Origin of the sequence: Chitinophaga sancti, from assembly GCF_034087045.1 — a bacterium.
GTDB classification, from domain to species: Bacteria; Bacteroidota; Bacteroidia; order Chitinophagales; family Chitinophagaceae; genus Chitinophaga; species Chitinophaga sancti_B.
This window is the reverse complement of sequence record NZ_CP139247.1, coordinates 518353-633695: the sequence shown is the minus strand read 5'-3', so window position 1 is coordinate 633695 and position 115343 is coordinate 518353. Positions and strand designations below refer to the sequence as shown.

79 protein-coding genes, 1 tRNA gene and 1 pseudogene (1 of these 81 running past the window's edge) are annotated in these 115343 nt (G+C 41.9%); 35 read left to right on the top strand and 46 right to left on the bottom strand.

Annotation, left to right across the window (positions count from 1 at the left end):
- Window positions 1-651 carry the 5' end (the start) of an OPT family oligopeptide transporter gene (locus SIO70_RS02610; protein ID WP_320579207.1) on the bottom strand. 1329 nt of this gene lie to the left of the window's left edge, so the window shows 651 of its 1980 coding nt (coding positions 1-651); its start codon is at window positions 649-651; its stop codon lies off the left edge, out of view.
- 207 nt (window positions 652-858) lie between these two features.
- Complete coding sequence (locus SIO70_RS02605; RefSeq protein ID WP_320579205.1) at window positions 859-2553, bottom strand: peptide MFS transporter; 1695 nt, start codon at window positions 2551-2553, stop codon at window positions 859-861.
- A 174-nt stretch (window positions 2554-2727) separates the two neighbouring features.
- Here SIO70_RS02605 and purD point away from each other — a divergent pair, with 174 nt between their 5' ends.
- The 7 genes from purD (at window position 2728) to SIO70_RS02570 (ending at window position 10934) form a co-directional block, all read left to right on the top strand.
- The gene (gene purD, locus SIO70_RS02600) at window positions 2728-4005 is read left to right on the top strand and encodes a phosphoribosylamine--glycine ligase (RefSeq protein WP_320579203.1); all 1278 of its coding nucleotides are present in this window, start codon (window positions 2728-2730) and stop codon (window positions 4003-4005) included.
- A 297-nt stretch (window positions 4006-4302) separates the two neighbouring features.
- Window positions 4303-5325 carry a rod shape-determining protein gene (locus tag SIO70_RS02595; protein ID WP_012787871.1) on the top strand — a complete coding sequence of 341 codons (1023 nt, stop codon included), beginning with the start codon at window positions 4303-4305 and terminating at the stop codon, window positions 5323-5325.
- A gap of 58 nt (window positions 5326-5383) precedes the next feature.
- Window positions 5384-6274, top strand: coding sequence for a rod shape-determining protein MreC (mreC, locus tag SIO70_RS02590; RefSeq protein ID WP_320579193.1), 891 nt, complete (start codon window positions 5384-5386; stop codon window positions 6272-6274).
- Window positions 6271-6780 carry a rod shape-determining protein MreD gene (locus SIO70_RS02585; RefSeq protein ID WP_320579191.1) on the top strand — a complete coding sequence of 170 codons (510 nt, stop codon included), beginning with the start codon at window positions 6271-6273 and terminating at the stop codon, window positions 6778-6780. The genes mreC and SIO70_RS02585 overlap by 4 nt, the downstream gene beginning before the upstream one ends.
- A 111-nt stretch (window positions 6781-6891) precedes the next feature.
- The gene (gene mrdA, locus SIO70_RS02580; RefSeq protein ID WP_320579189.1) at window positions 6892-8796 is read left to right on the top strand and encodes a penicillin-binding protein 2; all 1905 of its coding nucleotides are present in this window, start codon (window positions 6892-6894) and stop codon (window positions 8794-8796) included.
- Window positions 8796-10088: a rod shape-determining protein RodA gene (gene rodA / locus SIO70_RS02575; RefSeq protein ID WP_320579187.1), complete on the top strand. Its 1293-nt coding sequence runs from the start codon at window positions 8796-8798 to the stop codon at window positions 10086-10088. The genes mrdA and rodA overlap by 1 nt, the downstream gene beginning before the upstream one ends.
- A 93-nt stretch (window positions 10089-10181) precedes the next feature.
- Window positions 10182-10934: an MBL fold metallo-hydrolase gene (locus SIO70_RS02570; protein WP_320579185.1), complete on the top strand. Its 753-nt coding sequence runs from the start codon at window positions 10182-10184 to the stop codon at window positions 10932-10934.
- 68 nt (window positions 10935-11002) lie between these two features.
- Here SIO70_RS02570 and SIO70_RS02565 read toward each other — a convergent pair whose 3' ends face one another.
- The 8 genes from SIO70_RS02565 to SIO70_RS02530 form a co-directional block, all read right to left on the bottom strand.
- On the bottom strand, window positions 11003-11425 hold the full coding sequence (locus tag SIO70_RS02565; protein WP_320579183.1) for a hypothetical protein: 423 nt from the start codon (window positions 11423-11425) through the stop codon (window positions 11003-11005).
- A gap of 66 nt (window positions 11426-11491) precedes the next feature.
- Entirely contained in the window at window positions 11492-12925 is a 1434-nt protein-coding gene (locus SIO70_RS02560; RefSeq protein WP_320579182.1) for a hypothetical protein, read from the bottom strand.
- Between the two features lie 122 nt (window positions 12926-13047).
- Window positions 13048-13599: a sigma-70 family RNA polymerase sigma factor gene (locus SIO70_RS02555; protein WP_320579179.1), complete on the bottom strand. Its 552-nt coding sequence runs from the start codon at window positions 13597-13599 to the stop codon at window positions 13048-13050.
- A gap of 154 nt (window positions 13600-13753) precedes the next feature.
- Window positions 13754-14719 carry a transketolase family protein gene (locus SIO70_RS02550; protein ID WP_320579178.1) on the bottom strand — a complete coding sequence of 322 codons (966 nt, stop codon included), beginning with the start codon at window positions 14717-14719 and terminating at the stop codon, window positions 13754-13756.
- A 105-nt stretch (window positions 14720-14824) separates the two neighbouring features.
- Complete coding sequence (gene galE / locus SIO70_RS02545; protein ID WP_320579176.1) at window positions 14825-15853, bottom strand: UDP-glucose 4-epimerase GalE; 1029 nt, start codon at window positions 15851-15853, stop codon at window positions 14825-14827.
- A 164-nt stretch (window positions 15854-16017) separates the two neighbouring features.
- Window positions 16018-16881, bottom strand: a complete 864-nt coding sequence (gene rfbA, locus SIO70_RS02540) for a glucose-1-phosphate thymidylyltransferase RfbA (RefSeq protein WP_320579175.1) — start codon at window positions 16879-16881, stop codon at window positions 16018-16020.
- Window positions 16882-17095: 214 nt separating this feature from the next.
- On the bottom strand, window positions 17096-18100 hold the full coding sequence (locus tag SIO70_RS02535) for an inorganic phosphate transporter (protein ID WP_320579173.1): 1005 nt from the start codon (window positions 18098-18100) through the stop codon (window positions 17096-17098).
- 39 nt (window positions 18101-18139) lie between these two features.
- Window positions 18140-18793, bottom strand: coding sequence for a DUF47 domain-containing protein (locus SIO70_RS02530; protein ID WP_083724813.1), 654 nt, complete (start codon window positions 18791-18793; stop codon window positions 18140-18142).
- A 279-nt stretch (window positions 18794-19072) separates the two neighbouring features.
- Between SIO70_RS02530 and SIO70_RS02525 the strand changes: the two genes are divergently transcribed.
- The 5 genes from SIO70_RS02525 to SIO70_RS02505 all read left to right on the top strand — a co-directional run bounded on the left by SIO70_RS02525 (window position 19073) and on the right by SIO70_RS02505 (window position 28649).
- Window positions 19073-19909 carry a UDP-2,3-diacylglucosamine diphosphatase gene (locus tag SIO70_RS02525; RefSeq protein ID WP_320579169.1) on the top strand — a complete coding sequence of 279 codons (837 nt, stop codon included), beginning with the start codon at window positions 19073-19075 and terminating at the stop codon, window positions 19907-19909.
- Window positions 19910-20141: 232 nt separating this feature from the next.
- Window positions 20142-20561: a hypothetical protein gene (locus SIO70_RS02520; RefSeq protein WP_320579167.1), complete on the top strand. Its 420-nt coding sequence runs from the start codon at window positions 20142-20144 to the stop codon at window positions 20559-20561.
- Between the two features lie 155 nt (window positions 20562-20716).
- Window positions 20717-23548 carry a TonB-dependent receptor gene (locus SIO70_RS02515; RefSeq protein ID WP_320579165.1) on the top strand — a complete coding sequence of 944 codons (2832 nt, stop codon included), beginning with the start codon at window positions 20717-20719 and terminating at the stop codon, window positions 23546-23548.
- Between the two features lie 38 nt (window positions 23549-23586).
- The gene (locus tag SIO70_RS02510; RefSeq protein ID WP_320579163.1) at window positions 23587-24993 is read left to right on the top strand and encodes a hypothetical protein; all 1407 of its coding nucleotides are present in this window, start codon (window positions 23587-23589) and stop codon (window positions 24991-24993) included.
- A 413-nt stretch (window positions 24994-25406) separates the two neighbouring features.
- Entirely contained in the window at window positions 25407-28649 is a 3243-nt protein-coding gene (locus tag SIO70_RS02505; RefSeq protein WP_320579161.1) for a TonB-dependent receptor, read from the top strand.
- A gap of 406 nt (window positions 28650-29055) precedes the next feature.
- Here the strand turns inward: SIO70_RS02505 and SIO70_RS02500 are convergent, their stop codons facing one another.
- From SIO70_RS02500 to SIO70_RS02470, 7 genes are all read right to left on the bottom strand, one after another.
- Window positions 29056-29208 (bottom strand): hypothetical protein, encoded by a 153-nt coding sequence (locus SIO70_RS02500; protein WP_320579159.1) that lies wholly within the window; start codon window positions 29206-29208, stop codon window positions 29056-29058.
- Between the two features lie 248 nt (window positions 29209-29456).
- Window positions 29457-29846, bottom strand: a complete 390-nt coding sequence (locus SIO70_RS02495; protein ID WP_320579158.1) for a DUF1398 domain-containing protein — start codon at window positions 29844-29846, stop codon at window positions 29457-29459.
- 60 nt (window positions 29847-29906) lie between these two features.
- Complete coding sequence (locus SIO70_RS02490; RefSeq protein ID WP_320579157.1) at window positions 29907-30662, bottom strand: helix-turn-helix transcriptional regulator; 756 nt, start codon at window positions 30660-30662, stop codon at window positions 29907-29909.
- A 157-nt stretch (window positions 30663-30819) separates the two neighbouring features.
- Window positions 30820-31221 (bottom strand): hypothetical protein, encoded by a 402-nt coding sequence (locus SIO70_RS02485; RefSeq protein WP_320579156.1) that lies wholly within the window; start codon window positions 31219-31221, stop codon window positions 30820-30822.
- A 249-nt stretch (window positions 31222-31470) separates the two neighbouring features.
- Window positions 31471-31782, bottom strand: coding sequence for a YHS domain-containing protein (locus SIO70_RS02480; RefSeq protein WP_320579155.1), 312 nt, complete (start codon window positions 31780-31782; stop codon window positions 31471-31473).
- A gap of 6 nt (window positions 31783-31788) precedes the next feature.
- Window positions 31789-32007, bottom strand: coding sequence for a hypothetical protein (locus tag SIO70_RS02475; RefSeq protein ID WP_320579153.1), 219 nt, complete (start codon window positions 32005-32007; stop codon window positions 31789-31791).
- Window positions 32008-32105: 98 nt separating this feature from the next.
- Window positions 32106-34163: a M13 family metallopeptidase gene (locus SIO70_RS02470; protein ID WP_320579151.1), complete on the bottom strand. Its 2058-nt coding sequence runs from the start codon at window positions 34161-34163 to the stop codon at window positions 32106-32108.
- A gap of 133 nt (window positions 34164-34296) precedes the next feature.
- Here SIO70_RS02470 and SIO70_RS02465 point away from each other — a divergent pair, with 133 nt between their 5' ends.
- Together SIO70_RS02465 and SIO70_RS02460 are read left to right on the top strand one after the other, a co-directional pair.
- The gene (locus SIO70_RS02465; RefSeq protein ID WP_320579149.1) at window positions 34297-34800 is read left to right on the top strand and encodes a hypothetical protein; all 504 of its coding nucleotides are present in this window, start codon (window positions 34297-34299) and stop codon (window positions 34798-34800) included.
- An 18-nt stretch (window positions 34801-34818) separates the two neighbouring features.
- Window positions 34819-36078, top strand: coding sequence for a replication-associated recombination protein A (locus SIO70_RS02460; RefSeq protein ID WP_320579147.1), 1260 nt, complete (start codon window positions 34819-34821; stop codon window positions 36076-36078).
- Between the two features lie 41 nt (window positions 36079-36119).
- Here SIO70_RS02460 and SIO70_RS02455 read toward each other — a convergent pair whose 3' ends face one another.
- From SIO70_RS02455 to SIO70_RS02440, 4 genes are all read right to left on the bottom strand, one after another.
- Window positions 36120-37229: a hypothetical protein gene (locus tag SIO70_RS02455; protein WP_320579145.1), complete on the bottom strand. Its 1110-nt coding sequence runs from the start codon at window positions 37227-37229 to the stop codon at window positions 36120-36122.
- Window positions 37230-37264: 35 nt separating this feature from the next.
- A complete protein-coding gene (locus tag SIO70_RS02450; RefSeq protein ID WP_320579143.1) occupies window positions 37265-38434 on the bottom strand; it encodes a hypothetical protein in 1170 nt (389 codons plus the stop codon).
- A gap of 421 nt (window positions 38435-38855) precedes the next feature.
- The gene (gene pbpC / locus SIO70_RS02445) at window positions 38856-41222 is read right to left on the bottom strand and encodes a penicillin-binding protein 1C (RefSeq protein ID WP_320579141.1); all 2367 of its coding nucleotides are present in this window, start codon (window positions 41220-41222) and stop codon (window positions 38856-38858) included.
- Between the two features lie 265 nt (window positions 41223-41487).
- The gene (locus SIO70_RS02440) at window positions 41488-46971 is read right to left on the bottom strand and encodes an MG2 domain-containing protein (RefSeq protein WP_320579140.1); all 5484 of its coding nucleotides are present in this window, start codon (window positions 46969-46971) and stop codon (window positions 41488-41490) included.
- Window positions 46972-47410: 439 nt separating this feature from the next.
- Here SIO70_RS02440 and SIO70_RS02435 point away from each other — a divergent pair, with 439 nt between their 5' ends.
- Window positions 47411-47854, top strand: coding sequence for a GNAT family N-acetyltransferase (locus SIO70_RS02435; RefSeq protein WP_320579138.1), 444 nt, complete (start codon window positions 47411-47413; stop codon window positions 47852-47854).
- A 22-nt stretch (window positions 47855-47876) separates the two neighbouring features.
- Here the strand turns inward: SIO70_RS02435 and SIO70_RS02430 are convergent, their stop codons facing one another.
- The 5 genes from SIO70_RS02430 to SIO70_RS02410 all read right to left on the bottom strand — a co-directional run bounded on the left by SIO70_RS02430 (window position 47877) and on the right by SIO70_RS02410 (window position 55327).
- Complete coding sequence (locus tag SIO70_RS02430; RefSeq protein ID WP_320579136.1) at window positions 47877-48770, bottom strand: DUF6048 family protein; 894 nt, start codon at window positions 48768-48770, stop codon at window positions 47877-47879.
- Window positions 48730-49206: a DUF6452 family protein gene (locus SIO70_RS02425; RefSeq protein WP_320579134.1), complete on the bottom strand. Its 477-nt coding sequence runs from the start codon at window positions 49204-49206 to the stop codon at window positions 48730-48732. The genes SIO70_RS02430 and SIO70_RS02425 overlap by 41 nt, the downstream gene beginning before the upstream one ends.
- 176 nt (window positions 49207-49382) lie before the next feature.
- Entirely contained in the window at window positions 49383-52259 is a 2877-nt protein-coding gene (uvrA, locus tag SIO70_RS02420; protein ID WP_320579132.1) for an excinuclease ABC subunit UvrA, read from the bottom strand.
- A 439-nt stretch (window positions 52260-52698) separates the two neighbouring features.
- Window positions 52699-53961, bottom strand: a complete 1263-nt coding sequence (fabF, locus tag SIO70_RS02415; protein ID WP_320579130.1) for a beta-ketoacyl-ACP synthase II — start codon at window positions 53959-53961, stop codon at window positions 52699-52701.
- A 286-nt stretch (window positions 53962-54247) separates the two neighbouring features.
- Complete coding sequence (locus SIO70_RS02410; protein ID WP_320579128.1) at window positions 54248-55327, bottom strand: fatty acid desaturase; 1080 nt, start codon at window positions 55325-55327, stop codon at window positions 54248-54250.
- 207 nt (window positions 55328-55534) lie between these two features.
- Between SIO70_RS02410 and SIO70_RS02405 the strand changes: the two genes are divergently transcribed.
- The 5 genes from SIO70_RS02405 to SIO70_RS02385 all read left to right on the top strand — a co-directional run bounded on the left by SIO70_RS02405 (window position 55535) and on the right by SIO70_RS02385 (window position 59192).
- Window positions 55535-55623: transfer RNA gene (locus SIO70_RS02405), tRNA-Ser, on the top strand.
- 259 nt (window positions 55624-55882) lie between these two features.
- Entirely contained in the window at window positions 55883-57118 is a 1236-nt protein-coding gene (locus SIO70_RS02400; RefSeq protein ID WP_320579126.1) for a site-specific integrase, read from the top strand.
- Between the two features lie 234 nt (window positions 57119-57352).
- Window positions 57353-58099: a hypothetical protein gene (locus tag SIO70_RS02395; RefSeq protein ID WP_320579124.1), complete on the top strand. Its 747-nt coding sequence runs from the start codon at window positions 57353-57355 to the stop codon at window positions 58097-58099.
- Between the two features lie 121 nt (window positions 58100-58220).
- Window positions 58221-58703 (top strand): hypothetical protein, encoded by a 483-nt coding sequence (locus tag SIO70_RS02390; RefSeq protein WP_320579122.1) that lies wholly within the window; start codon window positions 58221-58223, stop codon window positions 58701-58703.
- Between the two features lie 12 nt (window positions 58704-58715).
- Window positions 58716-59192 carry a VapE domain-containing protein gene (locus SIO70_RS02385; RefSeq protein WP_320582083.1) on the top strand — a complete coding sequence of 159 codons (477 nt, stop codon included), beginning with the start codon at window positions 58716-58718 and terminating at the stop codon, window positions 59190-59192.
- Window positions 59193-59232: 40 nt separating this feature from the next.
- Here the strand turns inward: SIO70_RS02385 and SIO70_RS02380 are convergent, their stop codons facing one another.
- The 8 genes from SIO70_RS02380 to SIO70_RS02345 all read right to left on the bottom strand — a co-directional run bounded on the left by SIO70_RS02380 (window position 59233) and on the right by SIO70_RS02345 (window position 82617).
- On the bottom strand, window positions 59233-60789 hold the full coding sequence (locus SIO70_RS02380) for an IS5 family transposase (protein ID WP_320574022.1): 1557 nt from the start codon (window positions 60787-60789) through the stop codon (window positions 59233-59235).
- A gap of 208 nt (window positions 60790-60997) precedes the next feature.
- Window positions 60998-61903, bottom strand: a complete 906-nt coding sequence (locus SIO70_RS02375; RefSeq protein ID WP_320579121.1) for a hypothetical protein — start codon at window positions 61901-61903, stop codon at window positions 60998-61000.
- Window positions 61904-61926: 23 nt separating this feature from the next.
- On the bottom strand, window positions 61927-70368 hold the full coding sequence (locus tag SIO70_RS02370) for a hypothetical protein (RefSeq protein WP_320579119.1): 8442 nt from the start codon (window positions 70366-70368) through the stop codon (window positions 61927-61929).
- Between the two features lie 76 nt (window positions 70369-70444).
- A complete protein-coding gene (locus SIO70_RS02365) occupies window positions 70445-71239 on the bottom strand; it encodes a hypothetical protein (protein ID WP_320579117.1) in 795 nt (264 codons plus the stop codon).
- 11 nt (window positions 71240-71250) lie between these two features.
- Window positions 71251-78627, bottom strand: coding sequence for a hypothetical protein (locus SIO70_RS02360; protein WP_320579115.1), 7377 nt, complete (start codon window positions 78625-78627; stop codon window positions 71251-71253).
- A 30-nt stretch (window positions 78628-78657) separates the two neighbouring features.
- Window positions 78658-79089 carry a hypothetical protein gene (locus SIO70_RS02355; RefSeq protein WP_320579113.1) on the bottom strand — a complete coding sequence of 144 codons (432 nt, stop codon included), beginning with the start codon at window positions 79087-79089 and terminating at the stop codon, window positions 78658-78660.
- Entirely contained in the window at window positions 79086-80183 is a 1098-nt protein-coding gene (locus SIO70_RS02350; RefSeq protein WP_320579111.1) for a hypothetical protein, read from the bottom strand. Before SIO70_RS02350 ends, SIO70_RS02355 begins: the two co-directional genes overlap by 4 nt.
- 7 nt (window positions 80184-80190) lie before the next feature.
- Window positions 80191-82617 carry a hypothetical protein gene (locus tag SIO70_RS02345; RefSeq protein ID WP_320579109.1) on the bottom strand — a complete coding sequence of 809 codons (2427 nt, stop codon included), beginning with the start codon at window positions 82615-82617 and terminating at the stop codon, window positions 80191-80193.
- A 693-nt stretch (window positions 82618-83310) separates the two neighbouring features.
- Here SIO70_RS02345 and SIO70_RS02340 point away from each other — a divergent pair.
- From SIO70_RS02340 to SIO70_RS02295, 10 genes are all read left to right on the top strand, one after another.
- The gene (locus tag SIO70_RS02340) at window positions 83311-85113 is read left to right on the top strand and encodes a hypothetical protein (RefSeq protein WP_320579107.1); all 1803 of its coding nucleotides are present in this window, start codon (window positions 83311-83313) and stop codon (window positions 85111-85113) included.
- A gap of 561 nt (window positions 85114-85674) precedes the next feature.
- Window positions 85675-86499, top strand: a complete 825-nt coding sequence (locus SIO70_RS02335; protein WP_320579105.1) for a type II CAAX endopeptidase family protein — start codon at window positions 85675-85677, stop codon at window positions 86497-86499.
- A gap of 64 nt (window positions 86500-86563) precedes the next feature.
- Window positions 86564-87136, top strand: a complete 573-nt coding sequence (locus SIO70_RS02330; RefSeq protein ID WP_320579103.1) for a hypothetical protein — start codon at window positions 86564-86566, stop codon at window positions 87134-87136.
- Window positions 87137-87406: 270 nt separating this feature from the next.
- Window positions 87407-88438 (top strand): hypothetical protein, encoded by a 1032-nt coding sequence (locus SIO70_RS02325; protein ID WP_320579102.1) that lies wholly within the window; start codon window positions 87407-87409, stop codon window positions 88436-88438.
- A 137-nt stretch (window positions 88439-88575) separates the two neighbouring features.
- Window positions 88576-89787: a serine aminopeptidase domain-containing protein gene (locus SIO70_RS02320; RefSeq protein WP_320579100.1), complete on the top strand. Its 1212-nt coding sequence runs from the start codon at window positions 88576-88578 to the stop codon at window positions 89785-89787.
- Between the two features lie 33 nt (window positions 89788-89820).
- Window positions 89821-90156 carry a hypothetical protein gene (locus SIO70_RS02315; protein ID WP_320579098.1) on the top strand — a complete coding sequence of 112 codons (336 nt, stop codon included), beginning with the start codon at window positions 89821-89823 and terminating at the stop codon, window positions 90154-90156.
- A gap of 269 nt (window positions 90157-90425) precedes the next feature.
- Window positions 90426-90782, top strand: a complete 357-nt coding sequence (locus SIO70_RS02310; protein ID WP_320579096.1) for a YciI family protein — start codon at window positions 90426-90428, stop codon at window positions 90780-90782.
- A gap of 12 nt (window positions 90783-90794) precedes the next feature.
- The gene (locus SIO70_RS02305) at window positions 90795-91199 is read left to right on the top strand and encodes a SnoaL-like domain-containing protein (RefSeq protein ID WP_320579094.1); all 405 of its coding nucleotides are present in this window, start codon (window positions 90795-90797) and stop codon (window positions 91197-91199) included.
- A gap of 207 nt (window positions 91200-91406) precedes the next feature.
- On the top strand, window positions 91407-91628 hold the full coding sequence (locus SIO70_RS02300; protein ID WP_320579092.1) for a hypothetical protein: 222 nt from the start codon (window positions 91407-91409) through the stop codon (window positions 91626-91628).
- Window positions 91629-91687: 59 nt separating this feature from the next.
- Entirely contained in the window at window positions 91688-92866 is a 1179-nt protein-coding gene (locus SIO70_RS02295) for an RNA polymerase sigma factor (RefSeq protein ID WP_320579090.1), read from the top strand.
- A gap of 542 nt (window positions 92867-93408) precedes the next feature.
- Here SIO70_RS02295 and SIO70_RS02290 read toward each other — a convergent pair.
- Window positions 93409-93894: pseudogene (locus SIO70_RS02290) on the bottom strand (zeta toxin family protein); the annotation flags it as partial.
- Between the two features lie 1947 nt (window positions 93895-95841).
- On the opposite strand from SIO70_RS02290, the gene SIO70_RS02285 reads away from it, so the two are divergent.
- From SIO70_RS02285 to SIO70_RS02265, 5 genes are all read left to right on the top strand, one after another.
- Entirely contained in the window at window positions 95842-97263 is a 1422-nt protein-coding gene (locus SIO70_RS02285; RefSeq protein WP_320579089.1) for an AAA family ATPase, read from the top strand.
- 58 nt (window positions 97264-97321) lie between these two features.
- A complete protein-coding gene (locus SIO70_RS02280; protein ID WP_320579087.1) occupies window positions 97322-99001 on the top strand; it encodes a hypothetical protein in 1680 nt (559 codons plus the stop codon).
- 538 nt (window positions 99002-99539) lie between these two features.
- A complete protein-coding gene (locus tag SIO70_RS02275) occupies window positions 99540-100973 on the top strand; it encodes an ATP-binding protein (RefSeq protein ID WP_320579085.1) in 1434 nt (477 codons plus the stop codon).
- A 732-nt stretch (window positions 100974-101705) separates the two neighbouring features.
- Entirely contained in the window at window positions 101706-102746 is a 1041-nt protein-coding gene (locus SIO70_RS02270) for a PDDEXK nuclease domain-containing protein (RefSeq protein ID WP_320579083.1), read from the top strand.
- Window positions 102747-103122: 376 nt separating this feature from the next.
- Window positions 103123-103443, top strand: a complete 321-nt coding sequence (locus SIO70_RS02265; RefSeq protein ID WP_320579080.1) for a Fic/DOC family N-terminal domain-containing protein — start codon at window positions 103123-103125, stop codon at window positions 103441-103443.
- Between the two features lie 604 nt (window positions 103444-104047).
- Here the strand turns inward: SIO70_RS02265 and SIO70_RS02260 are convergent.
- The 11 genes from SIO70_RS02260 to SIO70_RS02210 form a co-directional block, all read right to left on the bottom strand.
- Complete coding sequence (locus SIO70_RS02260) at window positions 104048-104308, bottom strand: hypothetical protein (protein WP_320579078.1); 261 nt, start codon at window positions 104306-104308, stop codon at window positions 104048-104050.
- Window positions 104309-104327: 19 nt separating this feature from the next.
- Window positions 104328-104696 carry an alkaline phosphatase family protein gene (locus SIO70_RS02255; RefSeq protein WP_320579077.1) on the bottom strand — a complete coding sequence of 123 codons (369 nt, stop codon included), beginning with the start codon at window positions 104694-104696 and terminating at the stop codon, window positions 104328-104330.
- 18 nt (window positions 104697-104714) lie between these two features.
- The gene (locus SIO70_RS02250; RefSeq protein ID WP_320579075.1) at window positions 104715-105785 is read right to left on the bottom strand and encodes a TlpA disulfide reductase family protein; all 1071 of its coding nucleotides are present in this window, start codon (window positions 105783-105785) and stop codon (window positions 104715-104717) included.
- A 61-nt stretch (window positions 105786-105846) separates the two neighbouring features.
- Window positions 105847-106158, bottom strand: coding sequence for a hypothetical protein (locus tag SIO70_RS02245; RefSeq protein ID WP_320579072.1), 312 nt, complete (start codon window positions 106156-106158; stop codon window positions 105847-105849).
- 64 nt (window positions 106159-106222) lie between these two features.
- Window positions 106223-107851 (bottom strand): vitamin K epoxide reductase family protein, encoded by a 1629-nt coding sequence (locus SIO70_RS02240; protein WP_320579070.1) that lies wholly within the window; start codon window positions 107849-107851, stop codon window positions 106223-106225.
- 57 nt (window positions 107852-107908) lie between these two features.
- Window positions 107909-108166: a hypothetical protein gene (locus tag SIO70_RS02235; protein ID WP_320579068.1), complete on the bottom strand. Its 258-nt coding sequence runs from the start codon at window positions 108164-108166 to the stop codon at window positions 107909-107911.
- A gap of 47 nt (window positions 108167-108213) precedes the next feature.
- Window positions 108214-109422 (bottom strand): HlyD family secretion protein, encoded by a 1209-nt coding sequence (locus tag SIO70_RS02230; RefSeq protein WP_320579066.1) that lies wholly within the window; start codon window positions 109420-109422, stop codon window positions 108214-108216.
- Between the two features lie 78 nt (window positions 109423-109500).
- Window positions 109501-111636, bottom strand: a complete 2136-nt coding sequence (locus tag SIO70_RS02225; RefSeq protein ID WP_320579064.1) for a peptidase domain-containing ABC transporter — start codon at window positions 111634-111636, stop codon at window positions 109501-109503.
- Window positions 111637-113282: 1646 nt separating this feature from the next.
- Window positions 113283-113915 carry a hypothetical protein gene (locus SIO70_RS02220; RefSeq protein ID WP_320579062.1) on the bottom strand — a complete coding sequence of 211 codons (633 nt, stop codon included), beginning with the start codon at window positions 113913-113915 and terminating at the stop codon, window positions 113283-113285.
- Window positions 113916-113930: 15 nt separating this feature from the next.
- Complete coding sequence (locus SIO70_RS02215) at window positions 113931-114251, bottom strand: hypothetical protein (protein WP_320579060.1); 321 nt, start codon at window positions 114249-114251, stop codon at window positions 113931-113933.
- A 73-nt stretch (window positions 114252-114324) separates the two neighbouring features.
- Window positions 114325-115101 carry a transposase gene (locus tag SIO70_RS02210; RefSeq protein WP_320582082.1) on the bottom strand — a complete coding sequence of 259 codons (777 nt, stop codon included), beginning with the start codon at window positions 115099-115101 and terminating at the stop codon, window positions 114325-114327.
- Between the last annotated feature and the right edge of the window lie 242 nt (window positions 115102-115343).

Genomic DNA, 115343 nt, shown 5'->3' with positions numbered 1-115343 from the left:
GATCAATACCAACCAGGACAATACACCACCCGCTACCAGTACACCAGCAATGCGGGGCCCAATGATATAACCAACACCCAGGTATTCAGGGGTGATGTCAGCACTTATTTTAGCAGAAGGGAAGAATTTGTTGACCTGTTTGGTCATATAGGCAGGTGTTTCCGAAATCACGTGAAATACCTTTTGGAACACGGCATATACTACTGCAAAGCCCAGACCATAGAAAGCTGTTTTGGCAAAGTCACCGCCTTTTTCACCGGCTATAAGTACATCGCCACAGGCAGTACCTTCAGGGTATGGCAGGGTTTCGTGCTCTTTTACGATCAGTGACCGGCGAAGGGGGATCATCATCAATGTACCCAGGATACCACCAAAGATGGCGAGGATGAGGATCGTGATGTAATTAAAATACTGATCACCATTGTGGTCAGATAAGAACAGGAAGCCAGGTAACGTAAATACTACACCCGCAGCAATGGATTCACCTGCTGAACCTGTAGTCTGAATAATGTTGTTTTCCAGAATCGTGGTCTTAAAGAATCTCCGGCCCAGTGTAATGGCAATCACTGCAATCGGGATAGACGCAGAAACCGTTAAACCCGCTTTCAGCGCAAGATACACCGTGGCGGCACCGAATATAATACCAAACATGCAGCCCAATAAAATGGACTTGACTGTAAATTCTTTCATCTTCACCTCGGGTGAGACAAAAGGTTTAAAATTATCTGCCATAGTTGTTGTTGGTGGGTATAGTTAGATTTTGTTTGGGAGGCAATATAAGACATATAGCCCTTTACCCCTAAAAAAAATGCTTCTGCCGGCCGGCAGAAGCATTTTAAGTATAACTTTTCGATGGTATTAATAAGATCCTGTCTTCTCTTTTACAACACCGGCAATCCACTTACTGATCATCAGCATGACTACAAATGCAATGGCTGCAGCTACGGTCAGGATCATGAAATACACCTTTTTGTCGGTGAAGTTATCCCAGAAAGTAGCCATCATACCAGCCACTTTTCCGGCAATGGAGTTCACCAGGTACCAGCCACCCATCATCAGTGCCGTAAGGCGTGGAGGGGATAACTTGGATACCATAGATAATCCGATCGGACTTACCAATATTTCACCCACGGTGAAGATGGCATAGGTACCTACCAGGAAGGCCATAGAACTCTTATCTACATATACATTCGTCATAGATGCTGCCACGATCATCAGTAAAGACGACAGGCCGGCAATGAAGATACCCATTGCCACCTTCATAGGTGTAGTGGGTTCTTTGCCTCTCTTGGCGAGCCATCCGAACAATCCGAGGACTAACAATGTGAATAATACAATAAACCCAGGGTTGGCAGATTGGAAGATCTCTGTTGAAATCAGTTGCATTTTGCCGCTGGCTGGCCATTTGTCCTTTGGCAGGTTCTGGAAGTAAGGATCTGCACCCTGTACAGTAATGGTATTGCCATGACCATCAGTTATGGCACGAAATTGTGCATCAATCTGGGTGACGGCGTGTGGCTCAGTTGTCACAGTTTGCAGCATACCCATTGGTTTCGCAATTTTTTCAACACCTTCTGACATAGAACGATCCGTATACTGATCTGCCCAGATTGTCAAACCGGTGCTGTTCTGGTTGTAGATCACCCAGAACACGATCGCTACTGCAAAGAAGGCCAACAGCGCACCCAGTCCTCGTTTATCTTCTTTATTAGCAGTAGTATACAGGCGAATGTAGAAAATAACGATAGGTACACAGGCAAACATGAATGCATCGATGGATGGTGTACCAAATAGCGGATGCCCGAGGAATTTGTACATGAAGTAACCCAGTATAGCAGCGATGAAAGCTGGCAGCAATACCAGTCCGAGGATTTTGCTCATTGGCATATCATCTTTCTGTACTGGTTTGCGGATATCACCTTCAGCAATCACTTTGGATTTGGAGATGAAGATGGCCAGACCTATCAGCATACCTATGCCGGCAGCGGTAAAAGCGTGGCCCCAGCCATAGTGGTTACGCAGGTAAGCAGCGACGAAGTTGCAAATAAAGGCACCGATATTTACACCCATGTAAAAGATGTTGTAGGCAATGTCTTTCTTAGGTTTAAGGTCTTCTCTGTTGTAGATGTTCCCGAGAATGGTGCCGATGTTTGGTTTAAAGAAGCCATTTCCGATAATGATCAGGGTCAGGGCCATATACATGGCTAATTCCCCGGGGAAGGCCAGTGTAAAATAACCGGCGGCAAGCAGGGCGCCCCCTAAAATAACCGCTTTACGATAGCCGAGATATCTGTCGGCCATTAATCCCCCTATGAACGGCGAGAGGTATACCAATGCAATGTACGAACCTACAAGATCAGAAGCGTGGGCAGTATCGAAGCCTTTACCGCCATTAGCGGTTGGATCTATCAGGTATAGGAAGAAGATCCCGATCATCAGGTAATACCCGAAGCGCTCCCACATCTCAGTAAAAAAAAGAACATAAAGGCCTTTGTGATGGCCGCCTTTTTGTTTTGGTGTACTTACAGGCTGCTCAACAGCAGATTGAGTCATAATTGGTTAGTTTTGTTGATAAGTTAGTCCTATGAATGTGGCAAGATAAATAAATTAGGCTTTTTATATAGAAAAATGGTGCTTTTGGTTAAATTTTGGCCTTTCTTTGCAAAAAAATTGGAAGAACGGGGCAGAAATGGCTGAATTCGCTCAAATTACACACTGATATACAATATGAAGATTTTACTATTAGGAAGTGGTGGCCGGGAACACGCCCTGGCCTGGAAAATGACTCAAAGCACTTTATGTGAGCAGTTGTTCATCGCTCCCGGAAATGCGGGTACTGCCCAATATGGACAGAATGTTGATTTCGCGGTGTCCGACTTCGAAAAAATAAGGGTTTTCTGTCTTAAAAATGCCATTACCCTGGTAGTACCTGGTTCTGAAGAACCCCTGGTAAAAGGGATCTACGATTTCTTCCAGCAGGACGAAGCTTTGAAACACATCCCAGTGATGGGACCTTCTGCATATGCCGCTCAACTGGAGGGCAGTAAGGCATTTGCAAAGCAGTTCATGAGCCGTCACAATATTCCAACTGCCGCCTACAGGGAGTTTGACGAGAGCACCTACGAAGAAGGGGTTGCTTACCTTCGTCAGCATTCCACCCCAATTGTACTCAAGGCCGATGGTTTGGCTGCCGGTAAGGGTGTAGTGATCCTGGAAGACCGCGAAGCTGCGGTGATTGAATTCACCCAGATGATCCGCGAGGCGAAGTTTGGTGATGCCAGCAAAAAAGTTGTTGTAGAACAATTCCTTTCTGGCATAGAATTATCTGTATTTGTGCTCACGGATGGTAAAAGCTATCAGCTGCTGCCTTCCGCGAAAGACTATAAACGTATTGGAGAGGGCGATACCGGCCTGAATACTGGTGGTATGGGTGCTGTTTCCCCTGTTCCATTTGCTGACAAAGCATTTATGGACCAGGTGGTAGAACAGGTGATCAAACCTACGGTAGACGGGTTAGCCAAAGAGAACATTGTCTACAACGGCTTTATTTTCTTTGGGTTGATCAAAGTAGATGGAGCGCCATTTGTGATAGAATACAACTGTCGCATGGGTGATCCTGAAACGGAGGTGGTAATGCCTCGCCTGCAAAATGACCTGCTGGAGCTGTTTCAGTCAGTGATAGACGGTAAGCTGTCTGCACAAAAAATTTACGAGGATAGCCGTGTGGCAACCACAGTAATGCTGGTAGCCGGAGGGTATCCGGAAGCGTATGAGAAGGGTAAGGTCATTACCAACATTCCTGCCCCAACGCAGGATCAGCTGGTATTCCAGGCAGGTACAAAGGTTGCAGGTGGTGAGATCCTCACCAATGGCGGTCGGGTACTTACCATCACTTCACTGGCTTCTGATCTGGGTATTGCGTTGTCGCATAGCCGGCAAACAGCAGAATCTATTGATTTTGAAGGCAAATATTACAGGAGGGATATTGGATTCGAGTTCGTGTAAGCCCAGCAAGGGGTGGCCTGTGGCTATGCAGGCACCACTACTGTCGCATAACTCATTCATTCATAGAGAGCAATACCATTTCATAAACGATCATTCGTTTAAGCGTTTTCGAGAGTCATATTATACCGGCTAACAGGTTGTTTTTAACTGTTGCAACTACTAACCGGCTCATCAAATACAATAAATAACATTTTTTAATATTTAGTTGTATTATTGAGAAAACATACAATTTTAAGATTGTATATTCGTTGGAATTATTCATTTTTGCACACAATAATATTTTGACCATATTAAGCAATGGGGTTCTTTAATTTTTTAACACAGGAAATAGCGATTGACTTAGGTACAGCTAATACGCTGATCATTCACAATGACCAGGTGGTAGTGGATGAACCTTCCATTGTTGCTATAGAGCGCGCTAGCGGGAAAATTGTGGCTGTTGGTAAGAAAGCCATGATGATGCACGAGAAGACACATGAATACCTGCGCACCATTCGTCCCCTGAAAGATGGTGTTATCGCGGACTTCAATGCAGCAGAAGGTATGCTTCGTGAAATGATCAAACTGGTGTATCCAAAGAAGCCTTTGTTCTCTCCCAGCTGGCGTATGGTAATTTGCATTCCATCCAGCATTACAGAAGTAGAAAAACGCGCCGTACGCGACTCTGCCGAGCAGGCGGGCGCTAAGGAAGTGTTCCTGATACATGAACCGATGGCCGCTGCGCTGGGTATCGGTATTGACGTAGAAGAGCCGGTAGGTAACATGATCATCGATATCGGAGGTGGTACCACCGGTATTAGCGTGATCGCCCTCGCTGGTATTGTGTGCGACCAGAGTATCCGTATCGCCGGTGACGAGTTCACTGCCGATATCATGGAAGCCCTGCGCCGCTATCATAGCCTGCTGATTGGTGAAAGAACTGCTGAGCAGATCAAGATCCAGATCGGTTCTGCACTGAAAGAACTGGACAACCCACCAGATGATGTAGCAGTAAATGGACGTGACCTCGTAACCGGTATTCCTAAACAGATCATGGTATCTTACCAGGAAGTAGCTGAAGCGTTGGACAAATCCATCTTCAAGATCGAAGAAGCTATCCTGAAAGCATTGGAAACAACTCCTCCCGAACTGGCTGCCGATATCTACCGCAGAGGTTTATATCTGACCGGTGGTGGTGCATTGTTGCGCGGTCTCGACAAACGCCTGACCCAGAAGATCAAATTGCCCGTTCACGTGGCAGACGATCCACTGCGCGCCGTGGTAAGAGGTACCGGTATCGCACTGAAACACGTAGGTAAGTATCCGTTCCTAATGCAATAATACAGAGGGGCCTGCAGGGCTATCGGCTTTGCAGGCTTCTTTATAGAAATAAAATCCTGTGCGTAATCTCATCATTTTCTTAAGGCGCTACTTTAATTTTTTTCTGTTCTTGCTGCTGGAAGTGATCTGTTTAGTGCTGGTCTTCCAGAACAACGATTTTCAGAAAACAGCTTACCTCAATTCCGCCAATAACATTAGCGCCAGGTTATACGAACGTTACAACAACGTAGAATACTACTTTCACCTGAAAGCAACAAATGACAGTCTGGTAAAAGAGAATGCCCGTCTGCACAATATGCTGCGCACAAGTTTCGACACTGTTATCCTCGACAATATTGTAAAATCTGATACCATTCGTCAGTATAGTACTGATACCACCCGCAAAGTGATCAGTACCGCTGTACGCCGCTACCTGTACAAAGCTGCTAAGGTTGTCAACAACTCCGTAAATAGTCCTATCAACTATATTACCATTCACCGTGGCAGTGCCGATGGCATTCGTCCTAATATGGGCGTAGTTGGCCCAAGCGGTGTAGTAGGTATCGTACGCAGTGTGAATGAACACTATGCTGTCATCATTTCCCTGCTCTCCAAAGGTCGTAACTTCGGTACCAGTGCCCGCCTGAACCACAGTAAGGAAATGGGTATGGTACGCTGGCATGGCGGCGAAGCCGGTTATGCCACCATGGAAGACGTGCCTAAAGGTGTACACCTCGTAAAAGGTGATACCGTAGTCACCAGCGGTTACTCCGCCTTCTTCCCTGAAAATATACCTATCGGTTATGTAGAATCAACCGAAGAGGTAGACAAAGCCAGCACTTCTGTCAATGTGAGAATTCGCCTGGCCACTAACTTTTACAACCTGCAATATGTATATGTGATCGACAACCTGCTGCAGGATGAACAAAAATCTTTGGAGGATTCAACTTACAAGCTGATCAAACAATGAGCATACTGTTAAGAAATATAATCCGTTTTGTGCTTTTGCTATTGCTGCAGGTATTTGTTCTAAACAGAATTTTGCTGCATCAATCGATTAGCTTTAATCTCTATGTGCTTTTCGTACTGCTGTTGCCCTTTAACCTGCCCCGTCCGGCACTCATGTTGCTGGCATTGCTCATGGGCCTCAGCCTCGATATGTTTATGAATACAATGGGTATGCACGCCGCTGCCTGTGTATTCATCGGCTACCTACGACCATTTATTATCAATGTCCTTTCTCCACAGGGTGGTTTCGAAACTACGCAGAAGACCCCTTCTATGACAAGTATGGGAGTATCCCAGTTTCTGATCTATGCTGCTATTCTGGTATTCCTTCACAATCTGGTCTTCTTCTCACTGGAGGTTTTCAATGTTGGCAGCTTTCTGTATCTGCTGTTAAAGATCATCTTTTCTACCGCTGCGAGCATTTTCCTGATCGTGCTGTATGAGTTGTTGTTCTTTTCGAGGAAGTAAAATGTATAGTATCTTTATATAGATGGATACTTTTATTAATAATGCATCTCCAGGGAAATGTCAGTTTATAACCAACCCAGAAAACGGGTCATACAATTAATTTTCCTTGGCATGGTCGTGTTGATCATAACAAGGCTTTTCTTTTTACAGATTGTCGAGAAGAAATACTCCAAGCTGGCGGATGCTAATGCTGTACTCCGTAAAGTAGTTTACCCCAGCCGTGGTATTATCTTCGATCGCAAAGGACGGAGTATCCTCAGCAATGATGTTATGTACGACCTGGTCGTAACGCCTATCAATGTCAAAAACATTGATACGGCCTACATGTGCCAGATCCTGAATATTACCAAAGAAGAATTCAGAAAACGGATCACTTCCTCCATCCTCAAGAATGGTAGCCGCCGTGTATCTGTTTTTGCGCCCCTGCTCTCTCCGGATATGTTCGGTAAGCTGCAGGAAAGCATGTATATGTTCCAGCCCGGATTTGAACTGGTGCCCAGGCAGATCCGTTCTTATCCTTTTGCCGCTGCTGCAAATATCTTAGGGTATATTGGTGAAATCTCCCCTCAGATGATGCAACGCCCGCAATACAGTGATTATAACCAGGGTGACTACCTGGGTATGACCGGTCTGGAAAGAACTTACGAAGAAGTGCTGATGGGACAACGTGGTATCCAATACCTGGTAAAAGATAACCTGAACCGTCCACAGGGACCTTATGAACATGGGGAGTTCGATACCGCCGCTATTGCAGGTAAGAACCTCCGCCTCTCTTTGGATGTTGATCTGCAGGTACTCGGTGAGCACCTGATGCGTAACAAAATTGGTAGTGTGGTAGCAATCGATCCACAGACAGGTGGTATCCTCTCTATGGTGAGCGCACCTACCTACGACCCGAACTTGCTGACAGGTTCTTTCAGAGCACGCAACTTTAGCCGTCTCTTTACTGATACGACCAAACCTCTCTTTAACCGTGCTATCCAGGCGGGTTATCCACCGGGATCCTCTATGAAACCGCTGACAGCCCTGATCGCACTGGATGAAGGTGTAATTACACCAAGTTATGGTTTCCCCTGCTTTGGTGCATATACCTATTGCGGTCGTCCGATTGCCTGCACCCACCACAACCCCGGGCACGCAGCAAACCTGCGACTGGCTATTGCCAACTCCTGTAATGCTTACTTTGTACACCTTTACAGGCTGGAAGTGGATGCACCTAAATGGGGTGGTGTGAAAAAAGGACACCAGAAATGGCATGATTATATCTCCTCTTTCGGCCTCGGTCACAGGCTGGGTGTAGATATTCCGAGTGAATCAGGTGGTAAAGCCATCGATAGCGCAGGTATGAATAAATTGTATCGTGGTCAGTGGAACTCCTGTTCAGAACTGTATGTAGGTATGGGTCAGGGCCAGGTAGTAGCTACGCCCATGCAGATGGCAAATGCCATGTGTATCATTGCCAACCATGGTTCTTACTATGTACCTCACTTTGTGAGCAGTATAGACAATGACAATACCAATTTGCTGGCTAAATACAAAGAAAAACACATAGTAGCACACGTATCTGATACATCGTACCGTTCAGTAATCTATGGTATGGAGGATGTGGTGGAAAAAGGTACTGGTATGATTGCCCGTATTGACAACATCATTGTGTGTGGTAAAACAGGTACTGCAGAGAACAATGCTATTGTAAACGGAAAACTTACTAAACTGAAGAACCACTCTGTATTCGTGGCTTTTGCGCCGAGAGACAATCCTAAAATTGCCATAGCCGTAATCGTGGAGAATGCAGGTTTTGGTTCCACTTATGCTGCACCTATCGCCAGCTTGATGATTGAGAAATACCTGAATGATACCATATCAATTAAACGTAAGCCGCAGATGATGAAAACATTGAACGATGTGACCATTGATCCTGTGGTAAGAGAAAAATCCAAGCTGGATTCGCTGAACGGCGCTTCAGCAAAAATGACGACAGAACAAATACTTAAACTCTATTTCCCGAATAACTAATGATAAACCGCCGGCAGCAATTAAAGCTTACAGAAGGTATTGACTGGCCTATAATGGGTCTGTATCTGGCACTGGTGTTCGTTGGCCTGTTATCGATCTTTGCAGCAGAGTACAGAGAGGGCGATAATATATGGAACGATATCATTCACCTGAATAAAAACTATTCCCGCCAGATTATGTGGCTGGGTGTATCGGCCATATTGGCTACGGTCATCTGGCTGACGGATAGTAAGTTCTTTACAGCTACGGCCAACCTGCTGTATGCAGGTGGTATATTATTATTACTGTTGGTAATAGCCATTGGTAAGGATGTAAAAGGGTCACACTCATGGCTGGTAATAGGAGGCTTTCAGTTCCAGCCTGCAGAGTTGACGAAACTATGTACCAACCTGGCGTTGGCAAAATACCTCTCTTCATTAGAAACAGATTTTACCAAGCTACGGGCGCGATTGATTGCCGCTGCACTGGCATTGATTCCCTGTGCAATCATCGTTTTGCAGGATGAAACAGGGTTGGCACTGGTGTATTTCTCTTTCTTCCTGGTCATGTATAGAGAAGGGTTGCCTGCTGTATTGCTGGTGATTGCATTCTCGGGGATTGTGTTAGTATTGTCGGCATTATTGGTGGATAAAAACATTCTCTTCTACATATTTACAGGTATTACAGCGCTTGTCATTTATTTCATGCGCAGGGATATCAGAAGACATCGTTCCAAACTGGCACTGATTGTAGGTATCTATGCTTTCTGTTCAGTGTTTGTGATGTTCATAGTTCCCTTTGCTTTTACCAAGGTGCTGAAAGATTACCAGGTAAAGCGTATCAACGTAATGCTGGGTAAAGAGAACGATCCGAAAGCGACTTACAATACCAGGCAGAGTATGATTGCCATCGGTTCCGGCGGTGTGATCGGTAAGGGGTATCTGAAAGGAACACAAACAAGATATGACTTCGTACCGGAACAGAGTACTGACTTTATCTTCTGTACAGTGGGAGAAGACTTTGGTTTTCTGGGTTCTGTCATATTTGTAGGGCTATATGTCGCCCTGCTCTTACGGATTATATTTGTCGCGGAGCGACAGCGATCGACATTTAGCAGGGTGTATGCATATGGGGTCGCGAGCATCATCTTCTTCCATATGGCCATCAATATATCGATGACGATAGGTCTGGCGCCGGTAATTGGTATTCCATTGCCGTTGGTGAGTTATGGTGGTTCGTCGTTAATGACATTTACGATGTTGATATTTATAATGTTGAGACTGGATGCCGACAGGCAGATGGTATTAAGATAATGGCCCGTCCATAAAAAAGAACGCTCCCGCCTATGGCAGGAGCGTTCTTTTTTTATTTTGTACCTTTGCATGCGCACTTTGGCACTAGAAACTATGGCACGTATTATTCCGTTATCAGAAGGGTCTTTCACTGTAGATGCTACAAAACAGTTCGTACCTTATAATCCATCAGTAGACACCATGCAGCAAAGATCTGGTGGTTCCTTACTGGTAGAAATTCAACCTTTCCTTGTGATCACGAATCAGGATTTCATTCTCTTCGACACAGGACTCGGGCTGCGCAACAAAGATGGGGTATTGCAAATTCATCAGCATTTGATTGATAATGGTGTGAACCCCATGGAAATCACCAAAGTACTGATGAGTCATTTGCACAAAGATCACTCCGGTGGGGTTTCTGCAGAAGATCCCATCACCGGTCAGCGTCAGCTCACATTCCCACATGCTACCTATTATGTAAACAGGCAGGAATTCCGGTATGCGCTTGAGAATGACGGCAAATCATACCTCGGCAGTGATATCTCCCTGCTTCAGAATTATGATAATGTGGTCTTCACAGAGGGTGATGGTACCATCGACGATTATATTACTTACCGGGTAACCGGCGGTCACTGCCCTTACCACCAGGTATTCCTCATCAACGACGAAGATGGTAAGGTCTTTTTTGGAGGGGACGAAGCGCCTCAGATGTCCTACATGATCCGTCGCTTTGCAGCAAAGTATGATTACGATGGCAAGCGTGGTTTAGAACTCCGTGAGCAGTTCAAACAGCAGGGTGCAGAGGAGGATTGGACGTTTCTTTATTATCATGATACGAAGACGCCATTTAATAAATTTTCCAGATAAGTGTATAAAAAAGCCTCCCACAATGGGAGGCTTTTTTATACTTATTCCTTGTATAACATCTAAAGTTATCAGTTTCTAAATCTGCGGGGGCCTGGTCCACCCACATTTCTCAATTGTCTTTCTTTCAGCTGCTGTAATAATACTTTCCTGAATTCTCTTTCTGACCTGAACACCGACCCTGCTTTATTTGCTGGCAGTACTTTCTGAAATTCTTTATCGTAATGGTTTTTGATATCCAGCATACGCTGGTCATATTTTAATTCCTGATCCGGCGCACTGTTTCTTGCTTCAGTTTTATTCTCTTTAGCAGCGGTAGCGCGGTTATTTCGTTCTGCGATCAGGATCTCTACTTCTTTGGTATACTGGTTATACACCGGCCAGAATTTCTGGGCTTCGTCTGGTGTAAGATCGAGCTTTTGAGCCAGGTAAGCTATTTCCGCCGCCCGTATCTTGCTATTTATCTCGGCATCGCTGCCGCCACTTTGTGCCATACCAGGTGAGGGTCGACACAAAAGGGAAGTGATAAAAAGTAAACACAGTATGTAAAAATGTTTCATTTAATTTTTAATTGGACTTTCTTCTTTTAAAGAACCAGTGTTTTCCAGATAGCTTTCAATGTCCTCGGTAGACAATCCACCAGGTAATGGTGAATTTTCTGTCGTCGTTTTGGTGGTCGCTGCGGTTGTTACTCCCATGAGGTCGTCTTTATCAAAAGCATCCATGTGATTTTGCAGGTACTCCAAAATTTCCTGATCACTTACATCTGATAAGCTGGCTTCGGCCAGGTTAATAACTGCCTTATTTGCCGGTTGTTGGGTGTTGCGCATGTAGAACAAACTGCTGGTGCCTACGAGTGCAATCATACAGGCGGCGGCCGCCCATTTGTAGAACTGCATTCTGCGTGGGCGCATGTTCACTACTTTGGCTGGTGCCTGGGCAATGGTGGCTACCTGTGTATCCAACTGGTCAAAGTAACCGGCTGGAACAGAGAAAGGCACTGCTTTTGGCAGGGATGCCAGTAATGGAGATATGTCAGCCAGTTCATCTGCTACTTCCTCATTTCTTACCTTTTCCAAGACCTGGGCAGATAGCTGGTCAAAGTAACCTGCAGGCATAGAGAAAGGCATGTTTCTGGTCAGCTCGGCAAAAGGTGATACGCTTTCTGCTTCCTGGATCTGCTGGAGTAGTTGGGCAGGGAACTGCTCAAAGTACCCTTCAGGCAGAGAGAAAGGTATTGCTTTTGGCAGGGATGCCAGTAATGGAGAGATAGCTGCCAGCTCAGTAGCGGCTTCTTCCATCTGAATTTTTTGCATCACCTGTGAGGATAGTTGCCCGAAGTATCCGTTTGGAGGAGGTGTAAGAGGAGATATCCGGGAAATACCGGTCAATTCCTGGGCCAGCTCTTCGTTTACGAGTGCAAGTATCCTTTGGGGGAGTTGCTCAAAATATCCTTTTGGTGGAGCAGAGAAAGGTACATTCCGGGAAATACCCGTTAGCGCCGGTTCCTGCTCTTTATTTACATGTGCAAGAATTTGTTGTGGCAGTTGCTCAAAATACCCTGCAGGCGGAGGGGCAAAAGGTAGTTCTCTGGAAATACCAGTCAGTTCGGACTCCTGCTCTTCATGTACATGTGCAAGAATTTGTTTTGACAGTTGCTCAAAATACCCTGCAGGCGGAGGGGTAAGTGGTAATTTTCGGGATATACCCAATAATTCCGGCTCCTGAATACGTGCATTAATTGACTGAGGTAACTGATCAAAATACCCGGATGGTACGGTCAACGGGAACGTTTTGGGTACAGCAGCCAGTATGTGGGAGAGGCTTTGCAGCTCTTCCATCACATCCACCTGACGCACTTTATTAAGGATCATTGCTGGCAGGGACTCAAAGTAGCCCACCGGAACCCCTGACAGGGGCGCCTTTTGTGGCCATTGAGCGCCAGGAATAAGCTCCTGAAGTTCGTTCGCAATATCGTTGCCTTTGGGTATCATCTCGGTATTTAGACGGCAAAAGATATGAATAGTTTAAAGACTGAAACGTTTCGTCTTCAAAAATTTCAATTTCATCTCAAAAATTATGGATTTCACCACAAAAATTAGCAAATGTCGCAATATTAGCTGTTCTTAATAAATTCTTCTATTTTTTTTACAGCGTGGTGGTAAGAAGCTTTCAGTGCACCTTCTGAGGTATCCAGCACACGGCTCATTTCTTCATAGGGCATTTCGTCATAGTATCGCAGGTTAAATACGATCCTTTGTTTTTCGGGCAGTCCCAGAATAGCTCTCTGCAGTTTCCATTCCAATTTATTCGCATCAAACTGACTATCAGCTTTTAACGTATTGCTAAGTCCTGTTTCCACGTCGGACAGGGACACGGAGGTATTTTTCTTTTGTTTTTCCAGGAAGGTCAGGCATTCGTTGGTGGCTATCTTGTATAACCAGGTGTATAACTGGGCGTCTTCACGAAAGCCTTCCAGATTCTTCCAAACTTTTACAAATACGTTTTGCAATACGTCGTTTGCGTCGTCATGATCCAGCACTAGTCGCCTTACATGCCAATATAAGCGCTCCTGATATTTCTGAATTATATACGTAAATCCCTTCTCCCTTGTGGCAGGATCTCTGTACAAACTCAGCAATGTCTTATCATCCTGAATAACGGCCATACAAAGGTTAAATGGTTAAAGACTGGAATTTAATTAAAAACCACCTATTCAGATGGTTTTTTTATCGTAAGGTTTAATATTGATAAGAGATAAAAATATAGGCTGACCGTTTTACAGTCAGCCTACAGTCCAATAAAAAGTTGATGAATATCTCTTATTTAGCCTTCTTTCTGGCAATTGCTTTTTCAGCAGCAGCTACGATATGCTCTGCATCCAGACCATATTTTTTCAGCAGGTCTAAAGGTTTACCGCTTTCACCGAAAGTATCTTCAGTACCTACATATTCGATAGGTACTACATGGTTACGTGCAGCTACCTGTGCGATGCTGTCGCCCAGACCACCGAGTACGTTGTGTTCTTCGGCAGTTACAGCACAACCGGTCTTTTTGATAGAAGCCAGTACAGCTGCTTCGTCCAGTGGCTTGATGGTGTGGATATTGATGATTTCCACGCTATAGCCTCTTTCTTCCAGGATCTTACCCGCTTCGATAGAGAGCCATACCATATGACCACAGGCGAAGAGGGTTACGTCGGTACCTTCGTGCAGGATCTGCGCTTTACCTACTTCAAAAGTCTGATCTTCTGCCGTGAAGTTAGGCCATTTTGGACGGCCGAAACGCAGGTACACAGGACCTTCGTATTCTGCAATCGCAATAGTGGCAGCTTTGGTCTGATTGAAATCGCAAGGTACGATCACTGTCATACCAGGCAGCATTTTCATCATTCCTATATCTTCGAGGATCTGGTGAGTAGCACCATCTTCACCCAGGGTTAAACCTGCGTGAGATGCACAGATCTTCACATTCTTGTCAGAATAAGCAACGGACTGACGGATCTGATCGTATACGCGTCCGGTTGAAAAGTTTGCAAACGTGGTAGTATAAGGGATTTTACCGCCAATGGTCATACCTGCAGCAATACCTATCATGTTGGCTTCTGCAATACCGACTTGTACAAAACGATCCGGAAATTCCTTGATAAAGGCGTTCAGTTTCATAGAGCCCAGCAGATCGGCAGTCAGCGCCACTACATTTGGATTTCTACGACCTGCCTCCAGGATTCCTTCTCCAAATCCTGCGCGGGTTTCCTTCTCATTTAATGGTTTTATATCTTTTACCATAGCCTTTGTTATAAGTATTTCGCCTCTAAAGTAATAAAAAAGATGAGCATGTTATAGCTCTGTACTATTTAAAAAAAGTTTCATCCGCCTAAGGCGGATGAAACTTTAATTATTTAAAACCCTGTCTCTTAGCGCTACTTCCCACTGCCATGCAGTCCTCATCATATCCTCAATGCCTGTTTTAGGCTCCCATCCCAGCAGGGATTTAGCTTTTGTATTATTCGCATAAATTGCAATTACATCTCCCGGACGACCTGGGCCCAGTTCGTAATTCAGCTTCACGCCAGAGATCTTTTCAAATGCCTTGATAGCTTCCAGTACGGTTACACCATTACCGGTACCCAGGTTGAAAACCTCGCAATTCGCTTTATTTTTCTTGTCGATCAGGTATTGCAAAGCCCTGGTATGTGCGTTTGCGATATCCATTACATATATATAGTCACGGATACAGCTACCATCTCGGGTATCATAATCATGGCCAAACACAGTCAGCTTAGGAATTTTGCCAATGGCTGTCTGGGTGATCACTGGCACCAGGTTATCTGGTCTGCCCAGCGGCAGTTCACCGATCAGGGCAGAAGGGTGTGCACCAACCGGGTTGAAATAACGGAGCAGGATAGACTGTGTGCTGTTTACACGGCTATAGTCTTCAATAATCTGTTCCCCCATTTGTTTGGTACGTGCATATGGAGATTGTGCTTCTCCCAGTGGGGTTTCTTCTACTACTGGCAGGGCGTTGGTATTACCATACACGGAGCAGGAAGAAGAGAACACCATATTAGGAATGTTGAATTCCTTTACACATTTCAGTACGTTAGTCAGTGAAGTGAGGTTGTTGTGGAAGTATAACAGGGGCTCTGACACCGATTCTGGTACTGTTTTCAGGGCTGCGAAGTGAATGACACCTACGATGTCACGGTTTTCGTGGAATACGGCGTGGGTATCTTCCAGGTTGCACAGGTCAACTTTGTAATTGCGAACCTTTTTACCTGTGATTTTTTCTACGCCTTCCAGCAATTGTGTACTACTACGGATATTGCTGTCTACAGAAACTACGTCAAATCCGTTATTTATCAGATCTACGATAGTATGAGCGCCAATATAGCCACAACCGCCGGTAACAAGAACCTTCATATGATTTGTTTTTTAGAGTTGGTATCAAAGTAACAAAAAGCGAATTACGAATTTATGTCGTAAATACCATATTCTCAAAATATTGGTCAGCCAGGAACACCTAATCGCAAAAAATCGCTTCTACCCTGGCGGCAAAAGCGATTTTTTGGTGTATGATCTCAATATTATTGTTTCAGCAATGACTCCAGGTAGTTGCCATAACCGCTCTTCAGCAGTGGAGCTGCCAGTTTGTGTAACTGATCTATGTCAATGAATCCCTGTCTGTATGCGATTTCTTCAATACAGGCGATCTTGATCCCCTGTCGCTGTTCTATTACCTGAACGAACTGGGAAGCCTGCATCATGGAGTCGAAGGTACCTGTATCCAGCCATGCGGTACCGCGTGGTAAGATAGATACTTTCAGTCTGCCAGCCTCCAGGTAGGCCTTGTTCACATCTGTGATCTCGTATTCACCACGTGCACTTGGTTTCAGGTTAGCAGCAATCTCCACCACGGTATTGTCATAAAAGTACAACCCTGGTACGGCATAGTTGCTCTTTGGCTTAGCAGGTTTCTCTTCGATAGATACCGCCTTCATTTTGTCATCGAACTCCACTACACCATATCTTTCCGGGTCTGATACCTGGTAGGCATAAACGATACCACCCTGTGGATTCACATTGTTGGCCAGCTGGGTACCAAGACCTGCGCCATAAAATATATTATCTCCCAATACCAGGGCGACATTGTCATTCCCGATAAAGTCTTTGCCAATCACAAATGCCTGTGCCAGACCATTTGGTTCCGGTTGTTCAGCATAAGAAATTTCCAGTCCCAACTGCTTGCCGTCGTTAAAGAGCCGCCTGAAAGCAGGCAGGTCATGAGGCGTTGAAATAATCAGGATCTCCCTGATACCAGCCAACATCAGCGTAGACAGTGGATAGTAGATCATCGGTTTATCATACACCGGCATGATCTGCTTACTGATGGCATAAGTAATGGGGTGTAAACGCGTACCGGAGCCCCCGGCTAAGATAATACCTTTCATTGCGGTTTATTATATGATAAACAATTATCAATACACCATTACAATAATGGTCTCATTGATGTAATAGGATACTGGGTTTTCCAAAAGCCTTACAAAAATAGGTGGATGGGGGGAAAAAAAAGCGGCATCGGGAAAAATATCAATAAAAAAAGCCGGCGTGAGTATAACTTCTGTATTACTCACGCCGGCCTGGCTATATAAATCCGAAGATCGTTTAAAAAAAGAGATTCACGATAAAATACACGGCAGCAGCCAGTAAAGCACTGATCGGAATGGTCAGGATCCATGCCCAGAGCAGGCTCACTGTTACCCCCCAGCGTACTGCTGAAAGACGTTTGGTAGCACCTACCCCGATAATAGAACCGGTAATTGTGTGTGTGGTACTTACGGGAATGGCCAGTGCTTCAGTGAGGTAAAGCGTAATGGCACCTGCGGTTTCAGCGGCTACACCTTCCAGCGGAGTCACTTTGGTAATGCGGGATCCCATTGTCTTTACAATCTTCCAGCCACCACTCATGGTACCTAAACCAATTGCAGCGAAACACGAGAACGGTACCCAGTTCGGTATATGCATGAGGTCAGGGATAATACCATGCGCTACCAGGGCAGCAGCGATGATACCCATTACCTTTTGAGCGTCATTACCACCATGGGCAAGGCTCAGGGCACCAGAAGATACCAGCTGAAGGCGTTTGAACCAGCTTTCTGCCCTATATGGGTTTGCCTTGCGGCAAACGTTCATAATTATAATAGTGATCACAAAGGCGACGGCCATCCCTATAAAGGGCGCCAGCACGATAAAGTAAATGATAGGCATTACCTTACCATAGTTGATCACATCAAAGTTACCATGAGCAGCAGCAACGGCAGAGCCAATAAAGCCACCAATCAGGGTATGGGAAGAACTGGATGGAATACCATACCACCAGGTCAGCAGGTTCCATACAATCGCCGCTACCAGTCCGGAGAAGATCACTTTCAGGGTGATAAACTGCTCGAATACTGATTTAGCAATGGTATTACCTACCTTAAATTCCCCGTAAACGTACTTTGAGATAAAAAAAGCGGCAAAGTTGAATATAGCAGCCCACAATACGGCTTGAAACGGGGTCAGCACTTTTGTGGAAACGATTGTAGCTATAGAGTTGGCAGCATCATGAAACCCGTTAATAAAGTCAAAGATGAACGCCAGTATAATAATTGTGACAAGTAAGGCCATTAGAATACAGTTTGCATTGAGCCATTAAGGACCGGGCGACTATGCATATTTAATAATGATAGATTCGATCACATTGGCGCAGTCTTCGCATTTATCGGTAGCGATTTCCAGTGCCTGATACAATTCACGCATTTTCAGCAGCTCGCCTGCATTGTTGGATTCTTTCTCGAACAGGTCAGCGATGGCCATATCATAGATATCATCAGCATGGTTTTCCAGGCTGTTGATCCTTACACAGGCATCAGTGATATTACGCATGTTAGACATGGTTCTCAGTTCAGGGATCGCTTTGTGCAACTCTACGCAACCCTGGTAAATCAGGTCTGCCAGTTTACGAACGCTATCGCTGATTTCTACCACTTTATACAGATCTAAACGTTTGGCAGAGCCATGAATATAATCTGCTACGTCATCCAGCGTAGATGCCAGGTGGTGAATATCTTCACGGTCAAAAGGGGTGATGAAGTTCTGGCCCAGTTCTACGAATATGCGATGGGTAAAATCGTCGTTCTTATGCTCCAGTCTTTCGATCAGATGCGTCTTATCTTTTCTTACAGCAGGGTCTGTAGAATTTACCAGTTCTATCAACACTTTTCCCATTTCCACCAGATTGGCAGCTACATCCTCAAATAATGAATAGAATACCCTGTCCTTAGGAATAAACAATTTAACAAAGGAATTGAAGCCTCCCATACGCTATATAGTTTGAATTTGGCGCAAAAATAGCTTTCCGCGACCAATACCTCCAAGAAATAATTTTTCTTAATGATTCCTTAACACTGTATTAATATAAAAGTAATATAGCAATTTTTTCTTTGTATTGTAAAAACCTGCAGTGTACGAGCCTGGTTTTCAAGGATGATTTTATCCGGAAAAGGCCCAGCGCAGGGGCAAATACACCTACAGCGAGCGAACACTATTTATCACCATTAGAAACAACGAATCCGGCTTTCCGGTTCACCAGCGTAAACAATGTCCGATAAACGCCCACTTGATATAGTCGTTATTTCCGATGTGCATCTCGGAATATACGGCTGTCACGCAAAAGAGCTTGTCCAATACCTAGATAGCATTGATCCTAAGATACTGATTCTCAATGGAGATATTATCGACATCTGGCAGTTCAGCAAACGCTACTTCCCAAAAGCGCATACCAAGGTGATCCGCAGAATCCTGAAAATGACAGGAAAGGGGACAGATGTATATTATCTGACCGGCAACCACGACGAAGCCCTCCGCAAATTTGCCGGGTTTGGTTTGGGTAACCTCACTATCGATAATAAACTCATCCTGGACGTAGACGGCAAAAAACACTGGTTCTTTCATGGAGACGTATATGATATAACCATGAAAAACTCCAAGTGGCTTGCAAAACTGGGGGGCAAAGGCTATGATCTGCTCATTATTCTCAACCGCCTGGTGAACAATATCCTGGAAAGCATGGGAAGGGAAAAGATGAGTTTTTCCAAAAAAGTGAAACATGGGGTGAAACAGGCGGTGAAATTCATCTCCGACTTTGAACAGATCGTAGCTGAAATCGCTGTAGACAAAGGCTTTGATGTAGTAGCATGTGGGCATATCCACCAGCCAATCATTAAGGAAATGGTACATAACGGTAAGACGGTAACGTACCTGAACTCCGGCGACTGGGTGGAAAGCCTCACTTCTCTTGAATATGTAAATAAAGAATGGACCCTCTACCAATACCCTGTAACGAAATCAAAAGTAGTACTGCCGGAAGAGGAAGAAGATCAGCAGATATGGGGAGATATTGATTTGTCGAAAGCAGTGACTTTCCCTAATTCATAATATTGGTATTTCTGATTCCTGCTATTTCAGCGGGCCGCAGGCCTGTCCCCAACCAATCCGTTTTCGCTAAAGGTGGAAACGGATTGGTTTGAAGAGTAAATGCAAGGTTATATATGTTATACTTTAACATATATTTATGATTAGATAACACCCCCTTAATATTCACTTAATACGCACGAACTAAGTTTGCAAACAAATTCAGTAAGACTGGAAATAATAATCCAAACGTGAAATGAAAGTATTGAAGTTACATCCTTTAATGACAGTATCTCTTTTGCAGATGCAGTTCCAACGGTTACTCTCGTGTAACATTGCAGTATATATGCGGAACTCCCCGGCTAATGCTTTCGATACCTTGCAGGAAGCAGGCTTTCTGGAAAATATGCTCATTGAATACCCCATCGACGAAACCCTGAGCCTTCGTGAATTCGAAGAAGAACTGGAAGACAGATTCAACTTTACCCTCGAACTCTGTAACAAAGACAACAAACCGTTTACCAACAAAAGCATGCACCTGTTCCAACTGATCAAAGGTCTCAATGATATTGCAAAGACAGGTTATGCTAACGGTAACGAATATAACATTCAGCTCGAAAGATTAATAAATCTTCATAATAATAGCAGACAAGGACCACAGCCCTTCTCCTGTTAATTATTATATTGCACTATGTAAACCTTATATTCCTATACCTACAACGAACTTACGTAAAACTGTTAACATTCTGGTAACGCTCCGTTAACACTACGGTTATATAGCCCCTATACTTTTGCTGTACTATCAATCTATCACGAACGAATAATTCTACTGTGAAGCAAGTTTTAGAGTCCGCACTGTTATGTGTATGCTTATTTTTGTACGCTATATTGCCATCTTTTGCATTCGATAATGGAAGAATTACTGGAAAGGTAACTGACCAGAAAACCGGGGAGCCGTTAATTGGTGTAACCGTTTTAATCCAGGGGACCACACAGGGTACTGTGACTGATGTATCAGGGAGCTATACATTAAACATTGCACCAGGTACCTATACACTCGAATTCAAATACATGGGGTATCAGACCAAGGCAGTCACTGAAGTGGTTGTAAAAGGTAGTAATGCTACCAGTCTGCCCGTGATCATGGACGAACCTACTTCCAAAAACCTGGCTGAAGTAGTGATCAAAGGCTCTTTCAAGCAGGAAACAATCAACGCATTATATACTCAGCAGAAAAATAATGCCGCTGTATCAGACGGTATCTCTGCCGATGTAATTAAGAAATCGCCGGACCGCAGTACTGGCGAAGTACTGAAGCGTGTAAGCGGTACTACTATCCAGGATAATAAGTTCGTAATTGTACGAGGTCTGAGTGATCGTTACAATGTAGCGCTGGTAGACAATGCCAACCTGCCAAGTACAGAACCTAACCGTAAGGCTTTCTCCTTCGACATCATTCCTGCGAATATGATCGACAACATTGTTATCACCAAATCCGCTACACCTGAATTGCCTGGTGACTTTGCGGGTGGTGTGATCAATGTACAAACCAAAGAAATTCCTGAACAACAATTCTTCGATATTTCACTTGGTACCGGATTCAATACTGTTTCTACTTTCCAGCCTTTCAAAACTGGTTATAAATCAAGCACTGATATCTTAGGTTTTGATAATGGCGCACGTCAGTTGCCATCAGCTTTTCCATCTACTACAGCAATTGTAAACAACCAGCTGAGTGCTGCACAAACTCGTGCTGCAGAGAAGTCGCTGAACAATGATTATCGTGTAAGAGAACGCAATGGTGCACCCGCCATCAACCTGCAGGGTAGCTGGGGAAATCATTGGGATACTAAGAAACATGGTAGCCTGGGTGTGATTGCAGGTGTGACTTATTCACACAATGAGACAGTGGCCAAAGACATGATCAGGCATTATGACAACTTCGATTATACTGACAATGTATATAAATACTCTTCTAACCTGGGTGCTGTTGCAAACGTAGGTTACACTACAGGCAAAAGCAAACTGGTATGGAGAAACATTTACAACAAGATCTTTGATGACAATTTCCTGTATAGAGAAGGTGACAATATCGGTAGCTCTAAGTATATCAACTACTATGCATTTGACCTGATTCAGAAATCACTGTTCAAAACATCCGTAGAAGGTGATCATCAGGTTGGACAGGGGCAGAGTAAAGTGAACTGGTTATTGTCTTACAACAAAGTCACCAACAACCAGCCTGACCAGCGTAAAGTATCCTATGGCCGTGCCATCGATGATGCATCTGCTGTAATGGTAGCTGATATCGGATCGGTAGGTAAAGCCAACAGCCGGCTGTTCTCTGATCTGGATGAAAACATCTATATCGCCAGTGCAAACTATTCACATCCTTTCCGCTTCCTTGACAACAAGAGCCTGTTCAAAGCAGGTGTGTTAGGACAGTATCGTTCCAGAGATTTTCATGCCCGCTATATTGGTATGAAACTGGATCCTATTAAAGATGGTGGCGATGTAGTTGCACAACGTCCAATCAGCACACTGTTTGGTGATGATGTGATCGATCAGGATTTCTATGACCTGAATGACATCACCTCTACAGCAGATGAATACAGGGCGACGACACTTACAACAGCAGGATATGCACAACTCGATAACCGTCTTTCTGATAAGATCCGTATCGTATGGGGTGTGCGTGTGGAGTCATATAATATGAAGTTGAAGTCACCAATCAATAACGCAACTATTAACCTGGACAATAACTGGTTGGATGTATTGCCTTCAGCAAACATTACTTATGCACTGAATGAGCGTTCCAACCTGCGTGGTTCTTATTACAGAACAGTAGCAAGACCAGAGCTGCGTGAGATTGCGCCATTAGCATATTACGACTATGAGATGTCTTCACTCATCAATGGTAATATCAACCTGAAGCGCAGTCAGATTGATAATGCGGATCTGCGTTATGAAATCTTCCCTGCAGCGGGTGAAGTAGTATCAGGATCTGTATTCTACAAATACTTCAACAATCCGATAGAAAGCAGGGTAACATCTTCAGGTCTGAGCCAGTATGATGTAACGCCTTACAACTATCCTAATGCATACAATGTAGGTGTGGAAGTAGAAGTGAGAAAGAAACTGGGATTCATAGCACCGCATAGCTTCCTGGATAATGTAACCTTCTATGCGAACGTTGCTTATATCAAATCTGTAGTATCTGACAATACAACTTCTACCGCGAAAGACAGACCATTATCCGGTCAATCTAACTATGTAGTAAATACAAGCCTTGGTTATGCATTGCCTAATGATAAGGTCAGCTTTAACCTGCTGTATAACAGAATTGGTCAGCGTCTGTACCTGGTAGGTGAAGGTGGAGGCGCAGATGGTTCCGGCAGACTCGGTAACATCTACGAAAGCCCAAGAAACCTGCTGGACTTCCAGGCTAACCTGAATGTGAGCAAGCGTAGCGGATTCCGTCTGAACATCAAAGACCTGTTAAATGCCCGTTATCAATTCTACTATGACCAGAATGGTAACAACAAATTCGATAATCCTGCATATCAAAAAGGAAGCATCAACTCCGGCGAAGACTACCTGTTACAGCAGTATCGCCCTGGAACATCATTCACATTGACTTTTACATATCATTTATCAAAGTAGTTTAAATTTTTCTGAACCTAAACTCAATTAGACAATCCATGAAAAGGTATCTTATAGGCTTGCTGGTAATGGCATCTTTTGGGGCAATGACCTCCTGTAGCAAAGATGATGACAATACTACATCTACGACTGATTCTACGTACGTAACTCTCTCCGGAGACATCAAAGCAAATCAAACTTTATCTGCTGACAAAAAATACATGCTGAAAGGGTTTGTATATGTAATGAGCGGTGCAACCCTGACTATCGAACCTGGTACTATCATCGTGGGTGATAAAGCCTCTAAAGGTACGCTGGTAGTAACCCGTGGTGGTAAAATAAATGCAACAGGTACTGCTGCAAAACCAATCATCTTCACCTCTGCACAGGAAGTTGGTGCACGTCAGGATGGTGACTGGGGTGGTATTATCCTGCTGGGTAAAGCTCCAATCAACGCTACTGGTGGCGAAGCTAAGATAGAAGGTGGTCTGACTGCGACTAACGGTGGTGATGAAAAAACTTATATCTATTATGGTGGTACTGATGCTGCTGACAACTCTGGTGTACTGAAATATGTACGTATCGAGTTTGCTGGTGTTGCTTACTCTCCTGATAACGAAATCAATGGTTTGACTATGGGTGGTGTTGGTAGTGGTACTACTATCAGCTATGTACAGGTTTATCGTTCCGGTGACGACTCTTTCGAGTGGTTCGGTGGTACTGTAAATTGTGATCACCTGGTTGCAACTTATACCTGGGATGATGATTTCGATACTGACAATGGTTTCTCTGGTCGTGTACAGTTTGGTCTGGCACAGCGTTTCAGAACTATTGCTGACCAATCTGGTTCAAACGGTTTTGAGTCTGATAACGATGCAACTGGTTCTTCCAATACACCACAGACGAAAGCTGTTTTCTCAAACATGACTATCGTTGGTCCTGGTTCTACAGGTTCTATCAACGCTAACTATCAGCATGGTGTACAAATCCGTCGTAACTCTTCTATGAGCCTGTACAACTCTCTGATCATCGGTTTCCCTTACGGTTTCTACCTGGATGACAGCAAAGTTGTATCTCACAAGACTTCTGCTAACGCTTCTGAAGGTACCCTGGTATTCTCTCACAACATCATCGCTGGTAGCACTACTGCTGCAACCAAGAGCGAGTGGAGCACTACCGACAATGCTGCATGGACTGCATGGTGGGCTACTACCAGCACAACTGTGTTGACTAACGCGACTGATGTGCTGCTGGCAAATCCTTACCTGTTCTCTGCTGGTGTTTCTTCTACTAACGTTGGTACACCTAGCTTCCTGCTGAAAACAGGTTCTCCTGCACTGACTGGTGCTGATTTCTCTAATCTGACTACCGGTTTCACTGCTACTACCTACATTGGTGCATTTGATGGTACTACTGATTGGACTACAGGTTGGACGACTGCAGGTGCAGAGACAACTGTATATTAATATTATTATATAGCAATTTTGAAAACGCTTTAGCCATTGGCTAAAGCGTTTTCTTTTTTTAGCAAGTCTTTGTGTGTTTTCCGCTCCCATGGCTTACCTTCTTGTGAAAATTTTAACAGTTATCAGAGATAAAGTTAATATTAGGGTAACACTCCCTTAACATAGACCACCTATTTTTGAACATATTGCGAACTAAGAGAATACCTATAACGAACTAACAAATTCTTCTTATCCGCACTTATGTGATGGCTTGCCATACACGTCATTTTTTAAATTATTTTCCACAAATTATCATCGAATACATTTGTAATTCGTTGGTACATAGTGTTACATGCGCTCGTTAACATTAATTTAATATTGTGTTAACACACGCGTAATGTTACGGAGATACGTTTGCGTCAAATTTAACTGACGTGAATAAGATTTACTCTTCACTAATTTTTTTATTTAGCATCCTTGTACTAGCTGCAACCAACGTAGAGGCGCAGATTACAACGTCACAACTTACTGGTAAGGTAGTAAGCGCAAAAGGAGAACCTTTGCCTGGAGTAACCGTGCTTGCTATAAACACCGGTACCGGTACTAAATATGGTGGACAAACCAACGCAGAAGGCCGTTACCTGATCAACAACCTGAATCCTGGTGGTCCTTATACCATCACCGTTACTTTCATCGGATTTAAGAAGGAAGAAAGAAATGATATCAACTTATCACTGGGTAGTGTAACCTTCAACTTCCTGTTGCAGGATGAATCTACTGCACTGAGCGAAGTAGTAGTAAAAGGCAACAACACTGGTAAACCAGGCGGTTTCCGTGTAGGTCAGAACGCTTTGAAAACATTGCCTTCCCTGAACCGTAGTTTCCAGGACTTCACTCGTGGTACTCCTCAAAGTAATAACAACTCCTTCCTGGGTTCCAACTTCCGTTATAACAACGTAACCCTGGATGGTGCGATCAATAACGACGCTATTGGCTTTAGCCCTTCTCTGGGTGGTCAGACTAACAGCTCCGGACAGCCAGGTAGCTCTACCCGTACTAACCCGGTTTCTCTGGATGCCGTTCAGGATATTCAGGTATACCTGGCTCCTTACGACGTAAAGATTGGTAACTTCCTCGGTGGTAGTATCAATGCTGTAACACGTAGCGGTACCAACGAAGTACATGCTTCTATTTACGCTTTCGGTCGTAATGCAGCAATGATTGGTAAGAACAACGCAGGTGATGGTTCTAAAGAGCCTTCCAGCTTCCACGAATACCAGACAGGTGTACGTGTTGGTTTCCCAATCATCAAAGACAAATTGTTCTTCTTTACCAACGAAGAGATCACCCGTCGTCAGGATCCTGTGATCCTTGCTGCTGGTTCTTCCGACATGACCTTGCTGACTGCTGATCAGGCTAAAGAGATCGCTGATCACATGAGTGCACTGGATGTAGATAAAACTGGTAAATACAACGCAGGTACTTACGGTAACTATAATATCTATTCCAACTCTACTAAGTTCTTTAACCGTTTAGACTGGAATATCAACGACAAGCACCAGCTGTCTATCCGTAACAATACCATCTTCTCCGAAGCGACTAACCTGGAGCGTGACCAACAGAACTTCCGTTTCAGCGGTATTGATTACAAACAAACCAACAACCAGACATCCACAGTTGCTGAATTGAAAAGCCATTTCAATAACACGGTGTCAAACAGTTTGATCCTGGGTTATAGCAGTGTGCATGATTACCGTGATCCACTGTCTGATCCTTCACTGCCTCAGATCCAGATCGCGAGCAATGGTGGTACTATCTTCTTAGGTACTGACCGTGAAGCGGCTATCTTCAACATGAAACAAAAAACCTTTGAATTCACCGATAACGTGAATATCTTCAAAGGTAGGCATAACATCAATATCGGTACACACAACGAGTTTTACAACATTACTTATGGTTTCGTAAACTCCTGGAACGGCCGTGTTGACTACAGCAGCATTGCTTCTTTCCTGGCTGATCAGCCGAGTCGTGTACGTGGTAACTTCAACTACACTGATAACTCACGTGATTATATCATGTCTCACCCACCAGCAGCGTTCAAGATCAACCTGTACTCTATCTATGCACAGGATGAGATCCATATCACTGACCGTTTCAAACTGACTCCTGGTGTGCGTTTAGATTATACCAGCCTGCCTAACAAGCAACCGCTGAGCGTGAAAACAACTGGTGCTCCTGTAGATGCAAACTACGGTACTACTTATACGTATACCAAACCAAGCGATATCAAGAACAAGTACCTGAATAACGTACAGATCTCTCCACGCTTAGGTTTCAACTTCGACATCAATGGCGATCAGAGCCTGATCCTGCGTGGTGGTACTGGTATCTTCACCGGTCGTATTCCTTTCGCATGGTTAGGTTACGCTTACTACAACAATGGTGTAACTTATGGAGCGTACGATAAGAAATTTGGTTATACAAGTGCCAGCGATGCTCCTGCTACTGGTTCTAATCCTGTAAAGGTGAGCAACCAGGGTGCTGCACAGTTCGTGAGTGCACAGGGTGTAGATGTACATGATGCAACTGGTGCTACACAGGTGGATATGATCGATAATAACTTTAAGATGCCATCAATGTGGAGAAGCAGCTTAGCGTTGGATTATTCTACACAGAACCAATGGCGTTTCACTGTAGAAGGTATTTATACAAAGACTATCAACGATCTGAAATTCCAGCAGGTAAACCTGGTTGATAATCCTTACTATTTGCCTTATGATACTAAACACCAGCAGCCAATCTATACTGGTGCTAAGATCAACTCTAAATTTACTAATGCTTACCTGTTATCAAATACCAAGCAGGGTTACCGTTACAGCATTACCGGTCAGGCAAACAAGACATGGAAGTTTGGTCTGAATGCAAGTGTAGCTTATACTTATGGTCAGTCTAAAGATATCACCAATGGTATCCGTAACTCAATGGAGTCTAACTGGCAGCTGAATCAGGCACTGAATCCTAACAATCCTGGTCTGGCTTATTCTAACTTTGATATCCGTCATCGTATCGTTGCGACAGCCTCTTACAAAGTTGACTGGACTAAGGAGAATCGTTGGGTAGCAAACTTTGCGGTGTTCTTTAATACATCTTCTGGTGTTCCTTTCTCTTATGGATTTGTGAACAGTACAATTCAGGGTACTCCACAGCAGGTAAGTCTGGTGTATATTCCAAAGGATCAGGCAGAGGCCCGTACTTTCTTCACTGCTGCTAATCAGGATATGGCAGATGCATTCTTTGCTTATGTAGAAGGTGATAAGTACCTGAAGACACGTAAGGGTGAGTTTACAGAGCGTAATGGTGGTCGTACACCCTGGAATACTTCTGCTGACTTCCGTTTCACACAGGATTTCAATTTCAAGAGTGGTAAGACGCTGCATACAATCACGCTTACTTATGATATCGTGAATGTGACGAATCTGATTAATAAGAATTGGGGTGTACAGTACTTCTCTCCGAATACATTCAACTCAACAGCGAGTGTAGGTTTGAAGACTGCGACTGCTGGTTCAGCGACTGCAAATCCTGTTTATACATGGACTAATCCAGGAACTCCTTATTCAAAGGATTTCTTTGCGAGCAGACACCAGATGCAGTTAGGTTTGAGGTATAGTTTCTAATTAGTATAAAGTATGTAAAAGTCGAAGGGCGTATCTTGTGATACGCCCTTTTTTTGTGGAAATCGGCTGGCAAAACAAAACGGTCATTCCAACAAGGCAGTAATAAAAATGGTCGCGGTTTTTGTTATAGTATTAAAAACTTACAGCACTCTAATTCGCGATGCATGCATGAAATTCTTTTTAAAATTTTACCTAAATACTGTGATGAAGTTGAACATAGGAGTTGCAGTTTACTGGTTTGTGTAGTATAATGAAAATGCTTTTCAATAAAGGATTTAGAAAGGTTTAATTAGATAAAAAATACTTGTATTTGATCGGTAAAGTTGAGTGTGATTCGTGTAGTAATTTGCGATAGATTTGTAGTAATGACGGCTAATCAGTGCTATTAATCGACTCGTAATAGCTACTAAAAGAATTGCTGTAGTTGGCCACGTGGCGGCTTGCCTGCCGCCACGTGGCCAACTACAGCCGGTTCTTTTACCATGAATAAAAAAAGAAAACCTTCCAGGGTTTCTAGTAGTTCCCTGGAAGGCATTACAAAAGTGGTGGACGTAGTCACAAAACTTGCGGTATTGTGGAAAATGTTTTACTAGACCAAAAGAATATCCGGGTGTTAGCCGCATCCGGGTATTTTCATTAATTCAAATTTACAACATTTTACTATTCCGAAATCTTCCTTACATTCTTTGTAAAAATTGATCGTCCCCCCATTCTTAATACAATCCGCACATTATTTTTTTGAGAAGCCACCAGCCGGGTGTTCACAGCACCTGGCTTTTTAGTCTTCAGAAATATAAGCCATTTTCCTTATTCCGGTATCCTCTCTTCCAACATCATTCCCCCCTCCACATCAAAATAACTACAACTCATCTCCCCTATACTCACCACCCATTTCTCTACCCCACTTTCCGCACACATCCTACAAAACCCCATATAATCACTCTTCCCATCCTGATGCTCCTTCAAACCTTTCTTAAAACCAGAAATATCACTCACCTTTTCCACTTCCAAAAAATCATACTTTTCCTCGGAAATAACCGTCCCTCCATTCTCACTATAATAACTCGTATGCCCATCTGATACATACGTCTCATACCTCACCACTCCCAGCACTTTCAAATCCCTGATATACTGAGGAAAATCAGCTCCCGATTTCACCTTTGCATGTGCATCTTTAATCTCTTGTAATGTAAACATTGCTATAGTAATTTATACAAAGATCCTCTCCCCTCTAAAAACCAAATTGTAAAAAATCGTTTATCTCAACTCCTCCGGCGTTTTCCCCGTAAACTGCTTAAAATCCTTTATAAAATGCGCCTGATCAAAGAACCCATATTCATAACAAATTTCCGTCAATGACCAAGCAGTCCCCAACCCTTCCATCACCGCGTTAAAACGCACAATAGATGCAAACTTTTTAGAAGAGGTACCGACCAATTTTCTAAACCGCTTTTCAAACGGACTCTGACTAATAAATAACTGATCCTGCAATGCTTTAATCTTTATTGTTCCTTTAGTTGCATATATTAATCGCACCGCCTCCATCACCAACTTATCCATGGAGATCTGTCGAAGTAGCGATAAAAAGAATCTGTTCATCACAGCTATCCGCTCTACATCATTAGTCGCCATAGCCAGCCTCTCTTCTGCTTCTCTTACTTTCAAGGGAGGAAATATGTAATCAATCCCAATGCTCTGATTAAACAATTCATTCGCCGGACTAGCCGTAAAATGCAACAACCCGGTCTCAGTAAAATATACCAACACCGTTCCTATATCAGGAGAATTCTTAAAAACCTTAAATGAATTGGTCATCCCGGAAATGCCGGAAATAGATAATGGGGTAACATAAGTGGGCTGCACTAAAGACAAAAGTCCTCTATATTGAAACCCAATAACCAGACTTGTAGAAGGAAAAATTGTATACTCCTCAGCCAGCGTATTCTCTGCGATCACATAATATTTAATATAAGGAGCAAGGGCGGCTGTTGGAGAAACCTTGTCAAATCTCATATATGTCGCTACAACTAATTGTTAATACGTTGGTAATCCTCTGGTAACACTGTCATAATATTAACTACCGACCTTCAGGTTAATAATCTGAACGTAAGCGTAGATTTTCATAAGCTGTTTAACTGACCGTCCCGGGAATTATCCCGGGATGTTTCTTTTAAAAAACCCTGACAAACTTCTTACTGGTATAGCCCTTATTCACCGCCTTTAACCAGTCGTCCACCCGGATTGTAGAATCACTCGTCTTCTCTACCTCCAGATATTGAGACAAAGAATCGGTACTGATAATGAGCTTTACCTTGCTCCCATCAGCAATCACTTTATAGGTGCCTGTAGTACGCCATGATTTAGTCGAATAGGAGACCTGTCCGTTTACATCAAAAGAATACGTCGCAGAATCCGCAGCAGCAACCGCCTGCCAGGTGGTATCGGGCTGTTTCATACTGGCGGCCAGTTCCCAGGAACCGGTCACATCGATAGAAGGCGTTGCCTCCGTATCATTTTTCTCACAGCTGCAGAAGAACGTGATTAGCAGCAGCCACGTAAATATAGATCTCATGCGCACGTGTTTGTATGATCAATTAGAACGCGAAATACTATAAGAAGTTACATCGGGTTGGAGACGAAAAAAGGCGGCTGGTCGATTTAGAAATGTTAAAGCCTGATTGACAATCAGTGCGTTATGCTCAAAAATGCTTATGTACTTCAAGGGAGTACTCCCATGATCTTCAAAAGGGGCTTTATGACATCTCACTCCGCCGGAAATAATTCCCAACGTCGCTAAGTATACTAAATGCTATATGGATCCTTACAGACCCAGTTTAGCTGCATATTTCTCCGGATTCTTATCGAATACCCTTTTACAGGTTGGGGAGCAAAAATGCACTGTATCATTCTTATAAACGCTAAATTCATGGTACGTAGTATCATAAGGCATGCCACACACCGGATCACCCACTTTTCCTGCGATCGGCTGCAAAGCTGTCGTATCCTCAGCTGGCTGAGTGACAGTACTCATTGCGGAGTCTGCCTTTGCGGCAGCTTTCTCAGAAGATGGTTGATTGCAGGCAAAAAATACACCTGCTGCTATCGTTGCGAATACTATAGAGATCTTTTTCATCAAATGTTAGTTTTCTTTGGTGATACGCAACACTAATACGCGGAAGTAAAGTTTGATGATCATGGCCAGCACCAGGCTACCCATAATAGCGGTTGTTATGATCAAACCCTGGGCGGTCAATGCCAGATCAGCAAAAGCCGGGAGGTAAGGTATTGCGAGTACGACCAATGCTAAGATGAAGATATTGCGTAATTCCGTGCGGTATTGTCTGAAGATGCCTGTCATATGGATCTAATTTACATCTGGTGAAAGGATACTCAAAATTACAAAAAAAAAGCTTTTGCCACCGGCAAAAGCTTTTTTGAAATAGAGAAGATATTATTTTACCAGATTACTACCCTCGCAGTATCTGCCAGTTTCATTTTACCACCAGTACATCCCCACGCATCATTGAATTCTTTCAGATGAGGCAGCGGGCCATCTATACGGCTGCTAGCCGGTGAGTGTGGATCTGTTTGCACCTGGTTGCGCAGCGCAGCTTCTGTACTGTTGCCATGCCATACCTGTGCCCAACCCAGGAAGAAACGCTGTTGCCAGGTATATCCATCAATCTTTGCAGGTTCCGGTTTACCCTTCAGGGATTTTTCCAGTGCGTGGTAAGCCAGTGTCAGACCACCCAGATCTGCGATGTTCTCACCGATTGTCAGTGCACCATTGATATGGAAGCCAGGCAATACCTCGATACCGTTGAAATAACGGATATAACGGTTAGCCAGTGTCATGAAGTTCTTACGATCTTCAGGCGTCCACCAGTTGGTCAGGTTACCTTCTGCATCGAACTGTGAACCCTGGTCATCAAAGCCATGGGTAAATTCATGCCCGATTACCGCCATGATGCCACCATAGTTGATCGCATCGTCTGCATCTGCATTGAAGAATGGAGGTTGCAGAATACCAGCCGGGAATACAACTTCGTTGTTGAGTGGGTTGTAGTATGCATTAACAGTCTGTGGTGTCATTTCCCACTCTGACTTATCCACAGGTTTGCCGATCTTTTCGACCTCTTCCTTGTGTTTGTAGTTGGTAGCTGCCACAATATTTTCGATCAGGGTACCTGGTTTCACATCAATGCTGGAATAATCTTTCCACTTATCAGGATAACCGATTTTGTAAGTGAAGGATTTCAGCTTTTTGTGCGCCATTTCTTTGGTAGCAGCACTCATCCATTTCAGGCTGTCCACTCTTTCTCCATATACGGCACGAACGTTTTCGATCATTTCAGAAACCTTCTGTTTGGAGCTTTCAGGGAAATACTGTTTTACAAACAGTTTACCCAGTGGGTAGCCCATAGTACCGTCGGTAGCACGAATAGCGCGTTCCAGGCGAGGTTTTTGTGCTTTGGTTCCACGCATTACGGTTGCAAAGAAATGGAAGTTTTCCTGGTCGATGGCCTTAGGCAGGTAACCTGCAAAGCGGGACAGGGTCTGCCAGCGTGCATATGTTTTCAGGGTTTCCAGCGGAGTCGCTTTCACCAGTTTAGCTGAATTGGTAACATATGCCTTGTTTTCCAGGATGATGGTATCGACTTTCACCTGTTGTACTTCAGCATAACCATCCCAGTTAAATTCCGGAGCCAGTTTTTTCAGCTCGGAAAAAGCCACCTTATTATAAGTAGCCACCGGGTCACGCAGCTGTACGTTGGTGAGTTGCAGTTTCGCCAGTTTGGTTTCGAAGTCCAGGATCGTCTGACCTGGGTTTGCATCTTTGAAACCTGCCTGGGAGAATTGTTTATCTATATGCTTTACGAATTCATCGCGTACCGCTTTGGTAGCGCTGTCTGTTCTTTCATAATAGCTTCTTTCGCCGAGGCTGAGACCGCCCTGGTTCTCGTATACAGCATTCATCTTACTGTTACGTGAGTCAGCGCCGATGTAGAAAGTGGCTACTGTGCTGATACCCAGGTTCTGGAGTTCACCAGATACTTTTGCCCAGTCTTCCAGTGACTGGATAGCATTAATCTTATCCAGGTAAGGCTGTAACGGGGTCATACCCAGTTTTTCGATGGTAGCAGTATCATAAAAGGAGCGGTAGAAATCGGAGATCTGTTGCTCTTCAGTACCCTTTTTCAGGTCTTTTTTAGCGGCCAGATCCAGGATAATGCCTTTCAACCTTATTTCTTTGTTCTGTTTATCAAGAACATTGAATGCGCCCCAACGGCTTTCTGTAGAAGGAACCGGGTTTTTCTTCTTCCAGTTGCCGTTTACAAAGTTGTCGAAATCGTCGCAGGGATTCACAGTACTGTCAATGGAACTTACGTCAAACGCGGGAATTTTTAGGGTGTCCTGGTTTGTCCCCGCCTGTTCTGTTGTGGTGTGGTTGTTGCAGGCCGTCCATGAGATGGCAGCCAACAACGATAGTTGTAAAGCGTAAATGCTCTTCATAAAATAAACAGGTTTAGTATTTAAAGATAGCTAAATCACAGATTGTGTGAGATACGGATTTTACAGACGGCTGTTTTTATCTTGCTATAAGGGAAGATTTAGGTAGGTTTGTACCTCGAAAAACCGGAGATCAATGACTTTTAAGTTTAAATTATTCAGAGGACTGACTGCTGTTAATATCATGTTCTCGACCTTCTTTCTGATGGGACTTGTGATCACACTGTTCACCACCGGTAGCCTGATGATCCTTTCTGCCGGCATCTTTTTAGGAGCTATTTTAATTCATGCTATATTATCTCTCCATCTGCAAAAAGCGCTGATAGATCGTAATATGGTATTGAAAGAAAGTACTCCGGGTGGCATCCGGATCATTGGTGGTATCAGCATCTTTGTAGGTGGATATATTGCATTGGCAGGCTTATCCCTGTTTCTGCTGCTCAAAACAGGTAACCTGGGTCCGTTGGAAGATGTGATCAAACAGCTCCCAACCAGTGAGCAGGGTAAAATGAGAGCCATGCTGAGTCCTATGTCTGTATTTTTCATCCTGATTGGAGTAATAATTGTAACAAATGTGTTGCTCTCTTATTCCTTCCTGAAACAGTGGAAGAACAGGCAGGATGAGGAGCCTTTATTTTAACCCGTTAAGATCTTTTATATGGAACCATTAGCAGAGCGGTTACGGCCTCAGACACTGGATGAGCTGGTGGGACAGCAACACCTGACCGGAAAAGACAGCATCTTAAGCAAGGCCATACAACAAGGTAAAATTCCCTCCATGATTCTGTGGGGACCTCCCGGCGTAGGTAAAACGACCATTGCCAATATTATTGCGCATACCATGGAAGTACCCTTTTATACCCTCAGTGCCATTGCTGCTGGTGTAAAAGAAGTGCGCGAAGTGATCGAGATTGCCCGCAAACAGGGATATGCCGTATTGTTCATAGATGAAATTCATCGTTTCAATAAAAGTCAGCAGGATGCCTTGCTCGGCGCTGTGGAAAAAGGGATCATTACCCTGATCGGTGCAACTACCGAGAATCCCAGTTTTGAAGTAAATGCAGCGTTGCTGAGCAGGAGCCAGGTATATGTGTTGAAACCATTGACTGAAGAAGAGCTCTTACAGCTGTTGCATCAGGCCATGGAAAAGGATGAGTGGTTAGGCAGCAGAAAAATAGAACTGAAAGAAACGCGGGCAATGTTCAACATCTCTGGTGGCGACGCCCGTAAATTGCTGAACTTATTTGAGCTGGTGGTGAATACCCTGCAACAGGAATCTCCTATCGTGATCACTGATCAGAAGGTGATGGATATTGCACAACAACGGGTAGCTATCTACGATAAGTCAGGCGAACAACATTACGATATCATTTCTGCTTTCATTAAGTCTATCAGGGGCAGTGATCCGAACGCAGCCGTCTATTATCTGGCAAGGATGATAGAAGGTGGAGAAGATGTGAAGTTCATAGCGAGGAGATTGTTGATTTCTGCTTCTGAAGATATTGGAAATGCGAACCCCAATGCATTGTTATTAGCCACCAGTTGTTTTCAGGCGGTGACGATGATCGGGTATCCCGAAGCTAGAATTATATTATCGCAGTGTACCACGTATCTGGCGTCTTCTGCAAAGAGCAATGCAGCTTACATGGCGATCAACAACGCCTTGTCCGTAGTGAATAAAACCGGTGATCTGCCGGTGCCGATGAATATCAGAAATGCGCCGACAAAGATGATGAAAGAAATGGGGTATAACAAAGGCTATGAATACTCTCATGATTATGAAGGCAATTTTTCGCCACAGGAGTACCTGCCAGAGCAGATCAAAGGAATGAAGCTGTATGATCCGGGGAAGAATGCCAGGGAAGATGAAATGAGGAAGCACCTGAGAGGGTTGTGGAAAGAAAAATATGGATATTAAAAAAGGCGTCCCGGATCCGGGACGCCTTTTTAATAAAAGTGCTATTGTTTTATGAATTTGTAGTAATATATCGTCCCGTTATAGTCGTTATTTGAATTGTTGTAAGACAAAATCATATACTTGTCTGTCAGTTCAGCTAAATGATAGGTATCATAACCAAAATCTACATTTGAAGAAGCGTCATAGATCACTGTAAACTTTTTGGTGGCCGGATCGTATGAAAAACCTCCCTGTTCAGAATCGGCACTATAATTCAAATTATAGACATAGTTACTACAGGTTGAGGTATTCATATCCAGGTACCCATAATTATTTGAATAGGTATAGGTAAATGAGTAGTTATCGAAACTGTAAGAAGAGTGGTAAATATTTTTATAATAAGGAATAGTTAACGTCGATCCAAAAGATAGTTGATCATTATTACAATCAAAGTTTTGGGTATAATTATATAAGGTATCCACCTGGTAATCTGTATACTCCCAGCTGCCATTATAATAATAATTTTGACCATAGTAGTTCCAGGTACCAGCCAGTGAATCGGTCCATTTATCGCTACCTTCAGGCAATACCAGTACTGTTGCAGTAATTGCATCACTTACACGACCCAGGGTATCATACGCTGCATACTTTACATAGAAAGTATCACCCTTGATGGTAGCAGGTAATTTGAATACGATGGTAGAATCAATATAACCATCGCCGTTACCACGGGCATTTGGTGTTTTAGTAGCAGCAGCTCTCGCTTGCTTTGCCGCTTTTCTCAGACCGTATGCCTGTGTATAATCAATTTTGAAATAAGAAGCAGCACCTGCTATCTGTACATAGTAACCTGCTACATTGCCAGATACGTTTGGCGGATAGATGATCAGGAAACGGCTTTTGATCACTGTATACGTTTTATTGTACAGGGAATCCAGTACCGGTGCACTTGCATCAGCTGACGCTGTAGGAAATGTACCTGTTATACTGCTGCCATAAGCTACTTTCAGACTGGCAGTCAGGGTATCTGCATTGGCGATGCCGCTGGCATAGGTTGTTACTATTGTAGTATCGTGTACTGTATTTGTTATAGTGGTGGTGGTTCCTTCCTTTTTGCAGGCATAGAATGCTACAACACTGGCTAACACACCTGATAATATAATTTTCTTCATAAGTTTAATCTAAATTCAGTTTGGAAAGTGTGTAGTTATTTATTGAATTCGTACATGTACAGGTACTGGTAGTCAGAAGTCTCATTATCATCATATGTCAATACCAGTTTTGAGGCAGTCAGTTCAGTTACATAATAATAATAGTAGTCGAAATCGAGGTTTGAACTGTTGTTACTTTCACTGTTATTGTGGATGAACATCAGGCGATGTTTGGACGCATCATAAGAAATAGCACCTGTTTCGATACCATTATAATTATTTGAATAAATATATGCATAGCTGCTACAAGTCGAATTATCCAGGTCCAGGTTTCTGTAACCACCGCTATAAGATGAGGAATAGGTATACTGACTATTGAACGTGAACGCCCAATGATAAATCCATGCATAGCTAGCCAGGTAAATATCAGTATCCACTTCGGATGCTGTCAGGGTATTATTGTTGCAGGTATAGTACTGCTGGGTATAAGGATACAGCGTATCAACTATCCATTCATTGTCATAGGAACTGGTACCATAATATTTATATCTTGCATAATTCCAGGTGCCAGCCAGTGAATCGTTGAATGTAGTACTTCCCTGGGGTAATACGATCACTGTAGCTGTAACAGGTTTACTTACACGGTTTAAGGTATCATACGCCGCATACTTCACATAGAAAGTATCGCCTTTGATGGAGACTGGTAATTTGATTACAATTGAAGAGTCGATATAACCCTCGCCGCTACCACGAGCAAATGCAGGCAATTGAGAGGCCTTTTTCGCACCACTTGCTGCCAGCTTTGCACGCATCGCTGCTCTTGCCGCTTTACGTTGTGTATTCGCAGTGGCGTAATTTACTTTGAAATAAGAACTGGCACCTTTGATCTGCACATAATAGCCAGCTACATAGCCTGAAAGATTTGGCGGATAGATGGTTAGGTACTGTCCTTCTATTACACTATAAGTTCTTTCGTACATGGTATCCAGTACGGGGGCATCTACAGATGTTGATGCGGATGGTAATACGGAATCAGCGACTTTGGTGGAATAACCCACGCTGATTGCCGCTGTCAGTGTATTAGCGTCCACCTGACCGCTCCACCAAACAGTCTTATTGATAGTGTCATTCACTGTGTTGGTAACAGTGATGGTTTTATCCTCCTTTTTACAGGCATAGAAAACCAGGGCGCCAAGTATGGCACCAATTAAGTAAATTTTCTTCATAGATAAGGGAATAAATATTTCAAGTAAAAATAATGTAAGGAAAATCTTTATCTAGTATCTTCTGATATCTGGTAGGTAGGCAAAAAAATAACCAACTGAGAGCCAGGTGGTTAAAAATATTATCAATCTTAATTAATGTATAACTGGTCAGCTTTGTTCCAGGTATTTTTTATAGTATGTGGTGTCAGCAGTTTCTTGCGAAGAAGAAAATGCTGACACCACCGGGCTGGTATACCTTCATTCATTGATGTAATAGGTTTCATAATGAGGATATTTGTATTACCCTCACTTTGTCGTATCCGGTTTAAAGTCAGGAAAAGTGGTCGTACCGTTTAGATTGACAGTTTTTTACAGGCAAAGACTAATAGCACATGGACTACAATCATGTAGTTTAAGTTCATTTTTAGATTAACAATGAATTTTACTTGTCTTTTTCTTTCGCTAAAATTTCAAATGGTACATGTACCTCAGCGCCTGTTTCATCTACCAATGTGAGCATATGCTTACCTGGTGCCGGGTGCAAAGCCATCTGGTGAAACTCTTCTGTAGTACCGATAAAGTTATTGTCCAGGTGCCAGAAGATCTTTGCTTTTGTATCCCGGTGGGTGGCTGTAAATACTGCTTCTCCAGGTATGCCGTCTATTTCTATAGGTACATATATACGTGCATTGGGTCTGGGATATATTACTTCCATCGTTGGCTTATCAGCTGATAAGGTCGCGATACAATCGGGCCGGTATGGAGGTAATGCGGCATAGTTATGCCGGGTACGATAATAGAATTCCATAGCTGGTGGTAATACAAACCAGGGTACATGTTGCATCATGGCAGGCGATTCACAATTCGCTGTTACGCGGTATTGGCCTGTATGATCTAAATGTATTAACTGATGATAAGGACATACCCCTGAACGTAATCCATTCACAGGCACCCATAGCGAATCCTTGTCTGGACAGAGATCGCTTGCCCTGTAGCCACTTTGTTTACACACTTCTACTTTTCTTAACTTGCTATAAGGCGTCGTAAACCAGCCACTGGTATGTAGTAATCTGAATACATCAAACATCACAGGGGCTGCTGTCGCTACGCCCAATAACCCTGGTCTCCCTTCTCCATCTGCATTACCGATCCATACACCTACTACATATTGTGGCGTGACACCTATGGCCCATCCATCTCTGAAACCAAAGCTGGTACCTGTTTTCCATGCTACTCTTTGTGAAGAGGATAACTGTTGCCAGAGCATTTCCTCCCCCGGTCTCATTACGTCTTCCATTGCCTGGAAGGTGTACCAGATTGCACCCGCATCCAGCACTCCATAGTCTGTAGGTGCATGTTCTGAAGGTCTTTTTAATCCATGTATATAGTTGGGTGCATGAATGTCATCTGCATCATACTTACCATTGTATTGATCTAAATGTAATAGGGTACGCGCCATGCTTGCATACATGCCAGCCATCTCCCACAGAGTGGTTTCTCCACCACCTAAGATCAGTGATAAACCATAGTGATCTGCTGGCTGACGCAATGTGGTAATACCCATTTTCTTCAGTAATGCATGAAAACGTTCATAACGATATTGCTGTAGCATTCGCACCGCCGGAATATTCAGTGACCTTGCCAATGCCCTGCTGGCGGGTACTGCACCATCATATCCCAAGTCAAAGTTCTGTGGTGTATACCCTGCAATCTGTGTAGGAATATCCGGCACTAAACTATGTGGCAGTATCATGCCATCCGTCATCATCGCTGCATACAACACTGGTTTCAATGTACTACCCGGACTGCGCGGACTCTGTATAATATCGACATGGCTTTCCATTTCTGGATCTTTAGGATGATAGATGTTTCCTACATAAGCGAGTGTATTGCCCGTTTCTACATCCAATACAATGGCTGCAGCGTTGTTAATGCCATTCGCTTTGTAAATATTGTGATAGCGCTCTACAATGTTTGCTACATTTCTTTGCAGATCACCTTCCAGTGTGGTTTGGATACGGGTGCTACCTGTGCGGTAATCTTTGCGGAACCTGTCTAGCAAATGTGGTGCATCCTGCGGCAATGCCTGTGGCTGATCTGGTAAAGGTTCTAATTTAGAGAGTGTACAGGTCACGCTATCAATGGTTTTATTCTTCCACAGCCTGTTTAAAAGCTGGTTTCTTTTCGTGAGTAAAATCTGCCTGTTACGACCAGGGTGTACTAATGCCGGACTATTGGGCAATACTGCCAATGCCGCTGTTTCACCCCAGGATAATTGTTCTGCACCACGGCCATAATAGCGCCAGGAAGCTGCTTCCAACCCTACTACGTTGCCACCGAAAGGTGCATTGCCAGCATATAATTGTAAGATGCTTTTTTTAGAATAAGAGAATTCAAGACGTGTAGCGAGGACCGCTTCGATCAACTTTTGAAATACAGTACGGGGTTTATTGCGCGAGAGGCGGATCACCTGCATAGAGAGGGTACTACCTCCGCTGATAACTGTGCGGTGTTGTATGTTTTGTTTGAAAGCACGGGCAAGGGCTATGATATCCACACCCCAGTGGTAATTAAAACGTTTGTCTTCGTAAGCGATAATACACCGTGCAAATTTTTCAGGTACAGGTTTATCAACAGGGAATCGCCATTGGCCGTCTGTGGCAATAGTAGCGCTGAGCAGCCTGCCGTTGTTGTCTTCTATTACAAAGGAAGTAGGGGCCGTAAATAAACGGGAGGGGAGACAAAAAATATATATTATTAACAAGATGGAAGCAACAATCAACCACCATTTTCTTTTACGCAACCACATAGAATTCTTTTTAAGCCGGCCGCCACCCTCGTGGCAAAAAAAATGAGCGTGCATCAAAAATAAATGAACCTCCTTAGAAGTTCTGAAAGGACTACCTGGCTCCATTAGGTATCCGAATAAAACGCAGGATGTATCAAAAATAAATGAACCTCCTTAGAACTGTATCAATGGAAACCTGGCTCCATCAGGTATTCGAATGAAAAGAGCGTGTATCTTACTTTTGATACACGCTCCATTTTATTGAGAGGAAGTAAATTTAGTCAATTTACTTCGTACTTATATCTACCCATTTACCTGGCAGGAAGGCCTGTATGGTATTGTCATACATCGCTTCACAATTCACAGCCGGCAGGTAATAATGCCCTAAGTAAGCTGCATTCAGCAATACATTGTATGTATGTGTTTTACCTTCTTCAATATTGAAATAAGTATACACCCTGTCGTCACGAATATCCATAAATGTAAACGGTGAATTATGGAAGGCGCTATCGCTTTCCAGCAGGCGTGTATTGATCACCTCCCATCCACTTGGGAAGATCTGTGTCAATGCCATCTGCTCATAATATCCACGCTTACCAGGGTTTGTGATCTTCACAGTCGCCATGAAGTCTGTACCCTGGCGCAGGTTCGTTACATCCAGCGGATGACCGTCACGTGTGCTATAAGTTACTGACAGCCCTAATACTTCAGGATTGTTTGGCACAGTTGGCTCCTGCCCTGCATCCGGACGACCCTGCAGGATCAGTCTTGCATACAGTATATTACCACCGGTGTTCTGCACACTTACATTGCCAGTGGTAGTGGTTACAACCGGGATCTGTGTGATGTAAGAGGTGGCATTTACAGTGGTCGCTTTACCATTCAGCTTGTAAGTAAAGGTAGCTTTAGCGCCATTCTTGTTCGTACCACAGAACTTCGCAATCGCAATCAATGTATAGGCTGTGGTCTGTGTGCTATAGTAATCGTCTTTCGACATAGCAGCAGCCAGTTCTTTCACCAGTTCATTGCCACGTGTTGTCTGGCCTAAGGTGGTGAGTGTTTCCAGTATCATCGCCTTATCGCGGGTATCAGAGCCAAAGGTGCCACCTAATTGTTTATAAGGTTTTACACTGGTTGGTAAATTTCTGATCAGCATATTTGATACTTCCGGTTGACCAGCAAGTTTGTAAGCTGCAGCCAGTCTCCATTTCGCTGCATCAGAAAGATATGCGAACTCTTTCAGACGGTTCATCGCACCTAACTCAGGCACCCTGGCCAGTGCGAGCAGATACAGGCGATATGCCTGTGTGAGATCGCCACCATAGAAGTTGGTGCTGCGTGGTGTCCAGGATGCTGCTTTGTTACGTTGGTATTTCTTCCATTGGTCCAGCATACTTGCAGGCAGTTCGTACCCTCTTGCCTGTGCTTCCAGCAGGAAGTGACCGGCATAGTTTGTACCCCACTCATCTGATTCTGCATTACCCGGCCAGTAAGCCAAACCACCGTCGGATGTCTGGAAGCCTTTCAGCCTGTTGATCGCCGCTTTGATGTTGTGATCTGCATTGGCAGCTTCACTGCTCTTCAGGTCTACCAGCTGGTTCAGTACCAGTTGCGGGAAGGCCGCAGAAGTAGTTTGTTCTACACAACCATGTGGATATTGTACCAGGTAATTCAGGCGTTTGGCCAGGTTCATCGGAGGCACGGTAGATATTTCCAATACACCGGTATTGGTGCCTGCCATACCTGCTGGTTTGTAATCGGCAGTCCAGCTTTGACCACCTGTTACAGTTCCATCCTGTACGGTGGTGATCAGAGGATTTGGATTACGTACTTCCAGTTCAGTTTGTTCTTCTGCTTTCGCAGCGCCGCTGGTAGCTGTTACTTTTACTTTGGCCACACCTACGGCAGCTTTCACTTTCACATCGAAGTACACCAGTTGTTCACCCGGTTGATTGAAGGTAACGGTCTTCGTGCTTTCACCCACCACTTCGAGCAGGGAGCTGGTAGCCAGTGTTACTTTCGCTGATTTGATATTGTTTTCCAGGCCGAATACGGTAACTGGTAATTGAATAGTTTCAGATGGACCTAATACTCGTGGCAGTGATGTAAGCAGCATCAGTGGTTTCTTCACTGCTACTACTTTTTCAGCAGCACCATAAGCACCATCCTGACCTGCTACTACCATCGCTTTCACAGAACCAATGTACGGAGGCAGTTTGAAGTTGTGTGTTTTCTTCTCACCACCTTTCAGGGTGAATGGACCCATGTATAATACAACTGGTTTAAAGCGGTTTGCTTTTGCAGCGCCTGCATTTCTGTTCAGACCTTCGTCACCACCGATACTCAGAATGCGTTCCATATCACCACCCCATGCACCGATCACGTAGTCGAAAATATCCCAGGTCTTTACACCCAGTGCTTCTCTTGCATAGAAGGTACTATGTGGATCAGGTGTTTTGAAGCGGGTCAGATCCAGCAGACCTTCATCAACAATGGCGATGGTATAGGTCATGGATTTGCCTTTTGCTTCAGATACGGTGATGCTGGCGTTCTGTTCAGGTTCTAGTTTATCGGCCATGGTGATCACCGGACTGAGAATGGTATTTGCATCTTCGATTGTCAGTGGTATTACACCATACATACGGATAGGCAGATCGTTTGCTGTTTGTGCATGTGGTTGCAGCAAACTAATGTTTACGTATATATTAGGCGCCATCGTTTTGTCCACCTTGAAGCTGAAGGTGGTTTGTCCTTTCTTTGTATTGACCCAGAAGGATTTCAGCACCTTGCTGCCTGATTCAATGCTGATGAGGCCACGACCACCTTCACTACTTGGAATGGTGAGGTTCACGTCTTCACCAACATTGTACTTACTCTTGTCAGAAGTGAACACGAGCATAGAAGCTTCAGAAGGATTTTCTTTCTGCACTCTTTCAGCCCAACCGGGGTAATCAATATATACTGACTTGCCGGTGGTATGTCCGCTCTTCAGGTCTTTCACTCTTACGAGGTAACGGCCCCAGTCAGGAGAGTTGATCTGCAGGTCCCAGGTACCTTTACCATTATTGAGCGCGATGGTTTCCTTTTTCAACAGCTGGTTGTAGCTATCCTGGGTAAAGTTGGTAAAGTCGTCTTCACCATCTTCATCCCACCACCAGCGCCAGCGAACTTTGTACAGTTCTACCTGCACACTGCTGGAACCACGTACCAGGTTACCATTGTTATCCACATTTACAATACTGATATGGTGTGGCTGGTCAGTGAGCAACATACCTGTAGTACGATCTCCTTCCGGCATGCGGATACCTGCATAGGTAGAGAACGGATTGTATGGCATAGAGAAGTGGTCGATACTGAAATCGCCACCTGGCTCGAATACTTTGATTTCGAAATTAGCTTTCAGCTGGCCCGGAGCAATTTTGCCCAGTGGCAGGTTTACTTTTACAGGGGCCGTACCGTTCTCACTAAGGGCGCTTTCGAAGATGGTTTTATCTTCAGCCTCAAAGTGAGTGACAGGGTCATCGAAGGTATAGCCGGCAAAGTTTTTAAAGCTGGTAGCCTGTTGGGTAAGCGATACATCGACTTTTGCTTTCAGGTGCTGGGCAGTAGCGCCAAACAACCATTGTGCACTCAGTGTACCTTCAGAAGCATCGTCTTTGGACAGGGTAGTTCTTGTACCAAAGTCCAGTTTTACTTTCAGCCTGTTGGGCTTTACAGTTTCAATGCGCAAATTTTTAGTAAAGAGGGCGCCTCCTACTTTTACTTTCGCCGTCCAGTTACCAGTGATATCGTCAGGGTTGGTAGCGGTGATAAAGTTATAGAAGCCGTTTACAGATTGCAGGGCGTTGATCTTTCTGTACAGCTGTCCTTTCGGGTTGTACAGTTCCAGGGTAACCGGGTGATCAGCAGGTAATTTCTGTTGTTTATCTTCCAGTATGAAGGTAAGGTACAGGGTATCGCCAGGGCGCCATACACCACGTTCACCGTAGAGGAAGCCTTTGATACCGCTTTGTACTTCTTCCCCTTTCACATCGAAACGGCTCAGGGGGAGTGAGTTACCGTCGTCCAGTTTCAGGTAGCCTCTTTCATCACCTTTCTTAGCGATCAGGAGGTAAGGTCTGCGTTTCAGATCGAAATTTGCGAGACCATCGCCATCGCTCTTGGTTTTGAAGATCACCTGGTTCTGGTAGTCGAGCAGTTCCAGTTCTATACCCATTAATGGTTTGGTATCGCGGATGTCGGTAACGGCAATGAGCATGCTGTTGTCATTCCCTCTCTTGGCAGTCAGACCGATATTGGAAGAGAATACGTTGCGCGATGCCCATCTGTCTTTGTTGTAATAAGAGTTAGAGCAGGCATCGTCGCGGGTTTCCCAGTTATAACCGTATGGATAGTAGCTATCGTAACGGGACCAGAAGTCATCGTCTTCGTCGATCTTTTCGCCATAGCCATCACTGTAATAGTCTTCTTCAGACTGTTCTTCTTTTTTGGTATTGTCAGTTTTAGCACCGCAACCCATGAGTGAGTAGGCTTTGCGGAAGCCGATGGTCACGCGGTAGATGGCGCCTGGTTCGGTGCGGAGCAGTTGATCCAGGTCGAGGAAGAAGCGGTTACGTTTATGAAGATTGAGCGACTTGTCGGTATCGAGGCGAATGGTTTTTTCAACCACCGGACGACCTACACGACGCAGGTCCTGCGTACCATTCAGGTCATTTCTTTGCAGGTATTGCGGAATGTTGTTTTCGTAGATCTTGATGATGGTCACATCTACGGCACTGAGGTTCACAGCTTCGAAGGGGAACACCAGTTTATTGCTTTCCGGGAGCACTACCCCTTTGCCGGGGATAGATACGGAAGGTTGAATATTTTCGAAATCGATATTGGCGGAGAAGCTTTGTGGCAGTTTATCGTCATAACTGTTCAGGATACCCTCGTTGATCACAACGGAGAAGCTACCTTCCAGGCGTTTAGGTGCGAATACTTTTACTTCACTGCCTTCGATGGTATAGCGCAGGTCGCTAACACCGCTGATGCCGATGAGGCCATCGAGGGTTTGAGCTACGCTAACGGGATCGGAGAATTGTACAAGAACGTATTGTTCAGGATCAACGATTGCTTTTACATCGAGCACTTTGAATTCACCGATGGCCGGGATTTCAATTTGCTTTTTGCCTGATAGATCAACTTTGAGCGGAGCGCCGTTCCATTCAAGGTCCAGGTTCCATCCATCCTGGGCACGGGTCAGGTTTTCGATGGTGAACTTAGATGTTCTTTCGGCGGCATTGTGTTCCCATTTGATAGGGAAGGATTTGCTACCGGTGTGGGCGGTGACTACTTTTTCGATCTCTTGAGGATCTTCGGCATCAGCAGTAACGATGGCGCCGGTGTAGATCATTTTTTCGCGGGAGGTATTGTTGGCTGATTTAAGGCCAAAATCCTGCAGTTCGTACGATGGCGACATGACACGGAATTCGAAGTCGAAAGAGCGAGGGGCTTTTTCGACATTGATGACTTTTCCGAGTCTGAAAGTAGCGGTGTAGGTTTTGCCGGGCGTCAGGTTGGCATCCGGACGAAACTCAATCGTAGTGGCGTCTACCCAATAGGCCTTACCCTTGATGGACGGGCTGAAATCGAAGAGTTCTTCGGTGACAGGCTCATTTTGGGTGTGGGTAACGTTTACATTACTGGATAGCTGTACCCTGATAGTACTTTGTTTGGAAATTACACCGGCGGTATAGGCATCGATGTATTTTGCCAGTTCAGGGTTCATTGCTTTTCTGGATTGTTTGCAAGCTGAAAAACATGACATTAACAGACAGAAAATACCAGTAAGGATGGCAATATTTCTTTTGGGATGCATGTGGATAAATGCTGGTTTAAGATATAAAGGTATGTTAAAATATATTTTAATAATTAATATGGTGGAGCCGGGGTTGGGTTTACAATCTGATTACGAACATATAGGTCACATATATAGTCCTCCCCTTTTCCTGCCCTGGAATATTCGTGGCTATTCCCGGAAGCTGTTCCAGGTAAGGCTTACGAAGGTATTTGTCAGGTTCAATGTATCCATGACAAGAGATCCAGGGCTCGTCAAAGATAAGGAAAGGAGTGTCTTTAACCAGCCGTAATGCCAATAAACTCATTTTGAAGGAGTGAATATGGCTTTAGGACTGATAACAATCATCACATTTATTAAATTTGTCAGCATGATACAGTGGTTTACCAAATCCTTTGAGGAATTAACGAATAGCGAGTTATATGCCATAATGCAGGTACGTTTCAATGTCTTTATCATAGAGCAGAACTGTATGGCGGAAGACCTGGATGATTATGACCAGAAAGCCCTGCACCTGTATGGGATGGAAAACGGGGAGGTCGTGGCGTATACCAGGATCTTTGGTCCGGGAAAGAAATATGAGCAGGCGGCGTTTGGCAGGGTGCTAACGGCGAAGGAAGCACGGGGCAAGGGAGTTGGAAAGGAGTTGATGAAGCGTACGCTCGACGTAATAGCAGCACATTATGGCAAGGTGCCGGTGAAGATCAGTGCGCAGTCGTACCTGCTGAAGTTTTATAGTGAATTAGGTTTTGAGCAGGTGAGTGAGGAATATGATGATTATGGGTTGCCGCATATTGATATGATACGGCATTAAATAAGGGGGAATCACTTCCCCCTTATTTCTTTTTATCTTTTGGTACGTGTACCTTGACTTTATACATCGGAATCATATAAGACACGGTATAGGTCATATCGAACTGTGACCGCTTCGACCCACTTCCAAATCCGGGAATTACGATAGGTGGAAATGCTTTGCTGGCACTACTGTGGATCATGATCTTCTCTCGCACACCCCATCCCAGGAACAGGTTTTTTGCCGCTTCTACTCTCAGACCAAATACCAGCTCAATCCAGTGGGCGGTCATACTTGTTTTTGGATAACTCCCCTGGGTAGATGCATCCCAGTAATCACTGGTGATGAGGTAAGTAGGTACTTCGTAGGTATTATGTGCAAAACCATAACGGATACCTCCGTAGAGCATATTCTGTTCTGTGGTTTCTGTTTTTTTCATGAAGTCGTAGTCGATACCGATGGTGCTGTAGATACCGCTTCCTTTGTAGGTGTAGTTGGAATCGCTGTGGGAGGTGCGGTTCCAGCCGGTTTCGATGGCGCCATAGATCTTTTGGCCGAGGCGTACATCGGCTTGAACGGTCACGTCGGTTCTGTATGGTTGGAAATACAGCAGGGCAAAACGGCTGATGTCCAGACCGATGCGGATACCTGCGTTAGAGAGGTAGGTACTGTCTTCGATTTTTGCAACGATTGGTTTGCCTTTAGGGGCAATAGAGTCTTTGCCTGCTTTGGTTTTCAGCACAACAGAATCTTTACCTGATTTAGTCTTCAGGGTAACGCTATCATTGGCTGCTTTGATTTTCAGCGCGTTTGATAACGGTCTGTGAGTCGTATCCTTTACAGTCGCCGGAATGGTATCCTTCTTCACCTGTGCCTGCGCGGCGACCGCGAAGAGACTAATAAATAAAGAATAAAGAAATGTTCGTTGTATTATCACTTGTTACCTCCCGGTTATTTATATGTAAAGAGTCGATGGTATGGTAGGTGGTTATCACCGTATCCAGTGTAGAGAAAGTGGCGAAGCCGCAACCTGCAGATACAAAGTGCGGCGTACGTGTATACCTGAAGGTCAGGGTGTCTGCCACGGCGGCGGAGTCCAGTTTCAGGTAGTAACGACAGGTATCGTGCAGCGGGTCGAGTTCGAAATATACACTGGATCTGGCTTGCTGGCTAATGAGGGTGTCCTTGTCAAGGGCACACACAGTCACTTTGGGCCAGGTGGTATCTTTGTTGATGTACCCATCCAGGGAGTCTTTTTTAAAGTTAATACCAAGGTCTGCGAGCAAGGTTTGGTCACAGGTCTTGGTTTCATCCTCACAAGCCGCAAATACTGCTATGAGTAGAAGGGCTATAATTCCGGAAATATATTTCATGCCTATTGGTTATAACAATTCTGGAGGCGAAGATAATGACTTAGAGGGTAGAATCTGTTGTACCTGGAAACAAAAAATCGCTTTTGTCTATGACAAAAGCGATTTTTTAAGGAGATATATTTTAGCCTGCGGCTAGCGATAACTGGATGTATTTTAGCCTGCGGCCTGCATTAAAACTATCTTTTTAGCTCCTGCTTCAGGAACTTCGCCGTATGGCTTTCCTTGCATTCACTCACCTGTTCCGGTGTACCGGTACATAATATTGTACCTCCGCCAGCGCCACCTTCAGGCCCCAGATCAATAATATGATCGGCCATCTTGATCACATCCAGGTTATGTTCGATCACCAGCACGGTATTCCCCCTATCTACCAGTTTGTTTAGTACATTCAGCAACAGCTGGATATCCTGGAAGTGCAGACCCGTAGTAGGTTCGTCTAAGATATAAATAGTCTTTCCGGTATCTTTTTTAGATAGTTCAGTCGCCAGTTTTACACGCTGGGCCTCACCACCTGACAGGGTCACGGCTGATTGTCCTAATGTGATATATCCCAGTCCTACATCTTGTAAAGTCTTGATTTTCCGGTATATATAAGTTACGGGCTGGAAGAACTCCACCGCCTCATCGACCGTCATATCCAGTACATCGGAGATAGATTTGCCTTTGTACCTGATTTCCAGTGTTTCACGATTGTACCGGCGGCCATTACATTTCTCACAATGCACGTATACATCAGGGAGGAAGTTCATTTCAATGACTCTCATCCCCCCTCCTTCACAAACATCACAGCGACCGCTTTTTACATTGAAGGAGAACCGACCTGCATTATAGCCCCTGATCTTGGCCTCCGGCACCTGGGAGAACAGGGTACGGATGTCCGTAAAGAACCCGCAATAAGTAGCCGGGTTACTACGGGGGGTACGACCGATTGGGGACTGATCGATTTCGATGACCTTGTCTATATTTTCAAGGCCTTTGATGCTTTTGTAAGGCATCGGGTCCTGTTTGGAATCGTAGGCGTGCTGACTCAGAATGGGGTACAGCGTTTCGTTGATGAGAGTAGACTTACCACTACCGGATACCCCTGTTACGCAGATAAAGGTACCTAGCGGGAGTTTCACACTCACGTTCTTGAGGTTATTGCCGGTGGCGCCTTTTAGTTCCAGTGCTTTCCCGTTACCCTTGCGTCTTTCGGAGGGGATGGTCCCTGCCTGTTTACCATTCAGGTAGCCGGCGGTGGGGGTATCGAGTTTCAGGATCTGGCTGGGTGTACCCTGGGCGATAATGCGGCCACCGTGTACACCGGCACCTGGACCAACGTCGATGAGGTGGTCGGCATGGAGCATGATATCTTTATCGTGTTCCACCACGATCACGGTGTTGCCCATTTCGCGAAGGTTGCGGAGGGCATCGATGAGTTGCATATTATCACGCTGGTGAAGACCAATACTGGGTTCATCCAGGATATAAGTGATACCCATGAGTTGGGAGCCGATCTGGGTGGCGAGGCGGATACGCTGGCTTTCACCACCGCTCAGCGTACGGGTAGCACGGTTGAGGGTGAGGTAAGTGAGACCAACGTTGAGCAGGAAGCCTAGTCTTTCCCTGATTTCTTTGAGGATATCTTTGGCGATGGTGTTTTGTTTTTTGTCCAGTCGCTTTTCGATGTCCTTGAACCAGGCGGCTAGTTTATCCAGGTCCATGTTCCCCAGTTCGGAGATATTTTTTTCATCTACCTTGAAGAAGAGGCTTTCCTTTTTGAGGCGGGAGCCGTTACATTCAGGGCAGGTATGTAGTTTCATGAAGCTTTCAGCCCAGTTGCGTACAGCGTCTGACGAAGTATCGTTGAAGTAACGGCGAACGGTGTTGATCACCCCTTCGAAGTCAGAGTTATAAGCGTTTTCGCCATTATCCCCGAATTCCATGTCCATTTCCAGGCTACCATTTTCATCTCCGAATAGGAGGAGGTTCAATGTTTTCTGAGGCAGGTTGCCGATGGGGGCAGTCAGGGAGAATTTATTCTTTTTGGCGAGTTGTTGTACCTGTTTAAAGGTGAAGGTATCTCTGGCTTCGCCGAGTGGGGCGAGGCCACCGTCGTTGATAGAGACGTTTTGATCGGGGATCACGGCGTCCATATCTATCTGGTAGATGGTGCCGAGGCCTTTACAACGGGGGCATGCGCCATATGGAGAGTTAAAGGAGAATGTGTTTGGAGAGGGCTCTTCGTAGGAGAGGCCGGTATCTTCACACATGAGTTGTTTGGAGTACTGGCTGACTTTGTTAGTGTCATTGTCCATGATGAAGAGGAGGCCTTTCCCCATCTGCAGGGCTTTTTGAATGCTCTGGCTGATGCGGGTGCGGGCGTCGTCCTGCACTTGTACCCTGTCAACTACCAGTTCGATGTCGTGGATTTTGTAACGATCCACCTGCATCCTTTCTTTCAGGTCGAGGATTTCTCCGTTCACGCGTACTTTGAGGTAGCCCTGTTTGCGGAGCTGTTCGAAGAGTTCGCGGTAGTGACCTTTACGCCCGCGGATGAGGGGGGCGAGGATGACGAGTTTCTTTTTCGGGAAGTTTTTAAATACGTGGTCCATGATTTCTTCTTCGGAGAAGCGGGTCATGCGTTTACCACTATTATAGGAGTATGCGATACCTACGCGTGCGTAGAGCAGGCGGAGGAAGTCATAAATTTCGGTGATGGTCCCTACGGTAGAGCGGGGATTTTTGTTGGTAGTTTTTTGTTCGATGGAGATAACCGGGGAAAGGCCGGTGATTTTATCAACATCGGGGCGTTCCATATCGCCTATGAACTGGCGTGCGTAGGCAGAAAAGCTTTCCATGTATCGGCGTTGGCCTTCTGCGTAGATGGTATCGAATGCCAGGGAGGATTTTCCGCTGCCACTGATGCCGGTGATGACAACCAGTTTATTTTTAGGTAATGTGAGGTCCAGGTTTTTGAGATTGTGAACCCGGGCGCCAAACACAGCTATTTGATCATCTGCCGTAGCCGGTGTGAGGACCGGCGTTGATGCATTCTCTTTCTTCTTTGCCATATTTGATTAGCGAGTAACCATGGTATGAATCATGGTGTTTATTTTAATACTAAGCTACGTCAAAAATGGTGATTTTGCTAAAAATTTTAGTGAAGAGGTTGGAGAGTTAGTAAAGATTCGGTGGAGATTCGGTGCCAAAAGGGGACTAAAAGGGCACTTGTATATCGGAGGGATAATGAGGTGACCTTTTGGTGATCTATTGGTGGGCTGTTGGTGAACTGTTGGTGGCGAAGTTATATCGTAGTCGAACTAGCGACGAACTAGCGACGAACTAGCGTCGAACAACGCTCGAACAACGCTCGAACAACACTCGAACAACACTCGAACAGCATTCGAACAGCACTCGAAGAAGCGTTGAAGAAAAGGGGGAATTAGTGTGGACATAAAAAAAGGCCGCATCTTTTGGATGCAGCCTTTCTCTTCATTATATATACGTCAATTACGCTTTGTATTTCTTAAACACTACGATCGCATTGTGACCACCGAAGCCGAAAGTATTACTCATCGCTACATTCACTTCACGTTCCTGTGCCTTACCGATAGTCAGGTTCAGGTCGGTTGGGATACCTTCACCCAGGGTAGTAGTATTAATGGTAGGCGGAATCAGGTTATGCTGGGTTGCCTTGATACTTGCGATAGCTTCGATAGCACCGGCAGCACCGAGCAGGTGACCTGTCATAGATTTGGTAGCGCTGATGTTCAGTTTGGTAACGTGATCACCGAATACGCCGATGATACCTTTCAGTTCGCTTGCATCACCGAGAGGGGTAGAAGTAGCGTGTGCGTTGATATAATCAACATCCTGGGGTGTCAGTTCAGCATCTTCGAGGGCACGGGTCATACCCAGGCGTGCGCCCAGACCTTCAGGGTGGGTAGCCGTCAGGTGGTAAGCATCTGCACTCATTGCGCCACCTACCATTTCAGCGTAGATTTTAGCGCCTCTTGCGATAGCGTGCTCATATTCTTCGAGGATGATAGCGCCAGCGCCTTCGCCCATTACGAAACCATCGCGGTCAGCGTCGAAAGGACGGGAAGCGGAGGTAGGATCGTCATTGCGGGTAGAGAGGGCTTTCAACGCATTGAAACCTGCGATACCAGCGCGGGTAACAGGGGCTTCGGAACCACCGGCTACGATTGCGTTGGCTTTGCCCAGGCGGATAAAGTTGAAGGCGTCAACCAAAGCACTGCTGGAAGAAGCACAAGCAGATACTGTACAATAGTTTACGCCCATGAACCCATATTTCATGGAGATCTGACCGGCAGCGATGTCGGAGATCAGCTTGGGAATAAAGAATGGATTGAACTTAGGTACGAAGTTGGCCTGAGTGAATTCCACGATCTGGTCTTCGAAGGTTTGCATACCGCCGTTACCAGAAGCCCAGATTACACCGACCATAGTTTTGTCAACACCTTCCTTGTTCAGGCCGGCGTCTTCAACAGCCTCCTGAGCGGCAACCATTGCGTACTGGGTGAACATGTCCATTTTACGGGCATCTTTCTTATCCATGTACTTTTCTATGTCAAAACCTTTCAGTTCGCATGCGAATTTGGTTTTAAACTCTGTAGTGTCGAATCGTGTAATAGGACCGGCACCGCTGGTCCCTGTTTTAAGGCTATCCCAGAAAGTGTTTACATCATTTCCGATAGGCGTCAAGGCCCCAAGCCCGGTAACCACAACCCTTTTTAACGTAACAGTGCGCATATTGCTTTGAACTTTAAAATCGAAAGTTAGAGCGCAAATTTAGGCACTTATTCTTATGATTACGCATAATCATAAGAATTATATAATATAATGGGGAAAGAATAGGGCAAAGTCAGGGGGTGGGAGGCGGCGGATGGCCTCCCGTAGTGAGTTTGTTGGGAATGATTTGATAAAAATTTGTATGCGGGATGATGAAAATCAGGCGGTTCAGGTCGGTGTAATAGATGCTTTTAGAGTGGTTATTGGCAGATTTGGGAAAATTTGGTACTCCTCATTGAGCCTCTTTTTAAGCAACTGCTACCGTTGTGGCCGGCAATGTCGCCAGGTCTATTTTCTTTGTCCGTACCCTCAAAAAAGCCATGATTTCCTCATCCGAGTTAAACCGGTTTCCAATATTTACAAAGTGTTTTGCCAGCAGGTCATACCTCTTCCCCATCAACCACAGCCATACATGCAGGAAGTGGATGCCGTCAAATACAATGGCTTCGTTCTCAATATATTCATGCAGCGTTTGCCTGAAATAAAGAGGATGTTCTGTCCAGTGCATATTCGGTTTGATATGATGACTGATGTGGTAGCCATCGTTCCAGCACTTGTGATTATACTTGGTATTAATACAGGTGATGCTGTTTTTATAAGCATTATCCGGATCCATGGCGCAAATGAATGCATGCTGTGCCCAGTTTCCCACCATCATGATAATCCTGGAAATCACAAATGGCAGGATGAAGACCACCAAAGTAGCGGGGAAGTTTACAAAAGACAACCCTACACACATTAATATATATAGTATCTCTCCTCTTACAGAGCGGATCAGCAGTTTTTTCCGGTGCTTTCTGACGAAATACCTGGCCAGGTGTATTACTCCTGTAAAGAAAAAGCTACCCAGGTAACGGCTAAATCCCCTGATGGAGTCACGCTGAAATGGCATGGTACAACTTTCATCATCCGGCATATTATTTTCCGGGTGGTGCATACCGATGTGATGGCTATAATATGTTTCAGGTGTCTGGCCAAAGAGGGGTCCGATCACCCATGGGAGGTAGTGATTGAGTAGCTGATATTTTTTAACGAAAAACACCCGGTGACTGGTGCAGTGTAGCATAAGGCCAAAGGGGCCTTTATACCTGAAGTTGTTCAAAAATGTAAAAGCTACTGCAGCGGTCCACCACAGGAATGCCGGTAATGGCAGGAATAATAATATGGCCAGTGGCAGGAGGGTGAGGGAAAGTTCGATGGTGAGGTAGAGAAATGGAAGGTCGCGCTCGTCACGGATCATCGATTTCAGGAACTTTTGGAATTTCGAATCTGGTTTTGTTGACTTTGTGTAAACTGGGTCAGTAAGTACGTCAGTGAATACTTTCATCAGTTGTAGGTTTTAAGTAAGTCGTTGGCGGAATCAGTTCGCAATCGATAATTGATATTAACAAGGTAAAGTATTAATCCGGGATAAAAATGGGGGGATGATTAATTGTGAATTTTATAACGAATGAAGAATTTTCTAATTTTTTTTAATTGCTTTTGGAGAATTAAGAATTATTATTATTTTTGCAACCCCTAACGGGGAAGTTTCGGTGAGATGCCTGAGTGGCCGAAAGGAACGGTTTGCTAAACCGTCGTACGGGTCAAACTGTACCGAGGGTTCGAATCCCTCTCTCACCGCCGAAATTTTAGAATGCTCATAGATTAAAATCTATGGGCATTTTTGTTTTAGGGAAGTGCTGTGCTAGTAAGGGTTTGTTCCTATTTACTGTTTTCCTGTTTTTGATATGTTTTATTTTACGAGGTATCACAGGAGGTAGCAGTACATCTTTTGGGAGGTAGCATGAAAACATATCTTACACACTTATAAACCAATCAAATACATATCTGCTGCTTTGGGCCATTTTTTCAAAAAAGGTAATAACACACCTTTTGGAAAATGGAAGGCAATAGAATTTTCATTACCTATTTCTTGTATAAGTCGAGGAAGACTTCTAAAGGACAGATACCCATTTTTGTTAGAATAACTTATGAGGGGAATAGGCTGAATCATAATACAGCACTGTTTATAGAGGAAAAGTCTTGGGATGGCAGGAAGTATCAGGTAAAGGGAAATAAACAAGAAGCTCAGGAGATCAATAAGAACCTATCTATTTTAAAAGGCAGAATCCTTAGTATTTACAATGATTTGCTGGAAAGGAATATTCCTGTTTCTATTGATCTTATCAGGAATAAGCTGGCAGGAAAAGACATTGAAAGAAAGACACTGCTGGATGCTGTTTCTTATCACAATGAACAGTTAAGTAAAAGCATAGGTATAGACCACTCTAAAGGAACACTTACAAAGTTCAAAACACTGGAAGCAAAACTGGTTAAGTTTATCACCACTCAACTTAATAGGAAAGATATATTTCTAAAGGAGCTTAAACATGAATTTGTTGTTGATTTTGAAATGTACCTGAAAAGGTCAGAGAAGATCAGCCATAACCCTGTGATTAAGTATATCCAATCATTGAAGAAAGTCATTAATATGGCTATAACTCATGGATGGCTGGATAATAACCCCTTTAGGAATTTTAAGTGCTCGTTGAAAACAATAGAAAGGGGATATTTATCACAGGAGGAATTATTGAATATCCAGCACAAGGTTATTGAAAATGAAAGGCTGAATAAGGTAAGGGATATTTTTATTTTCTCCTGCTTTACAGGATTGGCTTATGCTGATATAAAGGAGTTGAAATATAAGCATCTTAGTACCATTAATAATGAGAGGTGGATTATTACCCATAGACAGAAAACAAATACCAGAACAAGTATTCCTTTATTACCACAGGCAGTAGAAGTGCTGAATAATTATGAGGATATGTCTGAGCTGGTTGATGCAAATATTTTCCCAGTATTGAGCAATCAGAAGATGAATGCTTACCTAAAGGAAATTGGGGATATATGTAAGGTTAATAAGAACCTAACATTTCACCTTGCCAGGCATACTTTTGCTACGACTGTAACTCTTACTAATGGGGTGCCTATTGAGACTGTGTCTAAGATGCTGGGGCATACTAATCTGAAGACTACACAGATATATGCCAAGGTGGTGGATACAAAGGTTAGTGATGATATGCAGGTGTTGAGGAGGAAATTATTAGGGGTATCTAAAAGCCAGATAAATGAATAGTCTTAGCCTGGTGTTTAGTGTGATAGTGTTATTGGCAGTATGTTGGACATTGGGAAGTATTGTAGCTGATAAGGTTATATCAGATGAGAAGAAGGAATTAAAAGAGAATCCCTTGATCATTTTGTTAGTAGGTGCCATAGTACTGATTTTGGTGTGTTTATTGTGCAAGTTGTAACATGTAATTTAGACTTTTAGTATATTAGGTGTAGGTGAAATAATCCTGCACCTAATTTTATGGAACAGCATCCTCTATATTTTTTTATTGACTTAATTGAAAGAAAGAAAATTTCTGACTTAAGAAGTGCTTTTTTATTTGTGAATCCAGACCTGGAAATTTTATCAATTAATGAGCAAGAAGAATACATTCAATTTTTGGACTTTGATTGCTATGAAATGCCATTTACTAATGTATCCTATTTTTCCAATTTTCTTGATAAAAAGGTAACAGAGAAAAAGATTGAAGCTCAATCAAGTATAGATTTATTGTTATTAAATCGAACTGACCAAAATCAGCTCCAAATATTCATAGGTTCGATCGTAAATATAATAGACGACCTATGTGATAAATGCAGTAAATATTCTGATGCAATGAAATATCCAATTATTGCATCAGAATTGATAGATTTAAAATTATCCCTAAATAAGCGCTATTTAAATAGCATAAAAAACCTTAGTAATTCCCAATCACTAAACAAAAATGAGGAAATAATAAAGTTAAAATGGAATGCTGGGGTAGCATCGCTGTGTACCATGTTCTATGAATTAGCAAATGACTATAAGTTAGAGAAGAAAGGGATAAGCTATTTAAGTAGTGGTGTTGACCAGTTGGAGAAATTTTTAATGACCTATTTTGTTAATGAAGATGGAGCTCCCTTTGCCAGGGATTCAATAAAAACATATTTGCAGCCCAGAGCTGATAAGAAGGCTAAAAGAGATAAAGTCGATTTGGACAGGATATTTGAAAATCCTGACAACGAATAGTATAATCCTTTTCCCATGGAGATATAAAAATAGTCCAGCAGACTATTTAAGACTATTTGGACTTTTGCTTCTGTAGGACATTTGTATTGGAAATTATTCCAAAACAAACTAAAATATACAAATGATTACAGATGTAAAGGAATTAAAGAGCAACCTTACCCTGCTTACCCCTAACAATGAAGCAGAGGTGACGATTGATGGCATAGGATGTATGTCAAATTTAGGGGATGATAATAATGGTAAACAGGGTAACGAGGGTAACCTGGTTTTAAATAATCCTTCTACTTCATTTTTAGGAGATGAAAATAGTCAGCAAGTAGTTGTGGAAGATGGCCAATCCTCTTTAGAATTGGTAGAAAGACATTTAAACACTCATTATGATTTTAGATACAATCAAGTATCAGGGAAAGTACATTTTAAAAAGAAGGATAGTAACGAATATGGGAATATGACTGACTATCAGTTTAATTCAATTGTCAGAGAATTAAAGAAGAAACAGATCAATGTATCAAAGGACACATTAAATTCAGTAATCCACTCTGATTTTGTACCAGCATTCAACCCATTTCTAGATTATTTTAATGGTTTACCTATATGGGATTGAAGTACAGACTATATCCAGCAACTAGTTTACACAGTTAATACAGAGAATGATGAACTTTGGTCTTTATGTTTTAAAAAATGGATTGTAGCCACTGTAGGTTGTGCAACAGTGGACTCAATAACAAACCAAACTGCTATCATTTTTGTTGGAAACCAGGGAGTAGGTAAAACGAGGTGGATGAAAAGGTTGGTTCCATTAAGATTAGAGAACTATTTTTATTCTGGAATTCCCAATCTCAAGGATAAGGATTCGAAAATAAGGTTATCTGAATGTTTTCTGATAAATATGGACGAAATGGATAATTTGGCGAAACACCATTCAGAAAGATTAAAGGAGATGATTTCCAAAGCTAGCATAAGAGAAAGAAGACCTTATGGGCGTAATGATGAATTAATGCCTAGAAGAGCCTCATTTATGGGATCAGTAAACAGCAGACAATTCTTAAATGATTCAACTGGAACAAGAAGATATTTAGGGTCTGCTGAATAAGTTTTCCGATGAATTATATTTCATTTTGACACCTTGCTATTTACCATTCCATACGTCTCATATATCGAGGTCTAAGTTGTGCATCCGGGCAACTCACCATTATCGTTAAATAACCCTCTGTTACCAGCCAGTAATAGATTTGGAGTAATGACAAAAAAGAACCTGCTGCCAGTTTAAGCAGATTCATAACAAAGTAAATAGACATCACCCAACTCTCAGCTGTATCCTTAAGACGGGCCTTGATCTTACCCAGACCGTATGCATTTTTCCCCTGTCCAAATTTCCCTTCAATCGCATTTCGTTCCGGCATCTGCTTTTGCAATAATCGCTTTTGCTGCTTACTATCTGATGAGGGCCGACCCAATGGCTTGCCAACATAACGGATCCCTTTTTCCTTCATGTATCGTCGGTTTTCACGTGTGCCGAACAACTGATCTCCTAATACCCGCTCCGGATAACACCCAAACAAGCGTTTATGGGTTTCCAGGCATTCGATTAGTAATCCTCCTTCATTGTAATTATCCCAACTCAGCTTCTCAATATGTGTGTAACCATCTTTCAACAACACCAGTTGCTTGCTGCCAAACTCCGTTGATACGCGGTCTTTGCCTCTCGGCATCGGACGCACATGCGGTTGATAGATACTTACAATCCGATCAGATATTTTCTGTTCTCTTTTCTTATACATCTCTACCTGCTGACGATACATTTCCTGGATCACTTGTATTAACGTCCACTCTTTCGGTTTCAATGTCTCCTTAAAAGTAGGTCCTGTTTCAATCAGCCAGTTGATATACTTTAAATCCCGCTTAACATATTGCAATTGCTGACGGATACCCCTGCGTATGTCTCTTTTGCTTTTGTTTTTCTTTTTGGCAATGTTCAAATATTGCTTCCTGGCTATATTGCGATACATCCGCGGCATAATCAGTTCAGCAGCCAGACATCCCCGCTCTATTATCCCTTCCAATTGACGGCGCCCCTCATTTAATAACTTAATATCCGTTGGATAATCGATCTGTTGCTCTGACACCGTCGCGTCTAACATCAATGTTCCTGATAGTCCTTCAGATGGCGTTTCTTTTACTATCTCTGCATCCGCCTGGCAGCCAACTTTATTGCTCTCTCCTCCATCCCCATCACTTTCATCCTTACTGCCGGCATCCGATGTTTTCTCTTCTTTCGCTTTGGTTAATCCCGCTTCCTGCAAGATAATCTCATTCAACCTGGACATCACCTCTACGCCTAACCGTTTTCTAATACTGACCATCAGCGATGCATCAAAGGGAGCTTCCTGTTGAAAACTGCTTAGACCTACAAAATATTGCAGATATATGTTTTCTGTGATCTGCTCTACTACCTCACGATCGTCTATATTCAGTATATGTTTGATGATCACCGCACCAATTACCATCCGCGCACTCAAGGTTGGCGCTCCGAAATCAGCCCGCATCTTTTTATAATACACATCCGCCAGTTTGTCCCACGGAATCTTTGCAGCGAGTATAACCCACCTGTTGGAAGTGGATAACTGCTGCGAGAAGGGTGTGGAAAAACCTTCTAATGTCAATTGTTTTGCAGGTGTATAACGTATCATGGCTGCATGCTTTTGGAGATGATTCATTCAATATTTATACACTATTCAAGCAAAAAACAGGCCATACAACATTGATTAACAATAGATTAATACTTATTCAGCACACCCTAACTAGAGAGTAAATAAGATCATTTAGTTATAAATAAAAGCGCTTTCAGAATTTCATCCGAAAGCGCTTTCTAAAAAGCCAATAATAAGAAAATCAATATTAAAACTCTGGATGACTAATAATCTTAGTATAGTTTTGTTTTAAAAATTCTGTCGCCCATTTCTCAAAAACAGTATAGTAATGAAGAAATAATTCTGCCACTAACAAAATGAATTTATTACTTCTATCAATCACCTCCTGTGAGTTGGTGACTAAAAACAACCCACTTCCCGGTTCATTTACTACAAATGGTTCACTGCGATCAAAATCAACAACACCATGATGGTTTTCATCTTCCTTTATCTGCACAATTTGACTATAAAAAAATGCAAATGTTTTTCTACTAAATGTAAAGGACCTTAAATCAGTCTGCAAATTACATTTGATAGTTTTCCCATTAATCTTAAATAATAAATCCGGAAAAAAATAACTAACAATATCAGAGAATTGCATATCATTTCTTTTTTTATCAAAAATGATAGATACGCCTTCAAATAATTCCTTTTCAAACTGTGATGATTTCTTGTTTTTTTTAAAATCAGGCAAAGATGAAAATATTAACTCATCCAAATAATTAACAAAATCCTTTCTGATTAGAAAATATGGACAGGGCAAGGAATCGGCTGCTAATTGGAATGACGGATATTGATCCTGACGAAAAAATTGAAAATGAGTATTATTGCCGTACTTTATGTATTTAAAGTCATACTCAAATAAATCTAAATCCTCCAATCTGCAGTAATTGCCATGTTTTTCCTCCCTTGATCGAGGCCTAATAATATCAAAATTTATAATATTAGTTTTCTCATGCCATTCTATAAATTGTTGGAATGAAAAATTAGAATAAAAAAGCTTGTTTAACATCCTTGCATACGCTGGTGAACATTGAAAATCTTCTATTAATAATTTTCGATAACCCCCAATATTAGGATTAATAAACTCGGCTATAAAACGTACAAAATTCATAAATGAAAATAATGAAATTTTAATTAAAGCGGTAATAAAAATTCTGGCAGCAATCCGGCTCCCCCTACTGGTACTATAATTGGTAGATCAATATCCTTTAGAGGGTTCTTTTTGTCCGCCGGTGAAGTTACAGGAGAAGGTTGTGGTTTCTGTTGTACCTTCCTTGCATTATAATATATTAACCCTGTTGTAGGATTATCGATATAATAAGTAAACACATAGCTACCGTCTCTTGACCAAAGCTGCCTTCCATTATTTATTGGTATTCCCCATGCTTTGTCCGTCCCCTTTCTAAACGTTCCTCCTCCTAAGAAAGACGTACCGAGATTTAATTCTGCAACATAAGCTTCTATTTGAGATTTAGCTTTCAAATATTTAGCATATTTATTTTTCCAAGGATCATAGGATGTTGGTTTCAATTCCCAAACCTGATTTAAAAGCCCGTTTACAACATCTGGCTTTTTACCACTTGGTAAAGTCAGGCTAGTATACCATTCGACGGGATTTTGCTGGTTGAGATAAGTAGACAACGCCTCATGTGCAGCCGTACCTACTACCGTTGGATTATCTCTTGAACTTGATCCGGATTGCAAAATACCAGTATCTCCCGCTGGATCATTATACCAAATAGGGTTATCCTGCATTACAGCATATGGACTATAACTAACATCCGGACGAGGATCCACATTCCATCTTCTACCTACCCTCGGATCATATTCCCAGAACTGTGCAGTATAAATATTGCCTTCTCCTTTAATCTCATTACTCTTTTCCTGCCCATTAAATCCATATCTATAAGATGACGTAGAATAATCCCTGTCAGGTTGCATCATACCAAACGGATAATAGTCATTGGAACTAACTACAAATGCCCCATTTTCAGCTGTTAATTCATCACTTACTGTTGCTACTACATTGCCTAAATTATTGGACAGTTCATATAACTTCTTACCGCTTGCACCCCAAACTGTACCACTACTGCCAGCGGATACATCCAAATCCGGATTCCAGGAACCTAATCGACTAAAACCAGTCAGTTGTTGTTCTTTCCAATATATTTTAGTATCCCCATCCTTATTGCCATAAATTGCCAGTACAACTCCTTTTGCATCCCTCACATACCAGGTTTTATCTACCTGCGTACCATGAGTATATACTTTATAAACACGGTTACCATCTGCATCATATTTGTACTCAATTGTGCTGCCATCTGATTTGATAATCTTTTTAATTTTGCCGGTAACAGTCCAGGTAATATCGGAAATGCCAGCTTGTACATCCTTCACTAAATTCCCTATCTTATCATAACCATAATTATTATCAGACTGTGACTTCACATCGGTGGAATAATCTGTTGTCGTAATGTCATCTTTTACCTGTGCTAACTGATTATTCAACAGGTAACCGGATGCATCTCTATTATAACCATAGATCAATTCATCCATCGCAGCCTGCTTACCATTCGCCCCACTTCCATTTCTGTTGTAAGTCAGTATATTTCCATTTGCATCATAGGTTACATCTTCCTGGTAAGCTGTACCTGCTGTAGATGCGTCCCATGATGTAGCACCAATTGTCAATGGATGCTGGCGCATCGCCTTCAGACGATTCAACTGATCATATCTATAACTGTAACCTACTGTGTTGCCGAATTGAGATAATGAGACCGTCGCACGACCCACATTGCCGTTATACAGATTATGCCCTGCTGCGGAAGTACTGCTAGTCTGCCAAGTTAATGGGAAGATACCGGCATTACCAATCGGTGTATAATCACCTGTATAATAATCCAGTGTATAGCCAAATACATCAGGGCCTACTACACTATGAACATTATCAGCCAAACCATCCTTCCCCATATCGTTCTCCGCACCCAGGAATTGACCATTGACAACTTTTGGCTGACCCTGCAAGGTATAAGCATAGTCAATACCTTGTACTAACTGCTTATTTCCTAACTCAGTACGAGATAAAGGACCATGCAAATAATAGGAATAATGTGCATCTGTATGTGGGTTTTCAATCTCCCAACCATCTGTGCTGACTGAATTAATACCTGTCACAGCTTTCACCACCCTGTTATCTGCATCATATTCATAACCATAGTAGAACTGATCTGTTTTAGGAATAGAGCTGGTATTCAGATACTGATACCGCAGTTTATTTACTTTCCCTGCTGCAAGATCATAGTTATATTCTATTTGCTTTGTTTCAAGTCCTTCAATCTGTTGCCACATCGTTTTCACATTCCCTATCTGATCATAACTATAATAGGTAACCTGCTGTGATGTAGTACCATCCTGATAAGACCTTGCAGCGATGCGCTTATGGAGGTTCTCCTGCGTATACCCAAATCCTTCATACTGTTTGTCAAACAGGGTACGCGTAATCTGACCATTCGTACCAGAAGACTCAAATGCAGTCAGAATAGAGGTTGGAACAAAAGCAAGACTATTATCCAATGTGTTACCATTACTCTTCTCACCCTCTTCAATAACACGATTCTGCTCGTCAAATGTAGAATAACCATGCTTGGCGCCTGACAATTGTTCTGCATTCTGAGAAGCGACATCCCGCCCCAGATAATCAAACCAGTGTTGCTCTTTACCTCCATCAGGCGACACCTTCAAAGTAGCCTTATTCAAAGACTGATATGCATAACTAGTCGCCAACGTATGCGTTGGATAAATCGGTGTAACCGATGTCTCCGTTATACCTGACCCGACACTCCCCGCACCACTCGTCGGCGTATTATACTTGAACCAATAACCCGGCTTCAATGCTACATCACTTCCGATACTAATCCCCAGACAAGGATCCGCCGCATTCGCCGCAATTTCCGCCTCCGTCATCAGCCGGCTATACACACGCATATGTTTTACATAACCCAAATCCTGGGGATACACTGGTGTACTGCTACCACTACTCAACTCCCAACCACATCCTCCAGTCGTTGCATTCGTCACCACCGGGCACTTTACACCATTGATATAAACATCCCGATTATCATTATCCAAACCATACCCCTGGAAAACAATATGCGTCCATTGCCCCAATGGCAGAACAGCCTGCATATCTGCATCTGTATGATGAGATGATGTCAGATCTACCGTACCACCACTCACTGTCATACCATATATATCCAGGTGTGCATAACGACCATCCAGACATACATTCACCAGGTATTTACTACTACCTGTAGTGGTTACAAACTGTACCGATCCTCCATTAGGCTTATACATCCAGAACTCCATCGCACTATTAGTACCCAGCCCAATCACATTCGTTAAAGCCGTCTTTGCAGAATCCACACTGGAATTTGTGATCGGACCAGTATAATTACATACCGGATCCACGTTTATTCTGGCCTTATCAATCTGATTAAATAAAGATTCATCTACCAGGTGCACACCTTCCGGCGGCACCGTACGCACAAGATTACCCGCCTGATCATAGTAATACAACGTATGATGATAGATCGCCTGCTGGCTGGTCAGTTTCACAGTTGGCTTTACACTGCCGCAATAAGCAATGTACTCCTTACGGAAGATTCTCTTTACTTCATCTATATATTCATGGTACAATACATAACCCGTAGCCGCCGCATCATTCACCTGCTGTACCATACATGCATATGGATCTTCTGTCACCGTAGGATATGCTACCTTATTCAGCAATATTGCACTGATGTCAACATCTATCTTTGCTTTATAATCTACATAATCATCATAAGTCAGTGTAAAACCCCAACGCTGGTTCATATAGTTCGTAAATACATCCCGATAGTTCGCATCACTTACATCCACACTACCACCCATATCTGTATTAAACGCACTGACTGCATCATTATAATCCCAGTAATTGGCTTCTCCTTTTGCATACCCATCAAAGAATACTGGCAACTTGATGTTGCTCGTCAATAGGAACCGACAGTTTCCACATCCATTCTGCAAGGTGATCAACTCGTCTTTTGATAACGTCATTCCATCCCCAAATCGATTTTTCAGCCAGGTATAGAATCCATCATTATCACCAGTCGCAGTGCCAGATGCAATTTTTAAAGAAGATACTTTGTTACAGATCGCAAAATTCGTCTTACTGACTATTTTATCTGATGCCTGCATCTGTACACTATATGGATAAGGCGCATCTATCAACCATGGGTTACAGATCATGCTGAAAGTGCTCAGCCCCAGGATACCTTTGATGGCATCTTTAAAGGAACTATAACCTCCTACCAGTGTCCCATTTGGCGTAGTGCTCGCTCCATATAAGTGAGATGTATCACCTCCTGCCGCACAGATCTCGATAAGTGCTGCTTTTAAGGTTGCCTTTTTAGCAAGATAAGTGGAATTACTATTCAGACAAGCATCCAGCTTAGTCATCCAATCGTCTGCCATGGTTTCACAATTTGAGTGCACCATCGTGGCTAACTGCAGGTTGAGACTATCTGTTAAAGCCGCTGCCGTAGAAGGAATATTCATATTACCACCAAAGGAAATGTTTGTAACACGTGAGATCTTATATTTATAAGCTTCATCACAGGTACTGGCAGCTTCTGTAGTGGCTATAGTAGCTGTAGATGCTGTAGTGGTTGCAGCCTCTGTTGTGGAAGCTGTTGACGCAAGCCTTGCTGATGAGGATGATTCAAACGCTATCACCGAAGAGGTACATTGGGTTTGTACCATTCCATAATCTAAAAGAGAATACTGGTTGTTAGGGTTTTCAGGTGACCATGTACCCGAAAGTGTAGTCGCATCGATCCTTATTGCCCCATATTTCACAACTCCATTGACAGTGGCCTTTACTACCACATAAGTATATTTTCCTGTCGGAATTGTTTCAGCTCCAATATAGGAAACGCCAATACTCTTAGGATTATCCTGGCTGTTATAGATAGGTGAAAACCAACTCAGTTTCCAGTTTGCACAATCCCACTTCGTATCTTCATCGTCACCACCATCACCACTATTACTTCCACTGTTATTACAAATTACATTTGAAACACGGATTGTATTGACAGGCACATTATCAGGTACACAAAATACGCGTTCTGTTTGTCCAACTTCAAATGTGATGCCTGTCACATAAGTCACATTATCAACAACAGTTTCTGCTGGATAATAAAATTGTACGGTAGTTGCTGATGGCAAACCGATACCAGTATAAGTAATCTTAGCTACCTTTCCGGTACATCCAGACAAGGTCACATCAGACTCACTGATTACAAAGTCACTCACCTTCGCACAGGAGCTAAATACAAAACCGGAAGAATTATCTACTGTACAGGCACTGCCACAGTAATTCGCACTCCTGATCTCCTGGTAATACCGTTGTTTCAATTCCAGGTAAAGTTCACGGTATGTACGGAACTCCACATCCGGGATACGACAGCTCTCTACCGGAGTACAATAGCTCCAGTTATCACTGGTCGTTCCTCCTCCCTGATTCACACTATTGATATTGCCATCCCCATCCGCACAATACACGATGTAATCTACATATTGCTGTAGTGTTTTATTGGCCAGGGAATTAGTGGTAACTCCTGTAATCCCCATCACCGTTGTATAATTGGCGAGGTCAGAGATCACCCTGGATTTGTAATCCGGCGCATAGGTGGTAAAGAATGGGTCATTGTTTACCAGCCAGGAAGCATCTGTTCTGCTATACGTAACACCAGGCAGAATGGTGTTCAGGTTTGTGGTACTCTGCACAACATTCTTCAAACGGTCATCCCAGCTTTCAGGTACACCATAAGCCTGACAGAATTGTAAGGCACAATACTCCGGATGGTAAGGCAGGAACAAGGTAGCCCATTCAGACTTCCAGTATTCCACTAACATGGCCAGTGTAAAATCCGGGTCATTGGCAGACGAAGTCAGTCCATTACCCAGTTCCACCAGGTTTTTCTGATAATTTACATTAGAAGGATTGTTAATGATCGGGAAAACAGTACGCCAGTTATTATACAATACGTTTATTCCCGATTCAAGTGGAGAACCCGATTCATCAAATAAAGCATACTGTCCATTCGGACTTACATCCTGCAGCATTAAATGCATCATATCATCACATGGAGAAGTACCACAGGTACTCTGTAAAAGCTGACACTGGCTATACAATGCGTCATACTTTACACCTGCCCACTGCGTAATAGAGTCCGTTTTGGCCACCAGGTTAGCATCCTTTGTCAATTCGGTGACTACCCGGCTCACGAAGTCAGCTTTAGTACCAAGAGAGGTCAGACAAGTTGCACAATCATTGAAACAGGCATCGAAATCCTTTTCATTTAATGTGGGATATACAAAACTCCACTGACTACGCAAATTGGTATTACTGCTTACAAAATCGCTGGTATAATTATCTATAGCGGTCTGTGACAAGCCTAGGGTAAAGGTGATGTAATAAGGCCCGGCCTTACCAAAGGTGGCAGGAATAGAACCTGTACTCACCGCTGTATTACTACAATTACTGGTCAGGCTTCCAACAGGAATAGGACTTTCATTGTGATACACTACTTCATTACAATCATCAGTGACCTGTATATTCAGCTCATAGTAACAGTTACTACAGATCTTCACACTGTTTTCCTCATACGTCTTAATCAGCTGCGCAATATTATATGTGATCGTCACAGGACCAGGTACCGCATTCAGATAAGTTTTGACAGCTGACATGGATAACCTGGCAGCATCAAATTTGAACTGGCTTGTGTCTATAATAATAGCAGTGACCTCATGGGTTGCCGGTTTGCCGGGCAGCTCATCCAAACCTTCAGGTGCATCACCAGCCAGTGCGCTGGCAATTACTTTACCTGATGCGTTGGCATATGATATTCCAATCTGTCCATTCCCATCTACAGTCATCGTTTTCAGGTAATGGCTGGCAAAACCGACATCATTACCAAATAACCTGTCGAGTTCCCATTGATCAGGTGTTCCGTAATAGATTCTTACAGCCTTGCTGGTGGTCTGATCAGGCCCAGGCTGAAATAATGCTCCTACACTACCCTTTACCGTTACACGATTGGTATTATCTGAAGTATACCTGGTTACAGAGAAAGGATATCCTCCCGCATCAGGTGTGTATTTATTAACAGAATTATTATCAAGATTATAAAAGACGTTTTCAGGAGAATAATACTGCCCCGCACCACCTACTGTTACACTAGTATTGGAGTTATCTACATCATCGTAACCAGTTGTACCCAAAGGTGCTGGGGTAGCTATACAATCTGTATTGTTGCCATATGCATAGCTATAATCATAAGTATTACCATCAGTAGCAGGATGCAGTCCCTTATAATATTTAAGGGAATTATTATTCACCGGCGCCGGCATTATATTTACAACAGGACGCCCGACTTCATCATACAATGTCTCCTGTACAATCGCCTTCTGCTCGGTATTACTGAGGGTCACCGCCTGACGCTCACGTAATGATCCATCCAGGAAATGAATCACCTCTTTACGTTTACCATCTTCTGCATAGGCCGCATCATATGTCCAGTTAAAATTGGACTGTCTCCCTGCAGAAGGTATATCCATGGCTCCTATGAAGGTATTACCATCACGTTCCAACCCGTAGTTCCAATCGCCCTCAATACGGTATCCCTCATCATCATAATGAACAGGACGAATACGTATTAATATAAATGAATTGTAACTGGTCTGGGTAATATCATAATACTCCTGTTGTACCGTGACACGTGTAGCATTGTTTTTAAACATCTTCTGTACCATCGGCACAGTAAAATCAGGATAACTGGTATTGAGCTCCCTTCCAAAGTCAGTACCAGAGTATATAAACGTCCATTCAAGATCATATTCCTGTGCACCATCCAACTTATTCCAGGTCAATGATGCCTGGTAAGCAGTGGAATTGGAAGGCCCCATGGTAACATGCGTTACAATGGGCGTATTATTATCTATTTCATAGGTACGTTCTACAATCACCTGCCCCATCAGATGAAAAGCGGCCGGCAAATCGTCTCCCAACTCTGCACTGGTAAAATCCTCAATAGTTATCTGCACTTTGTACGAATTATCAAAGTGATAATCCGAGGAAGCCTGGTAACTAGCCCCCGTAGTTGGATCATAGGTTACTTTCAGTTTAATATTGTCTAAAACACCCGGATCCGCCTGGTTAGGTTGTGCCCAGTATTCAATCTTTATCTTCATTTCCGCTGAAAACGCCTGGGTGATCTTATTAACTTCATCTTTATCCAGGCTCAGGGTAATAATATTCGTCACCTTTCGGTTATTAATCTTACTCCAGTCAACGGCTGAGTTTTCAAACTTTTCATCCTTTACGATCAGGGTATCACCTTGCTTAAATTTTCCCTTCTTCTCGTGCTGGTAGGTTTCTATACCCGGACCGGCAGCGGCATAGGTGATGATACCTGCAAACAGGGGAATAAATAATAAGGCAATGAACCGGATAGGATAGCAAACAATCTTAGGCATAGGCCGAGGTAAATGATAACTAAATAATGTTTTATTCTTTATTAAAGAATTTAGTCGCATAGCATATATCCTTTAACTACTGATGTTGATACCTGATAATTTCATAGTCGTTGATCGCAGATGTAACCACTCCGTTACGGACATGAACATATTTATCCATCCGCAACAACGGCGCTTTTGCAATCCCCATCTGCCAGTTGTTTATCTTCATCACAACCAGCTTATCCTTTGTATGATCAGTAGCTCGTAATGGATCCGTCATCCGCATATCTGTCTGCCGGATCATGCCAGTACTATCAAATAATAAATTGTATTCTCTGCAGCTCACATGGGTATCATTAAACAGGGTGATCTTTGATAGTCCGCCTTTATCTGACCTTGATACATGATATGATTCCCTCGCGATGTATTTATTCTCCTCTTTCAACGGTGAATTAAATGGAGGATTCACTTTTTTGTGTGGTGCCAGGAAGATCTTTTTTGTCGCGTGATCTACAGTAATAAAGCATTCTGAAAGAGCTATCATTTCCTGTTGACCAATTCGATAATAAGCCGCACTATCCTGCCTTGTATAGAAAAAGTCAGCCTGCATATTATTGCTTGAATCAGCCAGATCCTGCACAGCATAAGATCCGCTTAAGGTGTATACTTTCAATGTATCCAGCTGGTGCAATACTTTTGACATATCTGCCAGCGTGGCTATTTCTTCTTTACTGAGTTTGATGCCTTCGGGAGGAGCAAAAAGCTCCTCCATTGACATATCTTCTTCTTTAGCCGGTGTACTCACCCACTTTCTTACACCTGCAAAAGCACCGGCTGCTACTACCGTTACCAGGCCAACAATTACTATTTTCTTATGTATATTCTTCATGTTATTAGCAATTAAAATGGACTATACCTTATTTGAGAACGGTTTTCTTTAATAGTCATGATACCACGTTCTGTCTCCTTCTTAGTCCTTATCAGTGCACCTTCTTCATCATATTCATAGAAAGTGGCATAGTTATTTTCATCCAGCTCTGCCATCAGCCACTGGGTTTTATCACTATACACATATGACTTCATCTGACCATCAAATGGGAAGATCCTGATATCGTCTATTCTTAACCCGGACCCGGTGATACTGAGGCTGAAACTGCCCATTTCGGTCGTGCCTATCCAATCTTTGGAGATCGTACCTTCCATGAGTTTCCAGCCTTCTACAGCTGCTTTCTTCTTCAGTGTTACAGTATATGCACCATCATTCACTTTTACAGTGAGGCCTGGCGTGGAAGCCGGACCTGCATTATCATACACCCAAACAGAGAAAACATAATCCCTGCCCGGAACAGGACAGAATCCTCTAAGGCCCAGCCAGGATGCCGGCTGACGATAGTATTCGCCAAACTGGTTATTGGCCAGGTAAATACCAGGAGTATGTTCATAAGAGTATACATAGCTGGACAGGTTAATACCAGCTGCCGGGATCTTTAGGCTGTAATTACCCGTATGCGCTACGGTTTCATCAAGGTTGCTGCTGCCATATACATTGTATATATTGAAATTATCCGGTTTGCAGATGGCATTAGTAATATTTAATGCATTGAACCCATAATCCTCGAATGCGTCTGTATACATTTCACGCTGTTTCATATTCCCACCCACGGCAAGCGGTTTTGTTTCTTTAAAACCAAACCTGGCAGCACTATAAATATTCAGGGCATTTTTACTTTCTACTTCCTGTGATTGCCTGTCATACAAAGTGCTGGTAGTAGCAGTTACCCAGTTTGTACTGGTAGAGGTATTCCAGCTGGCATCATACCACCAGAATGGATAGAAGCCAGGCAGGTAGCCGTTATTACGGATTTCAGGGTTCACCGTATTATCAGTGACCAGGGTTTGTCCGGAGCGGTTGGCCAACCATACTTTTTGTTGAGATGGCAGCCAGTTACCCAGGTAACCATTTACATATGGGTTTAATACAACGCCATTCGGTATAGCAGGGCAGCCCAAAGGCTCAGCACAAACATCCACCTGACCTACTGTACAATTGAATTTACTTTCTACCACTTCATTGCCCACAATGTCTTTTACATAAGTAAAATAGGTTTTACCATCCTGGAAATCAGCTGTGGTAAAAATAGTCGTTGGCGTGATGCTATTATTTACGAGCTCCTCTAAGGTGTTATTATAGACCTCTACACCTACTGCTCTGGCATCTAACTCGTTTTGTGCTTCTATGCGGATCACGTGTTGACCTGCTGCCAAATAGATGGGATATACCTTCCATTGATGGTATGCCTCCTCTACAGCTCCCATATCAGATATGTACAGCACGTCATCTATATAAATTTTAGCACTATTATCTACGCCATATCCCAGGTAATAAGTCCTGGTCTCTGGTACTTTCAGACAAGCTTTTACTCCTATCCATTGATTACCATAATCGCTATTTAACCAGAATCCTACTGTATTTAACCTGCCACAATAGCTTGAAGAAGAACTTGAAGAGCTGGAGGAGGAAGATACACGTGATTGAGAAACTGAGCAGTTATCTGTACCCCAATAAGTGCTTTTGACTGTAGTGACAGGTACCCCCAGTTCATTATAGATGATGGCTCCATCCTGACTATATTCAGACCACTTACTACCATAGGCGATATTTAATCCGGTATTAGTATTAATAGTACTACTTGAAGGATTACATGCCTGCCCATCCGCACTTGGTGTAAATCCATCCGGACAACTACCTTTAGGCTTTGCCAGACCACAGGTCACCATACCATCACATAAATTCAAAGCCTGTCCGGATGTACAGCCATAATTTTGTCCTAAATTATTGCCATAACCATCTGTATAGAAGATCAATACATCCGTTCTGTCAAGCAGGTCAGAAGAAGTAAACAAAGTGCTGATCTTACCTGGATCGCCTTCTTTCAATGTGGTTAAATCGTGGTTATTATATATTTCAAGTGCCACTGATTGATCACCCACACTACTTGCCGCATCAAAGCGAATGGTATGCTTACCTGCTGTCAGGTGATAAGGATAGATCCTCCATGCCTCATGGAAACTTTCGCTAGCTCCCCGGAAACTATCTACTTTGGCACCATCTATATACAATCGCATCAGGTCATCAGATCCATACCCAAAAAAGTAGTCCCCTTCAGTAGGAACTGTGATACAAGTGGCTACCCCAAACCAGCGACCTATATCCAGTGTTTTTAACCAGATACCGGTTTTACTTAGCCGGTCACATCCCACGCAGTTATTGCCTCCCATCCAGTAAGCACCAGTACTGGTAGCAATTTGTTCCCTGGTATCCTTGTCAAAAAAGAATGCACCTCTTTTACCATACAACGATGACACATCGCCATGTACAAGTTGGAATAATTTGGGGGCAGTCGTGTAATTAGCTTTGATCACACAATCGCCATTTGGCCCTTCATTATAACCAGTCGGACAACTTTTGATATTACAATCCGCTTCCTGTCCCCATGCCTCCTCATATAATACTGCAGAAGCATTGATCACCTTTAACCTTGTCAGGTCTTCATTGTTGAGTGCTACCAGTTTTGTTCCTTCCACCGGATTTTTCAAACAGGTAATAACAGTGGCCTCGTTATTCAGTACGTTTCGATAACCAGACCTCACTACTTTTACATTTCCTGCATATCCTTTCACCACTCTTCCGACACCATCTATCACTCTCAATGCACTCGCACCACCAGTGGATGTAGGAGAATTCACTACCCATAACTGGTAGCCATTACCAATATCCACCAATTCATCACCAGCTGTTAAGTAAGGAGAATAAGTACCGGAAACAACAGCATTCCCGTCTGTAGAGAAACCAGACAGCAGCATACCCATATTCTTATAAGCCATGCCCATACGACTATACATCCAGTAAGCAGGGATACTCAGGTTATAAACAGGATCATTGAATTCATTCTGTGTCTGGGTCAATACTGGTTCGCCAGTATATTTATCATACAACAATGTTTGTGTAGATATACTGGAACCATTTATCCGCTTTTCTATTTTGGATACAGTACCATAATACTGGATTGTCTTTACGACACTGGCAGAATTAAAGGACCTGTAATCCGTATTGCTATTCCATGGAAAATGCGGTACTGGTATAGGCCATGGGCCAATTGCCAAAACATCAAAACCAATATTGATGCTTCGACCAGTATTATACAGTTCACTGGACCGCATGTCTGCAAACACATCCACCTCTCTGCCAATCACCTGGTTTTTAGTGATCTGACCATTATTATCCACTACATCCACTGTATTACTGATACGATAAGTTCCGCCCTCTTCCGTTGAATTATAAAAATATTCTACAGCAGATACCTCATCGCCCGATTGGTTAAATTCCTGATCCAGCTTAGGTTTTCCATGCATATCATTCAGGATCAAAGCATATCCCTGCGACATTGCCAACTCATAAGTGGTACTGCCACCGAAGAAATTAGACCACCCGACAGGATTATGCAGGTAACTTTCCAAAGGTGTTTGTTTCACTACAACCGGGTATTCTTTGGCTGTATAGAATTCTTTGGATGTATAACCTGCCTTCAACGAAAGATTATAATCCTTGTCATAATTATATACCGTCACTTTTCGGTAGCCCACAGACGGCGCCGGGAATAAACTTTCTCCCATAGGTTGTTCCAGGTAGAAGTAATTACTCAATCCCCATTTCACATCCTGTGTATAATTAACAGGCAGGTGCATGGCATTTTCATCACCACCTAATGAAGGTTCAAAAGTAGCTACACCACTACTGATCGTTTCACCGTTTTCAGTAATTGTGTATTCATATCCCTGCTGATAATAGTAATCACTCTGCTCATTATCCATACGGGACCAGCCATCACTCAGTGAAAGATAAGAGACCCTGATACCACCTCCCAGTTTATGTCCATCCCGTCTTACTAACCTCGCCATGCACTTATTGAGCTTGACAGTATTTGCAAAGCCTTTCTTATAAGCACGTTTATTGAAATTGGTGGTCAGCTCCCCCATTGTTTTCAACGCATTCAGTAAAGCTGATATAACGGCTTTTACAGGCTTATCATCATTGATACGGTTATTATATCCCGGGTAGGCATATCGCTGGTATTCCAGGCGCATTCGCTGCCAGGCGGCACTAATAAATGGATTCACACTGACACCTCCATCTTCATCATCCTCAAAAACGACGCTTATTTTTCTTCCATCTTTGGTCGCCGTTTTTACTTTACCATATGCAGAAACAAAATCAAAATGATCATCCGTTGTAATCGTAGGATCATCTGTCATATTCACATAGAATTTTGCATACAGGTAATCAGATCCATTCAGGTATTTCTTTTTAAAATCGGCAGTGTTTTGTATCGTACTACCTTCATCACTTGCAGGCACCTCTATTTCTATTCCTTTGGCATCCTTAAAACTGTTCGTTTCTCCACCATTCGTTATCAATTTCGTGACTCGCGCCATTTGCATCGCTCGCTGGTCCTGTACATAGGCATAGTCATCCGATTCATAACCGACATTGATAGTTCCTCCCGATGGTAGCTCTATAGATGTCAGCTGATAAGTATCAGCATTCTCCCACCTGGCGTCGTAATCTGATTTGGTGTATGGAAACTCCATATTGTCCATCTCACCAAAACCAGAATTTTCATTATCTGAACTACCTTTATACATACCCCACCGGTCAGTACTCAGGAAAGCATAATCAGGGTTATTACCATAATTGAACCAATACGGATGATAGGTACCACCAGTAGATGACCTGTAATTAAAATGTACGGAGTACAGGGTGAGTTTACCATTAGCTCTTGAATCACTGTTAGGCGTGTTATGACAAAGAATAGTTGAATTATTATAATTGAATACAATCGTCTTCTTCGGTGTTTTTAAATCCCCCCTGGAAAATATCTTGATCGTATCCAGTCGTTTTTGCCCTGAAGCAGCAGCAATTTTATTCCCGAGGGAATCTACGGCCTTCGCATCCTCCCTGTCACTGGTAATAAAATAAGCAACTTCATCTTTGGATTCAATAGATGTAATGTACCAGAGTTCCTTTTCACCATATACAAAAGATGCTTTATTATCGTCAGGATCAGCATTCAGACCACGGTGAAAATTCGCTTTATTGGGAGCTACCGGGGTTCTCCAGCTATAGTTAGTCGCTGTCCTGGTATAATTAAATTTAACGGCAGTCCCCCTGTCATCTTCAGAAATACCGTCGCCGGTCAGATCTACATAATCAGGTGACAGGATCTGTGTCAGCAACCAGGATGTAGCATATGCAGGTTGTTCTTCCCTATGATAATAATTATCGGTTTTCTTAGAATCTGCATGTCCAAATCCTGCCGTGCCGGGAATCGTAACGAGATTCGTAGTTGGGTCAGGCGTACCTGTTGTAGCAAAGGTGTATTCTACCTGCTTTTTATTATAAACAGGAATACCATAAATCATTCTTTTACCATCGTCGCCCATGACTGTGAACTCAGAAATGTGTTTCGCTTTTCTGAAATCACCTTGTCTGGCATCGGAGGTAGGGCTGAGTTTACTGTACTCTTCAGGAGTAAAAGCTTTTTGATCCGTATTTACCGGAAGGGGATAATTCAAAATTTCTTTATCAAACCCCGCGGTTCTGGCTTCATCAGCTGTCAGCGCCATAATAGCTGTATGACGTACCTGGCGGCCGTCTTTCCTGAGTGGAGTACCAGATATTGATTTTGATTTATCAGCATTGCGTAATACACCAGTTGCTTTTTTGCCACTCAGCGGCACATTTACCGCATCATCACCCAGTACACGATTATAAAAAGTAGGATCAGCTGATTCTTTCTCACCTACCTGCTTGAAATAAGCGGATTCTTCGCTTTTACCATTGGTGGCAACGAAGTCTCCATTGGTAAGAAAGTTGTTGCCATTCACCCATTTGCCATTAGAATTAGTGGCAGTCTGGTTGTATATAGAAGTACCGGCATGTCCATAGGCACCTACGCCCACTTCAGCACTGGCAGAATTATTTTCCGTAACTTCTTCTGTGGCATTGTCGAAAAACACGCCGGTACTATTACGATACAGGCGAAACTCTCCACTACCTGCCTGGTTGGTATAAGCAAATAGATCAGGGGTGGCAATAGGCAATGGCAGATTTTTCAGTTCAGGTATAACAGGGTTGTCTTTTTCACGCATGAAATCCATCAACGCATTCTTCACATCTTTTCCCTTATCAGCATACAGGAAACCATAGGCAGGCATGCTACGCACTTTATTGGCTATCTTTCTAACGGTCTTATAACCAGATCCTCCAATACCACCAAATGCACCTTGTCCTGCAGGACCTGCATCGAGACTAAATGTAAAACCGCTGGAAGTAAAAGGAACATTCGTCTTTGGATAAAATGCAGGCGTATTAAAGCTGATAGAAGAACCGATCCCGTTAATACTGCTACTACCACCATCCGACTTTTTAATGGACTTAACTGTACCATCCTCATTTTTAATTTCCTCTATTTTAGTACCCTTCACAGAAAAAGAAGTACCTAATGTCAGATCCTTCAATCCTTCGCGGGTATTGTAGCCGATACCTACAGATGCTTTAATGCTGGTAGAATTATAGTCATTAATTTGCTTTGTAAAAGACAAAGAGATACTCGGCGTTACCGTCACCCCATTCTGTGTACTGGATGTAACCCCTACATTTAAACCAGGCGTAATAGCACCACCCGTGAATTTAGACAATGACAAACCTGCATTGACACCCACTGATGCACCCACACCTGTATAGTTATCATTAAACACACTTACTGACAGGGAGCCACTCACCATACCACCAAACACTTCACCTCTCACACTCGCCATACCGCCATACACAATCTTCTCTTTCATATCATCGTGTGTCACCACCTGATCTCCATAGCTATCATCTGCCACACCTCTCAGCTGACGGTTGATAGCACCTACATTCAAACTCCAGCCAAGACCCACCCAACTGGCTTCGTCATCCATACTGGTACCTGATCTGTAACTCAGGTTGAGTGGATAACCACCCACACTGCCTAGTGGAACATTGTATTTAAAATCACCGGTGAACAGGTCTACCAGGTCATTGGTATTAGCCGGCGTAAAGCCTCTTGCTTCTGGTTGTACAGGTCCGGAAGTAAGCGCATAAGTAGTTGCGGGTATTAATCCCTGCGTTGTTAGCAACGCAAGGAAAAAACAGGCAATCCGCTTACGGGCATGAATACTACTGATTATCATATCTTCAGTCTTAAAAGTCCTTGTTAGTAATTATTGCTGCTTAAATGGGAAGCTGATAACGTGACTGGTAAATAACCAATCCCTGAAAACGACACGTCTCAATGTATCAGCTGTCGCTGGCCGGTCAAAGACCAGCATATATTGTATACCATCCAGGTTACCATTCGCCATACGCACAGCATCCAGCGCAGGCAGGGTATCCTTTCCATTTACCATATAAAAAAGAGAATCGACACCGTAGTTAAAACGACTATCCGTTCCGGATGGCAACTTTTGCCCATTGATCGCTTTTACGACAAACATGAAGTACATTGTAGAGGCATCCTCTTTCTTTTCTTTCATGCTATGCAGGTACATCCGGTAATCACTCATTTCCCTTTCTGCTATTACAGTTGATGGCTCACGCTTTTTGCATGCTGCCAATAGTAACAGCAACGCCAGTATAGTTACTCCAGCTCTCATTCCGCTTGTTTATAAATGAATCTTAATTGTTTACGCGTACCATCCGGCAATTTCACATCCATGATGTAGTAATACCCATCTTTGAAACTGGTATTGTCAGTCAGGTCAATGGTCACTTCGTTGTATCCTTTGTCTAGTACTACAGTAGGGAGTTTCTTCACAGTCTGATCAGGCTTTGTCAAACAGCGGATGCTGTAAGTCAGGTCAGCTTTCGCATAGTTATTTTGCAAGGCAAATAATAACTGTCCTCTTGCGATATAGAAGTTGCCCCTGGTCAGGTCATCAATATTTCTGAAAGCTTCCACCGGCAAAGTGGTCGTGTCTTTTTCACAATCCACTGTGAACGACCAGATCTCTGACTGAGCCAGTATCAGGTCGTTCTGATAAGCAGTTACCTGCCATGCATATTGCTTACCTTCCACCAGCTCATTGGCAATAGAAGGATACAACAACATCGGCATAGGAATATCACGTTGATTGATGATAGCGAGATTCATACGCAACGCTTCCACCGGCTGTTGTCTGTCCTTCACTTCTACCAGCAACAGGCGGTATTGGGCACCATTCACTGAAGGGATCAAAGGCTGCCAGTTGAACGAAGGGCGCTTATCACAGATCTTGTCTTCATCATATGGAGATATCAATTGCATATTGGTAAAAGGCTCCAGTTCATAATTGAAACATTGTTCGCCCAGCAATTCACTATTGTGGTTTCCCCCTTCATAGAGTTGAAAGCAGTATTCATAATCACCTTCGGGGAAATAACCACTCTGGCGAATGATTGTAGCGATCTTATTATTACCAAAGCTTACAGCTGCATGATAAGTGGCAGCAGGCGGTATCGTAGCTGTACCCGGCAGGAGTTGAAATTGTGGTACATCAATAGTGACCACCGCACCAGCTTGTGCTTCTGTCACCACAATACGCAGGTTGGCAGTAGTCGTGCTTCCCGTATTGCTGATACGTACTTTATAAATATTGTCAATTGATCTACCCTGTACCTCTGGAATAAATGTGAAAGTGTATTGGGCCTTGCCCTGCAGGCATAATATACCAAACAGCGCAGTCATTAAAAGTCTAAGTCCATTCTTCATAATGCTGTTATTTTATCAGGTATTGCACTGCCATAGCAGTATTGAATTTTCCGTAGTAATAGTTGGCGGAGGAGTTGAACAGGTTCTTTCTTACATCGGCAGAGAGACTTACATTCCAGCGCTTATACAATTGAGTCGCCACCTGCTGACGAACACCAATCTGTTCAACCACATCAACACTGTTCATATAGATCAACGAGCTGCTGCAAGTTGTTTTTTTACCAAGGGTATATTGATAACCACCTTCTGTATTCAGGATATTATTGTACACAGCTGCGTTATTGACATCACGGCTATAGTTTAAGTTGACGATCACCATACCAGGACCGGCTACGACTGTCTGGGCAGAACCTATGTTCAGGAACAATGTTTTTACAGGCAGGTAATTCAACTGCTGAATACCCAGGGTGGAACTATTGCTGAATACATGACCATCGATCTTGCCATTTACCTGGGAAGTGAAGGTGATCTTGCGGTTCATATAAGCAGTGGTCTTATCTTCACGAAGAGAACTTTGTAAGAGGTTCATCCCAACAGTTACTTTCTTTGTAAAGCGGTAACGGCCATCCACCGCATAGGTCATACTGGTTCGTTTAGTACTGGTGGTAGCAGAAGTAGCAAGGTCACGAATGTCAGTACGTACACTTACGGTCGCTTTATTTTTCTTCCAGGCTCGTTTTACATAAAAGCCATATTGCATGGTACCTCTGCTGGCGAAAGGAGCGCCGGGATTTACATATCCCAGACCGGAGTAGTTAACATATACCTTATGGGTCATGCCCCATTCCTTTACACTACCATTCAAAGTAAGACCTACAGATGCAGTTGCCCACAGATCGTCCAGCAGGGCACCGGCAGCGGATTTGGAAACACCTGCAGCATCAGAGGATGTACCATACGTGCTGCTGGATTTAGAAAGTGTTACATCCAGTGTACCTAATGCGCCCAGACTCATTTTCTCTCCCACAGATCCCACAAATACATTCCTGCTAATAGCAGAGGTGTTGAAACCACTATTTGTTTGAGCTTTAGAGTTAGCATTCAAGGCAGAGAAAGAGGTACCACCTTTACCAAGTGAGATACCTTGCATGCTGTAAGAAGTCTTACCGGTAGCAGATTGCATCCCAACATCCTGTATACCCAGTTCACTGCTGTTACCAGCGAGGAGACTGATGGCTTTATTATCTTTGAGGAAAGACCCTGCCACACCAGACATAAACAAGCTATTTGAATCTCCCACACTACCCGCTTTCAGGGATTGCATGTTCGCCATCATCTTTTGCAAAAAGCTCATTTGCAAAAGTTTTCCGCCCATCTTAGCCGTGTTCTCATCTTGCTGCATCCAGTTTTCGATATTCGCATTTACCTGCTTCTGGTTGCCCAGCAACTGGTTCATTTCTTTCACATCACCCATCTGGCTTTTCAATACCAGCACTTTACGGTAATATTCAGACTGTTGATATCGTTTGTATAAAGCCTGATCATTACTATCTTTTGAAGCAGCTAATAGTTTCGCAGAATCGGCAGAAAAACTGATAGGCGAGGAGGAGCCCATAATAGACTGGCGTAACTGTGCGGTATCATAATACATGAGCTGATCACCATTGATCTTATATTTTACACCATCCTGTTCGAACGCTTTTAGGGAAGAGGTTGCATAAGATTGCATGCTACTTTTGATATCCAGGTCTTCGAGGAAGTATTTCTTTAAATCATAGTTCTTTGTCAGCTGGCTGTTCACATCACTCAAATAAGCTTCCCTGTCAAAAGAGAACTGTACGAAATGAGCATCATTGAGTGAAGGGCCAGCATAATTATAACCGGATAAAGTGGAGTAATTAATTTGAACTGGGATACCACCTATTTTTACAACATCCTGTACCACACCTTCATTCCACCAGCCGGACATCATAGCGGTAGTATCTATATAAGCAGTAGTCCAGGATACACCTTTTAGTTGGTTCTGAGGTTTGCCTGGTAAGCTAAACTTACCATTGACGGGGTTGTTGTTCCTTAACGCATAAAAACCGCGCAACTTATTATCGATATAAGAAGCGGTTTTGGAGCTGTCCTTCATATCATTGAACATGGTTTTCATACGCGCCATACCGACTGTACTATTACCAGATTCAAGGTATTGGGTAAAAGCTCCTTTGGCAGAAGAGTTCATGCCACTTAAGCCTAATTTGCTGAAAGGAATACTATCAGGAGTAGGTGCGCTTGCATGTATACTATCTGGCCCTGCCCGCTGATTTACAGCTGTAATAACGGCCTGTTTCAAAGCTGGCTGACTTAATAACGCACGATCTCCCAGGTCGGAAGGAATGGTGTCTGGGCTAACGAGTGATAGGGATAGGTACGGCTCACCGGCAAATGCACGGTGCCCAAGCATTACCAGTAGGCAACAGACTACCGATAATGCCTTTTTCAGCATTTTACACATGATTTAAAGGTTCAAACAGTAATGGAAATCATTCACGTCCCCCAAGGCATTTGAATAATAATTAAATACTGCAGTTAAATAATGGTACAAACAAAATAGCATACATCTTCACAGAATATCAAAAGATCAGGGATATCGTACAGAATCTTTGATATTTTAATCGGGCTATCTTTTCGTAGGTATTACTCTTAATAATTAATGCAAATAAAAAACAAAAATCAATAGGATTATAATTTTATACTCAATTTTTATATTGACTAATATCACCTTTCATGGCCAATTTCAGCGACTTTTACTGCTAAAATGGTGAACACCATTAACTTTTTATAGCCGAAACTCATAAATACATCTCTCACCACCCGGATTTCGTCTTTTATTTTTTAAATCAGAATTTTTCAGTTTTCCGACTATCACATCTTTTATTGTTTGGAAATAATTATGTAAGCAGAATAAGGATAACCAGCATTAAGTAAAAGCCGAAGCTTTTTTTTCATCGGTTAATCCACAACAATAATTTTTTCGCCCGGTACATTAGGATAGTCAGTAACGAACCTGGAATTTCCTACAGGCATTCTGCTTAGCGGCACCCCCATCCAGTTTCATTTAAAAACACCCGGAAAATCATTTTACTTTACCGTTTATTGTCATATCATTGTCCCCATATTTTTTAATCATCCCATTCATATGAAATTTATTTATCTCTACTTGTTAACACTTTCGATCAGCATTTCCAGTTTAGCCCAGCAAAAATCATCCGTAAATTGGGGGGAGGACATCAAACTCAAAAAAGGCTCAACAGACCTTAAAGTAGTTTGCACAGACAATACAGGCATCTACCTGGAAGAAGCCCACATAAAAATGAAATCTTATTATGTGGTTGGCGCTACCTTCAGAGGGTCGGGAACGCTTATAAAAATGAATGCCAACCTTTCAGAAATTTACCGTCGCAACTATAATAAAGATCTGCGTGGTAAAGAATTTGAACAATTTTTCCCATTAGGTAATGACCTGTTCATTTTTGCATCCTCCTATAGCCGGGGAGACAGAATGCTTGAATTATTCGCAGCAAAAGTGAATAAAGCATCCGGCGATCTGACAGTAAGATGGCAACGGGTGGCATCCTTCCAACAGGAGTCAAAGAGGGATAAGATGGAGTTCAAACTCACCTACAATGCTGACAGCTCAAAGATGGTGCTTGTGAGCAGTATACAGGGAAAAGAAAAGAACGAGTACAAAGTACAGGAGTTTGACAGTAAGCTGAAGGGCGCTAAACCTGTCGTTATTTCAAATGAATTTGAAGCAAAGAAATACCAGCTGGAAGATGTGATATATACTATCAACCGAAAGGTAATCCTGGTAGGTCGTACCTATGAATATGAAGAAGGTAAAAAGAAAAAGGAGAAGTTCCTCGACTTTAACCATTACAATATTCGCGTGTATAATGAAGCCGGCAAACAGGAATCAGAAATTAATACAACCGTTAACGGTAAATGGCTGAGCAGTACCAAATTGCTGCAGGAAAAGAACCAGGACCTGATACTGGCTGCATTCTATAGCAATGAAAAGAAAAGCCGGAGAGTAAATGGGCTGCTGGTGCAAAGGATCGATGTCAATACCGGGAAAGTGATTTCCACAATCGATAAAGCCATTAATGATGCAATGTTGTCTAATGGTGATAATGTAGAAGATGATGATAAGGATGATGGTAAGGACACTAAAGACAATAAGAAAGACAAAGAACGCAAAAATACTAAAGAAGATAAAGACAGTAAAACAGCTAAAGCAGGGAAAGAAAACACAAAAGATGGTAAGCAGGATACCCCAGAAGAAGGAGAAGGTTTCTCCCGGTACATGCAGTTCAGAAAGATCTTCTACTCCTCAGATGGTGGGTTGATGATACTGGCTGAATCTTTTGATACCTATACTTATACCACTTCAACTTACACACCGGGTACTAATGGTGCCCCCGGACACTGGTCATACACTACCTATAGGGTATATTCAAGCGGTGACTTGCTGATGTGTAAAGTGGCTCCTCAGGGTGAAATTGACTGGTTACAGGTATTACCTAAATCTCAGAGCGAAAGATATGCCGTTGGAACAACTTCTACAGGAGGTGGTGCAACAATTAGTGGTTTCAGTTTCTTTTCTTCTTTGAAAATGCCATTCTATTCAGGATTTGGTGTAGTCAGATCTGGTAATACCATTAACCTTGTGCTGAATGATAATCCTAAAAATGCCGGTGTAACTCAATCCGGACAGAAGGTAAAGTCTGTTACGCGGTTTGGTAAATCAGATTGTTTTATGATTTCCGTTGACGAGCTGACAGGTAAGATTAACCGTAAGATGATTTTCAATAACAAGGAAATACCTACTGCTATGCCAAGGAAAGGTGTCGTATTAGGAAATAACCTGTACCTGGTAGGACGTAATGATAGGATGTTTGGCAAAACGAAGATCGCTGTTGGGAAGATATCAGTGAAGTAAATTTAAAAGAGGGTGTCATAAATAAATGAGGCACCCTCTTTCTTTTGCAGAAAAAATATACCCTATTTTTGAAAAGTATCTCCGATGATAAATAATGATGCTTTAAAAAGTGGCAGAAAAAGGCCCCTTTGTGTAGAAAAGGTTTCAGTCCCGAAGCAATTACAGTCAGAATCATTTCAGGTCATGGACTCCTATTTCAATTCTCAAACCTTCTTAAAACAGAACCTGCCCCCATCAGGTACCCGGATCAAAAGAGGGAGTTCCATCTATTTCTTTTTTAATAATTTTGTTGGCCTCCCAAAACATTTTGGGTTTAAAATTTAACGTTGCCTCATCATCTAAACAATTAAAATTGAAATCAAAAATAGCGATGCTGATATGTTGGAAATGAGTAATAACTAGCAGCCAAAATCATCAGTCCAAAATAAGAATACAGGTATTGGTTTGGATATGTGATGCAGTGTTACCGTTTGGTTTTCAACAGCAAAGCGAGGGCTTCAGCGCTCCGGCACTGGCTGGAAGGTGTTTAATGCATTAAAGACAAACAGAAATAAACCTGACATGGATCAACAAGTTTCCCGGATCAAGCCTTTGGGTGTCTATTTTACTTTAGCCTACCTTATAAGCTGGTTAATCTGGTTTCCGCTATATAGCCCGGCTTTGGGCATTAAAAGCTTACCGGTGCTGGCATTTCACCACGGCATAGGTGGCCTGGGACCGCTGATAGCCTCCTTTATTACCACCTGGATATTTGAAGGTGGGGAAGGAATAAATAATCTTTTCCGCCGTATGATCAAAGTCAGGCCGCTGTTGTATGTGGTCATAGCTTTGCTTAGCCCCTTCCTGCTGGCATTTATGGCCTCTTTAATCAACTATCTGGTGAATCAGCACCCGCTGGCACTATCCGGTCTATTTGCAGCAAAAGAGTTCCCTGAGTTCAGTTTTGCGGGGTTCCTGTTATATAACCTGTTTTTCTTTGGTTGGGGCGAAGAAGTGGGCTGGCGTGGCTTTGCGTTACCCCGGTTGCAATATACATTTAATGCACTCTCCTCAAGTATTATCCTGACTGTATTTTGGGCAATATGGCATTTGCCACTATTTTTGTATCGTCCGGGCTTTATGGATATGGATGTAGCTGGTATCTTCGGCTGGGTATTCAGCCTGCTCACGGGTAGTGTGCTGCTTACCTGGTTCTACAACTCTTCCAAAGCAAGCATACTGGTTTGCGCCATTTTTCATGCTACCGTAGATATTGTTTTTCTGGCAGATTTTAACGACCAGAACATTTCTAACTACATGGGTATGCTGATTACCATTTGGGGCATTGCCACGTTAGTAATTTTTAAACCCCATAACCTGTCCCGCACTGAACAAAACTGCCAATAGCCTTTTAACACAACAATTAAAAGCATCAGACAATCCACACCCTGTAAGGTAATTTAATAGCAATATGAAAGAAATTATACAAAAAGCGCTGTCCGTATATTCCCCTATTTCCGAACCTACTGCCGAACTATTATTGGGCGCGGCAGCACTCATTCATTTGGATGCAGATCAGTACCTGGAGCAGGAACAGGATATTGTCAAGTCCGAATTCATTATTCTGGAAGGTATTGTCAGGGGTTATATTCTCAATACCAAAGGCGATGATGCAACCGTCAATTTTTATATAAGCGGCAATGCCATTACCCCTGCTATCATGCGGAGAGCCGGTAACCGCTCGATTTATAACCTACAGGTCATTTCCCGAAGCGCCCGTATTCTTGTGTTTAACAACACGAGAATGGAAGACCTGATGCCTTATAATGCGGACCTGCAACAATTCGGTAATACAGTCGTGATGCTCGACAGTCTGCGGCGGGCAGAAAAGGAAGTCCTGCTCTTAAAAGAAACAGCTAAAAACAAGTTGGCATGGTTTCGCAGCCACTACCCTGGGCTTGAAAACGAAATACAACACTATTATATTGCCTCCTATCTGGGCATTACTCCCACTTCGCTCAGCAGGGTAAGGGGAAATTCTTAGCCTCTACCCAAAATCTTGCCAAATGTAAACGGGTTTTGATGCCCCGTTGCCGAATTTTGCCGCCAAAAGAGGCAGCATTATGCCGGTATCTGTCCCCATTTTTCAATACGGATCGTCATATTGACTGGTCGGGCATATCAACTGCCCCTTTACCTGTTTTTTGCCCGCATGGGGCAGGAACAGCACATCCGGCTTGGGGGCCGGCAATGCTTTTGTGCCGCAGTGTCCCGGAGAGTATGAAAATAAACAGTATCTAATAATACATAACGAATGAGTAATATGAAAAAAATGATGACCATGGCGTTACTTGCCACCATTTTATCTGCGCAAAGTTCCCTTGCGCAATTCGGGAAGCTAAAATCAAATGTAGATAAAGCAAAAGATGCCACCAACCAGGCCCAAAGCGTTGCCGAAAAAGCGAAAGATGCAAAGGTGGAGCCAGATGAAGTTTCATCCGAAGTGAACAAAAAAACAGGCAAAGTAAATATCTACTTTTCCAAAGCGAGTTTTAGCGGAAGCAATTCGGACGCTACCAAAGACTTTAAAGAAGGAGACAACATTTATGGCCACATCGTTTTTCCCAAACCGATCAAAGAATATGTCACTGAGAACACATTGACCTTTGACGTAGCATATAAGATAGAGGGTGATGATAACTACTCGGTTAACTATGTAAAAATAGACGCCACAAAAATTAACCAGGATGCGAAAGAGCTTGATTTCGATGTGCTGGCAAAACCATTGGAAGCTACTACCCGGTATGCAGACGGAATGCAGGCTCCTTCATTGATTGCTATGGTAGTGCAAACCTCCGAGCCCGGAACCAGAATGGAATTCAACTGGAAAATAGAAGATCTGCAGGGCAATTTTTACCTGACCATTAAAAGTGCCCAAAGCTTTGCTGCTTTTGTTGCCCCTATACAGCAAAAAGCAAATTCTTTTGCCCAGGATGATGATGCCATGAAAGCAGATATGCCCGAAGAATTTAGCCAGAAAAGCTATGCCTTTACTGACCCGCAGCTTAGCAAAGCCAACATCATTAAATTCCTGCCGGCCAACATTGAAGTGCTGAAGTTTGTAGTCGGCCCTGGCGATGATTATAAAGTGATGAAGAACGAGCTGGGTGTTATCCTGTACAGACAGACCGCCCGGTATATTATGGTTGCATACAAAGACAAGAAAAACGGGAATTGCTATTATGACAACATGATCTTTGAACGCCCCTACGAAGGAAATGGCAAGTACGGCAGCCTAAAAGTGCGCACCAATGGCGAACGGATTGATTGTAGCAAAATAAAATAAGTATGCAAAAGAATATACATTTTTATAGCGCCGACCTGCGCCTGACCGGCAATTTATACTTTCCGGACAATATTGTTCCCGGCAAGAAATATCCTGCTATCATCGTTGGTGGTTCATGGACAACGGTAAAAGAACAAATGAGTGGTTTATATGCAAGGCGCTTATCTCAACACGGATTTATTACCCTGGCTTTCGATCCCCGGTATTTTGGTGAAAGCGAGGGGTTGCCCAGATATTGGGAAAACCCGGAAGCAAAAATTACCGATTATAAAAATGCGATTTCATTTATGCAAACCGTCAACGAAGTGAACCCTGAAGAAATATTTTTGACGGCGATTTGTGCTGGTGCCGGGTATATGGCTGCTGTGGCAGCAGAGGATGAACGTGTAAAAGGATTGGCAATGATAGCTGCATGGCTGCACGATGCGAACTCTGTAAGGCAGATATATGGTGGTGAAACAGGCGTACGGGATAAAATATACAGCTCTAAAATTGCGCAAAAGGCATTTAGCGAAAACGGGGAGGTTAAATATATTCCCACTATCAGTATTACGGATGCATCGGCCGCAATGTTTGGCGAATATGATTACTATTTAAACCCTTTACGCGGAGCTGTACCACAATGGAGTGCAGATAAATTTGCTGTAATGAGTTGGGAGGGCTGGCTTACGTTTAATCCTTTACCATTAGCTACCTCAGTTAGGCAGCCTGTATTAATGGTACACTCAGATGGCGCTGTATTACCTGAAAATATAAAGCAATTTTTTGCCGCCATTCCGCATTCGCAAAAGGTATTACACTGGACAGATGGTACTCAATTTGATTTTTACGACAACCCGTTACAATTGACCGAAGCAGTTGCAGCTATCAACGTTTTTTGTAAAACCCTTTTAACGTCACCTGCTTTTCCTGAAAAAAATACGGAAATAGTTCAACAAATAAAAAAACTGTTTGCCGGAGCCGATGATCGCAACTGGCAGAAGGTAATGTCGGTGATGAATGATAAAGTCCTACTCGATTATTCATCCATGAACGGCAACCCGGCTGCCATGCTCACCCCGCAAGAGATTACTGATACCTGGGCCGCCTTCCTGCCAGGCTTTAACAGAACACACCATAGCCTTTGGGGATTTGAAGTAAAAGCCGAGGAAGCTACCGCCTACGCTCATTTTACAGGAAGGGCAGAACATTGGTTAGGCAACGAATGCTGGATAGTGGAAGGAACTTATGATGTTGTTCTATCGCTAATAAATAGCCAATGGTTGATGAGGGATATAAAGTTTAATTTCATAAAACAAACCGGCAATACAGGACTACCTGTTTTAGCAACGGAAAGATTGAAGAAATAATAATTCGAACCGATCAAAAAGAAATCGACAAACATGAGCAGGAAATTTTTACCGGCAATGTTTGCAGTGGCTATTATGTTTACAGCGTGCAAAAATAGTGATGATACAACACCCACTAAAGTATATGCTTTAGGACAGCAAAATTTGCCTGGTGATGGAGTATTGGTAGCGAGATTATGGAACGATGGTGTCGCCACAGATCTGCCATATGGCACCACAATCCATTATGCTACATCTGTATTCGCATCAGGGAAGGATGTATATCTGTCCGGCTATGAGATCGGCTCAGGGGCGAAAATCTTAGCCAAACTATTGAATAATGGAGTGCCAACCACACTGCCTGGCAGTGCAGATATGGCCAAAGCCTAACCCCAAAAGGTTTATGTATCAGGAAACGATGTGTACGTAGCGGGTTTTACAAATGAAGGAGCAGGATGGTGGAAAAATGGCGAAGCAAAAAAACTTAGCGATGGCAATTCATCCGCCACCGATAATGGCATCTTTGTTAAATAAGTGGAACCTGAATCCGGGAGATCATAGCTAGTAGAAAATACCCAAACTTTGATAACTTTTGGTCTGATCTTGTCCCCTTTTATCCACTTTAATCGTTATACTTATAGACATAAAATTTAAAATAAATGAAAGAATTTGTTTTGATCTTCAGAAACAGCGTAAACGAAGGCTTCAAACCTTCACCTGAGCAAATGCAACAAGTACTGACCAACTGGATGAACTGGATGGGTAGCATGGCCGCACAGGATAAGCTGGCCGACAAAGGTAACCGCCTTTCCATGTCGGAAGCTAAAACGGTAAAACCAGGAGAGGTAATTACCGATGGCCCTTACACAGAGGTGAAAGAGTTTATCAACGGTTACATTGTTGTAAAAACATCCACTATTGATGAGGCAGTAAGTCTTGCCAAAGAATGCCCCATCCTCAACATTGGCGGCCATGTGGAAGTAAGAAAAGTAGTAACACCAGAAGACAACAGCTAAACGTACCTGGTTATGACCGTAGATCAGATAGGACATCATTACTACCTACTCGCCCAGCAAAACAAGTGGGAAGAAATCATCGATACCTATTACGATGATGAGGTAGAATCCATTGAACCGTCCAACAGCAAAAGCCAGCCTTACACAAAAGGAAAGCCAAATGTTAAGGCCAAAGCGGTGCATTTTACTTCGATGATCGAAGAATTTTATTCAGGTTATACCACACAGCCGGTCATTGCAGGCAACCTGTTTTCTGTTGGCATGGGTATGGATATAAAAATGAAGGGAGCCGGACGGATGAATTTTGATGAAATCTGTATTTTCACGGTAAGAAATGGAAAGATCATCCGTGAAGAATTTATTATGAACTGGTCTGATGGTGATGGTCACGATTATCATGCCGATGAAGGGCAATAACCGTAAGATACCAGTTTAAAAAGGAGCTAATAATGGCGGCAACCTATGTCGTCATTTTTGGCATTTATGCTTAAAATAAAAGAAAAACGATGATTTACGATGAACTACTGGCAAACCGTATTCGTAATTTCTCGCAAATATTCCTGACCTGGAAGTAGAAGAGAAAGAAATATTCCGCAGTCTTACCTTCATGGTCAATGGTAAAATGTGCGTAGGGGTGAAATGATGGTACGCTTTGACCCGGCGTTACAGAACAAACTTGCAGAAAAGGACGGATTTCGCATCATGGAGACCAGGAACGGTCCCTATAAAGGACACGGTTATGGCAGTCCACGCGCTATCCGCAACCAAAGGTATTTTACCTTCTGGATGCAACAATGCATTGATTTCAATCCCAGGGCAAAGACAAGCGGAAAAAAGAAGAAATAATGAACCCTGAAAACAATCATATCAACACCTTGATACCTCACCTATTCCGGCAGGAATATGTGAAGCTGACTGCTGTACTGAGCAGCCGTTTCGGATTACAGCATATTGAGATCGCCGAAGATATTGCCAGCGATACATTCCTGAAAGCAATCGAACACTGGTCATTATATTGCGTTCCGGACAATCCGCAAGCATGGCTTTATACGGTTGCTAAAAACAAGGCCAAAGACTACCTGAAACGGCATCAGCTTTTTGAAACACGCATACAGGATGAGATAAAACCTAAGGAAGCCGTATCGGAAGAGGAATTTGAATTTACAGAAGAGGTAATTGCCGACAGCTTGTTGTCCATGATCTTCGTGGTATGTAATCCCATAAATCCGCCATCGGCACAGATATGCCTTGCATTGCAGATCCTTTGTGGCTTTAGCGTGGATGAAATTGCTAATGCTTTCCTAACCAAGCATGAAACAATAAAAAAACGTTTGCAACGGGCAAGGGATAATTTCCGTACTGGTGACCTCCAGCTAAGAAAATTGAGTAAGGACGCCATCAATGAAAGACTGGACATTGTTTTAAAAACACTATACCTGCTATTTAATGAAGGATATTTTTCGCAAAATGAAGACAAGTTTATACGGAAGGATCTTTGTTCCGAGGCGATGCGATTAACACTGCTTCTGGTTGAGGACAGTCTTACAAATACCTCTCAGGCAAATGCCCTTCTTGCCCTGATGTGCTTCCAGAGTTCGCGGTTGCAAGCCAGAATGAACGAAAATGGCGAAGCCATTCTTTTTGAAGAACAAGATCAAAGCCTGTGGGACGAATACCTTATCAACAAAGGGAATTATTACCTGATGAGTGCTTTCGGTAAATCCGAAATATCAAAGTATCATCTTGAAGCTTCTATTGCCTATTGGCACAGCACGCAGCATGAAAAGAAATGGCAACACATACTGCAATTGTATAACCGTTTACTCGTCATGGAATACTCACCGGTTGCGGCTCTTAATCGTGCTTTTGCATTTGCAAAAGTATATGGAAATAAAATGGCCATTGAAGAAGTGGCTAAACTTAATCTTTCCAATAACAGCTATTATCACGGGCTAATGGGCTATCTGTATAGCGGCATCAATCACGAACAAGCACTATTCCATTATGGGCAGGCATTGCAGTTTACAAAGTCTGCTGTTGAAAAAAAAGTGCTGACAAGCAAAATAGACAAACTTAAAAAATAGACAAAACCCAATGAAAATTATTGCTAAGACTGTAGCTGCTGTTTTTATGATGATTTGGTTCATTCCTATGCTGAATCACAATCACTAAATAAAATTTTTGGTGGAACCATTATTTGAACAGCCTCATTGTAGGATCATTACGTAATTGTAGGTTAGGTGTATCAAAAGTTACCGCCTCTTAATATCTGAAAGGATTGGAAGAGATAGGTAAATTAGTTACCCCTTTACTGCTTTAATAATTTTCGAGACTGTAAAATTTCCTCTGCTAATTGCCTATTATTGGTGACTTATAATAGTAGGTACAAAAACCGGGGAAGGCGCAGCTGCCGCGCCATTCCCCCTTCCTCATCCCGGCAGGGTTTCAAACAATAGGAAGGAGGTTACACAAAAAATTTTACACTCTCTAGTTTCAATTGCTTTAAAATAAATTCTAATCTCATTGGGAATATTGTAATGGCCTAAGTATAACTGCAAGCCATCATTATATTTCCAACATTCAATTTTACTACAGGTAGATTTTTAAATAAAACCTTTGCTCAGTATTACTTTTGAGAAGCTATCCAATGTTGAATTTGCTCTGCTATTTCTGGCATTCCTTTTTTTAACCAGTTTTTCTTTAATGCTATCTTGTCCGCCCACAACACATCACCATTTTCTATTTTTGCTAACAATATCGGCACCTTCATCCCATCATAAAGTTCGATTACCTGAAAGGTGGTGCTGAAATTATTGATGTGCTCAAGATTCTTTTCATATACACCTCTTATAGTATCTGGGTCAACATAATGACCACCCTCAAGCACTCGCTGACCAACTCTTGCCGTGCAGTCACTTATTTTGTCAAGACAGAGATAATTCAATTGAATTTGATATCCATTTTTCTCAAATAGATCCAGATACCTCCAGTAGTCAGGATGAGAAAGTGGAGTTTCCAGAACGAAATGTTGTTTATTTTGGATGGCAAGTTGCATTTCTTTAACCAGCTTTTCCTCCATTCTGATCGTCGCAAGCCTTGTTACATCATTAGAATCAGTACCTGCATTTCTTAATTCATCCTCAAACTGTGTACGGGTTAGATCCCTGTCAAATGACTATATACCATCAAATTCCTTTGGTAACATGGTTTGTATATGAGTGGATTTTCCTGCTCCATTAGGCCCGGAAATAACAAGCAAGGTCGGCTTAGAGTAGTCCATACTCTTTTCTTATGCGGTCAGCGTCGTTGGATTCAAGCTTCTGAATTAACCTGGATTGAAATTTCTTTCCCACAGTAACTACCTGCTGTAGCTCAATACGACCGTCCGGATATTCTCTATAGACCTGCCCCTCTGGTAATTTGTCAGAAAGTATTAAAAACGGAATATTCTTACTGAAATTCCGCAACCTAAGTTTCCTAACAGTAAGTAAATAATTGTTATCTTTTACTATTGTGTTTTTGATATCCTTAGCCATAGCGTAAATATACGCTTTTGGGTATCAAAAAAGAAACCAATTGTCAAAATATTTAAATTTAAGTAATTGATTTTCAATATTATAATTTTGTGTTTAATATGCTATTCGTTGGATTTACGTGCCCCTTTAAGATCACAATGCATGTAAGAAATAAGGGTTAAAATAATTGTCTAATATTGAAATAATAATCTACATCACTTTTAAAAACAAATCCGGTCCTTCCTTTTTCAAATAGAATAAACACAATAACCCACCAATTCCCTCACTACTAACCACTCGCACATTCAAAGCACTCCTAATTACTTTGTTTTTACCATCTAATTTTCCTAACTTGTTATAGCTTTATGGGACAGTTATGAAATTCTCTAACCCAGAAGAATTCCAAGCTATACGATTTTATCCCTATTTATTAAGTGTCTTGATGTTAACGGGTAATTCTGTACCCCCAAACCTGAGAATGTATGAAATTATTGAGCATCCTGGATCACTATGAGACCACCTCATTAAACCAACTCTCATCCGACAAAATAGATGAAGCCATCAGCCTAAGAAATGATTTCGAACTTAAATGTAGTTGAAAACAAACAAGTTAGGGATTCATGATTATGTATAAAAAGCAAGAGGGACAACTTTCGATTGCGCTGTGCAAAGTCCGTGAAGTGGGAATTTATAAATGAAACACTTCGAAATTACCTGGCAGGTAGCCAATCCTGTCCGACAAGGTCTAGTCAACTTAGACAAATACACTGTCCTGATAATTCAATACACCTCACCATGCCTGAATTTTGAGGATTGAATTTACGATTAAGCATCCGGATAAGGAGTTTATACTCAAGATCAGGAGGGAGAGATTTAGGCAATAAGCATTGAAGATTCCAGGATCGCATCATCTTTTTGAAAGCACCAGATACCAACTTTATATTTTTTTTCATTAGCTGATCTGAAGGCGGAAAATCTTCCTCCTGCATACCACAGAAGTATCCGAAAGTATTTTTCCGCCCTTCTTGCTCCTCAGTAAACTCTTCCAGAATTTCCTGAAAAGACTTTTCTCTTTCTTCGCATGGCCTTTTGTGCGATGAGCAGCAGTAATATCTTGTAATAAATGTGGAATATATGGATGCATGACAACAACTATTAGTCTATTCTAATTTATGTTTTAATAAGGACCTTGATACTACGCTTTTGCCCAAAGCTAATTTTATGCTACGCATCTGATTTGCGTGGTGATTTTTGCGAGCAATCATTTGAAAATATTCTTCTATAAATAGCTATTAAGTAAGAGCTTCCCTGAATGCTTTATTCATCTTGTTTTCCTGACATTTTATTTAAATGAGATTTCGATGATTGCACCGATTTAACTTCAGATTGGAGCAGGAGTAGATTAAATGCTATTTATGTAACATATAATGTTTATTCATTGTCAAATTGGCTTTATCTAGATTTTTTTGACACTTAGAGCCAAATTGATGATCAATTTGGCTCTAAGTGTCAAAATTTGTACATTTAAAGCCAAATTGGTAATTATGGGTACAATCATTGGTCGGGAAAAAGAATTGAAGGTGCTTGAAAATGTGAAATTTTCTGACAAATCACAATTTGTTGCTGTATATGGCCGGCGAAGGGTTGGTAAAACATTTTTAATTAGAGAAGCTTTTCAGCAGGATTTTACATTTTACCTTACAGGGGTCGCCAATATAAACCTGCAACAAAATTTGTCTAACTTTCATAGAGCATTACAAAAGTTCAACTCTAATCTATCTACTCCCATTCCAGAAAATTGGTTTGAGGCCTTTGCACAACTGGAAGAACTATTATCCAAAAATACTAAGCAAAAAAAAGTAGTATTTCTGGATGAACTGCCTTGGTTGGATACTGCACAATCTGGGTTTCTTCCCGCACTCGACTATTTCTGGAATTCATTTGCCAGTGCAAGAAATGATGTTATCCTTATTGTATGTGGATCAGCTGCTTCATGGATGATCAACACATTGATTCATAATAAAGGAGGACTCCATAATAGAGTAACACACAGAATACGCCTTGAACCTTTTACATTAAGGGAATGTGAAACCTTCTTTCAGAGTCGTGGTGGAGTATTTAGCAGATATCAGTTAATTCAATTGTATATGGTGATGGGAGGCATCCCGTTTTATCTTGATCATGTAGATATTAGCATGAGTGCTACTCAGAATATTAATCGGTTGTGTTTTCAGCGGGATGGACTATTGAAAGAAGAATTTACGGATCTTTACACTTCTCTATTCAATAAGGCTGAAAAACACCTTTCAGTAATTGAAATATTAAGCACAAAAGCTAAGGGATTAACACGTTCTGAAATTATTAATAATACAGGGCTGGCTAATGCGGGAAGTACAACAAGAATATTAAACGAATTGGAGGAGAGTGGATTTATAAGGAGGTACACATCCTTTGGTAAAAAAGAGAAAAATAGCCTTTATCAGCTAAGTGATTTTTATTCCTTATTTTATATCAAATTCATACGGGGAAGTCATGCACTGAATGAGAACGAATGGATTAATGGACTTAATACTCCACAGCAGAGGGCATGGAGTGGCTATGCATTTGAGCAGGTTTGTTTTGCACATCTGTCGGAAATTAAACATGCTCTTGGCATAAGTGGCGTGCAAACAAGTTGTTCATCATGGATAAATACGGATAACGGGAAAAAGCACCAGATAGATTTGATAATAGACAGAAAGGATGATGTGATAAATGTTTGTGAAATGAAGTTTTCTATTAATCCTTTTACCATAGATAAAAAATATGGGGAAGTATTATTATCTAAAATAGACACTTTTCGAACCGCGACACATACCAATAAATCTATTTTTTTAACTATGATCACTACTTATGGTATAGTAAAAAACGTTTATTCTAATGGTATAGTTCAGAATAGTTTAACTATGGATGATCTTTTTGCCTAAATAAATAGTTTGTCGAGAAATAAGTTACATAAGTTTTATCATTTTATATATCGATACAATGGAATTGTCAATTGATAATTACAAAAATATACTGCCTGGAAATCTGGTAAAAAGATCGGAAAAGTGCATCGTAAGAGAATGTGATGAAATTGAAAAATATAAATACCAGGCTTATGTTGATGAAAATGATGTAAGCTTTGATGTCACTATTTTATTGAATGATAAAAAAGAATTGCTACATCATAATTGTGACTGTAAAAGCAAAGCTGCTTTCTGCCAACATAAAATAGCACTGTTTCTCTACATAGCAAAAAAAGGGGCGAAGAAGTCGGCAGGAAATCCTAAAAAGTCAGACAAGCTTGACATGCTTGTAAATGAAGTTGATATCGCTGACCTGCGGAAGTGGATAAAAGAGCTATTGATAAAGAATAAAGACATGGAACTTGCTTTTGTCCATCATTTTTCGAACCAGACAAGCAAGCACACACCACAGGATGTAAAGAAACTTACGCTGGATGCAGTCAAGGCTGTCATAAAAAATAAAAGGAAAATAGAAGTCGGAGAAGTGAAAAAAATTATTGATCTCTGGACAGAGATACATCTTCCTATTGTGGAGAAATATTATTCAAATTTGACTGACGTAAAATCATTTGAAAATTTTAACGCATTAGTAGAAAGCTATGAGGAAATACAAAGGAAGGTTAGCTCATCCAGTAATAAAATGATTAAATATCTGGAAAGCCTGTTTGCTAAAGTCTTAACAGCTTTAAATGAATTGCAGCATGAAGATGACTGGAATTTAGCCTTAGGCTACTTTGCAGACCTCATTGATGGAGAATCCTATAATCTGAGAATTCATTATTTATCCTTCCTGGAAAAAGCAATTGGGTGTGATGGAACACTGAAAGGGAAGGATTTAATTGATAAATTGGTAAAACGATATATCAAGTGTGACCCGACAAAATTTTACGACGGAAAAATATACACAGAAACACTATTTAATATTGTAGTAAATAATGACCTATTTGCAGTGTACCACAAGGTATTTAAACCTATTACTTTCAATAATGATTACAATGAGCTGCTGATAGATAACCTGATTAATTGCGGACATTTACAACTTGCTGAGAAATATTGCCGGGAACAGATTAAAAATAATTCCAGGGAAGAATATAATCTGCTCTATTTACAATTCATGAAAAAAATAGCTTTTCTTGAAAAGGATGAAAATAAACTAGCAGAAGTATTAAAATACCTTTTCCCTAATACATTTGATTTTGATGATTACCTTTTTATTTATTCAAGGATAGAAAACGAAGAAGAGAAGAAAAAGTGGCGCAGTAAGGTCTTATCACGAGCCAGACAATTGGCAAACTATAATACGGATGCAATGAGATTTTCTTTTAAACTAATGGAACTCGATAATAAGTATGGGAAAATGATAGATTATATCAATGACAACACTTCTTATAATATTATTTTCGAATATGCTGAAAGAATGATTCTTGCGGATAAGAAGGAATTCTTGAAAACGATTTTCAACAAGACAGATCATACATATTATATGGACGAAGACAGAGAAGTGACAGAAACAATTTCGAAGCTTCTCGGCTTGCTAAAGAAATATTATACCGAAAGTGAGATTAAAAAGAGTATAGACAATGCATCAAAATCCAGTTGGTCTTACAGAACGAATATGTTAATTGCATTTATGGCTGACACAAGAATCCAGAAATAACAAGATCTTTTTCAAATTACGATGCAATTAAGTTCGAACGATTCTAGATGCTTATTTATCAGTTATTAATGCTGAGGTGTTTTGCATTCACTGACTATTTCTTTAAACTTAAAAGCCTTCAAGTTCAATAACTTGAAGGCTTTTAAATATTAGCGGGCTACGAGGGACAACTTTCGAACCAATTCTAAGATGATTTGTCTATCATCATGGAGTATATTGAAATGAACAACTGGAATTCTTAAAATAGTGAAATTTTTATCTACCATGGTTGTGCATCATTGACTACGCTCTGTTAAAAATACTTTGCTACAAATAAAGTATAGAAATGGAAACAACGTTAATCCTGCCATTATATCCTCAATCCTATTTGAGCTTAGTTGTTCAATACAAAATTGACACTCTTATTTACCAAGGAGTAATTCATTTATATTTTCATAAGTGTCTGTTTGTCAGTTTGATTGATGGAAAATAATTTTTTATATTTCGCCATAACCACATAACTTTATATAGTTATGGCGAAATATAAATTAAATAGACAATGGAATATCTTATAGGAAGAGAGGATGAAAAAGCTATACTACAAAGGGCTTTATTGTCCAATGAGGCTGAATTAGTGGCAATATATGGTAGACGAAGAATCGGGAAAACTTTTCTGATCCGGAACTTTTACCAAAAGGAGCTGATTTTTGAATTTTCAGGTGTTCATAATGCGATTCTTAGTGACCAACTGGCTAATTTCGCTCAGGCCCTTACCCGCTCTGTGAAAGTTTCACCTATTGATATTCCAGGTAATTGGAGACAGGCCTTTAGCCTGTTAGAAAGTTACGTAGCCCCGCTTATAAAAAAGCAAAAGCGAGTACTCTTTTTTGATGAATTTCCCTGGATCCAAACGCCAAGATCGGGCTTTATGCAGGCATTCGAAAATTTCTGGAATATGTGGGCTTCCAGGCAGGAAAACCTCGTTGTAGTAATCTGTGGGTCTGCTGCGTCATGGATGATACAGAAAGTAATTAATAACCGGGGAGGGCTACATAACAGGGTAACAAAAAGGATTCGCTTGTTACCTTTTAATCTTAGCGAGATGGAAGCGTATTTGAATAGTAGAAAGATAAAACTGGATCAATATCAGTTATTGCAACTGTACATGGCAATGGGTGGCGTTCCTTTATATCTTAAAGAAGTAAATAAAGGAGAGAGTACAGCGCAGGTATTAGATAGAACATGTTTTAACAAGAATGGGTTATTGCACAATGAATTCAAAATACTTTTTCATTCATTATTCGAAGAAGCCTTACATCACATGGAAGTGATCAGGGCGTTGGCAGCTAAACCAGGAGGGCTGACAAGAAATGAAATAATTAAAGTCTGCTCGCTGACTTCCGGCGGAGGTACTACACAATTATTGGAAGAACTGTCGGAGTCTGGATTTATCACACCCTATGTGCCTTTTGAAAAAACTTCCCGGGATAGTATCTATAAGCTAACAGATGAGTATTCAATTTTTTATATAAAATTTATAGAGAATAGTAAATCACATGGAGCGGGTGTCTGGATGCGACTTTCAGAAAGCTCGTCATGGAAAAGCTGGAGTGGGCTTGCATTCGAAAGTATATGCCTTAAACATGAGCAACAGATTAAAAAAGCAATAGGAATAGCTGATGTTTATACAGAAGTGTCTCCATGGCGTTACTCTGCTAAAGAGAAAGAAGATGGAGCACAAATAGACCTTCTATTTGATAGGAGAGATAACTGTATCAATCTGTGTGAAATTAAATTTTCCATTTCTGAATTTGTTATAGACAAAAAATATGCTGCTGCATTAGCGCAAAAAGAAAGAGTTTTCCGACAGAAAACCCAAACCCGTAAAACATTATTTCTTACTCTTATAACTACATATGGAGCCAAAAAAAATGATAACTATGTTAATCTTATACAGAAAGAAATTACGATGGAAGCCTTATTCGAAAATTAGTTAACTGGAAACCTAAGCGCAGAAACGATTTGACTTCGAATACTTATAGGGTTGAAAACAAATACACCCAAACATTAAAATTCTGAACCGATTCAGCTCTACTGAGGCGAATAAACATATTCTGAATATATTGTCCTTTATCTGAAGTACTGTATAGTAAGGTCCTAATAAATACTTTGTTGTGTCGTTCGCCACCACCATCGGGGCCAAAGAAGATAATAGTTGGTTTAGTCATTTTAACTTTCCCACTTCTTATTCTTGTAAGCCAAAAAGTCAAAATTGAAACAATAAGTGCGCCTAGTGATAATGTTATTGTTATGTAATTAAAGGTTGTCATCAACAAAAACTATTTCTCCTAAATTTAAATCATAAACACTAAAAAAGGTTTAAAGCTTCTTCTGAAAATCGTAGAGCATAATGGCTCTGGATATTCTGGTCAAATATTGGGAACCCGTATGTGTGTCACAGTGTATCCAGCAGATCGAATTTGCTATTACTAAATTACAGCGATCTTTATTAGAGCATTTAACAATTATACCGCTTTGCTCAAAGGTAATTGAAAAGTGAATTATAACTCCTTGTTACTCGCGCTATTCTTTAAATGAAAATCTTGTTATTTAATTGATATTCATTTATTTACACCTCTACGAATCCTTTAAGGAGATTTGTTATTCATCTATGGATGTAGTAATTTTAATACATTCAAATATTTCAACCGAATGAATCTTTGGAATGGAGAATAAATTGATAAAAGAAGAGAAAATCTTATTTGACGAAATAAGTCAGATAATTGAAAATAGTAAGCACAAGGTGCTAATAGCAGTAAATACAGAACTCGTACTATTATACTGGAATATTGGCACAAAATTAAATAATTATGTTCTGGGGAATCAAAGGGCTGGCTACGGAAAGGAAATAGTTAAGAAGATATCTATTTCGTTAATGGAAGCCTTTGGCAAAGGCTGGGATGATAAAACATTAAGGCATTGCCTCCGTTGTGCGGAAATCTTTACAAAAACACAAATTGTCTCCGCAGTGCGGAGACAATTGAGCTGGACGCACATAAAAACCATTGCCTATTTAAAAGATGAAGTGCAGCGGGACTTTTACTTGACAATGGCCTCAAATGAGAGGTGGAGTAGCCGGCAGCTACAGGAACGAATTAATTCTATGCTGTATGAGCGTACTGCCATCAGCAAAAAGCCTGAGCTTGTAATCAAGAATGACCTTGAATTATTACAAAATAGGAGAGGAATGACAGTAGATTTTACTATTAAAGATCCCTATATACTTGATTTTCTTGGTTTACGGGATACATACAATGAAAGAGATCTTGAGCAGGCAATTATATACCAGCTACAGTTATTCATATTAGAGCTAGGCAATGATTTTGCTTTTCTCGCCAGGCAAAAGAGAATTTCCATTGATGATACAGATTATTATATAGATCTGTTATTTTATCACCGTAAGCTAAGGCGTTTAGTTGCTATAGACCTCAAATTAGGGAAGTTTGAGCATAGTCATAAAAGCCAGATGGAATTGTATCTCAGGTGGCTGGCTAAATATGAACAACAACCTCATGAACTTTCTCCAATTGGATTAATTCTTTGTGCGGATAAAAATGATGAATTGGTAGAACTTTTAGAACTTGATTCGGCGGGTATACATGTTGCGCAATATCTTCTTGAATTGCCATCAAAAGAATTGCTGAAACAAAAGCTACAGATGGCAATACAGTTAGCACAACAGAGAATAAGGGATATAAATGCTTAGATGGGTAGGTACATATCAAAAGCAATCATCGATTTCGAACGGTTATGTAGTTGATAACAAATATCTTAGTTATCCATCAAAATAGGTTTTAAAAAGCAAGACCCGCTCATAGAGCGGGTCTTGCTTTATTGCGGGCTACGAGGGACAACTTTCGAACTTATTCATAGAGGATTTATCTATTATTGATTTCTTTATTAGCACAAATGATCTGTCAATTTGATAATATTAATTACCATATCAACCTTTCATATTTTCTCTAGAATTTAAAACGAAGGTAATTTTTACCCCTGCTTGATAAACGAGGGCGAAAAATCAGGATATTTGCCCTCGTTTTCGTATTAAGGGCAATTTTTTCTCCAAGTTTATAAATAGAAAAATGTCATTTAATCACGCCATTCCATATTATGATCTGCCGTTATTACCACCGGAAAAAGTTATAGAGGATATCGCTATCCTTAAAAAGACTATATTAGCTGGCCGAGCCTTATCTGAACTCGAAGGAGCAATTACTAACGTCCCTAACCCTGCAATATTTATCGATACTATCAATTTACAGGAAGCTCAGGGCAGTTCCGCAATTGAGAATATTATTACAACACAGGACGAATTATTCAGAGCATCACTTAATGAGTATGCAAACACTTCTTCAGCTACTATGCAAATAATATATTATAAAATGCATATAGTATGGCATTAAGCAAATTCAAAGGAAGCCAGTTTAACAATTAAAGAAGATCTTCCGAATTGTCGGGAATGGTTTGGGAAATGAGCTCTTTTATCTTTTTGTCGAAGTCGGTTCTGGTGTGAATGGATTTTATGGATGTTAAATTGCTACCTTTGGGGCCAGTGGCTATAAAATAGCCTATTTGATGGTAGCAGTTCTTGTCGAGGTACCAGTAGAAGAGGGAGTGTGTGTCGGTATGTTTTTCTATTTCAATCCATTTTTCCCACGGGGTTTCGGCGGTTCCTTTGGTGTCAAAGAAACGAATAAAGGTATACAGGGGGATCCTTTTCCTTGTCTTTATTTCCTGTTTTTATATTAAAGAGGTATTCTATTTTATTGCTATAATTTTTTGCGGGTTCCCATATTTGTATGAATTGGGTTTTTCGTTTTATTTGATCGTATTCGGCTAGCCCATTAAAAGCATCCGTGATTACGAATTTGGCCTTTATCAGTTCGGTACTGGTTAAAGGAATTTTGCCGCGGTTTAGGCGTTTGAAGAGATCTTCACTTTTTCGTTCTCGTCTTTTATTTCATACCAGATTGGCTGGACGCTCCATTCAGGAATTTTGCTTGAGTCTTATAAAGAAGGAAGGAGTATCCTTCTGATATCATTCATCACGTCGTCGGATACGCCTCGTTTCAGGTCAAAGAACCAGTCCTTTATACATTTATAAGCCTCGCTCAAATAATACAGGTCTGGTTTGGAGTGGTCCTCTCCATTGCTTTCCAGATACTTTTGGGGCTCCAATCTTGTTGCGTAGTAAATGGAATATAGGTTTGACTGGTAGCCTCTAACTACTAGGTCAACTTTTCCATACCGTTCCAATATGTACCGCATCCCAAAGCGTTGGCACCTTTTATGAATCGTAATGAAAATACAAGACACCGGTAGCCCCTTTGGATTCAAAGGGAGTGTTGTAATAGATGCCATGTTTTGACGGGGTCACACCTGTAATCAGGGAAGTGCGGTTGGGATAGGTGACAGTTGGGAATACACTGTTTACACCATCTGCATAAGTACAACTATCTCTCATCATGCGCAGATTCACCATACCCCAGGAAGCATCCTGATAAAAGTCGGGTCTGAAACCATCTATTGTAATCAGAATAAAATGCCCTGTTTGCTGGGCAAAGTTGTCATCACTAACAGGAATAGTGCGGGGATTAGTAATAGCCTTTTCATACTTATATAACTTCAGAATGAAAGGCATACCTACCGCCGGCACCTCAGGGGGAATTTATAATTAGTTAACATTGACCAGCGCGGTCTTGAGCTCCTGCCATGTTAGCGGCGCATAATAACCTATGATCTTTTTATCAGCTCCTATCAATACATAAGTAGGTATAGTGGATACAAAGTACCTGCCGGATAACTGTTGGGGATTGTCTTCAAGTATATTCACCCAGCTGATATTATCTTCCTGAGTGGCTTTTATCCAGTCAGCTTTATTCTTGTCCAGTGATATGCTGATAAATTCAACCTTATTCTTATACTGCTCATATAGCTGATGTAGCTGTGGAGCCAGCTGGCGGCAGGGAATACACCAGGATGCCCAGAAGTCCAGCAATATGGCCTTTTTACCTGTCAGGGTATCTATGGCAGGGAATACGGGTGCTATCATTCCTGGTGAAACTGCTTTCTCTTTGTCAACTGTAACCTTTATCTTTTTGCCTACTTCACTCTGCTGAATGGCCAGTGGCATTCTTTGATAAAGGCTGTCGTATGAGGTAAAACGAATGGTATGAAAACTTATACTTTTTTGCAACAGATCTGCAGCAACATATGAATCCGGATGATGCACGATGAACACCGAATCCTTTTCATGAATAATATGGTTAAGCCGGTTGGTAGCCTGAATATATGTTAATTTTAAATTCTTATCAGTGGTGGCTTCGATAGCAGCTGAGAGCAGGTTGATACTATCCCGTTCTGACTGTTGGGATTTTATAAGCGATACCCGGTCCTTGTCGGTCGCAGCACCTTTCAGAGTGAAATGCTCAAACTTATCGGCTTCCACAGTGATATCCATTTTTGTAGGGTCTATATAGAATTCATTCCGGTCGTGAATACTCTTCAGCTTTTCCGGTCTGAATTTATTCAGAGAAGCGATTACTGGTCCGGCAATTTCCCCCTGAAAATGAAAATGGCCATTTTTAATCTTAGCACTGTCCAGTTGATATCGTTCTGTGCTTTTATAATAGAGAAATATAACGCCGCTATCTTTCCCTTCAATAATACCATTTAATTCAAATGACTGACCCTTTGCTATCAGGACTGGTAACAACAATTTTAATATCAGAATATATTTAATCATAACTATTAAATTAAAAAAAAAGCCTGATAATAAAAATTATCAGGCAAGTTGAATGGTTAATTTAAGCAAAGCATTCGTAGAAATAACCTCCAGTTGCAAGACAAGTAACTGCTGTACAAGTACCGGGCATTCCTCCGCCTGTTGTACATTTACCGCTTGGTTCACTACATAGATTATCACAATTTGCATCACAATACCCAGTCGTATCTCCACAGAAGCCATAGGCACTGCAGCAAAGGTTGTTAGGGCATACGGCACCGCCTGCTGCCGGACCACATTCTGCACCGCCATAAATACTTTTTAACTCATCACGGGTCAATACTCTGTCTGCTTCCAGATTCAGGAACTGAAATTTTTCACTTAATGATTTCATAATTCTTTTTTTAACAGATCAAACAATTGCTCATTATCAGGCCAGAGCTACAGCCTTTTCCTAGCTAGCTTAGGAAATATTTTAAATCGCTTATGCTATAAGTATCTGGGAACTGACGTCCATTCAGGAAGAATGTAGGCGTAAAGGCGATATTGGTTTCACGGCACCACTCGCCCATTCGTACTACCATTGCATCCTGCTGTTGTACGGCTTCATGCTTAGGGAACCTTGCGGCAAATACATTATAATCTTTGACAGGTGCGTTATACCAGGCATCCAAGGCCTGCCTGGTCAATTTCTCATCGCCCAACTGATGAATAGCCATCAAATGTTTTACAGGCACATTATTCATATCATTGATATCCCCTTTCATGGTAAAAATGATTTGCACCTGTACTTCAGGATTTCCATCCAGGAGTTCATCGATATGGACATGTGATTTAGCACAAGGGCCACAATATGGGTTACAAACTTTGGTTATTTTAATGCTACCATTAGGATTACCTAAACTGATACCAAGGCCTGTCGTATCGCTTTCGATGACCCTTTGCTTCTGCAGCAGGCTTTGAAACAACTGGGGATTGCGCTTCATACGCAGCACTTCCAATTCATGGCTCCGGCTATCTTTTGCCGCAATAAAGATGGGTTTAATGATAAACCAGATCAATGCAGGCAGTACAAATGCGGCTAGCAGCGTCATTGCCCCTGCTATACTCCAGAAAGGCAGAGCTAGCTGATGACCGAACAGATTCACAATAAATTCTGCAACCAGTATACCCTGCACTGTCAGACACAAAGAACACCATTGACGGGCTATTCTCCATTGATAGTAAACAGAAAATAAAGTATAGGGCAATGCCAGCACATTCAGCCAGGCCAATGCTGTAAGGATATTATTATCCATACCCGTTACCAGAAGTGAAATAAAACCGCCAATAAAGTAAAAGAATCCAATTTCACTCCAGCTAAACCTGCCTATTACCTTTGCCGCATTGGAATTCAGAATAGCCTGACAATTGATTTTCTTACCTGCTTTACAAACTTTTTGTAAACCGGCATTGGACTTATCCACTTCATACCATAACAGTAAACTACCTATATAGCTGCCAAAAAACTTTAAAGTCATTGCGGCAACAACCGGCCATGCCATCCATGAATAAGTGGCTATATTTAAAATGACAGGGACCAACCATAGGCCCAGCACAACAATGAGTGTTGATAAAAAGGTAAGCTTCTTCTGGTCGGCTCTTTTCTTTTGCTTTACATATTCCTGTTCACCGGATTGTGCATCCTGTTCTGCAAGCATGACAAAACCTTTCCATCTTTCAAGGAAAATAGTTTCATCCATCCATTGCCATTTTTTAGATACAGCATCATTGATCAGCACTTTACCATTACTCCATTCTTTCACAACTGTGAAAAATGAAGATTGCTCATGCTGCAACTTCACTACGTATGGTAAAGGCAAAACCCTTAACTGATCGACCGAAGCCCTTATAGTAACATTATCTACTTTCCAGCGGAACAATGCATCACTAATACTTAACAACGACGGGTAATCTGCATGTTCTTCAAGACTTCGGTTAATGGTACTATCGGTGACTTTGACCTTCTTTAATAATAATAATTGTTGTACGGTCTCTGCACTATTGTGACTGATCTCCGGGCTAAACAATGCGGATAGGAATAACATTGGCTTATGCTTTTAATTAGATATTCATTATTAAAAGCAAAATTCGAAGTTGACAGTCTAATATATCTGGACTATTACCCCTCCTCCATTATAATTTTTCATTTCATCTTTGGGAATTCGCTTTTGGAACAGTTCATTTACAATCTGTCCATCCTCTTCGTAGTAATAGGTTTTACGTTTCTTATCATATTTAACCGGGAATCCCAGCTCCCGCATTTCATGGATATAACTGTTCAGTAAACTACGGCTTATACATAACCGGCTGCAAAATTGCTCCTGTGTACCTGTAGCTTTTCTTCTGATAAATGAATCCATGACTCTAAGCTTTTGTATGTATTTCAGGAAAGACATAATACCTCCATTTACTTTTTGTAACCGCTATTCATTGCAGCCATCAGTTTGTTAATAATACGCTCTTTACCGGTAACGATTTCAGCATCTGCCTGCAACTCATTTGAGAAGGCCAGGTGAAATCCCCGGTCCGACACCAATCCGTCTGTTAAAAACACCTTCACCATATAATTCATATCCTTATCCGGCATTCTTGAGATATAGGTAACTTTACCGGAAAGCCGTCCGTATTCCTGGGAAGGATAACTGGGTAGCGCCAGTCTTACTGGTTGATTTAACTGTAACTTTCCAAAGTTGGATTGAGGCACCTTTACCTGAGCAAAACAATTCTGGTCAAGCGATTCAATATAAAACAAGGCTTTACCGGCATCTACTTCCTGACCTTCCTGTATCATTTCCTGAAATACTACTCGTCCCCCGGCAGTTGCACTCAGTATATATTGCTGTTTCCATTGCCCTATAGCAAACCACAGGTTATTAAGCGCCTGATTAAAGCTAAGGCTGTACTGGTTATACCGGTCGTCCAGGTCCATCCGTTCCTGCTCTTTAGATATCATCGTGATTCTGTTATTCAGGATATTTGATTCTACATTTTCCAACGGTACTTTTTTCGCCAGTAGCTTGCTTTCCTGTGCTGTAAACTCTGATTTAGCAATGACCCGCTCCTTATATAAATATTGCTGTGCTTTGAAATCACTGTCAGACAGCTGGTAGTCATTTTCGTAAATGCTCTTTTGCTTCAACAGATTGTGCTTCAGAGAATCATTGTAAAGAATACTTCTGAGCAACATATTCTTCTTCACAACATAGTTACCATTGAATATAAAATTCCTGGCCTGTACATAGTTCAAATAAAAAGATTGAAAGGCCGTTTGTAATTCGCCGATATTTTTATAATCAGATGGTAATACATTGATTTTACTCCACTCTTCATTTTGGGCAGCTTCATACCATTGCTTTACGTGAGACGATAATTTTTCCACTTCTTCATATTCTGCTAAGGATTTCATGATGGCCAGCGTTTGTTCCGGATTGACCGTATCACCTTCCTGTACCAATAAACGGGCTATTTGTCCACCCAGTTTTGGGCTCACTGTCTTAGGTGCGTTCATAGCATATATGGTTCCTTTGCCAGCCACAATTTCCGGATACCAGACTACCCAGCTCACTCCCCCTATTAAGAGCAGAATAGCAATAAATATGAAAATGCCGTATTTCATTAGAAACGGGGGGATTTGCCCTACTATTTCATTCATTTCGTCTGAATATAAATTTGCATCCTGATTTTTCATAACGTGTTAATTACCAAGTTCTAATTGATTTTTCACCAATTCATAATATTCCTGTCTGAGCTCCAACAGCGATTCATGGGTGCCCGATTCTTTAATCTGGCCATCCCGCAGTACCACTATGTTATCCGCTTTTTTCACCGTGCTCAGTCTATGCGCTACAATCACGACAGTACGTCCTTCGAAGAAGGACTCCAGATTATTCATAATAACCAGCTCATTGTTAGCATCCAGCGAGTTCGTAGCTTCATCGAACAGGATATAATCGGGGTCTTTATATACAGCTCTGGCAATTAGAATTCTTTGCTTCTGTCCCTGGCTAACACCATTACCCTGGCTACCAATTTTTGTATTCATGCCCATGGGCAGAGAGTCAATAAAGGTCTGTAAGTTGGCTACTTTGATAGCATGCAATAATCTGTCGTAGTCAGGCGTTTCATCTGCCACAGCAATATTGGCGGCGATTGTATCAGAAAAGATGTAACCTTCCTGCATGACAATACCGCATTTTCCCCGCCACACACCAGTATTGTACTGACTAAGCCGGGATCCCCCTACCCTGATTTCACCTTCTTCGAGGTTATAAAATCTTAGCAGTAGTTTTAACAGCGTCGTTTTACCGCTACCACTAGTACCTACAATGGCAGTCGTTTTCCCCTCAGGGATTTGTAACTGAATATTCTTCAATACATAATTATCATTTGAACCAGGGTACATATAACTAACATTGTTCAGCTCAATGCGCTTACTGGCTGGCAATCCTTCGAGCAACACCTTCTCAGGAGCATTTTCATCCTCCATTTTATGCACCTCATTAATCCGCTCCATACTGATTTTAGCATCCTGCAATGCCTGTATGAACTGAATAATTTGTTGTATAGGGCTATTCAGCTGTCCGATGATATATTGAATGGCCATCATGCCACCCAATGATATATTTCCATTAATCACTTCCCTGGCAGCAATAAATGAAACCAGAATATTCTTGGCCTGATTGATCAGCATCGCACCTGCTGACTGAAACTGATTAATAAATAAATTGCGAATGCTCAGTTTAAATATCCTGGCCTGAATAATCTCCCATTTCCACCGTTTTTGCTTTTCGGCATTATTGAGCTTGATTTCCTGCATTCCCTGAATCATCTCGATCGTAAGGCTCTGGTTGCCCGCATTTAAACTAAACTGCCTGAAATCCATTCTCTTCCTTACCGGCATAAATAGTAGTATCCAAAACAGATATAAGATGCTACCACCAAGAAATATGAAAAACAGTTGAGTACTATAAGAAACAGCAAGAAAAGTGAATACGACAAAGTTGACGATGCCAAAAGCAGTAGTTAACAAGGTATTCGTGAAAAAGGATTGAATGCGATTATGATCACCCAATCGTTGCATGGTATCACCTGTCATTTTGGAATCAAAATATGACATAGGTAACTTCATCAATTTCATAAAAAACTCTGTGAGCAGAGAAATATTCACTCTTGTACCCACATGTAATAGTATATAGCTACGGATAAAATCCACGACGGTACTTCCCAGAAAAATCATGAGCTGCCCCACCAATACAATCGTGACGAAGTTCAGGTCATTACCTGCAATGCCAACATCCACTAATGACTGGGTAAGAAACGGCAGGATTAACTGTAATACCATTCCTACCAGCATACCCAGTCCAAGTTGGGCTATTAGGGTTTTGAGCCTGCCAAAATGTGCCAGTACATTTTTCAGATCGATTCCCACTTTGTGTTCTGGCTGATCCTCTTCGGCATCGTTAAAATTTGCTGCCGGATCTAATAGTAAAACTACGCCGGAGCGGATCGTTTCTTCTTTAATGCTTAACCACTTTTCTTTGAATTCATTCGCTGTAAGTTTTAGTTTTCCTCTGGCTGGATCAGCAATTAAAACCTGCGTTGCCGAGACTTTATAGACGACAACATAGTGTACCTGATCCCAAAGAACAATGCAAGGCAAAATGGCCTTCTTTACAAATGTACCAAAATCAATTTTGACAGCTAGGGTTTTGAATCCGATGCTCTCGGCACCCTCACTGATTCCAAGTAAGGATGTACCATAGCGATGCTGTTGGCACTTTTTCTTTAAATATTGCGCGCCGTAAGATTTACCATAAAATTTAGCAATCATACGTAGGCACGTGGGTCCACAATCCATCAAGTCATGTTGACGGTAATAAGGATACTTCATTATTCAGCTTAAAATGTTGGTCTGGGTTAAATAAAATATATCATATTTATTCTTTCTGGCTGGCAGATACTTTAACGTTGGTTATCATCTCTAAAGTAATAATTGTTTTTTACAAACAATGCATTAAAATGGTAAAAGGAAGTTAATACTTTTAATGATAAAAAAAGGGCACACGCTATCAGTACAAAATATTTGTACGATAATTTACTAACGATAAGGGAAATACTATTTACCTATACAGAAAATGACAGTATAAGTTTTATGCGCAATAATTGTGTTGTTTGGGTATTAGTATAATGCTTTTACGAATAGTTCGTAATAAATATATTATTATCCACCTCATACTAATTATTTATCAATACATATAATCAATTATCAAAAAAATAAGAACTTGGTTTTCTTATCTATTCTTAACAAATCAGTTAACAATTTGCGCCAAATCTACCTTTGGTTAAAATTATTGACAATGAACCATTTTACAATTAAACAAATTTTGGTCGAAAGAGCTAAACCCAAGAAGCCCATACGGTATTATCAAATGTTTGAAATGTTGGGGTGTTAGATGAATTCCATAAACAGGAAACGGTTGAGTAAATGCTTAATAACTATCAGCAGGGAAGAATATTGGGCAGGGCGCCCATTAATCAATACTCTCCTTGTAGTAGGAGGAAATTCAATTTTTGGTGAAGGCTTTTTAAATTATACAACCAACTTACCAACGATAATATTAACGATTCCAAACAGAATGAGTTGATTTACAATATGATTAAAATTCAATCATTTCACTTTTATGAGGCAGCTAAAAGGAACTATTTCAATGACTGTGTAAGTTTCAATTGAGGCTTTAAAAAAGTTTACTAGATTCTTACTCTATCACCGAAGATAGTCAAAAACTGGTTCAGGATCATCGCCCAGTTTCTTATGGGTAACGTCCTTTTTTGGGATACTTCCCTTAATTGCATACGAATTCTGAAGTCTGATTCATTATCTTTAATTCATAACCTCTGCAAATTCAGTTCGAACCGAATTATGTAATTAATTATCAATTATCTATAATGAGATATTGAAACTCGCTCACTAATTCTTTAAATTTACAAACCTTCAAGTCATTGAACTTGAAGGTTTGTAAATTTTTGCGGGCTACCAGGGACAACTTTCGAACTTATTTAAAGAGGATTTATCTAAGATTTATTCGTTTGTTAGTGAAATTCCTTGCCGTACATCCAGTTAGCCAAGATATGTAGTCAAACAGTTCTAGGTCTTTTAATATTTGTTAGTGAGATTCTTTATTGTATATTCTGTTGACCAAGATCAAGATATGGAGTCAAACAGTTCTACGTTTTGTAAAATTCTAAAGAACTATAAGGGCGAAAATTACTCTCGTTTATTTCTTGAGGGAAAAAAAGCTGGTTATTCGCCCTTATGCTGAGTGTATGTTCAATTTTAATATGTTGCGAAATCCTTCCGGATTTTTATGGGTTATAAATATGCTATCATTATAGCATTTCAATTATAATTTTGAAATCAGTAGAATAAAAATCATAATATAACTCATTTATTGGTTTAAATTTATCCACCATGCCCATCTATGGGAGCTGTTTTAAATAATTACCGTCCAACTTAAACCTTCGCTCGTTCATAACTAAATAATTCCCAATGGGAACATCCGTCAATACAGTAATTGCTATTTTTTTTTCATTAAACTTAATGGGAATCCATCCTGATGACATACCATTCTCAAAAACAATTTTAACGCTATCTATCTTGTCATATCCACTGTTACACATTCCAATCATTGGGAGACATTTTATAGTGTCATTATTAACTACTACAAAAACATTTGTCAGGAGTTCATGCTTAACATTTTCCACAACAGCAATATCACAACTATCAACGAATTTTCTATTATCTAGATTACTTATTTCAACAGGAATATTATTCATTTGAAATGTGCTTTCCAATATTAACAGACCTTCTGACAATTTCCACGTACCCTCACTTACTTGATGAGTCCCAATAGTATTTGCACTATAAGCAAAAGTATTATCTTTTTTTAATATTAAGCTTACAAAGCTATAACTATCTTTGGATGAATAGGTGAACTTAAGGGAAATACCTTTCATCCTATCATTTTTAGTAATGCGTTCCTTTTTTAATGTTTGACAATTGCCACATAGTGAAAAGAAAATAATACTAACAACTATAAAAAATACTTTCATATTAACTTGATTTAGTCAAATTCGAATAAATAATAATTTCTTCATTTTTCTATAATCTGGTGGCTGTTTTGCAAGAATATCATCTATGATATTTCGTATTGATCGTAATGTTAATTTGAGAACAGATCTTATCAATAAGATGATATCTTGTGTTGTTACCCAAACCTTTTCTTCATAGCAAAAGAGTTTTTGAGTGTTCAGGAACAGTTGCGCCAACATCACCATAGCCATGTGCTTATGCCAGCTTTGAGCGCTCCGGGTCTGATACTCATTTAGTCCTAACTCTTTTTTACCTTCTCTAAATGATTTTTCAATAAAGAATCGCTTGCACTGCATATAAGCCAACTCTTTTATTGATGCCCCAGGTTTATAGCACTGGCTATATTTAATGGTACCATCAACATCTTTTCTAATTAATAATTGAAGCTCCTGACGCTTCTCTGTTAACGGATTGAATATATAAATCTCTCTGCAATGGAACCAGGCAAACAGTTTTTTTGCTTTGATGACGTATTTTCATCCACGTCCAATCCTTCTTTTTCAATCCAGACATGTATTTACGGATTGATATAGATTCTCTGTTTGGTCGTGCGTAAACATTTTTAGGTCCTCTTTTTCCTGGTACGCTGACTGGAACTCTCATTTGGAATGCCTCCAGCCAGATCCCATGGCTATCTGGTACATCGGCAACGAATGGTAAACCTATCTTTATCAAATAACACAATAGATTTGCATCTCGGCCATAAAATGCATCAAAGCAGACCCATTTTACCTTCACCTTTAATTTTAGCACTACATGATCAATGATTTCCTTAGCAAGGTCAATTTTAGTGGCTTCTGATCCTAAAGACAATCTGGCTTGAACAAGATTAACAAGGCTACCTCCGCATAAAGCTCCAAACACACCAACCTGACAGTTGTCTGTTTTTCCAATCTGGCCGCAGTACTGCCTTTTCACCCCTGCAGAGAGCTTCCCCTTTTTAGGATTGCCGCTTTCATCAACTATAAAACAAGTATCGTCTTCCAGTCCACACTGTTGTAAAAGATGCCAGAAGTCTAAAGTTATCTTATCCATCAGCTTCGAATAACACCACTTGCCAACGGTTATAAAATGGTGTAAGCATTGCTGACTAGTATTCTGAAGTTCCTGAGCCATCACCTGGCAATTACGTCGTCGACTAACCATTAAGCCCTTCAAATAAGAAGATGCATTTGCTGTTCCGTCTTTTGTCTTGCTTTTAAAGTAAAATGTGAAGCTGAGAAGAAATTGTAACAACCGACTCTCTACGAGTCGGAAATTGCTTATTTTCGACTCATATTTTTGTTTATTAATTAAGCCCGTTCGGTTTCTACTGTTTGGGCTTTTCTTTTGGGATGATGCAAAGGTATGCAAAACCCGCTTCCGTGCAAAGTTTCGACTATAATATG

What these genes read in the sequence shown, in the direction of transcription:
- SIO70_RS02570 (WP_320579185.1), top strand. Translation starts at nt 10,182, where the DNA reads ATGGCACGTATTATTCCGTTATCAGAAGGGTCTTTCACTGTAGATGCT.
- SIO70_RS02335 (WP_320579105.1), top strand. Translation starts at nt 85,675, where the DNA reads ATGGATCAACAAGTTTCCCGGATCAAGCCTTTGGGTGTCTATTTTACT.
- SIO70_RS02455 (WP_320579145.1), bottom strand. Translation starts at nt 37,229, where the DNA reads ATGAAGAAAATTATATTATCAGGTGTGTTAGCCAGTGTTGTAGCATTC.
- SIO70_RS02310 (WP_320579096.1), top strand. Translation starts at nt 90,426, where the DNA reads ATGAAAGAATTTGTTTTGATCTTCAGAAACAGCGTAAACGAAGGCTTC.
- SIO70_RS02285 (WP_320579089.1), top strand. Translation starts at nt 95,842, where the DNA reads ATGGGTACAATCATTGGTCGGGAAAAAGAATTGAAGGTGCTTGAAAAT.
- SIO70_RS02535 (WP_320579173.1), bottom strand. Translation starts at nt 18,100, where the DNA reads ATGGCCTTACTTGTCACAATTATTATACTGGCGTTCATCTTTGACTTT.
- SIO70_RS02480 (WP_320579155.1), bottom strand. Translation starts at nt 31,782, where the DNA reads ATGAAAAAGATCTCTATAGTATTCGCAACGATAGCAGCAGGTGTATTT.
- SIO70_RS02475 (WP_320579153.1), bottom strand. Translation starts at nt 32,007, where the DNA reads ATGACAGGCATCTTCAGACAATACCGCACGGAATTACGCAATATCTTC.
- purD (WP_320579203.1), top strand. Translation starts at nt 2,728, where the DNA reads ATGAAGATTTTACTATTAGGAAGTGGTGGCCGGGAACACGCCCTGGCC.
- SIO70_RS02320 (WP_320579100.1), top strand. Translation starts at nt 88,576, where the DNA reads ATGAGTGGTTTATATGCAAGGCGCTTATCTCAACACGGATTTATTACC.
- SIO70_RS02275 (WP_320579085.1), top strand. Translation starts at nt 99,540, where the DNA reads ATGGAATATCTTATAGGAAGAGAGGATGAAAAAGCTATACTACAAAGG.
- SIO70_RS02390 (WP_320579122.1), top strand. Translation starts at nt 58,221, where the DNA reads ATGATTACAGATGTAAAGGAATTAAAGAGCAACCTTACCCTGCTTACC.
- SIO70_RS02355 (WP_320579113.1), bottom strand. Translation starts at nt 79,089, where the DNA reads ATGAGAGCTGGAGTAACTATACTGGCGTTGCTGTTACTATTGGCAGCA.
- SIO70_RS02370 (WP_320579119.1), bottom strand. Translation starts at nt 70,368, where the DNA reads ATGCCTAAGATTGTTTGCTATCCTATCCGGTTCATTGCCTTATTATTT.
- SIO70_RS02225 (WP_320579064.1), bottom strand. Translation starts at nt 111,636, where the DNA reads ATGATTGCTAAATTTTATGGTAAATCTTACGGCGCGCAATATTTAAAG.
- SIO70_RS02260 (WP_320579078.1), bottom strand. Translation starts at nt 104,308, where the DNA reads ATGCGGTACATATTGGAACGGTATGGAAAAGTTGACCTAGTAGTTAGA.
- rodA (WP_320579187.1), top strand. Translation starts at nt 8,796, where the DNA reads ATGATAAACCGCCGGCAGCAATTAAAGCTTACAGAAGGTATTGACTGG.
- SIO70_RS02215 (WP_320579060.1), bottom strand. Translation starts at nt 114,251, where the DNA reads ATGCAGTGCAAGCGATTCTTTATTGAAAAATCATTTAGAGAAGGTAAA.
- SIO70_RS02560 (WP_320579182.1), bottom strand. Translation starts at nt 12,925, where the DNA reads ATGATACCCAAAGGCAACGATATTGCGAACGAACTTCAGGAGCTTATT.
- SIO70_RS02340 (WP_320579107.1), top strand. Translation starts at nt 83,311, where the DNA reads ATGAAATTTATTTATCTCTACTTGTTAACACTTTCGATCAGCATTTCC.
- SIO70_RS02410 (WP_320579128.1), bottom strand. Translation starts at nt 55,327, where the DNA reads ATGAAAGTATTCACTGACGTACTTACTGACCCAGTTTACACAAAGTCA.
- SIO70_RS02345 (WP_320579109.1), bottom strand. Translation starts at nt 82,617, where the DNA reads ATGCTGAAAAAGGCATTATCGGTAGTCTGTTGCCTACTGGTAATGCTT.
- SIO70_RS02550 (WP_320579178.1), bottom strand. Translation starts at nt 14,719, where the DNA reads ATGGTAAAAGATATAAAACCATTAAATGAGAAGGAAACCCGCGCAGGA.
- SIO70_RS02495 (WP_320579158.1), bottom strand. Translation starts at nt 29,846, where the DNA reads ATGTTTACATTACAAGAGATTAAAGATGCACATGCAAAGGTGAAATCG.
- SIO70_RS02380 (WP_320574022.1), bottom strand. Translation starts at nt 60,789, where the DNA reads ATGATACGTTATACACCTGCAAAACAATTGACATTAGAAGGTTTTTCC.
- SIO70_RS02525 (WP_320579169.1), top strand. Translation starts at nt 19,073, where the DNA reads ATGTCCGATAAACGCCCACTTGATATAGTCGTTATTTCCGATGTGCAT.
- fabF (WP_320579130.1), bottom strand. Translation starts at nt 53,961, where the DNA reads ATGCGCACTGTTACGTTAAAAAGGGTTGTGGTTACCGGGCTTGGGGCC.
- SIO70_RS02485 (WP_320579156.1), bottom strand. Translation starts at nt 31,221, where the DNA reads ATGAGATCTATATTTACGTGGCTGCTGCTAATCACGTTCTTCTGCAGC.
- SIO70_RS02425 (WP_320579134.1), bottom strand. Translation starts at nt 49,206, where the DNA reads ATGAAATATATTTCCGGAATTATAGCCCTTCTACTCATAGCAGTATTT.
- pbpC (WP_320579141.1), bottom strand. Translation starts at nt 41,222, where the DNA reads ATGTGGTTGCGTAAAAGAAAATGGTGGTTGATTGTTGCTTCCATCTTG.
- SIO70_RS02450 (WP_320579143.1), bottom strand. Translation starts at nt 38,434, where the DNA reads ATGAAGAAAATTTACTTAATTGGTGCCATACTTGGCGCCCTGGTTTTC.
- SIO70_RS02400 (WP_320579126.1), top strand. Translation starts at nt 55,883, where the DNA reads ATGGAAGGCAATAGAATTTTCATTACCTATTTCTTGTATAAGTCGAGG.
- SIO70_RS02465 (WP_320579149.1), top strand. Translation starts at nt 34,297, where the DNA reads ATGACTTTTAAGTTTAAATTATTCAGAGGACTGACTGCTGTTAATATC.
- SIO70_RS02280 (WP_320579087.1), top strand. Translation starts at nt 97,322, where the DNA reads ATGGAATTGTCAATTGATAATTACAAAAATATACTGCCTGGAAATCTG.
- SIO70_RS02555 (WP_320579179.1), bottom strand. Translation starts at nt 13,599, where the DNA reads ATGGCCGTTATTCAGGATGATAAGACATTGCTGAGTTTGTACAGAGAT.
- SIO70_RS02325 (WP_320579102.1), top strand. Translation starts at nt 87,407, where the DNA reads ATGAGTAATATGAAAAAAATGATGACCATGGCGTTACTTGCCACCATT.
- uvrA (WP_320579132.1), bottom strand. Translation starts at nt 52,259, where the DNA reads ATGGCAAAGAAGAAAGAGAATGCATCAACGCCGGTCCTCACACCGGCT.
- mrdA (WP_320579189.1), top strand. Translation starts at nt 6,892, where the DNA reads ATGGTCGTGTTGATCATAACAAGGCTTTTCTTTTTACAGATTGTCGAG.
- SIO70_RS02330 (WP_320579103.1), top strand. Translation starts at nt 86,564, where the DNA reads ATGAAAGAAATTATACAAAAAGCGCTGTCCGTATATTCCCCTATTTCC.
- SIO70_RS02440 (WP_320579140.1), bottom strand. Translation starts at nt 46,971, where the DNA reads ATGAACCCTGAACTGGCAAAATACATCGATGCCTATACCGCCGGTGTA.
- SIO70_RS02365 (WP_320579117.1), bottom strand. Translation starts at nt 71,239, where the DNA reads ATGAAGAATATACATAAGAAAATAGTAATTGTTGGCCTGGTAACGGTA.
- SIO70_RS02220 (WP_320579062.1), bottom strand. Translation starts at nt 113,915, where the DNA reads ATGAAAGTATTTTTTATAGTTGTTAGTATTATTTTCTTTTCACTATGT.
- SIO70_RS02530 (WP_083724813.1), bottom strand. Translation starts at nt 18,793, where the DNA reads ATGGGAGGCTTCAATTCCTTTGTTAAATTGTTTATTCCTAAGGACAGG.
- SIO70_RS02235 (WP_320579068.1), bottom strand. Translation starts at nt 108,166, where the DNA reads ATGGATTCATTTATCAGAAGAAAAGCTACAGGTACACAGGAGCAATTT.
- SIO70_RS02565 (WP_320579183.1), bottom strand. Translation starts at nt 11,425, where the DNA reads ATGGCACAAAGTGGCGGCAGCGATGCCGAGATAAATAGCAAGATACGG.
- SIO70_RS02265 (WP_320579080.1), top strand. Translation starts at nt 103,123, where the DNA reads ATGTCATTTAATCACGCCATTCCATATTATGATCTGCCGTTATTACCA.
- SIO70_RS02510 (WP_320579163.1), top strand. Translation starts at nt 23,587, where the DNA reads ATGAAAAGGTATCTTATAGGCTTGCTGGTAATGGCATCTTTTGGGGCA.
- rfbA (WP_320579175.1), bottom strand. Translation starts at nt 16,881, where the DNA reads ATGAAAGGTATTATCTTAGCCGGGGGCTCCGGTACGCGTTTACACCCC.
- SIO70_RS02595 (WP_012787871.1), top strand. Translation starts at nt 4,303, where the DNA reads ATGGGGTTCTTTAATTTTTTAACACAGGAAATAGCGATTGACTTAGGT.
- SIO70_RS02350 (WP_320579111.1), bottom strand. Translation starts at nt 80,183, where the DNA reads ATGAAGAATGGACTTAGACTTTTAATGACTGCGCTGTTTGGTATATTA.
- SIO70_RS02395 (WP_320579124.1), top strand. Translation starts at nt 57,353, where the DNA reads ATGGAACAGCATCCTCTATATTTTTTTATTGACTTAATTGAAAGAAAG.
- SIO70_RS02490 (WP_320579157.1), bottom strand. Translation starts at nt 30,662, where the DNA reads ATGAGATTTGACAAGGTTTCTCCAACAGCCGCCCTTGCTCCTTATATT.
- SIO70_RS02460 (WP_320579147.1), top strand. Translation starts at nt 34,819, where the DNA reads ATGGAACCATTAGCAGAGCGGTTACGGCCTCAGACACTGGATGAGCTG.
- SIO70_RS02585 (WP_320579191.1), top strand. Translation starts at nt 6,271, where the DNA reads ATGAGCATACTGTTAAGAAATATAATCCGTTTTGTGCTTTTGCTATTG.
- SIO70_RS02230 (WP_320579066.1), bottom strand. Translation starts at nt 109,422, where the DNA reads ATGAAATACGGCATTTTCATATTTATTGCTATTCTGCTCTTAATAGGG.
- galE (WP_320579176.1), bottom strand. Translation starts at nt 15,853, where the DNA reads ATGAAGGTTCTTGTTACCGGCGGTTGTGGCTATATTGGCGCTCATACT.
- SIO70_RS02210 (WP_320582082.1), bottom strand. Translation starts at nt 115,101, where the DNA reads ATGGTTAGTCGACGACGTAATTGCCAGGTGATGGCTCAGGAACTTCAG.
- SIO70_RS02435 (WP_320579138.1), top strand. Translation starts at nt 47,411, where the DNA reads ATGATACAGTGGTTTACCAAATCCTTTGAGGAATTAACGAATAGCGAG.
- SIO70_RS02240 (WP_320579070.1), bottom strand. Translation starts at nt 107,851, where the DNA reads ATGTTATTCCTATCCGCATTGTTTAGCCCGGAGATCAGTCACAATAGT.
- SIO70_RS02470 (WP_320579151.1), bottom strand. Translation starts at nt 34,163, where the DNA reads ATGAAGAGCATTTACGCTTTACAACTATCGTTGTTGGCTGCCATCTCA.
- SIO70_RS02520 (WP_320579167.1), top strand. Translation starts at nt 20,142, where the DNA reads ATGAAAGTATTGAAGTTACATCCTTTAATGACAGTATCTCTTTTGCAG.
- SIO70_RS02245 (WP_320579072.1), bottom strand. Translation starts at nt 106,158, where the DNA reads ATGAAATCATTAAGTGAAAAATTTCAGTTCCTGAATCTGGAAGCAGAC.
- SIO70_RS02360 (WP_320579115.1), bottom strand. Translation starts at nt 78,627, where the DNA reads ATGATAATCAGTAGTATTCATGCCCGTAAGCGGATTGCCTGTTTTTTC.
- SIO70_RS02250 (WP_320579075.1), bottom strand. Translation starts at nt 105,785, where the DNA reads ATGATTAAATATATTCTGATATTAAAATTGTTGTTACCAGTCCTGATA.
- SIO70_RS02305 (WP_320579094.1), top strand. Translation starts at nt 90,795, where the DNA reads ATGACCGTAGATCAGATAGGACATCATTACTACCTACTCGCCCAGCAA.
- SIO70_RS02375 (WP_320579121.1), bottom strand. Translation starts at nt 61,903, where the DNA reads ATGAATTTTGTACGTTTTATAGCCGAGTTTATTAATCCTAATATTGGG.
- SIO70_RS02270 (WP_320579083.1), top strand. Translation starts at nt 101,706, where the DNA reads ATGGAGAATAAATTGATAAAAGAAGAGAAAATCTTATTTGACGAAATA.
- SIO70_RS02315 (WP_320579098.1), top strand. Translation starts at nt 89,821, where the DNA reads ATGAGCAGGAAATTTTTACCGGCAATGTTTGCAGTGGCTATTATGTTT.
- SIO70_RS02605 (WP_320579205.1), bottom strand. Translation starts at nt 2,553, where the DNA reads ATGACTCAATCTGCTGTTGAGCAGCCTGTAAGTACACCAAAACAAAAA.